This is a genomic window from Qipengyuania sp. (assembly GCF_965277845.1).
In the GTDB taxonomy this organism is placed as follows: Bacteria; Pseudomonadota; Alphaproteobacteria; order Sphingomonadales; family Sphingomonadaceae; genus Qipengyuania.
In genome coordinates this window covers 1,512,349-1,627,285 of record NZ_OZ255844.1, presented here as the reverse complement: position 1 = coordinate 1,627,285, position 114,937 = coordinate 1,512,349, and the positions used below count along the sequence as shown (strand labels likewise).

Sequence of the window (114,937 nt, the reverse complement as noted above, 5' to 3'; positions counted from 1 at the left end):
GATTGAGGGAACCTGGCCGGGAATCCCGCACCACATGATCCTGTTCGGGCCGCGTTATAAGGGCCTGCTCGAAGACATCTACGACCACGGCGTGCTGCCGCAGGATTTCTCGATCTACCTGCACCACCCCAGCGTGAGCGACGACAGCATGGCGCCCGAAGGCATGAGCACTTTCTACGCGCTCGTACCGGTGGCCCACATGGGCAAGCTGGCAGTCGACTGGGAGGAAATCGGTCCCCTGCTCGAGAAGCGTATCCTCGACGAACTCGAACGCCGCCTGATCCCCGATATCCATTCGCGGATCGTAACCAAGTTCCACTACGCCCCGCGCGATTTCGCGATGGACCTCAACGCGCATATGGGCAGCGCTTTCAGCCTGGAACCGGTGCTCACGCAGAGCGCCTGGTTCCGCGGCCACAATCGCGACGACGTGCTGGACAATTTCTACCTCGTCGGCGCGGGAACGCATCCGGGCGCCGGGATTCCCGGTGTGGTGGGGAGCGCTAAAGCGACTGCCGGCTTGATGCTGGAGGATCTCGCGGTATGAGCCGCGGCATGAAACGTCTTGCTATCTATTGCGGCTCGGCCTCGCCCGACGATCCGCGTTATATTCAGCTGGCCTACGACGTGGGCCGCGACCTTGCCCAGCGCGGGATCGGTGTCGTCTATGGCGGCGGCCGGCTCGGTCTGATGGGCGCCACCGCGCGCGGTGCGCTGGATGCGGGCGGCGAGGTGATCGGCGTGATCCCCGACGCGCTCGCCAACAGCGAGGTCGCCAATCACGACTGTACCCAGCTTTACACCGTCGGCGGCATGCACGAGCGCAAGCAGCGCTTCACCGACCTGTCCGACGGCTTCATCACCATCCCCGGCGGAGTCGGGACGATGGACGAACTGTGGGAAGCGATGAGCTGGGCACAGCTGGGCTATCACGACAGCCCGGTCGGCCTGCTCAACGCCTTCGGCTTCTACGACGAGCTCATCGCCTTCAATCGCAAGATGGCGGAAGTCGGCTTCGTGCGGCCCGTGCACCAGAACATTCTGGTCCACGATGCCACGCTCGACGGCCTGCTGGACCGGATGGCGGCCTATGAGCCGCACACGCCGATCTTCAAGATGAAGGCCGACGACCTCTGAACAGACCCCGTCCCCTCGTCCCGTCGCGTTACCTGCGGCCCACCCCGGCCAAGGCCGGCGGCGGCCGGGACCGGGCGATGCTGGTCGATAAATCGCTCGAATCGATCGAGCAGGGCTCGCACAGCTTCGCCGCCGCCTCGAAGCTGTTCGACAAGCCGACGCGTGAGCGCAGCTGGCTGCTCTATGCCTGGTGCCGCCGCTGCGACGACATCGCCGACAACCAGGATAAGGGCGGGCCGCTGGGCGACCAGGGCACGCCCAAGGATGCCGAGGACCGGGTGCAGGCGCTGCGCGTTCTGACCAAGCGCGCCTTCGAGGAACAGCCGACTGCCGATGCGGCGTTCGATGCCTTCGGTCTCGTCGCCGACGAATGCGGGCTGACGCTCGACGAGGCGAACGACGTCATCGCCGGTTTCGCCCTGGACGCCACGCGCTGGAGCCCGAAGACCGAGAAGGACATGTTGCGTTATTGCTACCACGTCGCGGGCGCGGTCGGCATCATGATGGCGCGGATCATGGGGGTGCATCCGGACGATGGTGAAACGCTCGACCGGGCTTGCGACCTGGGGCTGGCCTTCCAGATTGCCAATATCGCACGCGATATCGTGGAGGATGCCGAGGCGGGACGTTGTTACCTGCCCAAGACCTGGCTCGACGAGATGGGCTGGGAACAGGGCGAACACGCGCTGCCCGAAAACCGCTTCAAGCTCGCCAGCCTGATGCCGCGCCTGATTGCGCTGATGGAGAAGCACGAGGCGGCGGCCAAGCTGGGCGCCAAGCGACTGCGGTTTCGCCAACGCTGGGCGGTGCTAGCCGCCGCGCGCATATATGGCGCAATCGGACGCAAGGTGCTCGACCGCGGGCAGCTTGCCTGGGACAAACGCGCGCGGGTGAGCGGGCCGGAAAAGCTCTGGCACATGATCGCCGCCTTTTTCGAAACCATCTGGAACCGCCCAAGTGGCCCGCAAGAGCCGATCATCTGGTCGCGCCACGATTTCCGCCCTGTCGCCGGGTGGTAGCTTCCACACTCCGTTCGCATCGAGCGGAGCGCATGAGCGCGTGGTCGAGATACCGGCTGCCAATGTGGCTCGACCACGCTCGACACGAACGGTTTGCTTTTCGCGCTCGGCGGACTAACCCGCCCGCATGATTTCAAAGCTTCTGATCGCCAATCGCGGCGAGATCGCCTGCCGCATCATCCGCACCGCGCGCGAGATGGATATCGCCACGGTGGCGGTCTATTCCGATGCCGATGCCAAGGCGCTGCATGTGCGCCAAGCCGACGAAGCGGTACATATCGGCCCCTCGCCCGCCGCTGAGAGCTATCTCGTCGGCGAGAAGATTATCGCTGCGGCCAAGGAAACCGGCGCGGAGGCGATCCATCCGGGCTACGGATTCCTGTCGGAGAACGCAGGCTTCGCGCAGGAAGTGATCGATGCGGGGCTGATCTGGGTCGGCCCCAAGCCATCGAGCATCGAGGCGATGGGATTGAAGGACGCCGCGAAAAAACTAATGCGCGAGGCGGGCGTGCCGGTGACGCCTGGCTACGAAGGCGAGGACCAGTCGGTCGAGCGTCTGAAGAAAGAAGCCGACGCGATCGGCTATCCCGTGCTGATCAAGGCGGTCGCGGGCGGCGGCGGCAAGGGCATGCGCAAGGTTGATGCTGCGGCGGATTTCGAAGCCGCGCTCGAAAGCTGCCGGCGCGAGGCCAAGGCGAGCTTCTCCAACGACGAAGTTCTGCTGGAGAAGTGGATCACAAGCCCCCGCCATATCGAAGTGCAGGTCTTCGGCGATGCCCACGGCAATGTCGTCCACCTGTTCGAACGCGACTGCTCGCTCCAGCGCCGTCACCAGAAAGTGATCGAGGAAGCCCCCGCCCCCGGCATGGACGAGGCAACGCGCGCAGAAATCTGCGCCGCCGCCGTGCGCGCTGCGAAAGCAGTCGACTACGAGGGCGCGGGCACGATTGAATTCATCGCCGACGCCAGCGAAGGCCTGCGCGCCGACCGCATCTTCTTCATGGAAATGAACACGCGCCTGCAGGTCGAACACCCGGTGACCGAGGAGATCACCGGGGTGGACTTGGTGGAGTGGCAGCTGCGCGTGGCGAGCGGCGAGTCGATCCCGCTGAAGCAGGAGGAACTCTTCATAGACGGCCATTCGATCGAGGCGCGCCTCTATGCCGAAGACCCGACCGGGGGCTTCCTGCCTTCGACCGGACGGCTCGAACATTTCGACCTCGGCGTCGAAGGCCGGATCGAAACCGGGGTCGAGGAAGGCGACATGATCTCGCCCTTCTATGACCCGATGGTCGCCAAACTCGTCGTCTGGGGCGAGACCCGCGCCGAGGCGATCGATCAGCTCGCCGATATCGCCGAAAGCGTCGAGATATGGCCGGTCAAGACCAACGCAGCCTTCATCGCCAATTGCCTGCGCGATGAGGATTTCGAGGAGGCCAATCTCGACACCGGCTTCATCGAATCCAAACTTGAAGTCCTCGTGTCATCCGACGAGGCGGATGCCGAGATCTGGCAGACTGCTGCCGATTTTGTCGCACTGGCCGAGACTGAGGAACACGACGACCTGCCGATCGGCGTGCGCCTTAACGCCCCGGGCGTGCTCGACGCGGTGCTCACCCACAAGGGCGAAACGCGTAGTATTCCTGCTGCGCGTTCGCATGCTGAAAGCCATGCAACCGGCTTCGTAGACCCCGAACGCGCAGTGGTTTTCGCCGACGGGCAGAGCTTCGTCTTCGAACGCCAAGCGCGCGGTTCGGGTGCCGGAGCGGCGGGTGACGGTGCCATCCTCGCGCCGATGCCGGGTAAGGTCATCGCCGTCGATGTGACCGAGGGTGATGCGGTCAACGCGGGCCAGCGCCTGATGGTGCTCGAGGCGATGAAGATGGAGCACGCGCTTACCGCGCCGTTCGACGGGACCGTCACCGAGCTTTCCGCCAGTGCTGGCGCGCAGGTGCAGGTCGAGGCGGTGCTGGCGGTTGTCGAGCCCACCGAAGATTAGCCGTCATCCCAGCGCAAGCGCGAGCTGACCGAAGGGCAAAGCTGGGATCGGTCCCTCACGGGCGCGACACCGATGGCGGTCCCAGCTTTCGCTGGGACGACGGCTTGGTTATTGGTCGCGCATGGGCTGGGAAAAAGAACTCGAGGAACTGCGCCACCGCGAGGCGTTGGCCGAACAAATGGGTGGCGAGGAGAAGGTTGCCCGCCAGCATGCTCGCGGCAAGATGGATGCCCGCGCCCGGCTGGCGGCGCTGTGCGACGATGGCACCTTCCGCGAGATCGGCAAGATCGCCGGCAAGGGTGCCTATGACGAGGACGGCAACCTTACGGGCGTCCTCCCTGCCCCGTTCCTGTTCGGAAAGGCCGAGATAAACGGCCGCCCAGTCGTCGCGACGGCGGACGATTTCACCATTCGCGGCGGCGCGGCCGATGCGGGGATCAGCCGCAAGATGGTGCAGGCCGAGAAGATGGCGCATGAGCTGAAACTCCCGCTCATCCGGATGATCGACGGCACGGGCGGCGGCGGCAGCGTCAAGACGCTCGAACAGATCGGCGCGACCTATATCCCTGCCGTGCCGGGGTGGTCGGACGTGGTGAAGAACCTCGATACGGTGCCGGTCGTCGCGCTCGCACTCGGCCCCACCGCGGGCCTTGGTGCAGCGCGCACGGTCGCCAGCCATTACTCGATCATGGTCAAGGGCCTCAGTCAGATCTTCGCCGCCGGACCCGCCGTGGTCGATGGGCTGGGCGAAAGCTACAAGGGTTCCGACGACCACAGCCAAGCCAAGGAAGACCTGGGCGGGAGCGGCATCCACACGCGCAACGGCGTGGTCGACGACGAAGTCGCCAGCGAGGCCGAGGCTTTCGCCCGCGCGCGGCATTTCCTGTCATTCATGCCCGAACATGTCGGCCAGCTCGCGCGCCGCTCCAACTGTACCGATCCGGTCCACCGGCGCGAGGAAGCGCTGCTCTCGCTCGTCCCGCGCGAGGACAAGCAGGTCTATTCGATGCGCCGCTGCATGGAGATGGTTTTCGACCAGGGCACGGTGTTCGAAATCGGCCGCATGTGGGGCCGCGCCTGCATCACCGCGCTCGCCCGATTGGATGGCTGGCCGGTGGCGGTCCTGGCGAGCGACCCGAGCTATCTCGGCGGGTCGTGGGAGGCCAAGACTAGCGAAAAGGTCGAACGCTTCGTCAAGCTTGCCGACCGGTTCCGCCTGCCGATCGTCCATCTGGTCGACAACCCCGGCTTCATGATCGGGCGCGAGGCGGAGATGGCGGGCACCATCCGCTACGGCGTGCAGGCGATGAATGCGATCTACAAGGCGACGGTCCCGCTGGCATCGGTGGTGCTGCGCCGCGCCTACGGTATCGCGGGCAGCGCGATGAGCAATGCCGAGACCTTCCAGTATCGCTATTGCTGGCCTTCGGGCGACTGGGGTTCGCTTCCCATCGCGGGCGGGCTCGAGGTCGCCTATAAATCCGAACTCGAAGCCGCCGAGGACCCGGAGGCCGAACTCGCGGCGATCCGCGACCGGCTGGACAAGGTCACCTCGCCCTTCCGCAGCGCCGAACGCTTCAACGTGGAAGACATTATCGATCCGCGCGATACACGGCCCCTGCTGTGCGAATTCGCCGGGCTGGCCTGGCGCAGGCTGCGCGCCGAGGCCTAGTCCAGATCCGGTTCCGGCGGGCCGAACAGCGAGCCGCGCTCGGAATAGAGCACGAAGATCAGGCTCATCGTCGCGGTCACCAGCAATGCCAGGGCCAGCGGGCGGGCAGTTCCGTCATAGGCGTAGCCCACAGCCGCACCCAGCAGCGCGCCGGTAGTCATGCGCAGGAAGCTCTGCGCGCTCGAGGCGGCCCCCGCGATATGGCGGAAGGGCTGCATCGCGATCGAGCCGAAATTGGCACCGATAAAGCCCAGCAGGCTCATATTGGCCGCCATCAACGGGATGAAGGTCCACAAGGTTTCGTCGGGCTGGCTGGCGAACCACAGCTGCAGCGCCGCGATGGCGATGAATAGGAACAGCGCGGTGTGGCTGACGCGGCGCGCGCCGAAACGCTCGACGATGCGGCTGTTCGACCAATTGGCGAGCGCCATGCATCCCGCGCAGAAGGCGAAGAGCAGCGGGAACATGTCGCCCGCCCCAAAAGCCTCGCCGATCAGCTGTTGCGACGAATTGATGAAGCCGAACAATCCGCCGAAGACCAGCGCGCTGGCCAGCGTATAGCCGATGGTGGAGCGAAGCGTGACCGCACTGCGCATGTTCATGGCGATGACCGAAATGTTGATCTCCTGGCGATCATCGTCGTGCAGCGTCTCGGGCAGGCGCACATAGACCCAGACCGTCATCACCACGCCGAGAAGCGCCATCGCGACGAAGATCCAGCGCCAGTCGCCGAATAGCAGCAGGACTCCTTGCCCAATGCTCGGTGCCACTGCGGGGACGAGCAGGAAGATCACGAAGATGAGGCTCATCATCCGGGCCATCTTGTCGCCGCCCACGCGGTCGCGGATGATCGCCGGTGGCAAGGCGATGATGCCCGCCGCGAAAAAGCCCTGCAGCGCGCGCAATACGATCAGCTGTGTAAAGCTCGTGACGGCGGCACAGGCCACCGACAACAGGATATATGCCCCAAGTGCCGAAAAGAGCACCGGTCGCCTACCGAATCGGTCGGCAAAGGACCCGGGGATCAGCGTCCCGACGCCCGCCGCGAGCAGGTAGACACCCACCACGAACTGCCGGTCGTTGCCCTCGGCGCCCAGGCTGCCGGCAAGCTCGTCGAGCGCGGGCAGGATGGCGTCGATGCCGAAGGCATTGCAGGCCATCAGCAGGGCCATCATCCAGATCAGTTCGCGCTCGCCGATCATCGGGCGTTTGGCCCGGTCGGGTAACGGGCGTTCGCCGCTTGCTAGCTGATCGGTTCGCATCTGCACGAAATGGCAGGTGCGCCACAAGGTTCCGCTTTGCAACCCGTGCGCCTATCTTGGGGTCGCAATGAGTGACGCGAAAGACACGGATGATGCGGGAGAGACCGCTGCGGAAGCGGATGGCCTTCGCAAGATCATCCACGTCGACATGGATGCCTTTTTCGCCAGCGTCGAACAGCGCGACAATCCCCAACTTCGCGGCAAGCCCGTGGCGGTGGGCGGATCGAGCGGGCGGGGCGTAGTCGCAGCCGCAAGCTACGAAGCACGCAGGTTCGGCGTGCGCAGCGCCATGCCGTCGGTCACGGCCAAGCGGCTGTGCCCCGACCTGGTCTTCTGCAAGAGCCGCTTCGACGTCTATCGCGAAGTCTCGCAGCAAATCCGCGCGATCTTCCGTCACCACACCGATCTCGTCGAACCGCTCAGTCTCGACGAGGCCTATCTCGACGTGACCGAGGACAAGCTCGGCATCGGCAGCGCGACGCGCATCGCCGAACTGATCCGCCAGGAAATTCGCGCCAAGACGAAGCTCTCCGCAAGTGCGGGGGTGAGCTACAACAAATTCCTCGCCAAAATCGCGAGCGACCAGAACAAGCCCGACGGGCTGTGCGTCATCCGCCCGGGCGAAGGCGCGCGTTTCGTGGCGGACCTGCCGATCCGACGGTTCCACGGCGTCGGCCCCAAGGGTGCGGAAAAGATGGCGAAGCTGGGCATCGAAACCGGGGGAGACCTCGCGGCCAAGGACATCGAGTGGCTGCGCGCGCATTTCGGCAGCTTTGCCGACTACCTCTATCGCGCCGCGCGGGGGATCGACCTGAGGCCCGTGCGATCGAGCCGCATCCGCAAGTCGGTCGGCGGCGAGCGGACTTTCAGTCGCGACCTGTCGACGGGCAGCGAGCTGCGCGAGACGATGGAGAACATCATCGACATCGTGTGGGGCTATATCGAGCGCGCCGAAGCCAGGGGCCGCACCGTGACGCTGAAGATGAAATACACCGATTTCCAGATCTTCAGCCGCGCCAGGACGCTCGACCGGCCGATCGCCGACAAGCAGGAATTCGCCGCTATCGGCCGCGCGCTGCTGGAAGAGGTATTGCCGCTGCCGATGCCGATCAGGCTGATGGGACTGACGTTGTCGAAACTGGAACGCGATGGCGACGAGGAAGCGAAGCGCCCCGACGCGCAGCTTTCCCTGCTCTAACTCTTACCCGACTGCCATAATTCCAGCCGTGTCTTCGTGCGCGGGCCAAGCGGTTCGGGCAGCGAGTGGACGGGGAAAAACCGCGCCTCGATCACCTCGCGGCCGTCGGCCCTGGGCATCGCATCGACCACTCCTTCGAAGATGTGTGCGGTGTGGGGGGCTCCCGAGATCTTCTCCTCGATCACACCGACAATCGCCATTCGCTGGATTGCGCAGCCGGTTTCCTCCTGCAGCTCTCGCCGGGCGGCCTGATCGGGCGACTCCTTTCGCCCCACGCCGCCACCGGGGAAATACCACCCCGACGGGCCGTAGCTGTGACGTACAAGCAGCAGCTTTCCGTCGAGATCGCGCGCGATCACGCTCACGCCGGTTCCGGTCCTGCCTGTGGTTCGCCGCCAGCAGTGGCGCAGGGTGTGAGCGACCTTGAGGGCCAGCCGATACAGCGGCGCGGGGATCAGGTGAAGCATGTCACCTGTTGTGTAGCTGCCCGAAGCAGCCGCGCAACCGGCAGATCGTGTTCACCCTCAATTGCCTGGTCGAGCACGGCGCGCTTTTCCTCGCCGCGGATGACGAACAGGATCCGATCGCTCGCCAGAAGCGACGGCAGCGTCAGGCTGATCCGATCGAAGGGCGCCTCGGGCGGTAGCGGGTCGGGCGTCAGGCGCAGAATGGCGCGCGATTCGTCGACCTGCGGATCGATGTTGGGAAACAGCGAGGCGATATGCCCATCCGCGCCCATACCCAGCCAGGCCAGCGCGAAACGCGGCACCGCTTCCATCTCGCTCAGAGTGACGACTTCCGCGCCCGCCGGTTCGAACAGATCGCGCAGCTTGCCGGTATTCGAGGCCGCGTGATCCTCGGGCACCACGCGATCGTCGCCCGGCCACACGACCAGTCGCGTCCAGTCGAGATCGTGCTCGAGCAGGGCGTCCATGATCGGGAACGGAGTCGATCCGCCAGGCACGGTAATCGTGACCGGACCATCGCGGCCGTCGAGCGCCTTGCCCAGTTGCACCGCCAGCCAGTCCGCAATCGCGGCGTCGCTGGAGCCCTCGACGATCGTCACATTTTCCATGTGCCCCTGATACACCAAGGCCGCCCGTCCCCAAGGGGAAAGGCGGCCCGCAGGCGCTTTCGCATAGCTATGCGTTTACTTGCTGGTCTGGTTGAGGAACCAGATGCGCTCTTCGGTCTGGTCGATCCAGTCGTCCACGATACCGCTGGTGGCATTGTCGCCGACTTCTTCCGCCGCTTCCTTCACTTCGCCGAGGCGCGTGTGCAGCTTCCGATTGTCGTCGCGCAATTCCCTGACCATCGCATCGGCAGTGAGGGTCACGTCGTCCTGATCGTCGATGCGCGTGTGCTTCATCACGCTGCCGATCGAGGTGAGCGTATACTCGTCGTTCTTGCGTACGCGCTCGCCCAGATCGTCGACGGTGCCGATAAGCTGGGCGGCCTGCTCGTCGAACAGAACGTGGAGGTCGCGAAAGCGCGGCCCCGCCACGTGCCAGTGGAAATTCTTGGTCTTGAAATAGAGTGCGGTCGTATCCGCCAGCGCTCCATTCAGCGCGCTGACGAGACCTGCTTTCGAATTGTCGCCGACTTCGGCCATGTAGTGTTCCCCTTCGTGGATTGGATATTCACCTCACCAACGGCCAATTCACGCTTGGGTTTCTAGATTATGGATAGTCGCTGTGATCGCCTTATCCGATTATACCGCGGGCGCTCAATCCCGTGATCATTGCGAGTATGAAAAGCAATACGGCAAGGCCGATCCTGATCGTACGCAGCGGCAGCCGTTCCTCCAGCCTGTTCGCCATCGCCCAGCCGACGAAGACGGCAGCGCCGCCCCCCAGCGCCCCACCGAGGCCCGCCAGCGGCCAGGATGCGAACACGACCGCAAACGCAGCCACGAGAAAGCGCGAGGCATCGGTCAGCTGGCGAGCGAACAGCACGATGGCGATCGCGCCGAGCGAGCGGGTGGGCTCTTTCGGCGCCTTTTCGCGGTTCGGCCAGGCGCATTCGAACGCCGCCAGCAGCAAAGCGATGGCCACGAACATGGTCGATGAGTTTTCGGACATCGTCTGCGACAATTGCGCCCCGAACCAAGCGGCAATCGCTGCCGCCGCCGCCGAACTGGCCAGCGCCACCGCCAGCAATCCGTTCGATCCGCCCAGCACGCCTGCCAGCCGCGAAACAAGCAACTGGTCGCGCGCGCCGGTAGCGGCAAGGAAGCTGGCGACCATGGCGAAGATCAGCGATGTCATGGCGGTTCCCGCTCCCCTTCCTATACCCGACAGCATGCGATAGCACGCCGCGGCGAGAAACACAGAGGGAGAGCATTTCGTGCAATTGACGAAGGGCATGGCGGCGGTCGTAACCGGCGGCGCATCGGGTCTGGGCAAGGCGAGCGCACAGGCGCTCGCGGACGCAGGGCTCAAAGTGACAATCTTCGACGTGAACGAAGAGGCGGGCGAAGCGCATGCCAAAGTGATCGGCGGCATTTTCGCGCGTGTCGACATCACCGACGAACAATCGGTGATCGAGGGTTTCGACAAGGCGCGCGCGGCACACGGACAGGAGCGCGTCACGGTCCATTGCGCCATGACCAGCCGCCGGGGCAAGACGCTGGGCTGGGACAAGGAAAACGGGCGCTACAAACGGCTCGCGACCGAGGATTACGCTTTCGGCGCGGAAGGGATCCTCGTCTCCTCCTATCGCATCGCCAGCCATTCGGCGCTGGGCATGGCCAATAGCGAGCCGCTCAACGAGGATGGCGAACGCGGCTGCATCACGCTCACCGCCAGCGTCGCGGCGCAGGACGGGCAGATCGGCCAGGTCATCTACGGCAGCTGCAAGGCGGGCGTGAACGGCCTCGTGCTGCCGATGGCACGCGACCTCATGGATATCGGCATCCGCGTGAATTCGGTCATGCCCGGCATATTCGCCACCCCGCTGATGTTGGGCATGAAGGATCGCAATCCGCAGATGTGGGACCAGCTCAACGCCAGCGTGCCCTTCCCCAAACGCCTCGGCCATCCGGAAGAGTTCGCCTCGCTGATCTGCGAGATTGCGCGCAACAGCTACATCAACGGCCACCAGTTCCGGCTGGATGGCGCGATCCGGATGCCGCCGAAATAGCGAGGGTTGGGAAGCGCTGGAGCGGGTGAAGGGAATCGAACCCTCGTCGTCAGCTTGGGAAGCTGCTGCTCTACCATTGAGCTACACCCGCCTGCCGCGCCGACGCCCTTGGATCGAAGACGACCTCAGGTCAATGGCCAGGGCATCGCGCGGTGACGAAATCCAAACCGAAAAGCGACCTCCGGCAAAGCGCGCTGGAGGTCGCTTTTCTCTTAGAGTGCCTTGCGCCCTTTAGAATCGGTAGCTGACGCCCGCGCTCAGGACCCAGGGGTCGAGCTTGTGCTCGGTTTCGATGGCGAGCGTGTTGCCGGCGAACCAGCGCGCCGTGGTGTCGACGAAATAGCGCTTGGCATCGACGGTCAGGCCAAAGCCGTTTTCGCCGAGCGGGAGGTCGATGCCGGCCTGCAGCACAAAGCCGAATTCGTCGGAGAAGGTGGTGCGCGTCACACCCAGCGGGATGGTGTCAGCGCCCGGTTCGACATCGACCCACCAGAAATAGGTCGCACCTGCGCCGACATAGGGCTTCGCGCCGCCGACATCGAAATGGTACTTCGCGGTGAAGGTCGCCGGGATCACCTTGGCATCGGAAACCAGTTCCGCCCCGGGCAGGCCCGAAACCGCATCGACATCGTGCTGAGTCAGGCAGCAGATCGTTTCGATCGAGACGTTCGGCGCGACGAAATATTCCACCGCCAATGTGGGCACGAAATTATCGTTCGCCTCGGTCTGCGTGCCTGCCGGCAGGCCGACGATATCGGTCCTCAGTTCGGTAATCTCGCCATCGGGCGCGACAAGGGTGCCGAGCAGCTTGACCTGCAGCTTGCCGTCGTTGTCCTGCGCCTGTGCGGGGGTGGCGATCATTGCCGCACCGGCAAGAGCGCTCGCGAGCAACTTGTTCATTTCCTTGGTCCTCATGCGCTGCAGTGGTCGCCCCATGCGTCCCAGGATGGTTGCAGCGCTCGAAGTCCTTCTGGAGATCGAATTTTCCGCCTTCATTGATCTGCGTCAAAGAAATCCGCTTTGCGAAGCGCGACTAGAGGGCATGACGAATTTCCCCGAAGCCTTCGATCGGTTCGCACGCAAAATCCTGTCTGCGAACCTTTCCGACGCGGCACATCTCCGCTTTCAGTCGCTTGCCCGGCTGGTGGCGCTGGACAGGGACCGCGCCCTCGAATTCGAGGGCACTTCTTCGCAGCTCATCTTCGTTGGACACGGAGCAACCAAGCTGGTTGCCCATGCTTCGGAGGCGCGCGACCAGATCGTCGCCTTCCATTTCGTCGGCGACGTGTTCACGGTGCCCGAACAGGACAATTATTCCTATTCGGTCTGCGCCTTGCGCGATTGCGACCTGCTGACCTTCAGCGCGAACGAATTTCTCGACCTCGCGGCGAGCGAGGCACCGATCCTGCGCCACCTGCTCGACAACACCACCGGCTCGCTCAGGCGCTGCCGCGAGAAGACCATCGCTCTGGGGCGCAAGACCGCATCGGAAAGGGTAGCGGTGTTTCTCCTGGCGATGGGCGAACGCATCGGGGTGGGAAAGGGCGGATCGGTCCTGCTCGAACTGCCGATGTCTCGCCGCGACATCGCCGAAAGCCTCGGCCTGACCATCGAAACCGTCAGCCGCCAGCTCAGCCTCCTGCGCGAGGCTGGGGCGATCGCGACCACCGGCCGGTCGGGCATCGTGCTGCACGATGTCGGGATGCTGAAGGCTCGCGCGGGGTACCTGCGTGATGCCGCCTGATTTCTTTCGCCAAATTGATTCAGATCAATGCGGCTGCCGGGCCGGCAGCCTAGGCCGCGCTCAAACGGACGGAGACCCTTATGCACGCTGAAGCCGCGCTGGGCCGGATTGGCCTGTGGTTCATTATCATGCTCGCGGCGATCGGCGCGGCGGTTGCGGCCGCCGACGCGGGATTTGCCGCGCACGCCACGATAATCGCCGCACTCGCATTCGTGATGATCTGGATGAGCGCCTCGCGCTTCGATCCGCTGGGCAAGGCACAGGGCTTCTTCAAGATGCCCGACACGCCCTCGCGTTATGACGACGACGTGATCCGCTGGGGCGTGATCGCGACGATGTTCTGGGGTCTTGCTGGACTGCTTGCGGGCGTGTTCATCGCGGCGCAGCTTGCTTTCCCGCAGCTCAATTTCGAGCCCTATCTCAATTTCGGTCGCGTTCGTCCGCTGCATACCAGCGCGGTGATCTTCGCCTTCGGCGGCAATGCCCTGCTCGCGACGAGTTTCTACGTCGTCCAGCGGACCTGCCGTACGCAGCTCGCCTTCCCCGGCCTCGCCCGCTTCGTCTTCTGGGGTTACCAGCTGTTCATCGTGCTGGCCGCGACCGGCTATCTGCTCGGTGTCACCCAGTCGAAGGAATATGCCGAGCCCGAATGGTACGTCGACCTGTGGCTAACGATCGTCTGGGTGGCCTATTTCGTCGTCTTCGTCGGCACGCTGGCGAAGCGCAAGGAACCGCACATCTACGTCGCCAACTGGTTCTACCTCGCCTTTATCGTGACCGTGGCGATGCTGCACATCGTCAACAACCTCGCAATGCCGGTGAGCCTGCTGGGCGCCAAGAGCTATTCCGCCTTCGCCGGGGTGCAGGATGCACTGACCCAGTGGTGGTACGGCCACAACGCGGTCGGTTTCTTCCTGACTGCGGGCTTCCTGGCGATGATGTACTACTTCGTCCCCAAGCAGGCCGAACGCCCGGTCTATTCCTACCGCCTGTCGATCATCCACTTCTGGTCGCTGATCTTCCTCTACATCTGGGCAGGTCCGCACCACCTCCACTACACCGCGCTGCCCGACTGGGCGCAGACGCTGGGCATGGTCTTCTCGATCATGCTGTGGATGCCCAGCTGGGGCGGCATGATCAACGGGTTGATGACCCTCAACGGCGCGTGGGACAAGGTCCGCACCGATCCGATCATCCGCATGATGGTGATGGCGCTGGCCTTCTACGGCATGAGCACTTTCGAAGGGCCGATGCTGTCGATCAAGAGCGTCAATTCGCTTTCGCACTATACCGATTGGACCATCGGACACGTCCATTCCGGTGCGCTGGGATGGAACGGGCTGATCACCTTCGCCTGCGTCTACTTCCTGGTGCCGCGCCTGTGGAAGCGCGAGCGGATGTATTCGCTGCGCATGATCAACTGGCACTTCTGGCTCGCGACGATCGGCATCGTCTTCTACGCCGCGAGCATGTGGGTTGCCGGCATCATGCAGGGGCTCATGTGGCGCGAATACGGACCCGACGGCTATCTCGTCTGGTCGTTCGCGGACAGCGTGGCAGCCATGTTCCCGATGTATGTGATGCGCGCGATCGGGGGGATCATGTACCTCTCGGGTGCCCTCATCATGTCCTACAACATCTGGATGACGCTGGCAGGAAGGCTGCGTGAAGAGGCACCGCTGCGCGATGCCGCCTACGACCCGCAGGCCGACCGCCCCATCGTCCAGCCCCGTCCCGAAACCGTTCCGGCCGAATAGGATCGCACGACCATGTCAGACCCCGTCGTCGAAGAAACCGTCAAGGGCCACAAGCGGCTCGAACGCAACATCACCCTGCTGGCCGTGGCGACCTTCGTGACGGTCGCCATCGGCGGACTCGTCCAGATAACGCCGCTGTTCTACCTCGAGAACACGATCGAAGAGGTTGAGGGTGTGCGGCCCTATACGCCGCTGGAGCAGGCGGGGCGCGACATCTACATTCGCGAAGGCTGTTATACCTGCCACAGCCAGATGGTCCGCCCATTCCGCGACGAGGTTGAGCGCTACGGCCACTACAGCCTCGCGGCCGAGAGCATGTACGACCACCCCTTCCAATGGGGCTCCAAGCGGACCGGGCCTGACCTGGCGCGCGTGGGCGGGCGCTATTCGGACGAATGGCACGTTCAGCACCTCGAGGACCCGCAAAGCGTCGTGCCCGAGAGCGTCATGCCGCAGTACGGGTTTCTCAAGGACACAGAGCTGGACATCGGCGATCCCAAGGCGACGCTCACCGCGCTGCGCCGGGTCGGTGTGCCCTATAGCGACGAAGACCTCGAAAGGGCGCATGTCGACATGCTGGCGCAGGCCGATCCCGATGTCGATCCGGGCGACCTCGCCCAGCGTTATCCCAAGGCGCAGATCCGCGATTTCGACGGCGATCCGAACCGGCTGACCGAGATGGACGCGCTGATCGCCTACCTTCAGATGCTCGGCACGCTGGTCGATTTCGAAAGCGCGGCACCGCTCGAGGAACTGGCGGAGGAGAAGGGTCGATGAGCCTCTACGAAACCCTGCGCCATTTCGCCGACAGCTATGCGCTGGTGGCCATGCTGATCCTATTTGTGGGGCTGTGTGCCTGGCCGTTCCGGCCCGGCGCCAAAAAGCGCAACCACCACGCCGCGACGATGATTTTCAAGGGACAAGACGATGGCGAATAAGCGCATCGACGAACCGACCGGAACCGAAACCGTCGGTCACGAATGGGACGGTATCGAAGAACTCAACACGCCGCTGCCGCGGTGGTGGCTGTGGACCTTCTATCTGACGATCATCTTCTCGATCGGCTACGTCATCGCCTATCCGGCCTGGCCGATGATCGACCGGGCAACCGTGGGCGTGCTCGAATGGTCGAGCCGGGGTGAACTGGCCAAGGAGATGAGTGCCGCCGACCAGGCACGCGCCAGCGTTCGCGAACAGCTTGCGCGCACTCCGATCGAGCGCTTGCCCGAAGATAGCGGGCTGATGCAGCAGGCGGTTGCCGGCGGCGCGGCGGCGTTTCGCGTCAATTGCGTGCAATGCCACGGTTCGGGCGCGGCGGGCAGTCAGGACCTGGGCTATCCCAACCTCAACGACGACGACTGGCTGTGGGGCGGCGACCTCAGGGCGATCGAATACACTCTGGTGCACGGCATTCGTGAAAGCGACCATCCGGAAACGCGGTTCAGCGTCATGCCGCCCTATGAGGGTGTTTTCGATAGCGCGCAGCTCGATTCGCTCGTGGATCACGTCCTCTCGCTGAGTGGCAATGCAGAAACCAACGCTGTCGGAACACAGCTATATGCCGACAATTGCGCCGCCTGCCACGGACCGGCCGGCAGCGGCAATCGTGAGCTCGGCGCGCCGACGCTCAATGATGCGATCTGGCTGCGCGGCAGCAGCCGCGAGGCGATCAGGCGCCAGATCCTCCAGCCGCGCATGGGCATGATGCCCAAGTGGGAGGGACGGCTCGATCCGGTGACCATCAAGATGCTCGCCGCCTATGTCCATTCGCTCGGGGGAGGCGAAGACTTCATTGAGGTCGCCGAAGATCCCGAGGTAGAGGTCGATGAACAACCCTGACGAACGCAAACCCGGCGGCGACCGCGATTGGTCGGTCGTCGTCGAGGACGGGGTCGCGAAGACCAACGATCCCGTCTCGAGCGCGGTCGCCGAACCCGAGGCGACGACTCGCCGCCACGAGCCGCACGAACCGCCGCGCGAGCATTTGCCCGAACGGCTCTACGAAAGCCGCGCGGTCGTCCACAACAAGCGTATCGACGGACCATTCCGGCGTTTCAAATGGCTGATCATGGTCGTCACGCTGGCGATCTATTACGTCACGCCGTGGATCCGCTGGGATCGCGGCCCCTACGCTCCCGACCAGGCGGTGCTGGTCGATCTCGCCAACCGCCGCTTCTACATGTTCGGCATCGAGATCTGGCCGCATGAATTCTATTACGTTGCGGGCCTGCTCATCATGGCGGGGATGGGGCTGTTCCTCGTCACCAGCGCGGTGGGACGCGCCTGGTGCGGTTATGCCTGCCCGCAGACGGTCTGGACCGACCTGTTCCAGCATGTCGACCGCTTCGTCGATGGCGACCGCAACGCCCGCCACCGGCTCGACGCCGCGCCGTGGACCTGGGGCAAGGTGTTTCGCCGCGCTTCGAAGTGGACGATCTACCTGCTCATCGGACTTGCGACGGGCGGGGCGTGGATTCTCTATTTCGCCGATGCACCGACATTGTTTCGCGATTTCTTCGTCGGGACAGCCGATCCGATCGCCTATATCACGGTCGCTGTCCTAACGCTGACCACCGTTACGCTGGGCGGATTCATGCGCGAGCAGGTGTGCATCTACATGTGCCCCTGGCCGCGTATCCAGACCGCCATGATGGACGAACAGTCGCTGCTGGTGACCTACAAGGACTGGCGCGGCGAACCGCGTGGCAGCGTCAAGAAGGCGCAGAAAAACCCCGACCAGTTCGGCGATTGCATCGATTGCCAGCAATGCGTGCAGGTCTGCCCCACCGGGATCGACATCCGCGAGGGACCGCAGATCGGCTGCATCACCTGCGCACTTTGCATCGATGCCTGCGACCGGGTGATGAAGGACATCGGCAGGCCGCGCGGCCTGATCGATTATGCGACGCTGGAGGATTGCGAGCGCGAAGCGGCTGGCGAGACTCCGAAATCGCCCTGGCGCACGCTGCTGCGCCCCCGGACGATCGCCTATTTCCTGATCTGGGCCGGGATCGGCGGGGCCATGCTGTTCGCGCTCGGCGTGCGCAGCCACACCGAATTGACCGTCGCGCCCGACCGCAACCCGCCTTTCATGCTGCTGAGCGACGGATCGGTGCGCAATGCCTACACGCTCAAGCTGCGCAATATGGAAAGCCGCCCGCGCGAAATGGAAATCGCGGTCGAAGGCCTGCCCGGCGCGGTCATGTGGACCGAAACGATCAATCGCACCGCTGCGGCGTCCACGCAGACCGTTTCCGTTCCCGCCGACCTCGTCCGTCAGGTACGCGCCTATGTCGCAGTGCCCGCGGGCGTGACCTCTCAGGAATTCACCTTCCGCGTCACTTCGCTCGACGAGCAGCGCGAGAGCGATACCGTACAAACCCGCTTCGATGCTCCGGAGAGCGAACAATGAGACGTGAATTTACCGGCAAGGACATGGCCACGATCATGGTCGCAGGCTTTGGCATCGTGATCGCGGTCAATTTCTACATGGCCTCGCTCGCCATCGGCGGTTTCGGCGGGGTGGTGGTGGAGAATTCCTATGTCGCCAGCCAGAAGTTCAACGGTTGGCTCGAACAGGCGCGCGAGAGCGAGCGGCTCGGCTATTCGGCATCGCTCGAGCGGGATGCCGACGGGCGGCTCGCGGTGACGACCGACGGTGTCCCCGCCTCCGCGCTGCTCACCGCCGATCTCCGGCGTCCCCTCGGCACGCCGGAGGACATGAGCCTGCAGTTCGAACAGACAGGCGAGAACAGCTTCGTTTCGACCCGGTCGGTCCCGACGGGTCGCTGGATCGTGCGCCTTGCGATCGATGCAGGCGGAACGCCCTGGGTGGATGAAGTCCAGATCCGATGAACGCCCCGGTCCCTCTCGATACTTTCGATGCAGCGGTCCTGAAAGACACGCGCTTCACCGTGCCGGGAATGCGGTGCGCGGGCTGTATCGCCAAGATCGAGCGCGGGCTTGCCGACCTGCCGGGCGTCGTATCGGCGCGGGTGAATTTCTCGTCGAAGCGCGTGGCGGTGCGTCACGACGACACGCTCGGCGAACAGGCGCTGGTCGAGGCGATCGCGGCGATCGGGTTCGAGGCACAGGCCGTCGCCGACAACCCGCTCGCGCGCGACGACAAGGAAACGCGGACACTGCTGCGCGCGCTGGCGGTCGCCGGCTTCGGCATGATGAACATCATGCTGCTTTCGGTCAGCGTGTGGTCGGGCGCGGGCGGTGTGACTCGCGACCTGTTCCACTGGCTGTCGGCGCTGATCGCAATTCCCGTGGTCGCCTATGCCGGGCGCCCCTTTTTCGCGAGCGCGGCGATGGCGCTGCGTCACCGGCGGACCAACATGGACGTGCCGATCTCGATCGGCGTCCTGCTTGCCGTCGCACTGAGCATCTACGAAACCGCCACCGGCGGAGAGCATGCCTATTTCGACGGTGCGGTCATGCTCCTGTTCTTCCTGCTCGCGGGCCGCGCGCTCGACGCGACGATGCGCGACAAGACCCGCGCGGGGATCGGCGCCCTGCTCTCGCGTATGGGTCGCAGCGCCACCGTACTGGGCGACGACGGGACCAGCCGCACCGTGAGTGCCCAAGAGCTGGAGCCGGAAATGCTGATGCTGGTCCCGGCCGGAGAAGCGCTGGCGGCGGACGGCGTGGTCGAAGAGGGCGCATCCACGCTCGACAATTCGATGCTGACCGGGGAAAGCGCCGCGCAGGGCGTGGCAGCGGGCGAGACGGTCTATGCCGGGGCAATCAACCTCGGCAATCCGCTCAAGGTCCGCGTCACTGCGGCTGCGTCGAACACCGCGCTGGCCGAAATCGCGCGGCTGATGGACGAGGCGGGCCAGTCGCGCAGCCAATACGTCCGGATCGCCGATCGCGCCTCGCGGCTATACGCTCCGGCGGTCCATTCGCTGGCGCTGCTCGCCTTCGTCGGATGGATGCTGGCCGGCGCAGGCGTGTACCAATCGCTGGTCATCGCGATCGCCGTACTGATCATCACCTGCCCCTGCGCGATGGGGCTGGCGGTCCCCGCGGCACAGGTCGTCGCCTCTGGAGCGCTGGCCAAACGCGGGCTGCTGGTGAAGGACGGCAGCGCGCTCGAACGGCTGGCCGAAGTCGATCTGGCGCTGTTCGACAAGACCGGCACGCTGACACTGGGCGAACCGGTGCCGCGGCTCGATCACCTTTCGCCCGACCAGGCCGGCGTGGCGCTCGCCCTGGCGCGGAACAGCCGTCACCCGCTCAGCCGGGGGATTTCCGGCGCGCTCGAGCGGCAGGGCGTCGTCGCGGCGCCGGTCGAGCACATTCGCGAGCAAGGCGGCCGCGGCGTGGTGGGCTTGCTCGGTGGCGTGGAAGTGGCACTCGAACGCCCCGACGGCGAAACCGCAACCCTCTCGACAAGCCTTCGGATCGGCGATGACAGCGTTATCATCGCCTTCGCCGACCCTGTCCGGAGCGATGCGCAGGAAGTCGTCAGGGTGCTGGCGCGCGACGGCGTCGAGAGCCGGATCGTGTCGGGCGACCGGGCGGCCTCGGTCGAAGGCGTCGCGCGCGACCTCGACATGGCATGGCAGGCGCAGTTGTTGCCGGACGACAAGCTGGCCCTGCTGGAAGGTCTCAAATCCGCGGGCCATCGTCCGCTGATGATCGGCGACGGGATCAACGACGGCCCCGCCCTTGCCGCCGCGCACGCCTCGATCGCTCCCGGCAGCGCGAGCGACGTCAGCCAGCAGGCCGCCGATGCCGTCTTCCTCGGCAAGGCCCTGATGCCGGTCGCATTGGCGGTGGGTGTCGCCCACAGGACGATGCGGATCGTGCGCCAGAATTTCGCTTTCGCGATCCTTTACAACGTCGTCGCGCTGCCGATCGCGCTGGCGGGGATGGTCACTCCGTTGATCGCGGCACTGGCCATGTCGCTGAGCTCGCTGGTGGTCGTCGGGAATTCGTTGCGCCTGGCAAGGGCCGCGCAATGAGCGGGCTTGCCTTTCTGATCCCCATCGCGCTCGGCATGGGCCTGCTCGGACTGGCGGGGTTCTTCTGGGCCATGCGCAAGGGCCAGTTCGAGGACCTCGACGGCGCCGCCCAGCGTATCCTTATCGATGACGAGGAGGACGAGCAGTGACCAATTCGCTTTTCCTCGGCCTTGCCGCTCTGCTGCCCCTTGCCGTGGGTCCGCCGCCCGCGCAGGCGGCAAGCATCACCGCGCAGATTTGCGGAGGCGGGACGATCGAGATCCCGATCGAACGCGACCAGCCGCCGCAGGCACCGTGCACCACCAAAGGGTGTCATGCCGGCTCGTGCCGCAAGAAATTTGATCTCGCTCAATGACGGCCTGATGCGTCCTGCGCACAAGGCGCGCATGTGGACCTATTACCCAGACCTGCTCGCCAAGCCCGTGCCCCGTTACACGAGCTATCCCACCGCCGCCGATTTCGATGAGATACCGGCCGAAATCTACTCATCGGCGCTGCGACAGGTGCGGGGGGAAATTTCGCTCTATGTGCACATCCCGTTCTGCGAGAAGATCTGCTTCTACTGCGGTTGCAACACCGGCAAGTCGAACCGGCGCCAGCGGCTCGAATCCTATCTCGCGGCCCTGCACCGCGAGATCGAGACCGTCGCACGCGAGCTGCCCGACGATGTGCGTATCGGCCGGATCGCCTTCGGCGGGGGCAGCCCCAATGCGATCACCCCCGACGATTTCCGCGCGCTTTTTGCCGCGCTCGCCGGGCATTTCACGCTGGACGAACCCACGCTGTCGATTGAACTCGATCCGCGCACGATGACGGCTGACTGGGCAAGGGTCATCGGCGAACTGGGCATTACACGCGCAAGCCTGGGCGTGCAGACATTCGCCGATCATTGCCAGCAGGCCATCGGCCGCGTGCAGCCGGAAGACTGCATCGTCGAGACGGTCGACTGGCTGCGCGATGCGGGCGTCACATCGCTCAATTTCGATCTCATGTATGGCCTGCCCGGTCAGTCGATGCATGATTTGGAAGACACGCTGCAGCGAACCCGCGTGCTCGGCGCGGATCGGATCGCATTGTTCGGCTATGCGCATGTTCCGCACATCGTCCCGCGCCAGCGCGCGATCGATGCGAGCAACCTGCCCGACCAGGCCGAACGCTTTGCCATGGCCGAGATGGGCTATGCCTATTTCGCAACGCATGGCTACACACCCATCGGGTTCGACCATTTCGCCAGGCCCGGCGGCGATCCGCTCGCCCGCGCCGCCTTCGATGGCACGTTGAAGCGTAATTTCCAGGGCTTTACCGACGACCAGAGCGAGGTGCTGATCGGGCTCGGCGCGTCCTCGATCGGCAGTTTCCCGCACTTGCTCGCGCAGAACGAGAAGAACAGCGGTCGCTATCGCATGCTCTCCTCGCAAGGCTTGCTGTCCGCGAGCAGAGGCGTGGTCCGCAGCGCCGACGACCGCTATCGCGGAGCGGTGATCGAACAATTGCTGTGCCAGGGCCGCGCGCGGCTCGGCGCCTGTCTGATGCGCGAAGCCCATGGCCGGCTGCAGCCCTTCTTCGAACGCGGGCTGGCCACGATCGACCGGCAGTGGCTGGAAATCCTCCCCGAAGGCCTGCCCTACGCGCGTTCGATCGCCGCGATCTTCGACGCCTATCGCCCCGTCTCCACACGCCTCTTCAGTTCCGCCGTGTAAGACCGCGCAGCGGCAATTGGCATTCGCCCATGACCGCGCTAGGCCGCGCGCAGAACGGAAACGACGGGCGGGGCCGCGGGGCGCATGATCAGCGACGACAGAATTGTTCTCGGGCTGCTGGCCCTCGTGCTCGGCTTCGTCTTCGCGACGCGCGACCGGCCCGGCTGGCAGCGCTTCTACGTGTTCGTGCCGATCATCCTCGTCTGCTACCTCGTGCCCAGCCTCATGACGACCTTCGGGCTGATCGACGTTTCCGAAAGCAATCTGTGGCCGGTGGCGAAGGACTATTTCCTCCCCGCCGCACTGTTCCTGATGACGCTGAGCATCGACATCAAGGGCATCCTCGGTCTCGGCAACAAGGCGATCATCATGTTCCTGACCGCCACGGTGGGGATCGTGATCGGCGGTCCGCTGGCGCTGTGGATCGTCGCCCAGTTCGAGCCGGCGGTGATCGGTTCGGGCGACACCGCGGCATGGCGCGGGCTGGCGACGCTGGCCGGGAGCTGGATCGGCGGCGGCGCGAACCAGACCGCCATGCTCGAAGTCTATGGCTACCCGCTCGAAGGTTTCGCCGCGCTGCTCGCGGTCGACATCATCGTCGCCGAGATCTGGATGATCTTCCTGCTCTATGGCGCGGGCGCGCATGAGCGGGTCGACAAGTGGCTGGGCGCCGACAGTTCCTCGATCGCGAGGCTGCGCGATACGATGGCGAATTATACCGAAAGCATCGAACGCGTCGCCAAGGCCAACGACTATGTGCTGCTGTTTGGCGCGACTTTTGCCATCGTCGGCATGTCGCACCTGCTCGGCGGCTGGTTGGGCGGCTTCTTCGCCGCATTGCAAGGCGAGGAAGCGACGCTGGCGAGCGAGTTCTTCTGGGTCGTCGTGATCTCGACCACCGCCGGCCTCGCCGCCAGCTTCACCCGGGCGCGTGAGCTCGAAGGAATCGGCGCGAGCAAGTTCGGCGTATTGTTCATCTTCCTGCTGGTCGCGGTGATCGGCACGAGGATGGATGTGACCAAGATCGCCGATGCCCCCGCCTTCATGGCGATCGGCTTCATCTGGATGCTGTTCCACGTGATCCTGCTGCTGGTGGTAGCCAAAATCATCAAGGCACCGTTCTTCTTCGTCGCCGTGGGAAGCAAGGCCAATGTCGGCGGGGCGGCTTCGGCCCCGGTCGTCGCAGCGGCCTTCCACCCTGCGCTGGCGCCAGTGGGCGTGCTGCTGGCGGTGCTCGGCTATGCGCTGGGCACCTATGGCGCGATCCTGTGCGCGCAATGGATGGCCGCCATCGGCTAGCCGCGGATGTTGGCGATTTTGCCCGAACGCGGTTGATTTCGGACCTCTCGCGGCTATGGGCCGTTAGCAAGAAAAGAGAGGATCTATCATGCGTCAGGTTGACCATTTCATCGTCGGCGGCGGCGGCGGCTCCGCTGCCCGCACCCACCAGATCTGGAACCCGTCCACGGGCGAGGTGCAGGCCGAAGTCCCACTGGGCGATGCGGCATTGCTGCAAAAGGCAGTCGATGCGGCGAAGAAGGTCCAGCCCGCATGGGCCGCGACCAATCCGCAGAAACGCGCCCGCGTGATGTTCGAGTTCAAGCGGCTGGTCGAAGCCAACAAGCAGGAGCTCGCCGAACTGCTCGCCAGCGAACACGGCAAGGTGGTCGACGATGCGCATGGCGACGTGCAGCGCGGCCTCGAGGTGATCGAATTCGCCTGTGGTATCCCGCAGGCGCTGAAGGGCGAATATACGCAAGGGGCAGGTCCGGGCATCGACGTCTATTCGATGCGTCAGCCGCTCGGCATCGGGGCGGGTATCACCCCGTTCAACTTCCCCGCGATGATCCCGATGTGGATGTTCGGCATGGCGATCGCGGTCGGCAACGCCTTCATCCTCAAGCCGTCCGAGCGCGATCCCAGCGTGCCCGTCCGCCTCGCCGAACTGTTCGTGGAAGCGGGCGCGCCCGAGGGGCTGCTGCAGGTCGTCCACGGCGACAAGGAAATGGTCGACGCCATCCTCGACCACGAGGATATCGCTGCGGTCAGCTTCGTCGGCTCCTCCGACATCGCGCATTACGTCTACAAGCGCGGCGTCGCTGCCGGAAAGCGCGTCCAGGCGATGGGCGGCGCGAAGAACCACGGCATCGTCATGCCCGACGCGGATCTCGACCAGGTGGTCAACGATCTCGCGGGCGCAGCCTTCGGCTCGGCGGGCGAGCGCTGCATGGCGCTCCCGGTCGTGGTCCCGGTCGGCCACGATACCGCCGACAAGCTGCGCGAGAAACTGATCCCGGCGATCAATGGCCTGCGCGTCGGCGTCTCGACCGATCCCGATGCGCATTACGGCCCGGTCGTCACGCCCGAGCACAAGGCGCGCGTCGAAGGCTGGATCGACACGTCAGAGAAGGAAGGCGCCGAAGTCGTGATCGACGGCCGCGGATTCAGCCTGCAGGGGCACGAGAACGGCTTCTTCGTCGGCCCGACGCTGCTCGACCGTGTCACCACCGACATGGAAAGCTACCAGGAAGAAATCTTCGGTCCCGTCCTGCAGATCGTGCGCGCCAAGGACTTCGAGGAGGCCGTGCGCCTGCCGAGCGAGCACCAATATGGCAATGGCGTCGCGATCTTCACCCGCAACGGCCACGCCGCGCGCGAATTCGCCAACCGCGTGAATGTCGGCATGGTCGGTATCAACGTGCCGATCCCGGTGCCGGTGAGCTACCACAGCTTTGGCGGCTGGAAGCGCTCGGGCTTCGGCGACACCGACCAGTACGGCATGGAAGGCCTCAAATTCTGGACCAAGGCCAAGAAGGTCACCCAGCGCTGGCCCGACGGGGGCGGCGACGGCTCGAACGCCTTCGTCATCCCGACGATGGGATAGGGAATGAGCCCGGTGCGTTGGGGAGAAATGACGATACGCCCGTTTCTTCCCGCCGCCCTGCCCGCCGCTCTGCTGCTCGCCGCCTGTTCGGACAGCGCTGATCCGGCGGGCGAGCCCGAAGCCGCCGAAACCATGATGCCGGTCGAACCCGACGGCGGGATCGGCGACGGCGCCGGGCCACCCGCGCCGGTGACGGCGGATATCGTCCCGGCGGATTACCTCGGCGTGTGGGACTATGTCGAAGGCACCTGCGATCCGGCATCGGACCTGCGGGTCGAAATCGGGCCGCGTTCGATGCAGTTCTACGAATCCTACGGCGAGATCACGCGTATCGTGGTCGAAAGTCCGCAGGATATCGTCGTTTCGCTGGCGATGGAGGGGGAAGGCGAGCAGTGGCAGATGAAGCGCAGGTTCACCCTCTCTGACGATGGAAACACCCTCACCCCTTCGGCCGTGGATGACGAGCCGTTCGAGCCCATGCCGCTGACAAAATGCGAATAGGGAGATAGTGCCATGCGTATTCCGATTCTCACCAGTCTCGCACTGCCGGTGGCCGCATGCGCGGGAAATGCCGAGCCCGCCGAAACACCGGCCGATCGGATGCGACAACTGACGGGCGGCATGTGCGATGCGGAGGCGGTGCAGAACTATCTGGGCCGCCAGGCGAATGACGAAATCGGCGAGGAGATCGTCGAAAAGAGCGGCGCGACCATATTGCGCTGGGGCCCGCCCTATTCGAACTGGACGATGGATTACCGCAGCAACCGGGTCAACGTGCGCTACGACGCGGCGATGACCATTACCGAGATTACCTGCGGGTGACGCGTCGCCGTGCTCTCACCGGCTCGCCATATGAAGCGCAGTTCGGCTTCGCCCGCGCGGTGCGCGAGGGTAACCGCATTGTGGTCGCCGGCACAGGGCCGGTAGAAGATGACGGCTCGTCAACCAAGGGCGATGCCGCCAAGCAGGCCGAGCGCTGCTTGATCCTGATCCTGCGCGCGATCGAGGATCTGGGCGGCAGCGCGAGCGATGTCGTGCGCACCCGGATGCTGCTGACCGATCCTACGGATCAGGATGCGGTCGGAGCCGTCCACGCGCGCTTTTTCGGCGATACACGCCCTGCGGCGACCATGGCCGGGGTGGCGTGGCTTTGCCGCGAGGAATGGAAGGTCGAGATCGAGGCGGAGGCGGTCGTCGGCGCCTGACCTTCGGCCGATCAACGCGCGGCCAGGGCAGCCTCCATTGCCGCGATCAGTTCATCGACATTGCGCAACGCGTCGAGCTGCGGTTTGGAGTGCAGCACCTCGAGCCGCCCATCCGCGGCCACGCTCAGGATAGCCGGCAGCGGGATGTGCGGCACATCGTAGAGTTCGTGGAACTCGTCGCGATGCAGCTCGGACACTTCCTGCGGCAGGTCTTTGAGGTATTTGCGCCATTTGGCGCGCATTGCCAGCGGGCCGTAGGACAGCATGCATAGCGAGCACGGATAGGTCTTGGGCGCGAACAGCTTGTGCAGCGCATCGCCGATTCTGTTCAGCGCGCTGCCATCGGCATTGTAGACCAGAATGATTCGCATCGCCGCGTCCATCCATCGACTCCTTTCGGGCTGGGCACCCTGCCGCAATTCGCCGACCGACACGATCACGTTACATGCAAGGGGTAATTTCTCCTGTACATCCGGCTTGCTTCGTCCGCATGCCCTTCCCTAGCGTCACCTGCAGCGCTAGGGGACGCGCCATGACTACGAATGCAGGACAATTCCAGCTCACCGATGAGCAGCTGCAGATCCAGGAAATGGCGCAGCGCTTCACCGCCGACAACATCACCCCCTTCGCGGGCGAATGGGACGAGAAATCGCACTTCCCCATTGACGTGATCAAGCAGAGCGCCGAGCTCGGTTTCGGGGCAATCTACGTCAGCGAGGAATCGGGCGGCATCGGCCTCGGCCGGCTCGAAGCGGCGCTGATAATGGAAGCCATGGCCTATGGCTGCGCGGCGACCAGCTCGTTCATCTCGATCCACAACATGGCCGCATGGATGATCGACCGCTTCGGCGGCGAGGAAGTCAAGGCACGCTACCTGCCCGATCTCGTCACGATGGAGAAGGTCGCGAGCTATGCGCTGACCGAACCGGGGAGCGGCTCGGACGCGGCGGGCCTCAAGACCAGCGCCAAGCTCGATGGCGACCATTATGTGCTGAACGGCACCAAGCAGTTTATCTCCGGCAGCGGCTTCAACGACGTCTACGTCACCATGGTTCGCACCGGCGAGCACAAGACCAAGGGCATCACCTGCCTGGTGATCGACAAGGACACGCCGGGCGTCTCCTTCGGCAAGCCGGAAAAGAAACTCGGCTGGAATGCCTCGCCCACCGCTCAGCTGATCTTCGAGGACGCGCGTGTGCCCGTGGCCAACCGCGTCGGCCCCGAAGGCGATGGCTTCCGCTATGCGATGATGGGCCTCGACGGCGGGCGGCTCAACATCGGCGCGTGTTCGCTCGGCGGCGCGCAGCGCTGTCTCGACGAGGCGGTGAATTACACCAAGGAGCGCCAGCAGTTCGGCCAGCCGATCGCCGATTTCCAGAACACGCAGTTCATGCTGGCCGACATGGCGACCGAACTCGAGGCGGCGCGCGCGCTGCTTTATCTCGCCGCGGCCAAAGTAACCGACAACGCGCCCGACAAGAGCAAGTTTTCGGCCATGGCCAAGCGCCTCTCGACCGACAGCGGCAGCAATGTCGTCAACAACGCGCTGCAGCTGTTCGGCGGCTATGGCTACCTCAAGGAATACCCGATCGAACGCTTCTGGCGCGACCTGCGCGTTCACTCGATCCTCGAGGGCACCAACCAGGTCATGCGCATGATCGTGGGCCGGGAGATGCTGCGCCAGTGATCGGCCTTGCCATGACTGCGCTCGTGGTGCCCGACTACGACGAGGCAATTGCCTTTTTCCGCGACGGATTGGGTTTCGCCGTGGAGGAGGACACCGAGCTGGGCGGTGGCAAGCGCTGGGTGGTTATGGTCGGGTCGCACGGCGGCAGGCTGCTGTTGGCGCGTGCCGTGAACGAGGAACAGCGCGCGGCGATCGGCAATCAGACCGGCGGGCGCGTCGGGTGGTTTCTCGACACCGACGATTTTGCCGCCGACCATGCCCGGATGACGGCATGGGGCGTCGACTTCACCGACGGGCCGCGCGAAGAACCCTATGGCACGGTCGCGGTCTTCAACGATCCCTGGGGCAATCGCTGGGATCTGATAGAACACAGGAAAGCTGCATGACCGACCAGGTGAACATCCACACGCATGGCGGGGTGGGCCATATCTCGCTTAATCGGCCCAAGGCGCTGCATGCGCTGACACTCGACATGTGTCACGCGATGAGCGCGGCATTGAGCAAATGGGCCGATGACGACACAATCGAGGCGGTCATACTCGACCATGCGGAAGGGCGCGGTTTTTGCGCGGGCGGAGACATCAACCTGCTGCGCCACTCAGCGCTCAATGATGGCGGCGAAAGCGGGCGCAAGTTCTTCCACGACGAGTACCAGCTCAACCACCAGATGTTCGAATATGACAAGCCGATCGTGGCCTTCATGGACGGCATCACCATGGGCGGCGGGGTAGGCATCGCGCTGCCATGCAAATACCGCATCGCGACCGAGAACACGCGTTTCGCCATGCCCGAAACCGGGATCGGCCTGTTTCCCGACGTCGGCGGTGGCTGGCACCTCTCGCGGCTCGGCGGGCGTCTGGGTCAGTTCCTTGCGCTGACCGGCGCGCGGCTCGACGGGGCGGAATGCCTGTGGGCGGGCATCGCGACACATTATCTGCCGAGCGAGAAGCTGGCCGAGGCCAAGGCCCGCATCATCGAACATCCCGAGCGCATCGGCGGGATCCTATCCGATCTGTCGGTCACGCCGCCCGAGGCGCGGATCGCGGGCAATGCCGACCGCATCAAGAAGCACTTCGCCTCCGACCGCTACGAGGACATCCTCGCCAGCCTCGAGATGGACGACATCGAATGGGCGGCCAAGGAACTGGCCACGCTGCGCACAAAGAGCCCGCAGACCTGCAAGGTCGCGCTGCGCCAGCTTGCGACAAGCGCAAAGCTCGATGATTTCGCCGACAACATGCGCATGGAATACCGCATCGCCAGCCGCGTGCTGACCCGTCCGGATTTCGCCGAGGGTGTACGCGCGGTGATCGTCGACAAGACCAACGACCCCAAATGGGATCCGGCAACGCCCGAAGGCGTGAGCGAGGAGCTGCTCGACAGCATCTTCGCGCCCCTGCCCGAAGGCGAGGAGTGGAAACCTTTCTAATTGTCGTCATCCCGGTGAAAGCCGGGATCGCTGTCCGCCTGCTCGGACTTAACTGAGAGAGATCCCGGCTTTCGCCGGGATGACGGAGAATAAAGTGACTTACGAAACCATCACCGTCGAACAGCGCGACGCGGTCACGCTGATCACGCTCAACCGCCCCAAGGCGCTCAATGCCCTGAACTCCAGGGTGCTCGAGGAGCTGATCGAGGCCTTCGCCGCCTATCAGGCCGACAGCAGCCAGCTGTGCGCGGTGCTCACCGGTTCGGGCGACAAGGCCTTCGCCGCGGGCGCCGACATCAAGGAAATGAGCGAGAAGGAAGCCGCCGACTTCTATCTCGAGGATTTCTTCGCGCCCTGGACCAGCGAGATCGTCAAGAAGACCCGCAAGCCGTGGATCGCGGCGGTCAACGGCTTCGCGCTCGGCGGCGGGTGCGAACTAGCGATGATGGCGGACTTCATCATCGCCAGCGAGAACGCCAAGTTCGGCCAGCCCGAAATCAAGCTCGGCGTGGCTCCGGGCATGGGCGGCTCGCAGCGGCTAACCAAGGCGGTCGGCAAGTCGAAGGCGATGGAAATGTGCCTGACGGGCCGCATGATGGACGCCGAGGAAGCCGAGCGCAGCAACCTCGTCGCGCGCGTGGTGGCGCATGCCGAATTGCTCGACGAAGCCATGAAGACCGCCGCGCAGATCGCCGCGATGCCGCCCATGGCCGCGATCGCGAACAAGGAAATGGTCAACGCCGCCTTCGAGACCAGCCTCGACCAGGGCCTGGTGGTCGAGCGCCGCATCTTCCAGATACTCACCGCGAGCGAGGACAAGAAGGAAGGCATGGCCGCCTTCGTCGAAAAGCGCGAAGGCAAGTGGAAGGGGCGCTGAGCCCGTGGGAACTGGTCTCCTCGCATTGGCAACGCTTGTTTTTGGCGCCGCTATCAGTGCCATTTTGACGAGAAGTGGAAAGACAAACATTATCGTAGCTACGTCGATTGGCCTTGTTGCGTCTGTCATCGTCAGCGCGGCTTTCATACCGGTCTTCCCTTGGGACAGCCCTCACCTCCCCGGCGCTCTGGGCAGGTTGTCCCTATTCATTCTACCATTCATCTTCGCTGCGGCTGCGTTGGGGAAATGGCTGAGAAGCTAGAGAGGAAAGTAAAATGAAAATCGCCTTCATCGGCCTCGGCAATATGGGCGGCGGGATGGCCGCGAATCTTGTCAAGGCGGGGCATGACGTAAACGCCTTCGACTTGTCGGAAGAGGCTCTCGCAACGGCCAAGGACAATGGCTGCACGACCTTCACCGATGCGTCCGAAGCCGTACAGGGTGTCGACGGCGTGGTGACGATGCTCCCCAATGGCGCGATCGTGAAATCGGTCTACGAGGGCAGCGTGATCGGCAAGGCGCCCGCAGGTGCGGTGCTGCTCGATTGCTCGACCATCGACGTCGCCACCGCCAAGGAGGTGGCCGCCAAGGCCGAGGCCGCCGGATACGACATGGTCGATGCGCCCGTTTCGGGCGGGATCGCGGCGGCCAATGGCGGCACGCTCACCTTCATGGTCGGCGGCACCGACAAGGCGTTCAAGCGCGCCGAAGAAGTGCTGCAGGCGATGGGCAAGGCGGTGATCCATGCGGGCGATGCAGGTGCGGGCCAGACCGCCAAGATCTGCAACAACATGCTGCTCGCCATCTCGATGATCGGCACCGCCGAAGCCATGAAAATGGCCGAGAAACTCGGGCTCGACCCGCAGAAATTCTACGAGATTTCCAGCCAATCCTCGGGCTATTGCTGGTCGCTCAATGCCTATACGCCCATGCCCGGCGTCGGCGTCGAAAGCCCGGCGGACAAGGAGTACCAGGGCGGCTTCGCCACCGGGCTGATGCTCAAGGATCTGAAGCTGGCGATGGAAGCGGCCGAAACCGCCGATGCCTCCACCCCGCTCGGTCGCCACGCGAAGGACCTGTACGAGCATTTCGCCGAAGAAAACGCAGGGCTCGATTTCTCGGCAATCATCAAGACGCTCTGATCTCGGCCAGCACCCGCGCGAGCCATTCGCGCGGGGCCCTGCGCCTGCCGATATCGGCGACGAATTCCTGTCCTCTTGCGACGCTTTTCAGACGGCTGCCACGCAGCCAGCGGTCCTCGCGATCGTGATAACTCAACCCGCCCGGTTTCAGCCATTCGGGCCGGTTCCACAGCGATGGCGGCCCACTTTCCACGGTCAGCCGCAAGCCATCGCTGGCAAGGCGGGCCTGCTCACCCGGTCCCGCATAGATCACGTCATTCGTGGCGTGCAGGGCCAGCGCATGGGGATGACCGCGCTCGATGACATGATCTGGCACACCGTCTCTCAGCGCGATGACCTCCGAGGCTTCGAGATAGCCGAAGATGCGGTGATGCGGCTTGCTGCCCTCTTCACGGAACAGGCCGAAGAACAGGAACACATCGCCCACGCCGACCCCCTGATTGGCAAGATGCGTCTGCGCCGCGCCGCACTGGCCGAACAGGCAGGTCCCGTCGTCCAGAAACATCGGGTCGTGGTGACACAGGTCACGGTCACTCAGCCTTCCCCGGCTGGCCTTCGCGGCATGTTCGCCCAGCCCCAGATCGCCATAGGTGGTGCGCGAGGCAGCCCCTGCCGGGATCGGCAGGCTCACCGGGCGTCCATCGACGATCGGCGACGGACCGCCACCCGCAGCACTGTCGAAGCCCTTGCGTGAAAAGATGATCCGCATGCCCGCTCCCGTGCCTGAGCGGGCGGAGAGTGACAACCGCGCCATTCGCGCCTATCTGCGCGCGCATGACTAGCGAGAACAATGGCAAGGTCACCGCGCTCATCATGGCCGGCAAGCGTTCGGGCGTGCTCGATCCGCTCGCCGAACGAGCCGGCGTGGCCCAGAAATGCGTGGTTCCGGTCGGCGGCATGCCGATGATCGAACGCGTGGTGATGAACGTTGCCGCGAGCCCGCGTATTGGCGAAATTCGCGTGGTCGCACACGAGCCCGACGAGATCGCCGCGGTCCCCTCGATCGCGAAGCTGGTCGAGGAAGGCCGACTGGTATTCAAGCCGGGTGCGTTCAATCTCGTCGACAGCGTCTTCGCCGGGGCGGAGGGCGCCAGCTATCCGATCCTGATCACCACGGCCGACAACTGCCTGTGGCTGCCCGAGGATTTTACCGAGTTCGCCGACAAGGCCATCGCCAACGGGGCCGGCGCGGCCGCCGCCCTCGCGCGCAAGGAGGACGTAATCGCCGCCGATCCGGTGGGGCAGAAGAAGTTCTACGAGTTTTCCGACGGCGGCTACTCGAATTGCAACACCTACTGGATCGGCAGCGCCAAGGCACTGTCGGCCGCCGAGATCATGCGCAACGGCGGGCAGTTCGTGAAGTATCCAAGCCGGATCGCGAAGGCTTTCGGCGTGGTCAACCTGATCCGCTTCTTCCTTGGCTGGGGCACGAAGGAGAAGCTGTTCGAGCAAGTATCGCGACGCTTCGGATTCTCGCTCGTTCCGATCGAGATGGACCATGGCTATTGCGCCATCGACGTCGACAACCAGCGCACCTTCGAGGTGACCGAAAAGCTGCTGACGAAGCGGCTCGCAACCGCCTGATACCGACGCCGGGACGATGCACCGCCTGCTCCGCAATATCGGTTGGCTCCTGACGGGGCGCGGCCTCAATGCCGTCCTGAGCATCGTCTACCTTGCGCTGGCGACGCGCACGCTCGGTCTCGACCATTTCGGCTATTTCGCGATCATCCTCGCGCTGGGGCAGACCGTCACCGGCCTGGCCAATTTCCAGACCTGGCAGTTCGTCGTGCGCTGGGGTGCGGGAGAGGACGGTCCCGCCGACGCGACCGGCTTCGCCATTGCGCTCGATCTGCTTTCGGTCGCACTGGGGCTGGTCCTTGCGGCAGGCCTCGTCTGGAGCGCCCCGCTGTGGCTGCCCCTGCCCGACGAGCTGCTGCCGGTCGCCTTCGGCTATTGCGTGATTTCGCTGCTGGCGATCCGCACTACGCCCACCGGCTTGCTGCGGCTGCGCTTCGCCTATGCCCGCGCCACCGCCGCCGAGGCCGTCCAGCCGATCGTCCGTGCCACCGGCGCTGGCATCGCCGCCGTCGCCATGCCGACGGTGACCGGTTTCGTCCTTGCCTGGGCCGCGGCGGAGGTCGCGGTGGCGGCAGCGATGTGGATAGCGGCCGGGCGGCTTGAGCGGATCGATCTGTCGCGCCTTAGCCTGCGGCATATCCCACGCGCACATCCGGGGGCATGGAGCTTCGTCTGGTCGACGAATATGACCGGCAGCCTCAATGTCGGGGCAAAGCAGGTGCTGATCCTGCTGGTCGGCGCGATCGGAGGCGAGACCGCCGCGGGCGGCTTCCGCGTCGCCAGCCAACTCGGCCAGGCGCTCGTGAGCCTCGCCCAGACCGTTTCGAAGGCGATCTATCCGGAGCTGGTCCACGCCAGGGATACCGCGCACGACATGGCGCGCCGGATGGCCAATATCGCGCTGATCGCGGGCGTGCTGGCGGTGCTCGTCACGCTGTTCTTCGGCCGCACCGCATTGGAGTTGATCGCAGGGCCCGAGTTCCGCGTGTTCTGGGCCATGGTCATTCTCGCCATCGCAGGGGCGATCGAACTGGTGGGCGCCAGTCTGGAATCGCTGCTGGTCAGTGCGGGCCGGGCGGGCACCGCCTTTCTGATCCGCGCCATTCCGACGGTGCTCGGCCTAGCCCTGCTGGACGTGGCGATGGGCTGGAACGGGTTGAAAGGTGCGGCTTTCACCGTGCTCGGCGCTTCGGCCCTGTCGGTGATCGGCTTCTGGGTCGCGATCATTTCGCTGTCGCAGATCTCCATCACCGTGAAACCCAAAAGCGACCTGCCGCCGAAGGGCTAACGGATTCCGAGAGCTTCGGCGGCCTCGCGCAGCTGCACGGCTGCGGCGGGATTGGCCCTGGTCGCATCGGTCAGCGCCCGCCGCGCGCGGTCTGGCTGACCGAGCGTCATGCGCGAGCGCATCAGCATGATCCAGCCATCGACGTTCGCGGGATCGGCCGCAAGTTTCGCCTCGAGCCGGGCGACCATGCCCTCGGCCATCTGCCGCTGCTCACCCGGCGGCATCGCCGAGGCCGCAGCGATCTGCGCCGCGCTGGGGCCGGGAATAGCGGCCGTTGCCGCGCCACCGCCGGCAGAGGCGACCTGCGCCCCGCGCGCCGCTTGCGCACGCGCGATCCGCTCTGCGACATCGATTGAATTGATCCGCCCGACCTGCTCGATCGTGCGTACAAGATCGGACTCCCACGGCGCGCCACGCGGCGTGTCTTCGAGCAGGTCCAGCCAGGCGGCGATGGCCCCTTCGTGATCGCCATCGAGGTCGCGTTCGACCGCGAGGAAATAGCGTGCCCGAGGGTCGGCGGGATCGAGACTGATCGCATGGCGAAAGGCGGCCAGCGCGTTGGCCGGCAGCGGATCGCGCTCGCTGTCCATCACCAGTGCCTCGCCCAGCGCCGACCACAAGACCGCCTCGTCCGGATCGATCTCGATCGCCCTGCGATATGCGGTGGCCGCGGCGCCGAAATCGCCGCGATCGAAGCGCGCATAGCCCAGTTCCTGCCACGCCGCAGCATCGCTCGGATCGTCCGCCACCTGTGCTTCGAGCGTGGCGAGCGGATCGGCCCCGGCAGTCGGCGGGGCAGCACCGTCTTGCTGGTCGAGCGACCGGTAGCCCACCGCGCCCGGCACGGCGGCCAGCGCCAGCCCAAGCAGCAACACGCCGGTTTTCGTCCGGCTGCCCGATCGTTCCTCGCTCATCGCTCCTCCTCTGGCGGAGGGCTATCCTGCCCCGGCGGGTCCGGCAATTGCCAGCGCTCCACTTTCGCTTATGATACGGTGGAACAACGACAACAGGGTTCGCAAGCCTCGCGGGGGGATTGCGGTTTGGCCGAGAAAGTTCGCGTTGCCATCGTCGGCTCCGGTCCTGCCGGACTGAGCGCGGCTGCGCATGCGGCCAAGCGCGGCATGAGCCACATGCTGCTCGAGAAAACCGACCATCTCTCCGATACCATCTACAAGTACCAGAAGGGCAAGCACGTGATGGCGACGCCCGGCAATCTGGTGCTGCGCAGCGATCTCGATTTCGAGGCGGGCCAGCGCGAAGCGATCCTCGCAACATGGGAAAGGCAGGTTGCGGAAGGCGAAGTGTCGGTCAGGACCAATGCGGAAGTGACCGGGATCGGCGGTCAAGCCGGTGCTTTCGTCCTTACGCTCGCGGACGGATCGACCATCGAGGCAGAGGCGGTGGTGCTGGCCATCGGCACGCAAGGCAACCCCAATTTGCTCAAGCTGCCCGGCGGAGACCTGCCGCATGTGCAGTATCAGCTCGACGATCCGGGGGAGTATATCGACGAGCATATCACCGTGATCGGATCGGGCGATGCGGGGATCGAGAATGCGCTCGGTCTCGCGGAAGACGAAGCGCAGGGCAATGTCGTCACCATCCTCAACCGCCGCGCCGAATTTGCCCGCGCGAAGGGGGCGAATGTCAAGCTGCTCGAAGAGGCGGAAGCGGATGGGCGGATTTCGGTACGCCGTGAGACCAGCCCGATCGAAATCCGCGAGGGAGAGATCGTGCTCGAAACGCGCGACGGGCAGGAAACCATCCGCTGCGATCGGATTATCGCGCGCACCGGATCGCAGCCGCCGCGGACGTTCGTCGAGGAGTGCGGCGTCGAGTTTGCGAGCGATGACCGCACGGCCTTTCCCAAGCTCACTCCAAGCTTCGAAACCACACAGCCGGGAATGCATGTGATCGGGGCGCTGGCGGGCTATCCGCTGATCAAGCATTGCATGAACCAGGGGTATGACGTCATCGAGTTTCTTGACGGCAATACCGAGTTGAAACCGGCCGACGAACCCATTCTTGCAGAGAAGTTCGCCGCGCTTCCCGGTCGCCGCACGGTCGATGAATGGCTCGAGATCTTCCGTACGCAAGTGGTCATCCTGCAGGAACTCTCCCCGCTCCAGATGCGCGAACTGATCCTCGACAGCACGGTCCACGCCTTTGATCCCGGCGAGGTCATCTTCACACGCAACGAGCCAGGCTCGTCCATGTTCGCCATCGCCGAAGGCTCGGTGCTGGTCGAGGTCGACCCGAACGACAGCTCGGTCACGGTACCCATCGAGACCGGGTCGATCTTCGGCGAGGTCGGTTTGATCTCGGGCCGCAAGCGCGGTTCGACCATTTGTGCGGCCGAACCGACAGTCGTAATCGAGTTTTCGCGCCTCGCCGCGCTCAAGCTGCTCGCCACCGCGCCTTCCGCCAATCGAGCGGTCAATCGCATCTCGATCGAGCGGCAGGTCCTGCAGATCTTCGGAGCCGGCCTCACCCCCGCCGATATCGCCGAACTGGTCGATGCGGCCGAAGTGGTCTCGGTTCCCGCAGGCGAGGTGGTTGTCGAGGAAGGGGCGGACGATCAGGACATCTATATCGTTCGAGTGGGCTCGATGGTGGTCGAGAAGAAGCTGGGCGGGAAGCCCGTATTCCTGTCCTATCTGCCCGCCGGGTCCTATTTCGGCGAGATGGCGGTAATCGACGGGTCGAAACGCACAGCCAGCGTGCGCGCGGCGATCAAGAGCGAGGTGATCCGCTTTTCGGGCGAGGCATTCAATGCGCTGCTGGATACCAAGCCGGAAATCCGCGAACGCGCGTTGGAAGAGATGGCGGCCCGCCGCGAAATCAACGATTTCGTCGAGAGCCGCAGGACGAGCTTCGGCGGTGCGGTGGACATGTATTCCAGGACCGCGCAATTCCTCGTCGACAACGGTCTCGGGGAGGCCACCGACGTTCTGCTGATCGACGAGAAACTGTGCGTCGGTTGCGACAATTGCGAGAACGCGTGTGCCGACAGCCATGACGGCCTCAGCCGCCTCGATCGCGAGGCAGGCCGCACATACGCGCATCTCCACGTGCCTACTTCCTGCCGCCACTGCGAGCATCCGCATTGCATGGCCGACTGCCCGCCCAATGCGATCCACCGCGGCCCCGATGGCGAGGTGGTGATCGACGAGACCTGCATCGGCTGCGGCAATTGCCAGCGCAACTGCCCTTATGGGGTGATCCGCATGGATGCAAAGCCGCCCGAAAAACCGGGCCTGCTGAGATGGTTGATGTTCGGCGCCGGCCCCGGTCCGGGCGAAGCCAGTTTCGCCTGGCGCAAGCGCAAGGCAACGGAGGAAGGCGAGACCGCCAAGCTGGCTATCAAATGCGACATGTGCAGCGGGATCGAGGGCGGACCGGCCTGCGTGCGCGCATGTCCCACGGGCGCGGCGATCCGCGTCAGTCCCGAGCGTTTCCTTACGGTTGCGCGGCTCGAAGAGGAGGTCGAGTGATGGCGTCGTTGTCTTCCCGCGACGACGGCGAAACCCTGGCCGAAATCGAGGAGCGGCACGCCGCCGATCACCAGAGTTTTCTTGCGCACCGCGCGTTCTTCTGGGCGAAGATGGCCGTCTTCATCGCGCTCTTCGTGATCGTGACCTACCTGCTGATCGATGTCGAACCGCGCCACAATGGCGGCAGCTGGTACGGATACGCGCTCGGCACGCTTGGCGCCGGCCTGATCGTGTGGCTGAGCTGGCTCGGCATTCGCAAGCGGCGACCGACGCCGGGCAGCTGGAGCCTCAAGGGGTGGACCAGCGCGCATGTCTATCTCGGCCTGTCGCTCACCGTGATCGGAACCATGCATACCGGCTTCCAGCTCGGGTGGAACGTCCACACGCTCGCCTGGGTGCTGATGATGCTCGTGATCATTTCGGGCGTCTTTGGCATCGCGGTCTACGCCGCGCTGCCGCAGAGACTTTCGGAAAATCGGCGCGAAATGACGCGCGAACAGATGATCGAAAGCCTTGCGGCGATCGACAAGCAGCTTGAAACCGCCGCGCAGCCGCTGTCGCGCGAGGACACCGACGTGGTCGTCGCCGCGCTCGAACAGGATGTTCTCGGAACTGGAGTAATCGCACGATTCCGTGGGCCGGACCGGCACGATGCCACGCGCAGCGCGCTCGACCATATCTCGACGAGCAGAGCCTATGACGACGATGCCAGCGATCTCGCCCAGCAGAGGGTTCGCTCCTTGCTCGGGAAGCGCGCCGGGCAGATCGACCAGATCCGTCGCCAGATGCGGACCAAGGCGCTGCTCGAAATCTGGCTCTACTTTCATGTGCCGCTGACCATCGCGCTGCTCGCCGCACTCATCGCGCATGTCGTCAGCGTGTTCTACTATTGGTGAGGTGCGGCGCATGACATTCCTCATCCGCACCGTCGACCACACCGCCACCGGTCGCGAGATCGTGCGCGATCGGGAAGTTGAAGGCTCCAGGCTGACCATCGGCCGCGCGACTACCAACGACGTCGTCATTGCCGACCTCGCCGTCGAACAGCACCACGTATCTGCCGAGGTTGATGAGCGGGGCCGGATCGCGCTCGAAGCCGGATCGACCCGCGACTTCACTTTCGACGGCCGCAAGACGACGAGCGTGCGGTTCGATCCCGCCAAGGGAGGGCGATTGACGCTCGGCCTGTCCACGCTGGCTTTCGCACGCGAGCCCGATGGACGCACGCTGGTGACCGTGACGCAGGAAGAGCGCGAGTTCGGCAATCGCGATGCGGTACGCTACTTCGACCTCGCCAGCGCCATGCCGAGCAAACGCGCCGCGGCATGGATCGGCGTGCTCGCGATCCTCATCGCCTTCATGGTGGTGCCGATCTGGACCAACCTGGCCCGCACCGACAAGCAGCCCGGCGCCGACGGCATCGACCAGGTGGCGTGGGATGCGAGCTGGAGCACGGGCAGGCTCAGCCTCGCCCACCACGCGCTCGAGAACAATTGCGAGGCTTGCCACGTCGCACCCTTCGTTTCGGTTCGCGAGGAAACCTGCCTCGCGTGCCACCAGGACATCGGCGACCATGCCGCACAGAACCGGCTGGCTGCCGCGCGCGGACCGATGAGCACGGGCGATGCGCTGCTGTGGCAAGTCGCGGATGTTTTCGGCAAGGAGGGGCCCGAGGCCTGCACCACCTGCCATACCGAGCACGAAGGCGCGGGCCGGATGGAGCCCGCCGCGCAGCAATTCTGTTCGAGTTGCCACGAATCCATGGACGCGAGGCTGGCCGACACCGCGCTGGGCAATGCGCACGATTTCGGCACCGATCACCCGCAGTTGCAGGCGCTCGTCCATGCCGAGCTCGGCAGCGAAGACCTCACACGGGTGACGCTCGATGGAGAGGCGCGCGAGGACCACGGCCTGCGCTTTCCGCACGCGATGCACCTGTCGTCGACCAATGGCGTCGCACGCATGGCGGGCAATCTGCCCGACTACGGCGAGAAACTGGTCTGTGCCGACTGCCATCGCCCGACCGACGACCGCAACGGCTTCCTTCCGGTGGCCATGGAGAGCGATTGCGAGAGCTGCCACAGCCTCGTCTACGACAAGGTCGGCGTCACCTATCGCACGCTCCGCCATGGCGACGTGGCACAGATGCGGGCCGACCTCATCGCCATGGATCGGGCTCCGCGCTCGCCGGTCACTCGCGGCCTGAGGCGACCGGGCGAATTCAAGCGCGGCGGGCGCTATTTCCAGGACTTCGGGCGACCGACGCAGAACTATATCGGAATTGTCCGCGCGCTGTCGGAGGGCGGGGTCTGCGGCGAATGCCATATCCCCACCGGCGCCGGAGGCGAAGCTTCGGTGATGCCGGTCTTCCAGCGCAACCATTACTTCCTCAACGCCCGCTTCGACCACGCGCCCCATGCGCAGGAAGACTGCACCAGCTGTCACGCCGCCGATACGTCCGGCAGTGCGCGGGACCTGCTGTTGCCCACTATCGCTACCTGTCGCGAGTGCCATCAGGGCGCCGCGGCGCGCGAGGCGGATGTTCCCTCCACCTGCGCCATGTGTCACAGCTACCACCCGCCAAGCTTCCGCCAGCGCGAGGAGCGACTGCAAAGCGTGGCGCCAGCGCGGGTGGCGGGGCTTGCGCGAAGCGGGATGGAGGGCGAATGAAGACCGGCGCGACACGAGGGAGGGAGCCGTTTTGCTGATCGCCCAGCTGACCGATATCCATATCGGCTTCGATCCCGATGCTCGTCCGGAGGAGCTCAACCGCACGCGCTTTCGCGCCGTGCTCGAACGGCTGAAGAAGGCTCCTCACAAGCTCGATTACATCGTGTTATCGGGCGATCTGACCGACCATGGCGATAGTGAAAGCTTCGACAAGATCGCGCAGATCCTGTCGGATATGCCCTGCCCGCTGCTGCCGCTGGTCGGCAATCACGACGCGCGCGAAGCGATGCTGCAGGCGTTCCCCGACACGCCTTGCGAAGGCGAGTTCCTGCAATATGTCGTCGAGAGCGACGGCCTCAGGATCATATGCCTCGATACGTTCGAGGCGGGCCGACATGGCGGCGCCTTCTGCGAGCGGCGGTGCGACTGGCTTCGCGCCGAGCTCGGCCGGGGCAGCGATACGCCCTGCGTGATCTTCATGCATCACCCGCCGATCGTGAGCGGAATCGACTGGATGGACCCGGCGCCAGACGAGCCATGGATCCTCCGCTTCGCCGAAGCGGTCGAAGGGCACAAGGACACAATTCGCGCGATCCACTGCGGGCATCTGCATCGCCGGGTCACGGCACGATTCCGCGACATCCCGCTCGGCATCACGCCCTCGATCGCTCCCCTCGTCGCGCTCGATCTACGTCCGATCGACGAAAACCGTGCCGACAATCGCGCACTGATTACCACCGAGCCCGCCAGCTACGCGCTTCATTACTGGGACGGGAGCGACCTCGTCACGCATTACGAAAGCTGCGGCGAGTGGGATGTGCTTGCGCATTATGGCGAGCATCTGAAGCCGATGGTGCGCGAGATGAAGGCGGAACGCCGCTAGTCGCCAGGGGCAGAGCGGCTTCGATCGAGCCATGGGCCGCTGCCGCCAACCCAGGCCCGCATGTCAGGCTCGTCCGTCACCTTCCACGGCACGCCTGCGCGGGTGAGGAACAACTTCTCCATCTCCTCGCGGTTGAACGGGCGCGAGCCCAGCCGACCGAACACCGCCATCTGCCCGCCGGTCTCGTCCACCCCCCGGTCGCGATCGAGTCCCTTGCTGAGCGAGAGCGCCACGCCCTTGGTCTTCGCCCAGGCGATCAGTTCGGGCTTGGGCGCGGGGCTGAAACCGTAGAAATTGGGCTGGCTGTCGGGCGTGGTCAGCTGGAGCACCTTCAATCCGTTCCGCCCGTCGGCAACATAGGCGAACAGCGTGGCATTGGTCGAACCGACGATCACATCCTCGGCATCGTTGAGCTGCCCGTCGAGCGTCACGCGCTGGTAGATCGTTGGCGACAGCGGTCGGGTTACGTCGAGGATCACCAGCCCGTCTCGCTTGGCCGCGACATAGGCATAGGTGCGCGCGACGTAGATTCGCCGCGCATCGGCCAGCGGCACCGACGCTTCCGGCATGGCGACCGGATTGCGCATGTCGGTGACGTCGAACAGCTTCACGCCTTCGGCATCGGTGACCCAGAGATAGCGGAACTGGATGGTCGAGGCGCGCGCATCGGTTAGCGCACGAACCGCCATCACTTGCGGGCTAGCAGGATCGGCCAGATCGACCGCCACGAGTCCTGCAGCCGCCGTGATGTAAGCGATATCGCCGGCCAGCGTGATATGGCGTGCCCCGTTCAGCACGCCATCGGGATTCCACGCCTTGGCACCATCGGCGAAACGGGTGCGCTTCAACTTGTTGTTGCGGAATTCGCCATCGGCCATGGTCTCGACATTGACCAGCACCAGCCCTTCGATGGCGTCGGTAATCAACGCATAATCGTAGATCGGCTTCATCGCCTGTTCCTGGTTGACCTGGAGAAGCGTCATCGGTGTACCGTCGGGGTTCATCACCGGATTGCCATCGGCATCCTCGACCGGCGTTGCCGCCATGGCCTTGTTGCGGTCGGGCCGGACCGGTTGGTTGGTCGCCAGCGCCATGCAGGTGGCGTTCCTGGTTTTTACATGCGTATCGTGCCCCATCGCGCTGAAGGGCGCTGTGAGGATGCGCTCGGACACGCCTTTGTTGGCGATCGAGGCGACGTCGTAGACGCGGAAGCCGCCCCTGCCTTCGGCGACGAACATGTATTCGCCGCGCAGTTGCAGGCAAGTGACCGCATCGCGTGTGCCTTCGTGAACATTGGCGAATTGTTCGAACGCCTTGGTTTCGCCGCCGAGATCCCCGTCGAAAGTCTTGCCGCGCGTCCAGTCCTTCAGCTCGCGGCCATTGCCCTCGACATGCATGCGCCAATAGTCGGGGTAGGCATAGCGGTGCAGGTAACTGCCCAGCACCGCCTGCGGTTCGTCCCACTCGGTGACGCGCACCGCCTCGAACCCGGTGTCAAGCCCGACCCATGCGTTGAGACCGACGAAATTGACGAAATTCGTACCTAGCAGCAGCAGCTGGCTCATGATCGCATTGTTGTCGTCGTCCGCCGATAGGTGGCAATCCGTGCAGGTCTTGGTCTCGATCAGGCGGACGGTATGCGGGAAATGCGGGGCGAAGGCTTGCGAGGAGTAACCCGAGGAGGCGACCGGCGGCTGCTGCACATAGATGCGCTCGCGGTTGATGTTGGTCGAGGACAGCACCAGCGCGCTGGTTGAGCGGATCGGGGCGACCTGATTGCCCTTGGTCGTCTGGTGGCGGCCAAGCTGGAACATCTGGTCGCGCGCCACCTGCGGGTTGTAGGTTGCGAAATTGCGCGTTTCCTCGCCGCCATAATGGTGCGACTTGCTCTTCCAATTCGCCTCGATCGGCAAATGGCACCCGCCGCAACTGGTCGTCCAAGAAAGGTGGCAGGTGAAGCACGCCATCTCCTCAGCGCCATGCGCGCGGTCGTCTGGTGCGATGCCTGTGCCGAATTCGAACAGGCCGGTTTCCGCGCCCTGCTTGCTCATCAACTTGGCCCGGGCCGACTTGGGGTTGAAATCAGCTGCCGCGCGATCGACGCTATCGCGCACGAGACTGATTTCCCACTTAAGGCCCGGGTCGACGATGGATCGCTGGACCAATACCTGTCGGCCATCCTCGCCATAGGTCCATTCGAAACGGCGCTTGCCGTCGGGATTGCGGAGCAGCGACAGGTCGGTGCCCCTGGGCGGTGCCGCCGGACCGCTGGTCAGCAGCGTGGGATAGGCGTCTGGTGTGCCGTGGCAGTCCTTACAGCCGATCTCCACCGCATTGGCGACCTCGGCATAGATCAGGCCGTTGCCGTGGCTGTCCTGCGCGAAATGGCAGTCGGCGCATTGCAGCCCCTTCTCGGCATGGATGTCCATCATGTGGACGGTCTTGCCGGGGTTGGTGCCGACCTCGACGAACTTGCCCTCGCCTTCCCTGCGCCATTTTTCCGGATCGTCGGGCGCGACGATCTGGCCCTCCTTGTCGAGCAGATTGCCTTCGCGGTCGCGCTTGAGGATCGCGCGGAAATTCCAGCCATGGCCATGGTAATCGGCGAACTGCGTGTCCTTCAGCTCTGGATTGAGATCGTAGACATTGCGCAGGAAATCGAGATCGGCCCACTTGCCCTTGGGCGCCGCGCCTTCGGGGTTACGATCGAGCACCGCGCGCACCTCGTCTGCAGTGAGATACTTCTGCTCTTTTGGCCACATATGCGGCGCGTCGCTCTCGTAATCCCACATGGTGTAGCCGAGGTAGGAATTCAGGAAGATGTTCGGCTGGTGCATGTGGCAATTCATGCACTGCGCGGTCGGGATGGATCGGGTGAAGCTATGCCGGATCGGGTGCCCTTTCTGCTTCAACGGTTCGTCGTTCGAGTGACCCGGCTCCTTCACTGCTCCGTGGCCGCCCGATTGGTCATCGCCGCGCCCGCCCTCGTAGAGCGAGGCGATGGTCGGATCGATCGTCGCACTCTGCCCGTCGCGGCCATATTGCGCATAGATCAGCGAATGGCGCGGCTCTCGGTCGTTGGCATAGACCACATGGCAGCTCGCGCAGCCCGAATGGCGATAATCGCCCGGCTGGTCGTTGGTCCCCATGAACCAGGTGAAGGGATCGTTGAGGCGCGTCTTGTGGATATTGAGAACGGGGATCGCGACGCGCAGGCCCGTGCCGGGACCGCGGTTCGATTGTTTCAGGTCGGGTCGCCCCGGTTCCTCCAGCCGCTGGATCAGGCCGGTCGGATTGGGAATGCCGACCTCGGGAAACTGGCTGGCGATGTTGCGCCCGCCCCGTTCGAACACGCGAAACACGTCGCCCGGCGGGATCACGTGCCAGCTGGGCATGGGGTAGAGCGCTGCCAGCGCGCCGCGTGCCCGCTGGTTCTCGGTCACCGTACCTGCGGGCACACCGGGGCTCTCGATCTTCCCGGGCTTGCCGTCGCGCGTATAGGCCTCGCCCAGAATGTAGCGTTTGAAGGGCAGGACACCGTTGTTGTAGGCCGCCCCGCCCCACAGCATCGCGCCGGTCGCCATGATCGAGCGCTCGGCCGCCTCGATCGTCTCGATATGGCAGGCGCCGCAAGCCTCGCGCGCGACGCGGTAGTCGCTGGGATTCACGAAGCGGACGAAGACCGGGTCCTCGCGATTGAGCAGCGTATAGCTGCGCTTGGGGTTTGCGGAGGACGGCCAGTGCCAGCTTTCCGGATAGGTCGGCAGCACATGCGCGGCATCGCGCGCGGCGACATAGGCCGGATCGTCATGTGCCAGCTCGGCATTGCCCATCACATTGGGATTACCGCCATGGCAGTCGACGCAGCCGAGCCGGACGGCGGGCGTCTCATGCATGGTCGGCTGGTCGGTGCGGATATGGCAGGAGAAACAGCCAGCCGACTTGGCCGCCATCTGCTCTTCGGTCTGGATGCGCGGCGCGGGTGCGGCGGTAACGAGGCTGTAGTCGCGTTTTAACGGCTTCTCCTTTTCCGCTGCGCGCAGCCCCATGGCGCCGGCCAGCAGCATCAGCGCGATCGCGGCGAGGAGGCGGGAAGCCGCGCGCATCAGTAGGTCAGGATCGCATTGGCGAGCACCGAGTAATAGGCGCCCGGATTGCCGAGGGAGGTGAAAAGGTCGTCGAAGCCGTCACCCGAGATCAATGCGGCGGCCGACAGGCGAAAGACGATGTTCTGCGTCGCCTTGGGCCGCCAAATGGCCGCTGCGGACAGGTCCCAGCCGATTTCCTTCGGGATCGAGCCTTCGTTGCGCAGCGCCTGCAGCGTGGCCGTATTCTCGAACCACAAATGATTGGCATTGGCCGACAGGCGAAATTCGGGCGTAAGATCGAAATCCGCGCCCACGCCGAGCAGCATAAGGCCCGGATTGTTGAAATTCGACTGCCCCTGTTCCTTCGAACTTCGCAGCGAATTGAGGATGCCGTTGCGCCCATTGACGCTGATTGCGCGCCCGCCGCCCGCGAAGGGAATGGTCTGGCGGATCCAGTAGGACGTATCGGCGCCGGCGAAGACCGGGTTCTCGAAAATCGCGTCGTAGCCGGTTTCGGTGTCGTCATAGGGGGCGCCGTCGCCGCTGGCATAGGCGCCCGAGATGCGAAAGCGGATCCAGTCGCGGTCGTAGCTCGCCTCGAGCGCGGCGAACCAGGCGCTGATGTCGGCCGGGCGGTCGGTAAAGAAGGAATTGCGATCTTCGCCGAAGGCGTAATAGGCGCTGCCCGTGAGGTTGATGCGTCCGATCCGCCCGTCTGCATTGTAGCCGATGTAGAACACGTCGTAGTCGCGCCCGCGCAAGCTTCCGAGCAGCGCGGGCCTGACGGGAAAGCCGTTATCGTCGATCTGGATATCGTCGGCCTCGCGATTGGCGTTCCACACGAAGGTCAGCTGGCTGGTCAGCGCGGGGATGAGGAAGTCCTGCCGATAGGCGTTGACGTAGAACACGAAATCGTCGCGCGGCGTCTGCAGCACCGCGTTGAGACCGCTGTTGGTGTCCTTCTCCAACCGCCAGAAACCGCCGAAATTGTACTGGAAGCGGTTGTTGTCGCGCGTGCCGAAGAAGCGCACGCCCAGCTGGTTGTCGTTGAACAGGAAGCCGCGGAAATCGGCCTGGAAGGGCTGGATGCCGACCCGCACGCTGTCGAAATCGTAGCGGTCGGAAACGTTGCGAAAATGGAAGTCGAAAAAGGCTTCCTGTACGCCGACAAAGTGGTCGAAGCGGTGCGAGGGCCTGCTCGGCTCGACGAACAGCACGCGGCGTTCGGGCACGTCGACATAGTTGAGATTGGCCGCCAGCGTGACGCGGTATTCGACATCGGGCGGCTTGTAGGCGGTGCTGCCCTTGAGCAGGGCCGCGCCCACGATGAAGGTCTGCGACAGGACGTAGCTCGCATCCTTGCCGAAGACGTCGAGGCTGTCCGGGCGCTCGGTCGTCTGCACCCCGACGGGTATGGGAAAGGTGCGCGGTTCGAACACCGTGTCGCTCACCCCGTTGAGGATGAAGAACCAGTCGTCGCCGGTGATCGGTAGCCAGGGGACCTTGTCCGGATTGATCGGCCGGTCGCCTTTGTAGGTATTCTGGTTGTAGGGGTCCCACCAACGCTCGCGCACAAGGCCGAGGCTCTCGATCAGCCGCCAGCGGTCGGGCACGGGCACCTGGTCTACCGGGAAAGCCTCAGGCGGCGGCGCGCGCACCGCACCCTCGTTGGTCTGCGTCACCTCGTCGGGCAGCGGCTCGGTATAGTCCGGTCGGCGGCGGCCCTCGATGATCTCCCGCTCGACCGGCGGCGGTTCATCGGGCTCGGCCTTGACGACCGGGTCGTCGGTCGGGGGCTGCGGGGGCGGCTCCGCCTGTGCGGTCAGAAACAAGGCCAGCGGGGCGAGTGCAACCGAGGTCATCACAACCCCTCGCAGACATTCTGCTTCGGATCGTCGAGGAACGGCGCGAAGGGACAATTGACGTAGCGCAACCGGACGGGTCGCCCGTCCAGATCGACCACGATCCGGTCGGCACGGATTTCGACGCGCGCATTGCCGATCCCGCCGACGCGCTGACCGGCATTGTGCAGGCCGAGGAAGCTGACCATGTCGTCCTGGTCGATCCCGTCGCCCGACACGCCGATCCCGCCGACCAGTTCGTCGCCGCGATAAATCGGGACCGAGCCGGGGAAGATCTGCATGCCGTTGGCTAGGCGCTTGCCGCCCCCCGGCGCGTCGGGCAGCTGCGTGCAGCCGCGCGGCGTATCGGGATTGGCCCCGCTCGAGGTCACAAAGCCGAGATGCTGGACGAGGTTCGGGATGATGAGATCGGTCTGCAGCCCGGTCATGAAGGGACTGAACTGTCCCGGCCGCTCGACCGAGAGCGGCCCTGCCAGCGGCCCGACCTCGCCATCGGGGAAATAGGGTCGTGCCAGATTGCCGCCCGATCGGTCGGCAAAGGCGAATTGGCCGGTCAGCGCATCGGGATCGCCGAGCAAATCGCGCGTGCGCTGGACATAACGTGCGATCGCCGCCCCGCCGGACTGAAGTTGAGATGCGGCCACCACATTCGAAACGAAGGCCGCCGTGCGTGCCTTCTGCAGCGAGACATCGGTGCCGAAGATCGGGCCGTCGGGCGAGCGCACTATGCCGAGCACCGCGCCATGCGTGTCGACCAGGCTGATCGTCGCCTGCATCCGGCTGTCGAGCGGGCGGCGGATCTGCGCGCGCGCGCGGCCGAGCACGATGAAAGCCTCTTCGAGGACTGCACGCACTTCGGCGGCAGTCAGCGGGTTCGTGACGCGGGCTGCGTCGGTCCCCGCGCGGATCGGGAAGCGGGGCGCCCCGCCCGCATCGACCAGAACATAGGCATCGCGATTGGCGAATTCGCTGGCCGTGCTGCGGCGGATGCCCGAGGCATCGGTGCCATAGGCGACCCCTGCGCGGATCGCGCCGGTGGAATAGCCGAAGACGGGGACCAGCGTACCGGCGGGTCCGTTGACTGCGCCGAAGCTGCCCTGCAATGGCCCCAGTTCGCTCGCCTCGACATCGCGGTAGCGCAGGCTGGTGCCGTCGACCGGAATACGATCCGCCTCGATCGAGCGCGGCGGTGTGAACCCCTGCGTTCCGGCCAGCGCGGCGAATTCCTCATCGTCGCGGTCGCGGTCGATCGTGTCGGGATCGAAGCCGTAGGTGCCATCTCCCGCGACCCCGATCCCGCCGACAACCACGCCGTCCTTGTAGAGCGGGAAACCGCCCGGATCGGCGGCGAGGCCCAGCGGCGAGCGCTGCGGACCGATCATCCCGTCACTCATCCGCGCCGAGAGGTCCGAACAGGGCAGCTGGCTGAACTGCACGCCGAACAGCGGGCCGCTTTCGAGCCCGGCGGTCGAGGCGGCGGGCGGGAAATGCTCCTGCACGATCTGGCTTGCCGTGCGGGTGGAGAACGCGTTGCCGCTGCTCGACAGATAGGCCCCGGTGATCGCCTTGGCGATCGCTGCGGCCGCGGTGGGCACCTGTACGCCCTGCAGCCCCACCTCGCTGCCCGCAGCGGCGAGGCCTGCGATCGTGCGGCGGCTGATCCGCGTATTGGCGGGCGAGCCGGTCATAGCGAAAACGCCCAGGACGTTGCCAACCCGATCGACCACAGCGATGGTCGCTGGCAATCCGCGTGTCTGCGCCTCGCCCACCGCCTGCGCGATGATCGATTGGACATCGCCGACGGTGAGCGAGCGCTGCGCCGGATCGGCGAAGAGGCGCCCGCCGGTGGTCGGGGTGGGCGCAGGACTGGCTGCGGGTGTTGGCGTTGCACCGCCACCCGGGGATCCTCCCCCGCCACAGGACACCAGCGCCAACGCCAGCACCCCTGCGAGGCAGGCCGGGGCGCCGCGCCGCATCAGCGAAGGCTCCCGATGGCCGATGTGGCGCTGGCCAGCGCGCCGCGGAATTCGGCCGGGCGATAGGTTTCGGGCGCAGCCACCGCCGCATAGGCGCGATTGATGTCGGTGCGGATTCCCGCCGCGGCGCCAATCGTTACGCGCCCCTCGCGCACCAGCGCATTGAGCAGCGTGTCGACCGCCATCACCGCCTGGACCGAGCCGGCATAATCGGTGAACCGCGGCGCGGTCGCTCGCGAGGCGATCGCCGCGATCACCTCATGCGCATCGCCGCCGCCGGACGTGCGCGCGGCGAGCACGTTCGAGAGCGCACGCGCCCGATCGCGCAGTACGGTGGCGGCTTGCTGCGCGCTGGCCCGGTCGCGGCCCATGGCGCGGTGGAAGGCCAGGCTCGCATCGTTGAACGCTGCGCCCGCGCTTGGCGCGAGCGCCCGGCTCACCGCCGAAAGCATGATGATGTTCTCGTCGTTGAAAGGCGGATTGGCGAAAGGGATGGGCCGCCCCGGATTGGTCTCGAAGGTCAGCCGCCGGGCCGGCCCGTCGGTGATCGGGCGATGGCAGCTGTGGCAATCGTAGAAATAGAATTCGGGAAACATGCCGCGCATGCCGAATTGGGGCCGCGCGAACAGGTCGGTGGCGCGCGCCACCGCCTCGGCCTGCCCCACCGCCCACAGCCGCACGCTGTCGGTGCGCGGCTTGCGGCGAATATAGTCGGCGTCCTCGTCATGATGCTGCTGCAGTGAAGAAAACAGGTCGAGCTCGAAGGAGATGCGCGGGTGGCCGGCGGCCATCATCGAATGGGTGACGAACTGGCCGGTCCCGGTGCTGCCGTAATGGCAGTCGAGGCAAACCTTGGCGCGGACCTGCGGCCGTTCGAGCGGGACGAGCCCCGCGCGCAGGTTGGAGGCGTGGCTCGCCGCTTTCTCGTAGTGCACCTGCAGCCAGCCCTCGGCAGGGCCATGACAGCTCTCGCAGCCAACGCCGTCGCTGGTGTGGAAGCGCGCGCCGCGGCGCGATTGCGGAACATAGGTTGCATGGCATCCGAGGCATGCCGGAGCGGCGGTCGCCGCGCCGATCCCCAGGGTCTGGGCGATTTGTCGCCCCCGCCGGCTCGCAAGTACCGAATAGGCGCGGCTATGCGCCCCGCTGGCGGAGGAGGGTTCCTGCCAGGTCGCGATTTCGTCCTGCCGGACGATTGCGCCATTGCCCTCCGATCGGCCGTGGCAGGTCGAACCCGCACAGCTAGCAACACCCTCGTAACGCGGGCCGGAGGACTGGGCATTGGCAGCGGAGGGACCTTGCGTGACGGACGCGAGGATAGCGAACGCAGCTATGAGGGCCAATACGAGCACGCCATGCGTGTCGCTTCGCACTGCAGGCCAGCCTCTTGCCCTGCGCTCCATCGGCCCTCCCCGATCGACCCTTGTAACACTGCCGTTCAACCGGCAGCCCCATTTGCCCCGTACCGCGGGGCCACCGGTATGCGTTAGCTTGCCAGCTTCTCGCTCAAGAGGTCGAGCTGGCCGTTACACCCGTTTTCCGCCAGCGCGACGGCGAGGTCTTCCGGATTGTCGGGAGCACTGCCGAGCATGACGAATTCCAGTCGCTTCCTGGGGCCGCCTGTCGGCCCCGAAAAATCGTAGATCCGGTTCCGTTCCAGCGGCAGTTCTTCGGCGCTCAACGAGGCGAGCGCATCGCCATCGTCGAACGTCACATGGACGTGGAAGTCGGAAACGGCCGAGCCGAGCACCCAGGTCTCTTCGCCTTCGACCGAAGGGCGCCAGAAGGTAATCGCATCGCTGCCCGGCAGACAGATCTTCCCCGCCTGCGAGGTATCGACATTCCACAGATTGGGATTGCTCGCTGCGCCTGCTGGACCGCCGCGCACAGCCCCGGTTCGGACACGCGCACCTGAGCGCTGGCGCGTGAGCATGGCGAAGGTGGTGCGTTTGCTGGCGCCGCGCGCGCCTACGCGGTGGGTGCCGGGACCGGTGATGACCCGCGTCCCGCTATCGGTAAGAACGGTAATGCTGTCGCCGGTCTTGAGCGTGATGCTGGCCGCATCGTCGAGCTTCTTGCCCACCGGATAGCTTCCAGCGGACGGGCCGCTCGACTTGACCACCACTCCGGCCGAGGCCGGCGCCGATCCGAGAAAACCGAGGGCCGCGAGCGAGAACACAGCCGTTGCGAGAACCGATTTAGCCGAGGACATAGGCCCCTCCATCACTCAAGTTCCGAACGCGATATAGCAGGTTTTCCAGCGCCCTGTCAGCGGGATGGCGATTGGCCACATCGCGGATCACCTGCACAGCGCTAGCATTGTCGGAGCGCGTCAGCTTGTACGCTTGCGCCAGCAGCTCGCGATCGGACTTGGGGAAATCGGGCGCCGGCTCCATCAATTCGACCGGCTGGGCGCGGCCGCGCAATACCACACACCCCATCGGTCGCCACCAGTCGAGATCCGAGCGCTCAGCGAATTCGCGGCTGGCCATGACGCTCGAATCGAGCGCCTTGTTGGCCGCCTCGAGCCGCGCGGCGGTGTTCATGCTGTCGCCCAGGGCGGTGTATTGGATGCGGTTATCGCCGCCGAAATTGCCGACCACCGCTTCGCCCCAATGCAGACCGACGCGAGTCTTGCCGATCTTGGGCAGGTTCGGATCCATCGCCGCGACTTCCTCGCGGAATCGCTCGCCCGCCTGCCAGATCGCATAGCCACATCTGGCCGCGCGCTCGCCATCGTCCTTCCTAGCGATCGGCGCGCCCCAGAAAGCGACCACCGCATCGCCGACGAATTTGTCGATCACGCCGCCATGGTCGAGCACGACGTCCGACAGGAGATCGAGATAGCGATTCAGCAGTTTGGCGACCATCTCGGGGGGGATCGCGTGGCTCATCTTCGTAAAGCCCTCGAGGTCGCAGAAGAGGACGAAGATCTCCTTCTTCTCGCCATGTAGCGAAAGCAGCTGCGGATGCTCCAGAATCTCTTCGGCCATTTCCTTGGGTAGGTATTTGCCCAGCGCACCCTGCGCGAAATTGCGCTGCACCGCCCCGCTGGCCCGCGCTGCGGAAACAACCGCGGAAAAGGCGAGGATCCAGCCCAGCAGCCAACCCGCCGCGGGCACTCCGTAAGTATCGACGCCCTGCCATTCCATTACGAAGGGGACGCCGATGAAGGTGGCGAATTGTGCTGCGAGCAGAAGGTAGATCCGCCAGCTTCCCCACTCGAGAAGCCCGGTAAGTACCGCCGTAGTGACCACGAGCAATGCCATTGCCCACAAAGTAATATCCGCGACCTGACCGCGCCGGTCGCCATCGAGCATCTGGGCTATCATGTCGGCATGCACTCGCAGACCCGGCGGGTTCTCCCCAAGGACGCTGGAGAACGTCGTCTGGACCCGGTCGTAATCGATGATGTCTCCGCCGATCAGCACGTAGCGGCCTTCGATCTGGTCGCGCAGCATGGCACGCACCTCGGGGATTTCCATGAGTAACGGATCGAGGAAATTGTCGATCTGCAGCCGCCCATACATCGGCTCGTTCTCGAAGGCGGGATGGCGATAGCGCAGCGAACCCTCGTAACCGGGGAACGTCCTCTCGCCCTCGCCCGCAGCACTCAACATGGCTCGGCCAAGGACCGGGGGAAGATCGGGTTCGATGCTGGGCCATCTGCGCGTCACACCATGCGTATTGTCGAGCCTGATGCTTGCCAGCCGCGCGTTGCTGCCGTCGAGCTGCGCGAGAAACTCTTCGAGATAGACCTGCTGATCGTAGACGATGTCGTCTTCATTGGTGGCGAAATTGGCGTAGCCGACCAGCGTCGGCGTCTCCATCGCGCGGAGCACCTCGATCAGTTCGGCATCTTCGTCTTGCGGCTGGTCGAACAGGATATCGATCCCGATCGCCTTGGGCTCCATGTCGTCGATCACTTGTAGCGCGCGGGCGAGCATGCCGCGATCGAGCGGCGAGCGCTTGCGGGCATTGATCAGCGTCTGGTCGTCGTAGACGACCATGGTGATGCGCTCGTCCTGCTCGATCCTGTCGGCGAGCAGCGAACTGCGCAAATCGTAGAGCGCGCGTTCGGCATCGCCAGTGCCGGGGGTCTTGAGATCGACATCCTCGGCGCCCTGCGTCCGCATATCGCGCGGCACGATTTCGGCGGGAATATCCCAGCTGTAGCGCGCGATCAGCAGCGCTATCACTACCAGCAGGGCGGTCAGCGCCAGGCGACGCGGCCCGGCTTCGCGCACATTACGCCAGCCGCGGATCAGCAGAGTGTCTTGCCTGTCCTCGCTCAATCCCCGCCTCCCCCGCGGCGCATCGAGCGACCCGTTTCTGTTGTTTTGTTAGACGGTTGTAGAGCTGCGGCGCGTGGCCGCAACCCCGTTTACCTCAGGCCATCGCGGGATCGTTCCAGGCAAGGACCGGCTTGCGCGCAGCCTGGGTCTCGTCGAGCCTGCGACGCGGAGCGTAATGCGGCGCCGTCTTGAGCGTTTCGTCGCCCGCCTTCGCCCGTTCTGCCACGCTGCGCAACGCCATGATGAACTGGTCCAGTGCCGCCTTGCTCTCGGTCTCGGTCGGTTCGACCAGCATGGCGCCATGCACGACCAGCGGGAAGTACATGGTCATCGGATGGTAGCCTTCGTCGATCATCGCCTTGGCGAGATCGAGCGTGGAGAGCCCCTCACCGAAGCCTTTGTCGCTGAACAGCGCCTCGTGCATGCACGATCCGCTGGGGCCGAAGGGTGCATCGAGCACGTCTTCGAGGCTGCGCAGGACATAATTGGCGTTGAGCACCGCGTCCTCGGCAACCTGCTTCAACCCATCCGCGCCGTGGCTGAGCATATAGGCGAGCGCGCGGGTGAACATGCCCATCTGCCCGTGAAAGGCGGTCATGCGGCCGAACGCCTTAGTATGCTCGAACTCGTCGGCATTCTCCTCCTCCACCAGATGGACAACGCCATCGGCGGTTCGCGCAGTGAAGGGCAGCGGGCCATAGGGGCTGAGCGCTTCGGACAGCACGACCGGGCCAGAACCCGGACCGCCGCCACCATGCGGGGTGGAGAAGGTCTTGTGCAGATTGATGTGCATCGCATCGACACCTAGGTCGCCCGGGCGCACCTTGCCGACGATCGCGTTGAAATTGGCGCCGTCGCAATAGACGAAACCGCCGGCTTCGTGGACCGCGTCGGAAATCGCCTTCATGTCGCGCTCGAACAGGCCGCAGGTGTTCGGATTGGTGATCATCACGCCTGCGACATCGGGGCCGAGCCGCGCCTTCAGCGCTTCCAGATCGACACGTCCTTCCGGGGTCGCGGGGATGTCCTCGACCTTGTAGCCCGCGAAGGCGGCGGTTGCTGGATTGGTGCCATGCGCGCTTTCGGGCACGAGGATGACCTCGCGTGCATCGCCGCGCGCTTCGAGCGCGGCGCGAATGCACAGTATGCCGCACAATTCACCATGTGCGCCCGCCTTGGGGCTCATCGCCACGCCATGCATGCCGGTGAGGTCGAGCAGCCAGAAGGCGAGCTCGTTGATCACTTCGAGCGCGCCGCGCACCGTGTCCACCGGCTGAAGCGGATGGACATCGGCGAAACCGGGCATGCGCGCGATCTTCTCGTTGAGGCGCGGATTGTGCTTCATGGTGCAAGAGCCGAGCGGGAAGAGACCGAGGTCGATCGCATAGTTCTGGCGCGACAGGCGCGTATAGTGTCGCACGGTCTCAGGCTCGGAGAGGCCGGGCAGGCCGATCGGTTCGTTCCGCTCGAACCCGCCGAGCCGGTTGGGTCCGTCCTTGGGCTCGGGCAGGTCGACCCCGGTCGTCTCGATGTGGCCGATCTCGAACAGCAGCGGTTCTTCGAGCATTAGCGCACGGTTGCCGGTTGCGGTGTCGGGACCGCTCATCGCGTTGTGGCCTTCGACGGGCGTGCCGGGTTTCCAGCCGGATGCGTTGGGCGCGTTCATGCCAGCATCTCCTCGAGAGCGGAGGCCAGCGTTTCGATGTCCTCCTCGGTAGTGGTTTCGGTAACCGCGACGAGCAGGCCGTTGGACAGGCTGTCGATGTCGGGAAACAGCCGGCCGAGCGAGACGCCCGCCAGAATGTCCTGCTTCGTCAGTTCGCGAACGATGCTGCGCGCATCGCCATCGAGCAGGATGGTGAATTCGTTGAAGAAGGCATCGTTGAGCACCTTCACGCCCGATACCTTGGCGAGACGGTCCGCGGCCATGCAGGCGAGGCGATGGTTCTCCATTGCCAGACGCCTCAGCCCCTCTTCGCCCAGCAGCGTCATATGGACATTGAAGGCCAGCGCGCAGAGGCCCGAATTGGTGCAGATATTGCTCGTCGCCTTTTCGCGGCGGATATGCTGTTCGCGGGTCGAGAGCGTGAGCACGAAGCCGCGCTTGCCCTCTGCATCCTGGGTTTCGCCGCACAGGCGTCCAGGCATCATGCGGACGTGTTTTTCGTCACGCACTGCGAAGAGGCCGAGATAGGGCCCGCCGAATTGCAGGCCGACGCCGATCGACTGGCCCTCGCCCACCACGATATCCGCGCCCAATTCGCCGGGCGATTTGATCGCCCCCAGCGCGACCGGCTCGGTATTGACCGCGATCAGCAGCGCGCCCTTGTCATGCGCAGCCTCCGCGATACGGGCGAGATCGGGCAGACGTCCGAGAATGTCGGGGTACTGCACGACGACGCAGCTCGTGTTCTCGTCGATACGCGCGATCAACCCGTCGTCATCGGGCTTGGCGGTAAGGCTCGGCGGGGCGCCCGCAATCTCGTCATCGGTGAACTTGGCCATCGTCCGCACGACTTCGGCGTAATGCGGGTGCAGCGCGCCCGAAAGGACCACCTTGTGTTTCTTGCCGCGGGCGACGCGACCCGCCATCGCCACCGCTTCCCAACAGGCGGTCGAGCCATCATACATCGAGGCATTGGCCACCGCGCAGCCATAGAGACGCGCGACCTGCGTCTGGAACTCGAACAGCATCTGCAGGGTGCCCTGCGCGATTTCCGGCTGGTAGGGCGTGTAGGCGGTCAGGAACTCGCCGCGCTGGATGATATGGTCGACGCTCGCCGGGATATGATGCTTGTAAGCCCCCGCACCGAGGAAGAATGCCGCGTCGGCTGCCGCGAGGTTCTTCTTCGACAGGCGTCGCATGTGCTTTTCGACTGCCATTTCGGATGCGTGCATCGGCAGCCCCTCGATCGGGCCGGACAGTCGCGCCTCTTCTGGTACATCTGCGAACAGCGCATCGATATCGGGCGCGCCGATCTTTGCGAGCATGTCCGAACGGTCGGTATCGGTCAGAGGTAGGTAGCGCATTTCAGTCCTTCGTGCGTCCCAGCGAAGGCTGGGACCTCTTGCAGTTTGGCGCTTGGCCGAAAGAGACCCCAGCCTACGCAGGGGATCACACCTTTCTAAAGCCCGTCGCAAAAGCTCTTGTAGGCGGCTTGGTCCATCAGGCCTTCCAATTGCGACTTGTCGCCGATGGTCATCTTGAAGAACCAGCCGTCTTCCTCGGGCGAGGTATTGACCAGCGCCGGATCGTCTTCGAGCGCGTCGTTGGTCTCCATGATCTCGCCGCTGATCGGGGCGTAGACATCGCTTGCCGCCTTGACGCTTTCGACCACGGCAGCATCCTTGCCCTTGTCGATCACGCTGCCGACATCGGGCAGCTCGACGAAGACGATATCGCCCAGCTGGCCTTGCGCGTAATCGGTAATTCCGACGGTGGCAGTGTCGCCCTCTACGTCGATCCATTCATGCTCGTCGGTAAAGTAACGGGCCATTCCAGTCATTTCCCTCTGTGATAGCGATGGGGGACGAAGGGCAGCTTGGCGACCTTCGCCGGCAGTCTCTTGTTACGAACCTCGACTTCGAGATCGGTTCCCTCATCGGCGAGTGCGGCATCGACGTAACCCATGGCGATCGGCCGTTCGAGCGTCGGCGAAAAGCCGCCCGAAGTGACACGGCCGACCTGTGTGTCGCCAGAGTAGATCAGCGCGCCCTCGCGCGCCGGCATCCGCCCGTCGAGGGCAAGACCGACGCGTTTCTGTCCGGGTCCGGCGGCGAGGACCTTGGCAACGGCCTCGTGCCCCATCCAGCCGCCTTCCTCGCGACGGCGCTTGGTCAGCGCGAAGCCGAGATCGGCGGAGACGGGATCGGTGTCGGTGGTGATGTCGTGGCCATAGAGCGGCAGGCCGGCCTCGAGGCGCAGGCTGTCGCGCGCGCCGAGCCCGATCGGACGCACTTCGATTTCGGCGCACAGCCGGTCGGCCAGACTCTCGGCGAATTCGGCCGGGACCGAGATCTCGAAGCCGTCTTCGCCAGTATAGCCCGAACGTGTTATCCGAAGCGGCCATTCGCCGAAGTCGTGGCACACGCTTTCCATGAAGACCATGTCGTCGATGACATTGCGCATCACCCGGTTCAGGGCCGTGGCCGCATTCGGCCCCTGCAGCGCGATCAGCGCATGTTCGTCTATATGGGTGAGCGTGACGTCGTCATCGAGATGTTCACGTAAATGGCCGATATCGTCCCATTTGGTCGCGCCGTTGACCACGAGGTAAAAGGCGGGTTCGCCCCAGTGCCCCTCGGTCCCCGCTTCCTCGTCGCCTTCGATCCAGGGCGTGGCATTGGTGACCATCAGATCGTCGAGGATGCCGCCGTTCTCGTCGATCAGCAGCGAATAGCGAACCTTGCCTGGCTTGAGCGATGCGATCGCACCGGGGAGCAGCTTCTCGAGTTCCTCGGCAGCCTTGTCACCGGCGACGATCAGCTGGCCCATGTGGCTGACGTCGAACAGGCCCGCCTGGGTGCGGGTCCAGTTATGCTCTGCGACAATGCCTTCGTACTGGATCGGCATGAAATAGCCGGCAAAAGGCACCATGCGCGCGCCCTTGCGGCGATGCCATGCATCGAGCGGCAGCGCTTCGGTTTCGGCAATCGTATCTTCGGTTTCGTCGCTCAAGTCCCGTCCTTCGCAAGCATGGGCGCGCCCCTCGAGAACGCCTAACAAACCCATGCCCCCTCTGTCGGGAAACCTGAGAGACTGACGCGCAGATGAGCGCGCTTACCCCTTCGGTGGCCCCCGTTACCGGGGGCGCTTTCCAGAGTGCCGATGGAGCGCACGGTCCGTTTAGCCTGAGAGTTTCCGGGGCGGTTGCTCCTTCGGCGCCGGATGGACCTCGCCATCCGAACTCTCCCATGCGCGCCTGCCGCAGAATCGGCTCTGCAACCGGCACGGAATGCCCTGCGCGATAACCGCGGCGCGGTCAATCTTCAGATGCGGTTCAATACCAGCAAATAGACCGCCGACAGCACAATCCAGGCCCCGCCCGCCGTCTTCAGGCGCCGCGCGCCGAGCCACAGGGCGATGGGCCGGGCAAGGAAGGCACCGAGCATCGCGCCGGGCGCCGAGAGTAGTACGACCTCCCACTGCACCGTACCCGCCTCGACATGCCACACGAGGCCGGCAATACAGCTGACGGCCGAAATCACGCAGGCGGTGCCGACACACAGCACCATCGGGTAGTGACGCAGGAATAGGTAGAACGCGACCAGTTCGCCGATGCCGACCGAGAACAGCGCGGTGATCGCCCCGCCGGGGATGGCGATGAGTAGCAAAACCACCAGATCGGCACGGGCCAGTTCGGGCCGTTCGGGGGCGCTACGGTTGACCGTCCAGGTCGCCACGATCAGCGCAAGACCCAGCAGGATCGAGAACGACTTGTAGCCGAACAGCACAGCCTGCGCGTCGAAGGCGATCAACCGCTGCGTCGCGAGCATCGCCGGAAGCGACAAGGCAAGTACGGCGAAACAGACCTGCCAATAATCGCCCACGCGCGTACGCGCTTCGAGCCCGGCGGTCTCGTGTTGGTGATAAAGCCGGTCGGTCCAGCGCAAGCTGCCCAGACTCATCCCGAAAGCCTGGATGCCCATCGACACCGCAACCACCTGCAAGGGATCGAGCGCCATCGTGCCGAGTTCGCGCAAGGCGTTGAATACGGGAACGAAAACGACGCCGCCTCCGGTGCCGCTGGCATTGGCGATGATCGCCCCAACCACGCCGACGCCGGGCAGAAACCACAAGGCCTCGACCAACTCCGGCTGATAGGGGACGACCACCCAGAGCATTGCGTAAGCCAGCGTCAGCAAGGCCCCGCCGCCGAGGGCGAGGCGCGAGCTGTGCGCCAGTGTCGGCTGGACGCGGTTCAGTCGAGGTTGGGGCGCAGCCATCTTTCCGCGGTCGGCATATCGACCCCGCGGCGTTGCGCATAGTCTTCCAGCTGGTCGCGCCCAATCCGTGCCACCCCGAAATACTGGGCCTCGGGATGCCCGAAATAGAATCCGCTTACCGCTGCCGTGGGATACATGGCGAAATTCTCGGTCAGGGTTATCCCGGTGTTCGCTTCGGCATCGAGCAGGTCGAACAGGATCGGCTTGAGGCTGTGGTCGGGACAGGCGGGATAGCCGGGCGCCGGGCGTATGCCGCGATACTTTTCCTTGATCAGCGCATCGTTGGTGAGCTGTTCCTGCGGCGCATAGCCCCACAGATCGGTGCGGACGTGCTGATGCAGTCGCTCGGCAAAGGCTTCTGCGAAACGATCGGCCAGCGCCTTCAGGAGAATGTCCGAGTAATCGTCCTTCTCGGCAAGGAAGGCTTTCGAATGCTCCTCGATTCCGTGAATGCCGACGGCGAACCCGCCGATCCAGTCGCCTGCCGGATCGATGAAGTCGGAGAGGCACATATTGGCCCGGTCGCGCGATTTCTTCACCTGCTGGCGCAGGAACGGAAGGACAGTGTGCGTCTCGCCTTCGGCATCGTGGATTGTGACATCGTCCCCGTCGCGGGCGCAGGGCCAGAAGCCGGCAACGCCTTTTGCGGTGAACCATTTTTCGGCGATGATCCGCTCGAGCATGGCATCGGCATCGGCCTTGAGGTTGCGCGCGCTTTCGCCGACTACCTCGTCGTCGAGGATCTTGGGATAAGTCCCGTGCAATTCCCAGGCGCGGAAGAAGGGCGTCCAGTCGATGTAATCGCGCAGTTCGGCCAGATCCCAGTCCTCGAAAGCGTGGACGCCCGGTTGCAAGGGTGGAGCGGCCTTGTCCGACAGATAGGCGTCATAGAAATTGGCCTGTGCGTCCTCCAGGCTGAGCAGCTCGCTCTGCCCCTTGCCCGCCCGCGTATCGCGTACATGGATATAATCGGCCTCGATTTTTTCCACGAATTCATCGCGCTGCGTGTCGGACAGCAATCGGCTTGCCACACCCACGGCGCGGCTGGCGTCGAGTACGTGAATGACCGGCCCGTCATAGGCGGGATCGATGCGGAGCGCGGTGTGGACCTTGCTGGTGGTCGCCCCGCCGATCAGCAGCGGCATGGTCATGTTCGCCGCCTTCATCTCTTCGGCGACGGTGACCATCTCGTCGAGCGAAGGGGTGATGAGCCCGGACAGGCCGATCATGTCGGCATCGTTCTCATTCGCCGCTTCGAGAATTTTCGCCCATGGCACCATCACGCCGAGGTCGATCACTTCGTAGCCGTTGCATTGCAGGACCACCCCGACGATGTTCTTGCCGATATCGTGAACATCACCCTTCACGGTCGCCATGATGATCGTGCCCTTGGCCTTTGCGCCCTCTTCCTTTTCCGCCTCGATGAAGGGGATGAGATGCGCGACCGCCTTTTTCATCACGCGCGCGGATTTGACCACCTGCGGCAGGAACATCTTGCCCGATCCGAACAGGTCACCGACCACGTTCATCCCGTCCATCAGCGGGCCTTCGATGACTTCGATGGGCCGCGCATACTGCTGGCGCGCTTCCTCGGTATCGGCGACTACATGCGCATCGATACCCTTGACCAGGGCGTGTTCGAGACGGCGCTTCACTTCCCACCCGCGCCATTCCTCCGCCGCCTTTTCGTCGGCCGCGCTCTTGCCCTTATAGCTTTCGGCCAACTCTATCAGGCGTTCGGTCGCATCCGGACGGCGCATCAGGATCACATCTTCGCAGGCCTCGCGCAGTTGCGGATCGATCTGGTCGTAGACGTCGAGTTGCCCAGCATTGACGATCGCCATGTCGAGCCCGGCGGGAATCGCGTGATAGAGGAAAACCGAATGCATCGCGCGGCGCACCGTCTCGTTGCCGCGGAAGCTGAAAGACAGATTCGACAGGCCGCCCGAAGTCTTGGCATGGGGGCAGGCCGCCTTGATCTCCGTCACCGCCTCGATGAAGTCGAGCCCGTAACGGTCATGCTCTTCGATCCCCGTCGCCACGGCGAAGATATTCGGGTCGAAAATGATGTCTTCGGGCGGGAAGCCGATGCCCGTCAGAAGCTCATAGGCGCGGGTGCAGATTTCGACCTTGCGGTCCTTGGTATCGGCCTGTCCCGTCTCGTCGAAGGCCATGATCACGGCGGCAGCGCCATAGTCCATGCATTTACGGGCGTGCGCGAGAAATTCCTCTTCGCCTTCCTTCATGCTGATCGAATTGACGATCGGCTTGCCCGAAACGCACTTCAGCCCCGCCTCGATCACATCCCATTTCGAGCTGTCGATCATCAGCGGCACGCGCGCGATATCGGGCTCCGCAGCGATCAGCTTGAGGAAGGTCGTCATCGCCTTTTCGGCGTCGAGCAGGCCTTCGTCCATGTTGACGTCGATCACCTGCGCGCCGTTCTCGACCTGCTGGCGGGCGACCTCGACTGCAGTGTCGTAATCGCCCGCCATGATAAGCTTTTTGAACCGGGCCGAGCCGGTGACATTGGTGCGTTCGCCGATATTGACGAAACGGGCGGTGGTAAGTTCATTCATGAGGCAAGGTCCGCTCGAGATCGCGCGCCAGCACGACGTCGTCATAAAGGATGCCGCCGACATCGAAGCGGCGGGTGGCTATCTGCTTGAAACCCTGTTTGGCGTAGAAAGCGATGGCACGGCGATTGTCGTCCTTCACGCCGAGCACCAGCCGGGTGTTACCTTGCGCTCCCGCAAGTGCAGCATCGAACAGTTGGCGCGCAATGCCGCTGCCATGAAAGCGCGAAAGCAGGTAGATTTTCTTGAGCTCCACGTCGCCGTCTCGTGCAGCGTCGAGTTCGGGTTCGGTAAGCAATGCGTATCCGATTGGTGCGCCGTCTGTTTCCGCCAACCAGGCCCGGGCACCCGCGGCCAGCAAATCGCCAAAACGCGCGGGTGCATGCGCTTTTTCGCAATGCACGACCAGCGCGTCCCCATCGATCAGTCCCGAAAAGGTTTCGAGAAAGGTGGCGTTCGCGACCAGCGACAAGCGCTCCGGATCGCCGGCGCCAGCCTCGCGGATCAAGGCCTTTTTCGATTGGGTTGAGGTCATGCTGCAATCGTGAAGGATTCGAGGCCCGCCAGTCGCATGTCGGCATCAGGCGCCGGCAGGGTGCGCGGGGACAGTCCCTCAACCGCCTCGGCCATGGCCGCGATGTGCGCAGGCGTCGAGCCACAGCAGCCGCCCAGCGCGTTGACCCTGCCATTCTCCGCCCAAACACGGGTCAGCGCGGCGGTGGTTTCGGGCATTTCGTCGTATTCGCCGAGATCGTTGGGAAGCCCTGCATTGGGATAGGCCATCAGCCAGGTATCGGCGATGTCGGACAACAGCTGGACATGCGGCCGCAGCTGTTCTGCGCCAAAACTGCAATTGAGCCCGATGGTCAGCGGCTTCGCGTGGCGCACAGTATACCAGAACGCCTCGACCGTATGTCCCGACAAATTTCGTCCCGACAGATCGGTCAGAGTGAGCGAGATCATCAGCGGGATATCGCGGTCGAGCTCGCGCTCGAGCTGCTTGACCGCCATGATCGCCGCCTTGCAATTCAGCGTGTCGAAAACGGTCTCGATTAGGATGAAATCGGCCCCGCCTTCTACGAGAGCGCGGCATTGCTCGACGTATACGGCAACGATCTCGTCGTAAGTGACCTCGCGAAATCCCGGGTCTTCGACATCGGGAGAGAGCGAGAGCGTCTTGTTTGTCGGGCCCACCGCGCCTGCGACGAAGCGCGGCACGCCGTCTTCGCGTGCGTCGATCGCCTCGCGGATGATGCGCGCTGCCGCGACATTGATCTCATGCACCAGTTTCTCGGCGCCGTAATCGGCCTGGCTGATGCGGTTGGCGTTGAAGGTGTTGGTCGCAAGGATATGCGCGCCGGCATCGATATAGGTATCGCAAATGCTGCGAATGACCTGCGGCTGGGTCAGATTGACCAGATCGTTATTGCCCTTCTGTTCCTGCTCCAGCGCCGTGCCCGCGGCGTAATCTTCCGGCGAAAGCCCGGCACGCTGGATCGCGGTCCCATAGGGACCGTCCTTGATCAGGATACGCTCGCTAGCGGCGCGTTCGAATTCTTGGCGTTTCGACATGGTCATGCCTTCGGGCGCAGGCCGAGCATATGGCAGATCGCATAGCTCAGCTCGGCGCGGTTGAGAGTGTAGAAGTGGAACTGGCGCACGCCGCCCGCATAAAGGCGGCGGCATAGTTCCGCCGTGATGGTCGCACTCACGAGCTTGCGGGCTTCGGGACGATCGTCGAGCCCGTTGAATATCCCTTCCATCCAGTGCGGAATGGCCGTGCCGCACAGGCCCGACATACGCTGCACCGCGGCGAAGCTCAGAACGGGCATGATGCCCGGCACGATCTCGCCCTCAATTCCCGCTGCCGCCGCCTTGTCGCGAAAGGCGAAGAAGCATTGTGGATCGAAGAAGAACTGGGTGATCGCGCGAGTCGCTCCCGCATCGAATTTCGCCTTGAGATTGTCGATATCCGCCTGCGAATCAGGCGAATCCGGGTGAATTTCGGGATAGGCGGCGACCGATATTTCGAAATCGCCGACCCGCTTCAGCCCGGCGACCAGTTCGACGGCATTGGCATAGCCGCCGGGATGCGGAGCGTATTTCGACTGCCCGTCGGGCGGATCGCCGCGCAGCGCGACGATATGCCGGATGCCCTCTTCCCAGTAGTGCCGGGCGACCTCATCGACCTCCTCGCGCGTAGCCTCGACGCAGGTGAGGTGCGCTGCGGCGGGGATGTCCGTTTCCTTCTGGATCCGCACGACCTGCTGATGGGTGCGCTCGCGGGTCGAGCCGCCTGCGCCATAAGTGACGCTGGCGAAACGGGGTCCAAGCGGAGCGAGCGTTTCGACACTTTGCCACAACGTCTCGTTCATTTTCGCGTTCTTCGGCGGGAAGAATTCGAAACTCACTTCGATATCTCCCGGAAGACCGGAAAACAGCGGGGTCTCCAATGCGCGCTGGGCCTCGCGCATCTGATCGATCGTGGGGCTCACGAAGCTGCCTTTCTGTCCGAGGCGGACCGTTGCGCGATCCATATTTTGACCACCAATTCCTTATTGCCGAGCGCGGTGGGCGGGTGAGGATCGAAACCGGCCTCGCTCAGCAATCCCTCCATCTGACTGTCCTCGAAGCCCAGTCGGGCATGCGCGTGGCGGTCGCGCAGTTCCTCGCGCTGGTGCGCAGCGAAATCGACGATCGCGATCCGGCCTCCCGATCGTGTCACACGTGCCGCCTCGGCCAGCGCCGCATCCGGATTTTGCGCGAAGTGAAGAACCTGGTGGAAAAGTACCGTGTCGAAGCTTTCCACGGCGAAAGGAAGGCTGGCGAAATCGCCCTGCACCAGTTCCACGCGCTCGGCCGGCAAATGCTGGAGCTTGGCGCGCGCGACACGCAGCATCGCCAAGCTCTTGTCGAGCGCCACGATCCGCTCCGCACGCTCGGCGAACAGCTCCGCCATACGTCCCGTGCCGGTCCCGATATCGAGCAGACGACCGAGCGGGCCTTCGCCCAGCGCCTTGGCCAGCGCCGCCTCGACCGCCTCGTCGGAGGAGTGCAATCGGCGCAGTTCGTCCCAATCATGCGCATGCTCGGAAAAATAGGCCTGCGCTTCGCTCTCGCGATGCTGACGGATTTCGGCCAGCTTGCGGCGATCGCGTTCGCACTCTTCCGCAAATTGCGGATCGGCCCGCTCGGCTTCGACCAGCAGATCGGAAATGGCGGCGCAAAGCGGTGGTGCCTCAATGCCATTGGCGCAGGCGCGCAGGAACACCCAGCTACCCTCGCGCCGGCGTTCCGCCAGACCGGCGTCGCACAGTATACCGATATGTCTTGAAACGCGCGGCTGGCTTTGGCCGAGCACCTGCGCGACCTCGCCCACCGCAAGCTCCATCGAGCCAAGCAGGCGCATGATCCTGAGGCGCGTCGAGTCCGCAAGAGCGCGACAGATAGTTTCGGTTCGCATTCATCCGCAGCATATAAAGGTATTTTTATATCTGTAAATCGCCACCCCGCTTGCACTGTAGAAAGAGGCACTTTCACGGCGCGGACCGCCGTCCAAACCATATCTTCATCTATCGGGGCAATACCGGGGTGTCATGCCTGGCCGCCCCACCGATTACGCTGCCCAGCGCAAGCGTTTCGTCGAAGACCTGCTCGACATACTGTCGTTGGAGGAAAGGGCCGGCCAACTCGTGCTGCTACGCCTGGCGGAGGATGACGACACCTCCGAGATCGAGCATGCGCGCGATCGGCTACGGGCCGGGCAACTCGGCGGCCTCATTTGCAAGGGCGCGCCCCGCCTTGTTGCCGAACTCCAGCGACTGGCGACCGAAGAAACAAGATCGGGAATTCCCCTTTTCGTCGTCGACGAGCCCGGGCGCGGCGAAGCAGTGGTGATGCCCGCGCCTTTTGCGCTCGCGAACAGCTGGGATGCCGATGTGGTCGAGCGCTGCACCGGCGCGCTTGCTAGCGAAGCGATCGGCAATGGAACCAATTGGTTGCTCGCTCCCGACGTATCATTGTGTGTTTCGACCTCGACCGAGGATCTTTCCGACAGTTGGGGCGCATCGGGGGTGCTGGCGCGGCGCCTCGCCTCAGCCACTGTGCGCGGTCTTCAATCCGGAAGCGCGGGAGCCGCCGGCATTTTGGCTTGCCTGCGAACCGACGATCCTTCCTGGGTGCGCCGACGCGATATCCACCGGCCTGGTGAAAAGCTTCGTCTTGTTGCCGGGGTCTTGCGCGAATCATTGCCGGGCAGTGTCGCCCTCGGTCCCTTGATCGGCCACACTCCGGATATCGGCGAGATCGACTCCGCCGCAGAAGTTTCGATCGGAGGAGTCGGAGGGTTCGAAGGGATCGATCTTGCCGAATGGGCGGAAATCGCCCGCGCCACCGATCAGAGTCTCTCAGCAGTTCCTTACGCGGGAATTTCGGTCGCGACAGTGGTTGCCGCCGTGCATGAGGGCCGCCTATCGGTTCATCGCCTCAACGATATTGTGCGCAAGATCATCGGCGCCAAATACGATTTGGGTCTGTTTCGCACCGCATCCGAAAATGGTCGCAAGAGCGATGGCGAAGCGGCTGGCTCCGCCCGTGCGATAGCGCAAGATGCCGCGCGCCTTGCCATCGTCTTGCTGCGCAACGATCCCGCCCTGCTCCCCCTAAGCGTCGATTCGGGCAAAATCCTCGTGATCGGACAGGCGGCGAAGGATCGCTCTTTGCCGACCGGCGATTCATCCCAGGAAGGCGCAAGCCTGATCGATGGCCTGGATGCGCTGGGCCTCGATTATCAATACGTGCCCGGTCTCGCCCTGCGTCAGGAAGATTTGCGCGCGGATGCCGGTGCGCTGATCGATGCCGACCGGATGGCGATCGGGATGGCGAATGAGGCCGCACGCCGGGCGCAGACCATCATCGTCGCGCTTGGCGAAGGCGCTGCACTATCCGAAGCTCAGCGCACAATGCTCGAGACCGTGCGGGCGGCCAATCGCAACGTCGTGCTCGTGACGCTGGGATCGCACCCGCTCGACCCCGAGATTTCCGGCCGGAAACTAGCATGCGTCCTGCATGCGGGACAATTGGGCAGCATGTCGGGACATGCGATCGCCGAAGTGCTTACCGGGGAATGCGCGCCGCGCGGCCGTCTGGCCGCGCCCATGATCGAAAGAGGTCGCGAGGGTCTCTCCTTCGGCCACGGCCTCGGCTATTGCGAGTGTGGTTTAACCGATACCGCATTCGAGCTTGGCCATGCGCGCATCGCGGTGACCGCGGTACTGCACAATCTCGGCAATCGTGAGGCCACCGAAACCGTCCAACTCTATCTGCGGCGTCCCACCGACACCGGTCAGGGCACACGCGAGCTAGCGGATTTCCAGCGCGTATCGCTGGTCGCCGGCGACAGCCGACGCTTGCTGTTCGACGTGACGGGTATTCAACTCGGGCGGTTCGAACAGAACGGCGATTTCGCAGTGCCTTCAGGGACTTACGAGATCTCCGTAGGCCTCAGCGAAGCGCGCGCTCAAAGTGCCGAAATTCTCATCTCGGCGGATATGGCCGCCGCCATGACCAAGGCTCGCGCTGCCGACCCCCATCCGGCGCTTTTCGCCCGGCTGAGCAACGCCGGCTAGGGTCGACGAAATCCGGTTTGGCGAACGCCCAACTGCGTGTAGATCGAACCCATGCGCGATGCACATGGCCGCCGTATCGATTACATTCGCCTCTCGGTCACCGACCGCTGCAATCTGCGCTGCACCTATTGCATGGCCGAGGAAATGGAATTCCTCCCGCGCCGTGACCTCCTGACATTCGAGGAAATCGAGACTCTCGCCCGACACCTCGTCGGACGCGGCGTGAAGCGGATCCGGTTAACCGGCGGCGAACCGCTGGTGCGCAAGGGTATTGTCGACCTGGTCGAGAAACTGGGCGCAATGCTTGGTCACGGTCTCGAGGAGGTGACGCTTACCACCAACGGAACGCGCCTGCCCGACATGGCACAGCAGCTGTTCGCCGCGGGCGTGCGGCGGGTCAACGTTAGTCTCGATACGCTCGACCCGGCCCGCTTCGCCCGGCTCACGCGTCGCGATGCGTTCGAGCAGGTGATGCAGGGCATAGAGGCAGCACGCTCGGCAGGGCTGGCGATTCGTGTCAACGCCGTCGCGATGCGCGGTGTCAACGATGACGAGCTTCCCGACTTGCTCGCATGGTGCGGCGAGCGAGGCTACGACCTTGCGCTCATCGAGGCGATGCCGCTCGGCGATGTGGAGGACGACCGGCGGCAAGCGTACCTGCCGCTCGACGAAGTGCGCAGGAATCTCGAGCAGACATTCACGCTGCTTCCGTCCCTCCACCGCACCGCCGGCCCGGCGCGCTACTTCGATGTCGCCGAGACCGGCACCCGGCTGGGGATGATTACTCCACTGAGCGATAATTTCTGCGCCGCATGCAATCGCATTCGCATCGCCGCAACGGGGACGGTCTATGGCTGTCTTGGACATGACCAGAAGGTCGAACTGCGCGACATAATCAGGACGGGCGGGCCCCAGGCATTGGACGACGCTCTCGACAGGCTGCTGGCGGGCAAGCCGGCGCGACACGATTTCGACATCGAACGGAATGGGCCAGCGCTCGCCCGCCATATGAGCGTCACCGGCGGCTAAAGCTTGTAGTCGGCAAAATTGCTGGCGCAGGCGGCGAGCATCGCGTGGGTTTCCGCCCTGTCGGCGCCCGCAAGACCCGCAGGCAGCGGCACCATCTTCGGCTGCGGGGGGAAGGTGCCATAGCCCGCGAACAGCGCATGCCAGCTCATGTTCGCATAATGTGGATTTCCATCGTGCTGACGCAAGTTGATCTCGCGCAAGTCCTCATGTGTGAACCAGGCGGTCATCAAGCCCTTGAGATTATCGGATAGCGCATGATTGGTTGCATTGTCGCGCCAATATTGCGTGTCGCTGCGCTGGTTCAGCCGGTAGTGCGCCACGATATAGTCGCGAATGCCTTCGTATTTGGCCGCGATGCTCCGGTTGAAGGTGTCGCGATGCGCGGGGCCGAACCCGCCCTTTTCATAAGCCTCGGCGAAATCGAGTGCGGTGACGATGACGATATGCAGCGCGGTCGCCTCGAGCGGTTCGATAAACCCTTGCGCCAGGCCCGCCGCGAGGCAGTTCCTCGTCCAGCTATCCTCGACCCGGCCGACGCGCATTTGCAACACGCGCACATCGCCATCGTGCTCCATCCCGATCGCCTGCCGCAGCTCGGCTTCGGCCTCTTCGTCGGAGACATAGTTCGAAGAATAGACATAACCGTTTCCGACGCGAGTCGTCAGCGGGATCGACCAGCGCCAGCCCGCGCGCAGCGCGATGCTGTCGGTCTGTGGCTTGAAGGCTTCGCGATGCGGCGTGGGCATCACCACCGCGCGGTCGTTGAACAGGTTCTCGGCAAAAGGAAGGAACTTCGCGCCGATTTTTTGCTGCGCAAGGAGCGACCGAAATCCCGAGCAATCGACGAAGATATCGCCGTCGATCCGCTCCCCACCTTCGCACAGCAGCGCGGCGACATCGCCCGCGGACCCAAGCTCGACGTCGGTTACCCTGAGCGACTTGTGGACCACGCCCCGCGCTGTGGCCCACTCTCGCAGGAAGGCGCCCAGCTTATGGGCATCGAAATGATATCCATAGCTGGGCGCGAAGGGGAAATTGTCCTGCGGATGCGGTATTTTGCGCTGCTCGGCCAGCACCTCGGCAAGGAACCAGTCGTCGGGGTGGGCCGGCACGTCGAAACCGCGGCGGCGCAGAGCGCAATTGTGCAGGAAGCGCGGTTCGGTGTGCAAATCCACCGGCCCGGGGAAGGGATGGAAATAGCTTGCGTGCCCTTCCCTCTCGCTCCAGCCCGAAAAGCGAATGCCCAGCTTGTAGGTCGCATCGCAGGCCGCCATCCACTCGGCTTCTTCGATGCCGAGATGGTCGAAAAAGGCCTTGAGCTGCGGGGTGGAGCCCTCGCCCACGCCGATGATCCCGATCTCCGGGCTCTCGACGACAGTCACCTCGCCGCCACGCGCGTGCCACCGGTGGTGCAGCAGGCAGGCCGTGATCCAGCCTGCGCTGCCGCCGCCCAATACAACGACGCGGGGAGGTGGGGTCTCGCTCACCCTCCGGTGGGTATCAGCTGGACCGCAAAGCCGCCACCCGGGGCCATGCGCAGGTCGAGGCTGTCGTCGGCCGTCACCTCGATTTGTTCGATGACGATATCGAACCGCGTCGGCCCTTCGAAATGCGAAGTGTCGGCATCGCGGTAAATTTCCGCGCGATAGGTCTTGCCCTTATCGAGGAAATCGAGTGCCAGCGATACGTCGCGCGCATCGGCATCGGTGCCGCCGCCAAGATACCATTCCTCGCTGTTTCGGTCCTTGCGCGCGGTGACGACATAGTCGCCCACCTCGGCCTCGAGGATATGGCTCTCCTCCCAGTCGGCAGGAACGTCCTTGATAAACTGGAACGGTTCGGGGTGCTCGGCATAGTGTTCGGGCAGATCCGCAACCATCTGGATCGGCGAATAGATCAGCACATATTCGGCCAGTGCCCGCGCCATCGTCATCTGCAGTGGCTGCCCGCGCCCCTCGAGGCTGACGATGCCGGGCGTATAATCCATCGGACCCGACAGCATTCGGGTGAAGACCATGGTCGGCACGTGATCCGGCCCGTTGGGCGGCACGCCCCAGGCGCTGAATTCCATGCCGCGCGCGCCTTCGCGACTGACCCAGTTGGGATAGGTACGCCGCAGGCCCGTATCCTTGACCGGCTCGTGCGGGTTCATCGCGATTTCGCGCTTCGCCGCCTCAGTCACGACTTTCAGGTGATGGCGCTGCATCACCTGGCTCTCGGTGCATTCGCGCGTCTCGCGGCCGTCGGGATGCACGTAGCGAAGATTGCAGGCGTCGGTGACGTAACCCGACTTGATCGTTTTCACCCCGCGCGCCGCCATCAGGTCGAGCCCCGCTTCGAGCTGGCTTTCGTAATTGCCGACATCGCCGCTGGTTTCGTGATGACCGACGATCGGCACACCCTTCTCGGCGGCGTAGCGGGCCAGTTCCTCGAAATTATAGTCGGGATAGCTCTCGGTGAAACTGAATTCGGCGCCGTTGAAGAACCAGTTGCCGTCCCAGCCGAGGTTCCACCCCTCCACCAGCACGCCTTCGAAGCCATGCTCGGCAGCAAAGTCGATATAGCGCTTCACGTTCTCGGTCGTCGCACCATGCTTCGGGCCCGAGCCCCAGCTTTCCTCGTCGAGGTGGAGCGACCACCACACGCCGACATATTTGTGCGGTTCGAACCAGCTGACATCGCCAAGCTTGTTCGGTTCGTTGAGATTGAGTTCGACCAGGCTTTCGGCGAGGCCCGCGGCATCGTCGCTCACGCGGATCGTGCGCCAGGGCGTTGCGAACGGCAGGTCGCGCACCGCGCGCGCCGCGCTCGAACCGGTCGGGGCCAGGGTCGCGCGGAAATTGGTGCCGGTGGTGCGCTTGACCCACATGCCGGCGAAATCGACCAATGCGGCTTCATGGATCGCGACATGCGTGCCGTTTTCCATGCGGAAGGTCAGCGGCGTGTGCGCCAGCGAGACCGCGTCGATCGGCGTTTCCTCGTAGAGATATTCGTACCGGTTCCATTCGCCGCCCGGGATCCACCATGCGGTGCCGTTCTGCGCGAGGTTGAACTCGGTCAGTTCCTCGGCAATGCGCAGCGTTTCGCCCACGCTCTCGTCGTCGAAGACATAACGGAACGCGACCGCATCGTCGAAGACGCGAAAGGTTACGCCGAAGCGCCGCTTGTCGTCGCTGTCCTCTTCGAAGCGAACGGTGAGTTCGTTGTGGTGGTCGCGCACGAAACGTTGCTCGCCCCAGGGCTGCTCCCAGGTTTCGTCATGGCTGGCGCGTGTCGCGCCGGTCACGGTCAGGCGACGCTCGAGCTTGTCCTGGTCGGTCAGCAGGAAGCCGAGGCGGCTCTCGGTGAACACCGCTTCGCCGCCCTTGTCGATCCGGTAAAAGGGCCGGCCTTCGCCATTGACGTCGACCGTGACGCTGATCGCACCATCGGGAGAGGAGACCACTTCTTCCGCCAGCGCTGGAGCGCCGAGACACATTGCGAAGGCAGCTAGTACAGGAGCAAATCTCATAGTTCGATCACCATGGCGCTGAGGGGAGGAAGACTGGCGGCGGTTGCCCCGTTGGTCGAGGCGAGAACGGTTCCGCTCGATAGATCGCTCGGCGGCGCGACTGCGAAAGAGCCGAAGTTGAACAAGCAGCGGATCGATTGGGTGCCTGCCCGCCGCTCGATGACGAAGAGATCGCCGACGGTTTCGCACCGTACGACCGCACCGTGATGCAGTGCCGGATTGGCTCGCCGCAAGGCAAGCATGGCGCGCGTATGGTGCAAGAGCGACTCGTCGTCGGCTTCCTGCGCCTCGACCGAACGCGATGCATTCTCTTCGCCGACCGGCAGCCAGGGCTCGCCGTCGGTGAAGCCGGAATGCGCGGCAGAAGCTTCCCACGGCATCGGCGTGCGCGCACCGTCTCGGCTGAGCGTCAGCGGCCAATTGGCGATGGCTTCCGGATCGTGCAGCTGCTCGAACGGGATATCGACCTGCGTCAGTCCCAGCTCCTCGCCATAATAGAGGATGATATTGCCGCGCAAGGCAGCGAGCAGCGTCACCTTCAGACGCGCCGCTTTCCCCCGATCGGCGGGGGACCACCAGCGGCTGGTGGCGCGCGGTGCATCGTGGTTTTCGAAAGCCCAGCTCGGCCAGCCAACGCCCTCTTCGTCGGGCCATTCGGCAAGCGCCGCGCAGATCGCACCGGGGGTCAGCTTGTCGGCATAGAGGAAATTGAAACCGTATGCCGAGTTGAGATGCTCCTCACCCGCCGTGAAGGATTTCATCTCCGCCTCCGCCTCGTCCCCCCCGACTTCGGCGACGGTGAAGATGCCGTCATATTCATCGGTGAGCGCGCGGATCCGTTCGATGAAAGCCGGAATGTCGGGATGCGACATATTGTGCTTCTTGACCTGGAAATCGAACGGCCTTGTGCGCGGCTTGTCGGTCGCCGGCGCGGGCGGATTGTCGCGCAATTCGGGATCGTGCATTGCAAAATTGAGTGCATCGATACGGAAACCGTCGACTCCGCGATCGAGCCAGAAACGCATCACGCCCAATACCGCTTCCTGCACTTCCGGTTTGTGCATGTTGAGCTGCGGCTGCGAGTTGAGGAAATTGTGCAGGTAATACTGCCTACGCCGCGCATCCCAGGTCCATGCCGGTCCCCCGAATACCGATTGCCAGTTGCTCGGTGGCGATCCATCGCGCTTGGCATCGGCCCAGACATACCAGTCGCTTTTCCGATTGGTTCTGTCGGCGCGACTTTCGGCAAACCAGGGGTGCTCGTCCGAAGTGTGCGAATAGACCTGGTCGATGAGCACCTTCAGGCCCATTTCGTGCGCGCGCGCCACCAGCGCATCGAAATCGTCGAGCGTACCGAAGATCGGATCGACGTCGCAATAATCCGCAACGTCATAGCCGAAATCCTTCATGGGCGACTTGAAGAAGGGCGATATCCAGATCGCGTCTACGCCGAGCGATGCGACATGCGGCAGGCGCTGGGTGATGCCCGGCAAGTCACCGATCCCGTCGCCGTTGGAATCCTGGAAGCTGCGCGGATAGATTTGGTAAATCGCCGCACCCTTCCACCAGGGTCTGTCTGCAACCGCCACGCTAGCGTCCTCAAGAGTATCGGCACGGTTCATTCCGATACCTCCGACACACGGCAGACGGCCCAGCCGAAGGCGGGGAGCGTAACCGGTGCGCTACCTGGGGCGCTGACGGTTGCGGGACAGGCGCCGACAAGCGTTTCGAACACGCGCGCATCGTAGCCGACCAAGACATTCGCGCTCCGTTCGGCCGGTGTCGTGTTGAATACCGCGAGGTATTCGGCGCCCGTTTCAGGATCGAACCGGCTGGCGGCGAAGATGCCGGGTTCCTGTTCGTAGTGACGCACCACCTGCTTGCCGCGTGTGAGCGCCGGGTGCGCTCGACGCACCGCCGAAAACTCGGAGATCAAGCGGAAAAGTGGATGACTCTCGTCGAAATTGCTCTCGGCAGTGGTCGCATCGGTGCCGATCAGGTCGTTGTCGTTGTAGACGGCGGTCTGAGAGGGGAACATGTCCTCGCGCGCAAGCTGGTCGTTGCCGTCGCCCACGAAACCCTGCTCGTCGCCATAATAGATCACCGGGCTGCCGCGCAGGCTCAGCATCATCGCATGGCCGAGCATGACTCGCTGAAGCAGTTCCTCCTGCGAAATGTCGGGCTTGTCCCATTTGATCAGCGTCGAGAAGCGGCCCATGTCGTGGTTGCCGAGGAAAGTCGGCAGGCCCAGCGCAGCCTCCTCGCCGCCTTCGTAAAGCACGTCGCCGTCGAACATGTGCGCCAGGACCACCGTGCCCTTGTCGCGCCCCAGCAGTTCGCGCATCGATGCCTGAAACGCGAAGTCGAGAACCGAAGGTAGTTTGTCGCGCCGCGTATATTCGGCGATGTACCCGTTCTGCGGGATGTCCTTGTAGACCTCGCCGAACATGTGGAAGTTGGGGATCCCCTCTTCCGCGGCGACCTTCTCCAGTGCGGGCACGAATTCCTGCCAGAAACCGGGATCGACGTGGCGGGCGGTATCGATTCGAAACCCGTCGACGCCGAAGTCGCGCACCCAATCGGAGAATATCTCGATCATCCCCGCCCGAACGCGCGGATGCTGGGTGAACAGATCATCCAGTCCGGAAAAATCGCCGTAACGGCTGTCTTCGCCGGTAAAGCTGCTGTTGCCGCGATTGTGATAGTAAATCGGATCGTTCAGCCAGGCAGGGACTTTTACGTCGCGTTCAGCTTCGGGCACTTCGGGGATATAGGCGTAAGTCGGATCCACGAGCTTGGCAAAATTCTCCTCGCTCGAATCTTCATCGCCCATGAAGCCGGGATTGATCGGCGCGCCGTCCGGACCGCCGCGGGTCGAATAGGGATAATCGCCTTTGCTGCGATACTCGTAATTCGTTGCATCGCCATCGGCATAGCCGATCACGTCGGCGGTGTGATTGGTGATGATGTCCATATAGACCTTCATCCCGCGGGAATGCGCCGCATCGACGAAGGCCTTGAATTCCTCGCGTGAGCCGAAATGGCTGTCGGGTCGGGTGAAGTCGGTCACCCAATAGCCGTGGTATCCAGCGCTTTCGTCACCCTCTGGACCCTGGACCGGCTTGTTCTGAAAGATCGGTGCGAACCAGATCGCGGTAACGCCGAGGCGTTCGAGATAATCGAGCCGCTGCGTCAGCCCCTTGAGATCTCCGCCGTGGAAGAAACCCTTGGCCGTCGGATCATAGCCCGTCGCCAGGCGATCTCCGGTGAAGTCGCCGGTATCGTTGGTCGGATCGCCATTTTCAAACCGGTCGGGGAGGACGAAATAGACGATCTCCTCGCTGGGTTCGCGGTCGCGGAAAGTCTGCTCTGCGGATGAATCCTGCGCATGTGCGGCCGGCGCGCATGCGAGTGCGAGCAGCGGGAGGGCAAATCGGATCATGCTGTCACTTCCTCGCTGGGGGAGTTCACGAATTGGTGGACGAAATCGAGATGTCGGGGCATCTGCCGCACTTCTTCGACCAGCGCGGCTTCAGTACCGTCGAGCAGCATTTGCAGGTCGCTTTCGGGCAAGCCGTCGGCAATCGGATTGTAGCTGCGCGCTTCGACCCCCTGCCCGACAAGCACCTGAAACCAGCCCACTTCGGTAAACAGTTCTTCATGCTCGCGGTGGATGAATCCCGTGGCCCGCCATTGGTCGAGCTTGGCATGAAGCGATCGCGGCAGATCCATCTGGCGAAGCTCGTCCCAGAATGGCTCCCCCTCGCGGGCGTTCGCGGTGTAATGCAGGATCAGGAAGTCACGGATGCGGCTCCATTCGAAGTCGCATTGTGCATTGAACCAATCAACCATCGAGGGATCGATTTCGTCTGACGGAAGAACAGCCAGAAAGCGGCTGATCGTCGACTGGATGAGATGGATGCTGGTCGACTCGAGCGGCTCCATGAACCCCGCGGCCAGCCCCACCGCCAGACAATTGCGGTGCCACATTGCCTGACGCTTACCAGTGGTGAAGCGGAGCGGGCGTGGATCGTCCTGGGGCGCGCCATCGAGATTGGCGAGCAGCGTTTCGACAGCCTCTTCCTCGCTCCAGTGCGCGCTCGAATAGACCATTCCGTTGCCGATGCGATGCTGCAGCGGAATACGCCACTGCCACCCGGCCTTGCGAGCGATCGACTTCGTATAGGGCGTGAAATCGCCGCCGTTGGAACACGGGACAGCAATCGCCCGGTCACAAGGCAACCAATGCGACCAATCTTCGTATCCGGTATCGAGCGCATCGCCGATCAGGAGCGCGCGAAATCCGGTGCAGTCGACGAAGAAGTCGCCTTCGACGACGCTTTCGCCGTCGAGCGCGAGCGCGGATATCGCACCGCTCTCGGGATGTTGCTCGACCCGTTCGATCCGACCTTCGTGCCGGACCACGCCGTTCGCTTCTGCCCGCCGGCGCAGATAGGCGGCGTAGAGGCCCGCATCGAAATGATATGCGTAAGGCATTTCGGGCGCCTGTGGCGTTCGGCGTCCACGCTGCATACGCATCGTGCGCGCGGCGAGTTCGTTCAGCGAATAGCGCATCAGCGGTTTCGCCATGCCGAGCTGACGCGCGCGCAGCCAATAGTGCTGGAAGGGCAGCAGGCCGACTCCGCGCCCGACCGCCCCGAACGCGTGCATATAAGCATCGCCCTCGCGCAGCCAGCCATCGAATTCTATGCCCAGCTTGAACGAAGCCTTGGTCTCACGGACGAATTCGGCCTCGTCGATCCCGAGCGCATTGTTGAACAGGTGGATCTGCGGGATCGTCGCCTCGCCCACACCGACCGTGCCGATCGCTTCGCTTTCGACCAGCGTGATCTGCGTGCCCGGCGGCGCGAAGCGCGCCAGGGCAGCGGCCATCATCCATCCCGCGGTGCCGCCGCCGGCGATGACGAAGCGCATGGGCCTGAGTGAATTGGACGTATGCTGCGACATGGTCGACTTGATCCCCTTGGTATTTCATCGCGGCTCCACCGTACATCGTGCAGCGCGACTGGGAGAGGGGGCGGGGCGACCGGGAGGAGGTGGCCGCCCCGCAAGTCAAAACAGGATCAGAACCGGTAGGAGGCCCCGATCAGGTAGGTACGGCCATACTCTTCATAATCGATGATATGCGTACGGTCGTCGTCGGTATAGTTGATGAAGGGCTCGTTCGTAAGATTGAGCGCCTGAAGGGTAATCGACAGGCCTTCGAGCGAACTACCGTCCTGGAACCTGTAACCGATCTGCGCGTCGAAAATCGATTCCGGATAGGCGAAACGCGTTGCCCGGCTGGCCGAGATGGCCGGAAACTCGGCAAGGAACTCGGTCCGGTAACGGTGGCTTACACGGGCCTCGAAGCCGCTCTGCTCGAAATAGACGGTCGAGTTGACCACCCATTTGGACAGTCCAGGTACGTCGGTTTCGAAAGGATCGCCCTGCTGCGGGTAGATCGTCAGATTGCTGTCGGTATAGCTGGCGCTGGTCTGGAACCCGAAGCCGCTGAAGAATCCGTCGGTGAAGACACTGAACGGAACCGAGAGGCTGGCTTCGATCCCGGCGATATGGCCATCCGCCGCATTGTCGGGGCCCGTCACGACGCCGAGATAGGTCGTCGCGTCGGCCAGTGCACGCTGCTGGGGCGACAGGATCGGGCGCAGGTAGCTGAAGTCGCGGACGACCCCGGCATTGCCGTTCACGAAATCGTCGAGCCACTTGTAGTAGCCGGCGACGGCCAGATAGGCGCCGCGACCGAAGTACCATTCGTAACTGACGTCGAACCCGTTCGCGACATAGGGGCGCAGTTCGGGATTGCCGCCGCCGCCGCCGAAGATCGATCCGGTTGCAACGTCGATCACATCCGAGACGCCGGCATTGAAGGAGGCGTTGAGCTGGTCCATCCGGGGCCGCGCGAGCGTGCGAGCCGCACCGAAACGCAGCTTCATGTCCGCATTAAGCTCGAGGTTCAGCGTCATGCTCGGCAGGACATGAGCATATTCGTCGCCGCCCTCGACCGGAACCGCTCGCGCACCAACGCCGCCGCTGGAATTGAAGCCGCGCGAGTTCTGGTCGGTGAATACGACCTGCACACCGATGTTACCCGTCAACGGAAGCGAGCCGACGAAGGTATCGAGGTCCATGCGCAGGTAGCCGGTGTAGACGTCTTCCGTCACGCTCCAGTCGCCTGGATAGGGCAGATCCGAACTCTCGATGCTCGTCAGGATATAGGTCCCGTCGTTGAGCAGCGCGAATGGATCGTAGGCGACCTGCGGGCCGAACCCGAGGAATCCGAGACTTGCGATCGGGTCCAGCAGGGCGCTCGAGGGGATCGGTGCGCGCTGCGTGGCGCCTTGCGAGACGAAGGGCGTTCCATTGCCCGCAAGGCTCAGGAAGTTCTGCGTAATGTCGCGCGACTTGGTCCGGTGATCGAAGCTCACGCCGGCGACCAGCGCCTTGATGGTGGGATCCTCGACCTTGCCCACGACTTCGCCGCGAATGGTCCACAGTTCGTCGTCGGTAGTCGTGTCGTTGATGAAGCCGGCCTGCACGATGTCGCGGCCGCCACCCCACCCGCGCGGGTCGGTCAGCTGAATCAGGCTGGTGTCCGAATAATCGATCTGATTGGTGAAGATGAACGGGAAGCCGCCGGTGTTGCGATTGTATGTCACGACATCGCCGGGGTTCGGACCACTGGCGCCGAAGTTCAGCCCGGCGTAGCTTTCGATCTGCTGCAGGCGCCGATCTGCACGCGAATAGGCAACGTCGACGTTCAGGATGAAATCGTCGTCTTCATACTTGGCGTTGTAACCCGCAGCGAAGGTCTCGACGTCCTTGCGATCGAAGTCGTTGCGCACGACCGGCTGAACGTTCGAGAAGGTGGCACTCTGCGGAAAGTCACCGCCACTGGTCGAGTCGATCGTCGCGCCCGAACCCCAGCCGGGGTTCAGCGGGAATTCCATGCCGCGCATCGCGATGCGTTCGCGATAATCGGCGTAGAACAGGTCGAGCGTGCCGCTCCAGTTTTCATTGGGCTGCCATTCGACCGTGCCGAACACGCCGAGGCGATCGAGATCGACCGATTTTGCGAAGGGCTTCATGCCGCCGAGGAGAGTCTGCCCCGAGTCGTTCGGGTAGCCCCAAGCGTTGAACTTCTCTACCTGGCTCGGGCTCGACTGGTAAGCGACGCCCAGCGCGACACCGAGGGTGTCGTCGGCGAACTGGTCGACATAGGTACCGGTGGCGCGATAGCCCCAGCCATCGATATCGGGATTGAGCGACCCGTCCTCGTTGAACTCCAGCCGGCCGCCGACTGAGACGATCCGCTCGCCCTTCGAGAGCGGACGGATGGTGCGCAGATCGACCGTACCGGCAAGCCCCTGACCGATCAGGCCGGCGTATGGCACCTTGTAGATGACGCCCTGATCGATCAATTCGGCCGGGTACTGGTCGTATTCGACCGCGCGGTTGTCGCCCGACGATACGAGCTGGCGCCCATTGAGGAGAGAGTTCGAATAATCGGGCCCGAGGCCGCGAACCGAAAGGCTCTGCGCGCGACCGTCGACACGCTGGACCGCAAGCCCGGGAAGGCGCCCCAGCGTTTCCGCGATCGACACGTCCGGGAGCTTGCCGATATCTTCGGCGCTGAAGGCCTCGGCGATGACGGGCGCATTGCGCTTCAGGCCGACTGCCGTTTCAAGCGATTGGCGATAGCCTTCGACGATGATGACGTTGCCTTCATCGGTTCCCGTGACATCCTCTTCGCCCGGCTCGATCGAGGCTTCCTGCGCGATAGCCGGCGTGGCCAGCGCTGCCAGGGCAATGGAAACGGCGCCTGTGCTGATGCCGCCAAAAAGCTGCTTGCGAAATGCCATGTCTGCTCTCCCTGTTGGTGCGGCTATTCTTGGTGGTCCGCACCCGAAATCCATCCTGACGGGCGGCTTCTGACCGTCCCATTCACGGTCGGGATACGCGTGCGATGCGTCGATCCGGAAGATGGCATACGTATACGCATTGCCTGCCGCCCACGTTGCCGTCGCCGAAATGTCACAGCGACGGTGCGCTTCAGGCGAGGAAGAGATTGAGCGTCAATCGACCTTTGCGTGGATCGCTCTCGGGATGGAAATCGGCCGGCAGATCGGCGCAATGCAACGTATTGCCGCGATAGATGACCATCGAATTGAACCGGCCGCGGGCGGCGTGAATTCGTTCGAACAGATCGGTATCCCCCGCGATGTATTCTGCTCCAGGCAGGCCGACTCTCTCGACTTCGGATCCCAGCGACTGTCGATACGTCTCCAAGCGATTCGCATCGACGCTTTCGAAACCCGTTGCGCGTTGGCGATAGAATGCGGTTCCTCCCTCTTCGCGCCGGTCGAGGTAGAGTAGGACCGCGAGGCGTTCGGGCTCGACACCGTCGAAATGCGGCAGGCGCTGGATCGGTGTCAGATCACCGGGGGCATGGGTGACTACGCTGAGATAGCATTCGAGATAGATAGGCCGGCGCGGAAGATCGAAATCCTGTACCAGCCGGCCAAGCAGCGGTTCCACGAGCGGCATGGAGACCGCTGCGGAGACCGGCGCGCGAAGCCCGGGATAGAACGGGCCGTGCCTTCCAAAACTGTGCCGCGACGCGATCTCGATCACCAGGTCCGGATCGGGCAGCGCGTTGTCGACTTTCACCATAGTCTGCCGTTCGATGCCAAATTGGTCCCGTTGCAGTGTGGCAGAGGACGACAAGGCGAGGGGGGTGGTCATGGTGTGACCGCATAACCGCATCGCCCGCCAAAACAAAAGCCGATGCGTTGCGTGGCGGAAGAGGGCTGCTAAAGTCCTGCTCCGGAACCAGTTCCTTATCGGTCGGGGAGAGAGCGATGGGTCGCAAGCCGACGGGTCGGCCGACCAGTTTCGACATTGCCTATGAAGCGGGGGTTTCGCAGCCCACTGTCAACCGCGCGCTGCGCGGCGACAAATCGGTGAGCGCCAAAACGCGTGCGAAGATCGAAGCGATCGCCCGCGACCTCAACTACACCGTCGACAAGAACGCCTCTTCGCTGCGCAGCCAGCGCTCGAATACGATCGCGCTGCTTTTCTTCGAGGATCCCACACCCGACGAGAGCATGATCAACCCGTTCTTCCTCGCCATGCTCGGCTCGATCACCCGCGCCTGCGCCGACCGAGGCCTCGACCTTCTAATTTCGTTCCAGCGCATGGAGGACGACTGGCATGTGCAGTACCAGGACAGCCATCGCGCCGACGGGCTCATCCTGCTGGGCTATGGCGATTACACGAAATACCGCGAGCGGATGGAACAGCTGGCCCGCCAGGGTACGCATTTCGCGCGATGGGGCTCGGTCTCGAGCGACCTCAGCGGAGTGACGGTCGGCACCGACAATGTGGCGGCCGGCAAGCTTGCTGGCCAGCACCTGATCGAGCGCGGGCGCAAGCGGATCGCCTTTCTCGGCCATGCAGACGATCATTATCCCGAGTTCGCCGGGCGGTATCGCGGTCTCGTCGAGGCGCAGCGCGATGCCGGGATCGATCCCGATGCAGCACTGCAGTTCGATGCGCTATCGACCGAGGAAGAGGGGCATACCGCAGCGCGGGCCCTGATCGGCAGCGGCGCTCGCTTCGACGCCATCTTCGCAGCCAGCGACCTGATCGCCATCGGCGCGATGCGCGCACTTTCGGAAGCGGGCCGCTCCGTTCCGAGCGATGTGGCGGTGGTCGGTTTCGACGACATCCCCACAGCCAGCCTCACTACCCCGCCGCTGACCACGGTGATGCAGGACATTCGCGGAGCCGGGCAGGCGCTGGTCGAAACACTGTTGGCGCAGATCGAGGGCCGCGACCTGCCGCCCCGCAAGCTGCCCGGGAAGCTGGTCGTGCGGGGCAGCAGCGGTCCCGCCTGAACGGGCAGCGTATTCGTATACGCACTTGGCGCCGGACCTGCGCCGTGCAAGCGTCTTCCACTTGAAATTCCAGGCGGGCGCAAAGACCCGCCGGACCAAGGGACGAGGGACTTCGCATGGAACAGGCGCTGCGGCACAAACCGCGCCAGAGCTTTGCCGGGCTGTGGAACATCAGCTTCGGCTTTTTCGGCATCCAGATCGGCTTTGCGCTGCAGAATGCCAATATGAGCCGCGTCTTCCAGACACTGGGTTCGAGCATCGACGATCTGCCGGCATTGTGGGTCGCCGCACCGCTGACGGGCCTGCTGGTCCAGCCGATCATCGGCCATCTTTCGGACAAGACCTGGAACCGCCTCGGTCGCCGCCGTCCCTACTTCCTGACCGGCGCGATCCTTTCGGCGATCGCGCTGTTCCTGATGCCGCTGAGTCCGGCGTTCGGCGCGCCATTGCTGTTCGCCGCAGCAATGTTGTGGCTGCTCGATGCCTCGCTCAATATCTCGATGGAGCCTTTTCGCGCCTTCGTCGGCGACATGTTGGGAGCGGACCAGCACGCCGCGGGCTATGCGGTGCAGACCGCCTTCATCGGCGCGGGAGCGGTGGTCGGCTCGATCTTCCCCTGGTTTCTCGAACAGATGGGCGTCAGCAATGTCGCGGCCGATGGCGGTATTCCTGACACGGTGAAATGGAGCTTCTGGGCCGGCGGAATCGCGTTGTTCACCGCCGTCATGTGGACCATCGTCACCACCAAGGAATACAGCCCCGAAGAGCAGGCCGCATTCGCCACAGGGGAAGAGACCGCCCCCGTCCAGCCGGTCCGCGCGCTGGCCAGCAAGAGCTATCTCGGCAGCGCATTGTGGATGCTCGCCGGGCTGGTCGTGGTCATCTCGGTCGATGGCCTCGGGCTGGAAAAGGAGGTTTTCCTACTCGGCGCGCTGCTCGCCGCCTACGGAGTCATCAGCGCGATCGGCATTTCGCTCGCCAAGCAGGGCCGCACGACCAATATGCTCTCCAGCATCGTCGGCGACTTCTCGGGCATGCCCGAAGTCATGAAGCGCCTCGCGCTGGTCCAGTTTTTCAGCTGGTCGGCGCTGTTCATCATGTGGATCAACACCACACCCGTGGTCACGCAATACGTTTTCGGCAGCACCGACACGGCAAGCGTCGCCTATAACGAAGGCGCGAACTGGGTCACCGTTCTGTTCACGGTCTACAATGGTGTCGCTGCGATCGCCGCTCTCGCACTCTTGCCGTGGCTCAGCCGCAAGGTCGGAAAGGTAATGACCCATTCGATCTGTCTTACGCTGGGCGCGATCGGCTTTCTGATGTTCTTCCTCGTCCGCGATGCCACCACGCTCCTGCTGGCCGAGGTTGGGATCGGCATCGCATGGGCGAGTATTCTCGCCATGCCCTACGCCATACTGGCGAGCAATCTGCCGCAGGCCAAGCTTGGCATTTTCATGGGCCTGTTCAACGTCTTCATCGTGGTGCCGCAGCTGCTGGTCGCGACGGTGATGGGCAGCATCATGCAGGCCTTTTTCCCGGGCGAGCCGATCTGGACCATGCTGTTCGCCGCCGCGAGCTGGCTGATCGCCGCGCTTGCCATGCAGCGGGTCAAGGCCGCCATCCCTCAGGAGACTCACCATGCGTAAACTTTTCGCCGCCACTGCCGCGCTCACCCTGATGGCGGGTACCGCCTACGCGATGTCGGGGGGCGCCGACGAACCGGAAACGACCGCTTGGGAGGCGCGGGACAAGGTCACGATCGCCCATCCCGAATGGTCGAAAAATGCGGTGCTCTACCAGATCAACACCCGCCACTTCACGCCGGAGGGCACTTTCGCGGCGGCGCAGGAGCAGCTCCCACGGCTGAAGGAGCTGGGTGTCGACATCCTCTGGCTGATGCCGATCCACCCGATCGGCGAGGAGAACCGCAAAGGGACGCTCGGCAGCCCCTATGCCGTGCGAGACTATTACGCGGTGAATCCCGAATTCGGTACCGAAGAGGATTTCCGCGCCTTCGTCGATGCCGCCCATGCCCAGGGCTTCAAGGTCATCCTCGACCTCGTCGCAAACCACACCGCCTGGGACAACGACCTCGCGGCGCAGCATCCCGATTGGTACGAAAAGGACTGGAAAGGCGATTTCCGCCCGACCCCGTGGTGGGACTGGTCGGATATCATCGACCTCGACTGGTCCAAGCCCGGCGTGCGCGAGCATGTGGGCGGAGCAATGGAATATTGGGTGCGCGAATTCGGCGTCGACGGCTATCGCGCCGATGTGGCAGGTTATGTCCCGCTCGATTTCTGGGAAACCGCGCGCGCGCGGCTGGAAGCGATCAGGCCGGTCTTCATGCTCGGCGAAGTGCAGGAGACCGCATTCCACCACGCCGCCTTCGACGCGACCTACGCATGGGATTGGCACAACACCTCCAAGAATGTCGCGCAGGGCAAGGGCAATGCCGCCAGCTTCTATGGCTATTATGCCGAGAACGAGAGTTTGTGGCCGCGCAGTGCCATGCGCATGACCTATATCGAGAACCACGATTCCAATGCGTGGGAGGGGACGATGGAGGAGAATTACGGTCCCGCACTCGAGGCGATGACCGCGCTTTCCTTTACCGGCGAAGGCCTGCCGCTGATCCACAACGGGATGGAGGCCTGCAACGCCAAGCGGCTCAAGTTCTTCGAACACGATCCTATCGATTGGAGCCAGGGCGACGACTGCACCTATGGCGACCTGCTCGAAGCGCTAATCGACTTCCGCAAGGCCAATCCGGTGCTGGCCAACGGTCAGTGGGGCGCGCGCATGCACAAGCTCGAAACCGACCGGCCCGAGCAGGTCTTCGCCTGGGCGCGCCGGGACGAAGGCAACAAGGTCGTGGGCCTGTTCAATTTCAGCGGCGAGGCGGTCACCGTCTCGCCGACCAGCGCGCTCGCGGACGGCAGCTATTCCGCCTTTCCGGACGATCGCCCGGTCACCGTGAACGAAGGGGAACCAATCACCTTGCCGGCCTGGGGCTATCTGCTGCTGTCGGCCAAGGAGTAGCGCCCGAACCGCTACGCCATCGTCGCGCGGTTGCAGTCCGCAGGCGCCGCGCTACAAGACGGGCATGACACGCTCGCCCTGGCACAGCCGCCTCGCCCTTGCCCTCGCCCTGCTGCTCCCGGTGTATTTCGCGGTCGCGGCACTCGGCACGAAGTTCGGGCTGTGGAGCTGGCAGACGGGCCTCGGCACGCTGACGATCAGAACGGGGCCGATCCTCATGGGCGCGGTCGCCCTCATCGCGCTGATCTCGCTGATCGTCGTGCTCATCCGCAAGCCGAGGACCGGCTGGCTGCTCTCGCTGATCGCGCTGCTGGTCCCGCTCGGCATCTTCGGCGGCTTGGCCTATGTTCGTGGGCAGGCGGCGGAGATTCCGCCGATCCACGATGTTTCTACCGATGTCGAGAACCCACCTGCATTCTCGCAGGTGACGCTCGACGCGCGTGCTGCCGGCGGGGCCAATCCGCTCAACGACTACCGCATCCCCCTGGGCGAACTGGAGATGTGGGCGAACAGCGAGGCGCCGCTCGCCGATCAGTCGCATGCCCAGGTGATCGCCGAGGCTTATCCCGACCTCGCTCCCCTGGCGATCGGTTCGGCGAGCGAGGACGAGGCCATGGTCGCCGTGGCCGCAGCGATGATGGAAATGGGCTTCCACGACGTCACTTCGGATATGGCCAACAGCCGCGTCGAGGGGGTCGCCGAAACCTTCTGGTTCGGCTTCAAGGACGATGTCGTCGCCCGCATTGCCGACGGGCAGATCGATTTCCGCTCGGTCTCGCGCGTCGGCGTCAGCGATCTCGGCGCAAATGCGGCGCGGATTGCGGAATTGCGCGAGGCCGTTGCCGCTCGGCTCAATCCTTGAACTGCGCGATCGCCATCGCGCTGCGCTGGAAAACGGTCAGCACGCATAGCGCGGCATAACCATAGGCGATCGGAACGAACCAGTCGGGAAACAGCGCGAATGCGATGAATACGGCGATCGTCTCGCCGCCTTCCGCCAGCCCGGTCGAATACAAGAAGCTCTTCTTGCCATGCGCCGCGGTTTCCTCGCCGCGTTCTGCGGCGATCACGGCGAAGGCCAGGAAGCTGACTCCGGTGAGCACAAAGCTCGCGACCAATACCAGCGCGGCCTGGGTATTCGCCGGATCGAGAATGCCGAAAGCGAGCGGGATCGAAACGTAGAAGGCGAAATCCGCGACGATATCGAAATAGCCGCCCAACGATGTAGGCCCATTTGCGCGGGCGACTGCCCCGTCGAGCCCGTCGAGCAATCGGTTGGCGATAATAAGCAGCAGCCCGATGCCATGCTGTCCGAAAGCGATGGCGAGCGCACCGCCCAATCCCAGCGCCAGCCCGGTGAAGGTCAGCAGATTGGCCGACACTCCCGCTTTCGCCAGCGCAAGGCCGACCCGGTTGAGCGGCGGATCGATCAGTGGACGGAGCTTGGCGTCGAACATGGTCGTATCAGCCCCAGCTTATCAGCCCGATCCATGCGCCGGTCATTGCCGTCGCCATATTGCCCGCGATCCAACTGCGTATGCCGAGCCCGGCGACTTCCCCGCGCCGTTCGGGGCACAGCGTCCCGATGGTCGAAACGAGCAGGCCGATACTGGCGAGGTTGGCCACGCCGCACAGCGCATAGGTCACGATCAGCAAACTGCGCGGCGCGAAAGTGCCATCGGGCAGCGCCGCAAGCTCGAGATAGGCGACATATTCGTTGAGGATCGCCTTCGTGCCCATCAGGCTGCCCGCCGCCTGCGCTTCGCCCCAGGGCACGCCGATCAGCCACATCAGCGGCGCGAAAGCCCAGCCGAACAGGCGTTTCAGCGTCAGCGGGTCGCCATCGACCAGCGGCAACAGCGCAAGCAGCTGATCGGCCAGCGAAACCAGTGCGAAGACCACGATGATCACCGCGATCACCGCGAGGAACAGCTGCATGCCGTCCATCGTGCCCTTGATGATCGCATCGATGCTCGATTCGTATTTCAGCCCGGCCTCGTTGCGTGCCCGTTCTTCGCTGTCGGCATCGTCCCCTTCCCCCGGCACCATTAGCTTCGCGACCAGCAAGGCGGCGGGCAGCGAGATGAGCGAGGCGGAGATCATATGCCCCACCGCATCGGGCACGGTCTGCGACAGCGTCGTCGCATAGAGGATCAGGATTGCGCCGCTGATCGTCGCCATGGCCAGCACCATGACCTGGAACAGGTCGGCGCGGCTCATCTTCGCGAAATAGGCGCGCACCACCAGCGGGCTTTCGACCACGCCGAGGAACATGTTCGCCCCGCCCGACAGGCCGACGACGCCGCTGACCTTGAGCGTGCGGCGCAGCAGGTAGGAAAGGCCGTTCACCAGCCAGCGCAGCACGCCCCAGTGCCACAGCAGCGCGGCAAGCGCGGAGAAAACGATTACCAGCGGCAGGATCTGGAAGGCGATGACGACCGGCGCCTCGGTGCCTTCCTTCAGCTCGAATGGCAGCGGCGCGCCGCCGAGATAGCCGAACATGTAGGATGAGCCGTCGAGCGTGGCGCGTTCGATTGCCGCGACCGCATCGTTCGCCAAGGTCACGGCATCCCAGACGATCGGCACCCGCACAATGAGGAGCGCGAGGAAAGCCTGCAGCGCAAGCGCACCCGCGATCCAGCCCAGGGACGGACGCCCGGCGCGGTTCTCCGACAATCCCCACGCGAGCAATACCAGCAAGGCAATGCCGGCAAGCCCGCGAAACTGGTCGAATATCTCCAAGTACCCCCCTCGCCGATCAGTCCTTGCGCTGCAACAGGCTGTCCAGCGCCAGCGTGTCATGTTCGCGAAAGGCGATCAGCGCAAGCGCCGCGCCAGCCACGGTGATCGAAGGAAAGAACAGCAGGTTCGCATCGTCGGGATTGGCGAAGAGGTAGCGCCCGAACGGGTCGAGGAAATGGCGCCAGATCGGGAAGGCTCCGCCGACGAGAATGATCGCCGAACCGATCAGCGAATAGCGACGGAACAGGCCCAGCACGACCAGCGCACCGATCACCACCTCGACAGTCGCAAAGGCGAGCTGGAAGGAATTCGCGGCACCGACACCGCCATAATACTTCTCGGCCAGCTTGGTGCCCATGCCGTCGCCCAGCAGCCGGACGCTGCCCCACAGGACGAGCAGCATGCCGGTGCCGACACGCATGATGAGAAGGGAAATCTTGGCAAGCATGGGTTTTCTCCGTTGACCCGCGCGCGATGCTATCCGCGGCGCCAGGCGTGATACTTTTCGACGAGTTTGAGCAAGCCTTCGGGCTTGTGCTTCTTTTTCCACTCGCCGGCGGCGAATTTGTTGGCTTCGGCCATGGTCGGATAGGAATGGATCGTGCCGAGGATCTTGTTGAGGCCGAGCTTGTGCTTCATCGCCAGCACATATTCGGCAAGCAGCTCACCGGCATGCGCGCCGACGATGGTCGCGCCGAGGATCGTGTCCTTGGCGGGCGGGGTGAGCACTTTGACGAATCCCTTGGTCTCGCTTTCGGCAATCGCCCGGTCGAGATCGTCGAGGTCGTAGCGGGTGACCTCATAATCGATCCCCTGCGCTTTCGCCTCGCTCTCGTTGATGCCGACGCGCGCCACTTCGGGGTCGAGGAAAGTGACGGCGGGAATGACGCGGTAATCCGCCTTGAAGCGCTTGAATTGGCCGAACAGCGCGTTGACGCTGGCGAACCAGGCCTGGTGGCTGGCGGTGTGGGTGAACTGGAAGGGTCCCGCGACATCGCCCGCTGCGTAGATATTGGGAAATTTGGTGGCGAGGAATTCGTCGGTCACCACCGTCTTGTCGGTGTCGATGCCGATATCCTCGAGCCCGTAGCCCTTCAGGCGCGCCGCGCGGCCCACGGCGACGATCAGCGTGTCGAATGGGATCGCCACTTCCGCGCCCTTGTGATCGGCGACAAGCTCCCCCTGCTCGACCCGCACTGCGCGGTGCCCGGTAAGCACCCTCACGCCCGACGCCTCGAGCGATGCCTGCGCCAGCGCCGAGACCTCGATATCCTCGCGCCCCAGCACGCGGTCTTCCATCTCGATCTGAGTCACGCGCGATCCGAGCCGGGCGAGCGCCTGCGAGAGTTCGCAACCGATCGGCCCGCCCCCAAGCACCGCGACGCGCGCGGGCGCCTGATCCATCTTGGCAAAGGCATCCCACATGGTGTCGCTGGTGAGATAGCCGCTGCCTTCCAGCCCCTCGATTGGCGGAATGAACGGTTCGGCCCCTGCGGCAATCACGATCGCGCGGGTGGTCAAACGCTGCGTTGTCCCATCCCGGCGGGCGATCTCGACCGTCCACGGGTCGATCACCTTGGCATAGCCCTCGACCACGTCGACCCCAAGCCCTTCGTAACGCTCGACACTGTCATGCGGCTCGATCTCCTTGATCGCGCCCATGACGCGCTCGATGGTCTTACCGAAGGGCACCTCGGGCTCAACCGCCTCCAGCCCGTAACGGTCGGCACGGCGCATCTGCTCGGCGACCTTGGCGCTCTTGATCAGCGCCTTCGACGGCACGCAGCCGGTGTTGAGGCAGTCCCCGCCCATCTTGTTCGCTTCCACCAGCATGACCCTGGCCTTCACGGTCGCCGCGATGAGCGAGGAGACGAGGCCCGCCGAACCGGCGCCGATCACTACCAGATTGCGGTCGAAGCGCTTTGGCTTGTCGAAGCCCGCATAGACTTTCCGCCGCTTGATCCAGGCGATGATCGCCTTGGCGAACCACGGCGCGATGCCCAGCAGCGCGAAGGAAACCAGCACCGCGGGCGAAGCGATTCCTGCCAGACTGTCGATCTGCGCCAGCTGGGTGCCGGCGTTCACATAGACGATGGTGCCCAGCAGCATGCCGACTTGGCTGACCCAGGCGTAGGTCCACGCCCTGATACGCGTCAGGCCCATGACGAGATTGACCACGAAGAACGGGAACAGCGGGATCATCCGGATGGTGAAGAGATAGAAGGCTCCGTCGCGCTCGAGCCCCTGGTTGACCGTTTTGAGCCGCTCGCCGAAGCGCGCCTCGATACTGTCGCGCAGCACATAGCGCGAGGCGAGGAAAGCGAGCGTTGCTCCCAGCGTCGAGGCGAAAGAGACCACGATCGTCCCGACCAACACGCCGAACAGCGCGCCCGCGGCCAGCGTCATCACTGCCGCGCCCGGCAAAGAGGCCGCCGTAACCGCGACGTAGGCGAGGAAGAACAGCGCAATGACCTGCACCGGATTGCGCTGGTAATAGCCGCCGACTTCGCCCGCGACCTGCTTGATCCCTTCGATCGTCAGATAATCTCCGAGACCGAAGAAGAAGTAGGCCGCGATCAACGCAGCAAGAGCCAGGATAATGAGGATCTTCTTCATGGGGTCCTTCCGTAGCTTGGCTGTTCGCCTGGTTGGGGTCGGCGGTTACACCGCCCGCTCGAGATTGGCGAAAGACGCGACCCAGCGGTTGTCGATCCAGCGTTTGAGCCGTCCCGCCCAACGCCCGTGTGCGGCGAACGGGCCATAGCTGGCGACCGCCTTTCCATCGGCAGTCGAGATGAGATAGAGGCTGGCCGGGCGCGGCCTGTAACTTTGCAGCTCGACCTCACCGACGATCGTTCGCCGCAGATTGGAGGCCAGTACCGGGCCGGTATGGACGGCATGGACGCCCGATCGCGGAACGGTAATGTCCTGCCGCTGCGCGACATCTCCCGCGGCGAAAATATGGGGATGCGACAGCGACCGCTGATGCCGGTCGACCGCAATGAAGCCATCTTCGGTTACCGCGATGCCGCTGGCGCCCGGCCATGCGGGAGCGCCGCCGCCGAGCGAGGCGACCACCAAATCGACCGGTTCGATCGACTGGTCCCCCACCATGAATCGGCCCTCTTCGAACCGGGCATCCTCTTCGATTAATTCGATGCCCTTGCGTGCCATTGCGCGTCTGGCCAGTCCCTGTGCCAGGCGCGAGAAACCAGGCAAGAGGCCTGGCTCGCCAGCGACCAGAGTAACGCGGGCGTCGATGCTCTCGAAGCGGCGGTGCAGTGCGAATGCGAGTTCGACGCCGCCCGCCCCGCCCCCGACGGCAACGACATGGCTTCCCTTTCCGGAAGCGCCATCGATCCGCTGGTCGAGCCGAACAAGGAAGTCGCCGATCGGGCGCACGTCGAGAATCCGCGGGTCGTCGCCGAGGATAACTCGCGCCTGGCCCACGCCCCCGGTATCGATCGAACAGAGGTCATAGGGGATCTGCCGCCCGGTCTTGGCCGTGATGATCCGTTGGTCTGGATCGATGGCCGCGCAGCGGTCCAGCACCAGTTCGGCCCCGGCAAATCGTACCAGCGCAGCAAGATCGATCAATCCGTCGTCGAGGGCGTATTCACCCGCGGCGGTGCCCGGGATCATGCCCGAATAGCGCGCGTGGCGATGCGGCGAGAGGAGCAGTGTGCGCCCGCCGGGGCGTCCATTGCGCACCCAGTCCGCCAGCACTCCGAGATGCGCATGCCCGCCCCCGATGAGCACCAGGTCTGGTCCAGCCGTCGCCATTGACGGTCTGCGTGTGCGGCGCACCGGTGGAAGTCAATCGAATTGGAGGACGGCGGGCGGGCATCGGCGCTGGTCGGCGCTTCTAGGCCGTTTGCAAATTCGCCCGTTTACGCGCCTCGTCGGCGATAATTTGAGCCACTTCGGCGTAAAGGTCGGCATAGGCCGCCGTTGGGCGCCAGGCTGCGGCGAGACTGCGATACTCGGCCCAGCCTTCCGGTTCGGCAATCCGCACGACGTCCAGCCCGCCGGCGTCGGATCGGATGTACAATTCGGGGAGGATCGCCAGGCCCACGCCCGACCCGACCATCTGCTGGAGCGCATCGAGGCTGGTTCCTTCGTAATCCGACAGAACCGATGCGCCGAGCTGGTCGCAGATCTCCAGAAGCTGACGATGATAGTGATGGCGATGATCGAGCGTGAGAAAGGTACGCCCGTGGAAATTCTCCCTCGTGAGACTGCCGCTGTCGTGTAGCGGATCATCGGGGGGTGCGACGATCCGCAAGGGCTCGCGGAACAGGGGCTCGACCCGCAAGCCCCGCCCGACCACCGGAAGGGGAGAAAGGACCATGTCCAGTTCGCCGGCCTCGAGTTCGGCATGCTGTATGGACGGGATGCCTTCGCGCATGAACAGGCGCAAGTCAGGATAACGTTCGTGCAGCACCTTGATCACGCCAGGCAGCAGATAAGGGCCCATGGTGGGCGTGACGCCGAAGCGGATCGATCCGGCGGGCCGGGCCGCGATATGATCGGCGGCATCGCGAAAATCGCGCGCAGCCGCGATCACGCTGCGCGCCCCGGCAACGAGGTCGCGCCCGGCCGGTGTCAGTTGCATGCCCTTGGGTACACGCTCGAACAGGCGCAGCCCCAAGGTTTCCTCCAACGAGCGCAATTGCTGGCTCAGCGCAGGCTGCGTCAAGCCGAGCCCGGCAGCGGCCTCCCCCATGTTGCCGGTGTCAGCAAGCCGCACGAAGATTTCGAATTGTCTCAGGCTGGGCATGACGCCTGATTAGCATAACTTATCGATTGAGGCATGAGATTCGAATTAGATTATCGAGGCGGCGTCCGACATATTGTCTTTGACGAATGATGGAGAGCACATGACCCGCAAGTCCCCCGACGAGAAGATCATGAAACCCTATCTGCGCAAGCTGATGCGCGAGCATCGCAATCTCAATCGCCTCATCGACACCTCCAAATCGGCGCTCGCGCGCGAGGATCTGAAAGCGATGAAACGGCTGCGCCTTCGCCTCAAGGACAAGATCGTCGCCCTCCAGCGGCATTATTATGGGCGCGGCCTCGCAGGCTGACCCATCGGGCGGCGGCCGGAACCCCCATCCCCAACCCTCCCCCTCCGGTCGTCGCCCCCTTTTCCCATGACCAAGCCAAGTCCCGCAGAGCGCCTGCGCGCCTTCATCGCCAGCGAAAGTGCCGGCGGCATCATCTTGATCGTGGCGGCTGCCATTGCGCTGGCGATCGCCAATTCATCCCTTCTGGACGATTACAACAGCTTCCTCGCTACGCCTGTGAACTTCACCGCAGGCGATCTGGTCGCGATCGACAAGCCATTGCTGTTGTGGATCAACGACGGATTGATGGCGTTGTTCTTCTTCCTGATAGGACTGGAAGTAAAACGCGAGATCGTAACCGGAGCACTGCGCAACTGGAAACAAGCCGCGCTCCCGGTCTACGCTGCCATAGGCGGAATGGCTGTGCCCGCGCTGGTATTCGTCGCGATTAATGCGGGATCGCCAGAGAGTATTCGCGGTTGGGCAATTCCCGCTGCAACCGACATCGCCTTTGCGCTCGGCCTTCTCGCATTGCTGGGCAGCCGCGTGCCGGTGGCGCTCAAGGCACTGCTGCTGGCGATTGCGATCATCGACGATATCGGTGCGATCGCGATCATCGCTCTGTTTTATACCGAAGACATGAATTTGGCCGCGCTCGGCCTGGCGATGGTACCGGCAGCGGGCATGCTGCTGCTCAACCGCATGGGTATCGCGCGAACCATCCCCTATTTCCTACTGGGCGCATTCCTTTGGATTTGCGTCCTCAAATCGGGCGTTCATGCAACGCTGGCCGGGGTGTTGACTGCGATGTTCGTGCCGATCGCCACAGGTGACGAGCGCCCGCTCGAACGGCTCGAGCACGCGTTGCACGCTTGGGTCGCGTTCCTGATTTTGCCGATCTTCGCTTTCGCCAATGCCGGTGTATCCTTCGCCAGCGCCGGACTCGAAGCACTGCTCGCGCCGCTTTCGCTAGGCATTGCGGCTGGTCTCGTCGTCGGCAAGCAGGCCGGCATTTTCGGCGCCTGCTGGATCGCGGTCAGGTCGGGCCTTGCGACGATGCCGCCGGGAGTGACCTGGCGCCACGTCTACGGCCTTTCCTGTCTCGCCGGGATCGGTTTCACAATGAGCCTGTTCATCGGCGGCCTGGCCTTCGTCGATCCGGAACAGGTCGACGCGGTCAAGATGGGTGTGCTATCCGGTTCGCTGGCCTCGGCGATGATCGGCATGTCGGTCCTCGCCAAAGCGCCGCGTACCCACTCAACTTTCGATAGTATCCCCGCCAATGCTTGAATTCTTGTTCGCCGACTGGCTCGGCACTCCGATCTGGTTCTGGGCTGCGTTCCTGACCATCGTCATCGTCCTGACCGCGTTCGATCTCGGCGTTCTCCACAAGGAAGATCGTGCGCTCGGGATTGGCGAGAGCCTCAAGCTGTCGGCCTTCTACATCGGCGTGGCGCTGCTTTTCGGCGCCTGGGTGTGGTTCCAGCGCGGCGAAACCGCAGGAATCGAATATTTCACGGGGTTCTTCATCGAAAAGGCGCTGTCGATCGACAATGTCTTCGTGATAAGCCTGATCTTCACCTATTTCGCCATCCCGCCGAAATACCAGTATCGCGCGCTGCTATGGGGAATCATGGCAGTGATCGTGCTGCGCGGCCTGATGATCGCGGGCGGCGCCGCATTGCTGGCCGAGGCCTATTGGGTGCTCTACATCTTCGCCGCCTTCCTGGTTTTCACCGGCATCAAGATGTTTTTCGCCGGGGACGAGCCGATGGATGTGGGCAGCAATCCGGCGGTGCAGTGGATCAGCCGCCACATGCGCGTGACGCCCGAGCTCCACGGTCAGAAATTCCTCGTCAAGGTGCGCGACGAAAAGACCGGGCGCATGGTCCGCGCGGCCACACCATTGCTGCTGGCGCTGGTGGTGATCAATCTCGCCGACCTCGTCTTCGCGCTCGACAGCGTACCCGCGATCTTCGCGATCACGACCGATACCTTTATCGTCTATACCTCCAACATCTTTGCGATCCTTGGGCTTCGCGCGCTCTATTTCGCGCTTGCTGCGATGGTCCACCGTTTCCACTACCTCAAATACGCATTGGCAGCGGTGCTCGTCTTCATCGGCAGCAAAATCTTCGTGACCGATTTCTTGCTGTCCGGCGCGAAATTCCCGGCCTGGATCAGTCTGGGTGTCACCGGTGCACTGATTGCCGCCGGCGTGCTCTACTCGCTGTGGAAGACTCGCGGCGAGGAGGAGACGGACTGGCCAGCCGATCCTGCCGAGACCGGCACGCTTGGCGACCGCTAGCCGGGATCGGATAGGGCGCTCGCCAGATTTCTGCCGTGCCGGGGCCGCAGCGGGTCTTGTACGCCACCATCTCGCGGCCAGTCGGCGCGTAATCATTGTGCGCCTATCCCGATGGCATTCTCAGTCGTCTGGGGGACGGGTGGTCACGAGCTTGAAGCGCTTCGGCCATCTTCCGGTGCGAGCGCATTGCACTCTCCTGCCATTTCGACCGTAGCCTGAAAGGGCACCAATGAACTCGGGTGTCGTGCCAGAATTCGCTGCAGGCACAAGCCAGCGGCGGTTGGCTGTCGGAGGGCGCCTGACGCCATCCGGACTTCGCGCTGCCGACCGCCGATGCGGTCGCCCAAAAGTAGCGTCAGAAAGAAATTTCTATCGAGACGAGCGGAGCGTGCCCGATTTCGTCGGGCGCGTTGTCTTCGAAATCTTGCTGGCGCAGATAGATCAGGCCAAGCGAGAGATTGTCGCTGACGTCGTAAGACACGCCGACCTGATTGCGCAGCCCGGTGATGCCCTCGTCGCTGCCAAGGTTGTTCCCGCGCAGGGTCCAGAACAGTTCTGCATCCGCCTTGACCGACCAACGACCGGCGGCGTCTAGCGGAACCGACACTCCGAGTCTGGGGCGCAACCTCAATCCCATGCGATCGGCGTTGTCGACGAAACGCTGTTCCAATCTCAGGCGTGTACGAAGAATCCCATGGCTGCCGGACAATTGCTGCATCATGCGCAGTTCGTCGTTTCCGCCATCGTTGATCCGGCGTTCGACGGCCCCGGCAAGCGTGACTTCGTCGGAGATTGCCTGTTTTAGCCACAGGCGCGCGAAATAGGTATCGACCCGACCGTCGTCGCTGCTGCGAAAGCGCTGCGCGGTTTCGAGCTCGATGCCGGTATCCCCGTCAAGATCGGTCGAGATCGAAGGATTGAGCCAGAACTCGAAGGCCTCGTCCTGGGCAGCCACCGGCGAGGCGATTGTCGAGGCACACGTGAAGAGAGCGATTCCCCAAAGCAGTCTCACGTCCAGCTGTTCCTTATCAATCAAGAATGGTGGTCGATCCCGCGCATAGCCGGGCAATGTTCAAGAAATAAATCGGCGGCCACGAAGGCAAACGTCGTGGCCGCCGATCCTTGGGTGCACGGATCAGGAAGAAAAGGGCATCGAGCTGTGATGGACGTTGATGCGCAGATCGCCATCCTCGTCGCGAACATAGCCGAAGGTGTATTCGACCTTGGTCACCGAACCGTCGGGACCGGTGAAGTAATAGTTGCCCATGGCCATGGCATTGTCGTCATCGGTAACAATGCCTTCATTCTCGAAGCGCACGTCGGTCCAGCCCTTGATCGCGAAACCGCTGTCTTCTGCACGCATACCGGTGACGAAGTAGCTCAACGCCTCGTCATAGGTACCGCGAAACTGGTCCTCGGCAGCCAGCGTCGGCTTGAAGAGCACCATGCCATGGTCGTAATTGTAGAGATCGTCGAGATGTTCGCGGGCGCGGGCGGTGTAATCGCCGCCGTCGGCATGGACGCGGCTGATGGCGATGATGCCGTCACCCCATTCCTTCTGTGCCGCCTCGACCTCTTCGGTCGTGATCGGCGCGCCAGCCTCACCGGCCGAGGCGGGTACGGCGAAGGCCACGGTGGCTGCTGCGGCGGCTGCAAGAAGATTCGTTTTCATATTTGCTCTCCTGGATTGGTGCCCGCGCACCTCATGTGGCGGGCCGATAGGCAGAAAGGTCAGAAGCGGAAGGCGAGCCCGGCACTTACGACCCACGGGTCGAGATCGTGTTCGGTCTGCAGCGCCACGGTATTGCCAGCCGAAAACGTCGCGGTCGTTCCGACGAAATAGCGCTTGGCGTCGAGCGAGAACCCAAGCCCCCGGTCGTTGAGCGGGACATCGAAACCGGCCTGGAGGACGAAGCCGAGCTCGTCGGAAAGGTCGGTGTCGGTTACGCCGAGCGCCGCCGCGTCGGCACCCACGTCCTCGCTGAAGATCAGGAAATAGGTCGGGCCGGCGCCGAAATATGGCTTCAGTCCGCCACCGAGGTCGAAATGATACTTCGCCGTGAGAGACGCAGGCAGGATGATCGCATCGTCGATCAGCTCGGCACCGGCAAGCCCGCCGGTTCCGCGCACGTCATGCGGCGTGACGCAGCAGATCGTCTCGAACGAGAAGTTCGGCGAGACGAAATACTCTATCGCGACCGTCGGCACGTAGGAATCGGTCGCCCGGGTCTGCGATCCGGCGGGCAGGCCGATCAGGTCCGTCTCGACTTCCGTGATCTCGCCATCGGGGAGGACGCCGGTAACGAAGCCCTTGATTTGGACCGAACCCGCTTCCTGCGCCGCAGCGGGGGCTGCAATCGGCAAGGCGAGTACGGCGGCGGCGACTAATAAACTGTTCCTAGACATGTTCGGTGTCCCTGAAAGGCCGCCCTTTCGGAGCCGCCCGTTGAATGGATCGCGATGGCTCGTCCATCGACACCGGCCGAGATAGGTCGACGCCTCCCTGCCCAAATCCGCCGGATGGCTGGCCTCCCGGCCTAGGCCGGATGGCCTATGCCTTTTGTGTGCGAACCCCTAGAGTGCCGTCGATGCAGCACGACCTCCCTGCCCTCGCCAGCGACGTCGAGACGATCGCGGAACTGCGCGAGCTTTACCGTGCCGCAGAAGCGCGCGCGGCGCGGCTACGCCTGCTGTCGACGAGCGGGCGGGAGCTGGTGGAAGCCAAATCCGGCCAACTCGAAACGGCGTTGAATGAATGCGCGACGAGGCTCGCCCTGTTTCTGGGCAGCCGCTCGGGCAGGATCGTCCGCCAAGAAGCGGGCAACGGGTTCCGCATCAGCGCCCCCGCCAAGGAGCATCTCGTCCTGGGCGCGGTACTCGTCGAGGGTTTCGACACGCTCGACGACATTGCCGATCAAGAGGACCGGGACGCCTGCAGGATGCTGCTCGACATGATGGGCAATGCGATCGACCGGGTGGAGCGCGAAACAAAGATGGCGCGCCTTCTTGCGGCCCTCAGGGAACGCGAACATCGCCTCGAGCATCTCGTCGGACGCATTTTCTCTGCCCAGGAAGAGGAACGGCGGCGGGTGGCCTACGAGCTTCACGATGGTGTCGCGCAGACGGCGACTGCCCTGGTCCGCATGCTGGAGGGCGCCGGCGATGCGTCTGCTAATGGCATCGCCCGAGGGCAGCGGGGCGAGCTCACGCATATTGCCAGAGGGCTGGTAAGGGAATTGCGCGCGGTCATCTCGGGATTGCGGCCAACCATTCTCGACGATCTCGGCTTCGTTGCGGCGCTCAATGCACTTGCGGATGGCATGGAGCAGGATGGCTATACGGTCGAACGCAGGATCGATGCCGATGCGAGTCGTCTTCCGGCGCATGTCGAAACCGCATTGTATCGCGTCGCGCAGGAAGCGATTTCGAATATCCGCAAGCACGCCGGAGGCGCTTGCCGGGTTTCCATCTCGGCAAACGTGGCAAGCGGCATCGCGCGCCCTTCGATACGCATCGAGGATCGCGGCTGCGGTCCGAAGAACTGCCAAGACGGTTCGCCGATGACCGAGGAGGGTTACCATGTCGGCATCGAGGGTATGAAGGAACGCATGTCGACCATCGGTGGAACGCTCGACTGGAGCGTTGCCGAAACCGGCGGCGTCATTGTCGAAGCAAAGCTGCCACGGGGGCTGTGATCGATGGGCAAGGTTCGCATTCTGATCGTGGATGATCATCAGCTCGCGCGTGAAGGGCTCGCCGCGGTACTGGCCGGCGACGGTATCGAAATTGCTGGGATGGCGTCGACCGGGGAGGAAGCGATCGGGCTGACCCGCTCGCTCTCACCCGATATCGTCTTGATGGATGTCCGGCTGGGCGAAGGAATCGACGGACTGGAGGCGACGCGGCAAATCGCCGCATTGGGCCTGCCGGCCAAGGTCATCATGCTCACCCTCCACGAAATGCCCGCCTATGTCCGCGAAGCGCTTGCCGCAGGGGCTGCAGGCTACGTGCTGAAGGATACCGCCATCGGCGATCTGCGAGCCGCAATAGACCAGGTCATGGCGGGACAGTCTGCGCTGCCGCTCGATCTGGTGGGCGCGGCCATGCGCGAGACCGCCATGCCGCATGGCGCGAGCGACCCTGCCCGTGTCCTGACGCCGCGCGAGCAGGACGTCCTGGCGCATGTTGCGGAGGGCCTCACCAACAAGGAGATCGCGCGCGAGCTCGAGATCAGCCCGGCGACGGTCAAGGTTCACGTCGAACGCATCATTGGCAAGCTCGGTGTGGCGGACCGGACCCAGGCGGCCGTCCTGGCCGTCAAAATGGCCTCTGCGGTGGCCTGACGGCATGCGCGCGGGCACCGCCCCAATCCCCGCCCTGGCCCGGTTCTGGGCCGACCGTCCGCTGGCCGTAAAGGGCCTGGTCGTCATCGTCCTGCCCCTCGCTGTGCTGCTTGGATCGCTGGTGTCGCTTTACCTGGCCAGCAATGCCGAAACGCGCGCCGAGGACGATGTACGCCGCGCCTTCGCGATCCAACGCGATACCTACCAGGTCCACGCGCTGCTCGCCGAAGCGGCGGCTGGCGTGCGCGGGTATGTGTTGACCGGTGAAGACCGGTTCCTCGAACCTTACCGCAACGCGCAGGAAGATGTGCCGGTGACGATCGCTCGGCTCGATTCCGCTATCGAGGACACCATCGTCCGCAGCCATTTCGAAGACCTGCGCCTGATCGAGCGAGACAAGCGCGAAGGCCTCCGGGAGATCGTCGAGCTGGCCGAGGGCGGCATGGACACCTCGGGCGAGGTAGAACCGGCTCTGACCGACAATAAGCTGGCGCTCGACGAATTGCGGCGCTCGATCGACGACATCCAGCAACGCGAGGCGGTCGTGCTCGACGAGCGCCGCGCGAGGGTGGACGACGTGCGCCGCGGTTTCCTAATCTTAACTGCGGTGAGCGCGCTCGTCGGTCTCCTGGGGAGCTTGTCTGCGGTCTATCTGTTTTCGACCGGCATCGTGCGCCGGGTCCGCAGGCTGGAGGGCGACGCGCAAGCGCTGGCGAAAGGCGAACGGCTCACCGAAATGCCCGAAGAAGCCGACGAAGTCGGGCGCCTCGCCCAGCGCCTGGTTCGGGCAAGCGCACTGCTTCGTGCACGCGAGGACGATTTGCGGGCCAGCGAGGAACGCTTCCGCCTCGTTATCGAGAGAGTGCGCGACTACGGCATCTTCGCACTCGATCCAAAGGGTATCGTGACCAGCTGGAATCTGGGTGCGGAACGGATCAAGGGATGGCGGGCGGAGGATATTCTGGGCCGCCATTTCAGTAATTTCTATCCGTCTGAAACCCGCGAATACCTGCCCGCGCAAATGCTCGAACGTGCGCGGAACAGCGGCTCGGCCGAGGACGAGGGCTGGCGGATCCGCAAGGACGGTTCGCGCTTCTGGGCCAATGTCGTTATCACCGCCCTGCGCAACGAGGACGGCGAATTGCAGGGCTTCGCCAAGGTCACCCGCGACATGACCGAACGGCGCCGTTCGGAAAACGCGCTTCGTACGGCACGCGAGGAAGCCGAGGCGGCAAGCCGCGCCAAGAGCGAGTTCCTGTCGCGCACCAGCCATGAATTGCGTACGCCGCTCAATGCCATTCTCGGCTTCGGGCAATTGCTCGAGATCGACGAGGAGAAATTCGGCAAGAGCCATCGCGAGGCGATCGGCCAGATTACCAAGGCAGGTCGCCATCTTCTCGCGCTCATCAACGATCTGCTCGACATCTCCAGCATCGAGGCCGGAGGGACCGACCTCAAGATCGAAGAGATCGACCTCAACGAACTGTTCGACGAGATTCATGCGCTTGCCTCGCCCATCGTGGCGAGTGCGGGCCTGTCCTTCGAGCTTTCCCAGCCGGAACCTTCGGTAGCCGTGCTGGCGGACAGGAGAAGGGTGATGCAGGTCCTGCTCAACCTCGTCGGCAATGCGGCAAAATACAACCGCGAGGGCACGTTCGTACGCCTGGCCTGCCGCCTGCGCGATACCGATGTAGAGGTGCGTGTCGAAGACGATGGCCCGGGAATCCCCGCCGATGTCGCGGAACGGCTCTTCACCCCCTTCGACCGTCTCGGACAGCAGGACCGCGCGAGGGTGGAGGGCACGGGCCTCGGCCTTGCGCTGTCCAAGAGCCTCGTCGAATCGATGGGCGGGCGCATCGGCTTCGAGCCCTTGGATCAGGGATCGCGGTTCTGGTTCAGCCTCCTGCGTCCCGATCCTGCGCAAGATATGCCCGCCGAAGGACATCCTTCCGCCTTCGAGGACACGCCATGACGGCGCAATTGATCGACCCGAGCGAAATCACTTCGCGCCGCATCCTGGCAATCGACGACGAGCAGGCCAACGTCCTTCTCTTGCGTAACCTGCTCGAGCGCGAAGGCTATTCCGAGATCGAATGCCTGACCGATCCGGGATCGGCGCTCCAGACCTACATTGATTTCGAACCCGACCTTGTGCTGCTCGACCTGATGATGCCGGAAGTCGACGGGTTTCAATTGCTGGAGGCCTTCGGGCGCTACGACCGGGCCGAAGAATTCCGGCCGGTCCTCGTGCTTACGGCCGATACCACGTTGCAGGCCCGCCGCCGGGCGCTGGCGCTGGGAGCTAAGGATTTCGTGGCGAAACCCTTCGACGTCATCGAGGTCGCGCTGCGTATCTCCAACCTGCTGGAAACACGCATCCTTTACGAACGGCTGCGAAAGGCCTGACCGGCCGTCAGGCAGCCCGGTCCCTATCCCTGCATCACCGCCGCGACGAGGAACACGCCATAGGCGGCCACCAGCAGGCCACCCAGGACGCGGCCGACGCCCTTGGCCAGCCATACGGCGGCGAGAACCGCAATGGCGGAAAGGCCCATGATGCCCAGGTCGACCGGCAACAGCGTGCGGGGAATCGCCTCGGGCGCGACCAGCATGGTGACGCCGCCGATCCCAAGCAGGTTGTAGATGTTCGAGCCGATGACGTTGCCGAACGCCACTTCCGTCTCGCCCTTGCGCGCAGCGACCAGCGAGGTCACCAGTTCGGGCAGCGAGGTGCCGATCGCCACGATGGTCAGCCCGATCAGCGTTTCGCTGAGCCCGGCCAGCCGGGCCAGATCGACGGCTCCCGTGACGAGAAAGCGACCTCCGACCACGAGGATCGCGAGCCCGCCGAGCGTCACGGCGACTGGCTTCAGCCAGTTCACCGATGCCGCATGCAGTCCGCTGTCGCTCAGTTCGAGAGCGGCGGCGCGATCATAAGGCGCATTGTGCAGGATTTCGGGGGCGGCCTGGCGCTCCTCGCGGTAGCAATAGGCGATGTAGCTGCCGAGCAGAAGGAGCATTGCGAGACCGAGCCAGGCGGTATGCAGGCCCGCGACGGCGATGGTCACGAGCATCGCGGTTGCCAGCAACGCCACCCCGGTGTCGCGCAGGGCCGCGCCCTGCCTGATCGCGATGGGCGCCATCAGGGCGGCCGCACCGAGGATCAGCAGCGTATTGGCAAGGTTCGATCCGACGATATTGCCCCAGGCGATCGCCGGGGACCCCGCCAGAGCCGCCTCCACGCTGGTCACGAGTTCCGGCATGGAGGTCCCGAAACCCACGATTACAAGGCCGATGACGAGCGGGGTGACGCCGGCTCTTTCCGCAAGTCCCACCGCTCCGCGGACGAGCAGTTCTCCGCCGACAAGAAGCGCAATGAGTCCCCCGACGAGGGACGCCAGGATAATCGTCATGCGGGCGATGCTTTCGGGAGTGAGACGCGCAATAGGAAGTATCCCGCCAGGGCCGCCACTAGCGATCCCGACAACACGCCAAGCTTGACCGCATCGACCTGCGAAGGATCGGCGAAGGCCAGATTGCCGATGAACAGGCTCATAGTAAAGCCGATCGCCGCCAGCAGCGAGACCGCGTGGACCTGCCTCCAGCCGACATTCTCGGGAAGGCTCGCGAGTTTGAGCTTTACCGCGGCATAGGCGAAACCAAATATGCCGATCTGCTTTCCAATAAGGAGCCCCAGCGCGATGCCGAGCGGCAGCGGGGCGAGGAGATCGGCAGGCTCGAGGCCGGTGAGGCTGACGCCGGCATTGGCAAAGCCGAAGATCGGAATGACGAGGAACGCAACCCATGGATGCAGGGCATGCTCCATGCGTTCGAGCGGTTCGGATCCGTCGCGTCCGACCATGGGAATGGTCATGGCCGCCGCCACGCCCGCCAGCGTCGCATGCACGCCGGATTTGAGCACGAAGACCCACAGCACCAGCGTCAGGATCACGTAGGGTATGCTCGACCCGACACGAAAACGATTGAGGACCACCAGGCCGGCAAGGGCAAGCACGCCGCCGGCAAGCATTCCGGTATCGATCGTACCCGAATAGAACAGGGCGATGATGGTGATGGCGCCAATATCGTCGATCACCGCGATGGCCAGCAGCAGGGCCTTCAGCGCAACCGGCACTCTCGGCCCTAGCAGCGACAAAATCCCCAGTGCGAAGGCGATATCGGTGGCGGCGGGGATGGCCCAGCCGGCGACATTCTCGGGCGAACCCGCGTTCAACGCAAGGAAGACCAGCGCCGGGGCTGCCATCCCGCCGATCGCCGCGAAGAGCGGGAGTGACGCCTTGTTCCAGTTGGACAGTTGTCCCTCGACGACCTCGCGTTTCACTTCGAGCCCGACGAGAAAGAAGAACACCGCCATCAACCCGTCGTTGATCCAAAGGAGCAGCGGCTTGTCGATCGCGAAGCCCCCGACGGACAAGACCACCGGCACCTGCAAACCATTGAAATAGGCACCTGCCGCGATGCTGTTGGCTGCAACGAGCGCCAATGCGGCCGCTGCAATCAGGACGATACCGCCTGCGCTCTCCTGCTTGAGGAAATCGCGCAGGGCTTCCGCTGCCGAAGTGAACATGGGTCAGGCAACCACGCGGCGCAGTGGGGCCGGATAACGGGTGTGTAGCTTCGGTGTCACAATGCGGGCCTTCATCTCAAGTCTCCGTAGTCGGCGGCTTCGTCGATCGGACGACCGATAAAAAGCCCGGGCGATGGGGAGAAGACCCCAGTCGAGCGAGGCGGCGGTCCGATGCGGTCCGACATCACAAGCGCTTGCACACGCTTGCCAGAGGGGCCCGGTCCGCATGAAGACAATGTCGGACCGCGCAAAGAGTTTCAAACGAATGGGGATTATTGGACCATGGCCTCCTACTCGTTCCGATATTCGGCCACCGCCGATAAGAATTTGCCGATACCTTTGGAGCCGTACAGTACGTCCACCGCGCCATCAGGGCCAGATCATCCATTCGATCGCAAGGCATGTAGCGATACCCACGACGATGTTCATCGGCGCGCCGATTTTGAGGAAGTCGCTGAAGCGGTAATTGCCCGCCGCATAGACGATGGTGTTGGTCTGGTAGCCGACCGGCGTAGCAAAGCTCGCCGAGGCGGCGAACATGACTGCGAACAACAGCGGTCGCGGGTCGACCCCCAGATCCTTGGCCAGCGCGAGGACGATCGGCGTCATGATGACGGCCACCGCATTGTTCGTCACCGCCTCGGTCAGGATCGAGGTCAGCAGGTAGATCGCCAGCAGCAGCAGCAGCGGCGACAGCGTTGCCAGATAGGGTAGTGCCGCATCGACGATCAGATCGACCGTGCCGGCGCCTTCCAGCCCGACCCCCACGGCGAGCATGCCGAAGATCAGCACGATGACGTTGCCGTCGATACTGCGCCACGCCTCCTCCGGATCGATGCAGCGGGTCAGCAAGACGATGGCCACGCCCGTTATGGCCAGCAGCTCGATGGTCCAAACGCCGATCGACGCGAGCGCAATGATGCCCAGCATAGTGGCGATGGCAACAGGCGCGCGAAACCGTCGAAATGGGCGGCTTTCGGGCTGCGAGATATTGATCAGATTGACGTTATTCTCGATCGCCGCGACGCAGGTTGGGGAGCCTTCGATCAGCAGGTGGTCGGCTGCACGCAAGCGAACACTGGACAGGTTCGGGCCGGCCAGGTGCCGAGCCCGCGAAAGGCCGAGTATCCGCGCATTGGTTTTTGCAAGAAAGGGTATTTCCGAGAGTTTTCGACCAAGCGCCGGGTGGCTCGGCGAGATGGATGCTTCCACAATCCGAGTGTCACCCTCCCTCGAATGTCCGCGAAGGGAAAGGCCGATCGTGTCGTCGTTCAGGTCGGCTAGGGAGAGGAGTTCGACCTGATTTGCGGCAAGTAACAGGACGTCGCCGATCTGGACGATCTGGCTATCGAGATCCTTGCGGATGATTCGGCCGGACCGTTCGATCCCGACGAGCCTGACCCCCGACCGCCTGGCGATCCCAATCTCCGCGCCCGATTTTCCGAGGTCCGAGAACCCCTCGGTTACCAGCAGTTCGGTGAGGTAACGCTCCTCGAGCGGGCGACCGCCGGTACCTTCGGTTTCTTCGCGGTCGGGCAGGAGGAAACGTCCGGCGATAAGGAGGAAGACCGTCCCTGTGATCGCGGCGATGATCCCGACGCCGGTCAGTTCGAAAATGCCGAATGCAGGTTCGCCCGCGCGCTGGGCCACGCCGTCTACCAGCAGGTTCGTCGAGGTGCCGATGAGTGTTAGCGTGCCCCCCAGAATGGAGAGATAGGACAGCGGAATGAGCAGGCGGCTTGGAGTTGTGCCCGCGATGCTGGCGATCTTCTTCACGACCGGCACAAGAATGATCACGACGGGCGTGTTGTTGACCAGCGAGGAAGAAATGAAGGTGCCGCCGAGCAATTCGACGATGGACAGGCGGGGCCGACCCGCCGTGCGCCGCGCGGCGATGCTGGCAAGCGCTTCGACGACGCCGGTACGGATCAGCGCGCCGGTCAGGATGAACATGGCCGCAATGGTGATGGGCGCCGGATTGGCGAACACCAGCTCCATTTCGCTGCGCGGAAGATAACCCAGCACGAGCATGACGGCCGCCCCGACCACCGCAATTGTTACAGGTGCAAACCTCTCTGTCGCGAAGAGAGCAAACAGCCCGATCAATATTGCAAGGCCCACCCATGCAGACCACGCATCGATCAGTGTAAAGACGAATTCAGCCATCGGATTCAAGGCCATCCCAGTTCGGAGTACGCAGTTCTTGTGGCAAAGCGGGCAGGCGATCAATCGAATCCATCGATGGCACCGACATAGCAAGGGGGCGATACGGGTGCGTGCAGCCGCGCGCCGGTCGACTGGCAAGGTCCGATCGCTCCACTGCCGGTCCGATCTTGCCCGATCTCTTTCGACAACGGGAAATTCGGAACGCGACCCCACAATAGGTTAGTCGACCCGTCCCTGTCGCAGGTTCGAGGCGCAGCGCATCAAGTCGCTGTCTGACGAAGTGGACACACCCAATTTTTGGAAGGTGGTTCGAGACCAGACGGTCGCGCCCTGGCTTATCGAACGGCGCGAGCCAGATAGCAGTCGGGTCAAGCAAAAACCCTGGCCAGCGGGGAGAACCCGGTGGGGTGCGCCACCCCAAGGTGCTGCCGATTCGAAGTGGCGCGTGCCGATCTACCTCGTCCGGGCTTGCGGCCTGCTGAACTTCTGCTAAATGCATCGCTATTGCGAATCAGTTGCATTAGCAAATATGGGTATTCAGGGGTCGATTGCATGATTGTACGGTTCTTAACCATGGTGTCGTACGGCGCGCTAGGCGTTGGCTTGTTGGCTCCGAGCCCGTCCTTCGCCACCGAAGCCGAGCTTGCGAAAGCACAGGGCGATGGTGCCGCCATCGTCGTCACCGCGACCCGAACTCCACTCGAAGTCGAAGCGGCGCCGGCCACCGTAACCGTGATCGATTCCGAGCAGATCGCGGACGAGCTGGTAACCGACATCAAGGACCTGGTTCGTTATGAACCCGGCGTCTCGGTGCGCCGGGCGCCTGCGCGATTTGGCGCGGCGTTCGGTTCTACTGGCCGCGCCCGCAATGAAGATTTCGTCATTCGCGGTATCGGCGGAAACCGCGTGCTGATTCAGGTCGATGGTATCCGTAGTCCACAGGGCTTTTCCTTCGGGGCGCAGGACGCGGGGCGAGGCGGCTACACCGATGTCTCCCTGGTCAAGTCTGTCGAAATTCTCCGCGGTCCGGCCTCGGCGTTGTACGGTAGCGACGGCCTTGCGGGTGCGATCAGCTTTACGACACGCGATCCAGTCGACCTTATCGATGCGGGCAACAATTTTGGCGGCTTCGTCAGGGCGTCCTATTCCAACGCCGATGAGGAATTCGCCGAGACCGTCGCCCTGGCGCACCGCTTTGGCGATATTGCGGCGATGGTCTCCTACACGCGTCGCGATTTCCAGGAGCTCGACAACAAGGGCGGCGTCGGCGGTGTCGGCATCGGTCGTACACTTCCAAATCCGCAGGACGGCGAATCCAACGCCGTTCTCGGAAAGCTGGTTTGGGACGATGGCACGCACCGCGTGCGTCTAACGGGCGAATATGTCGAGACGGAACTGTTTACCGATGTGCTATCGGGGCAGGGGCCGGCCTTTGTCTTCGGACCTTTCCCGAGCTGGATCGTCGACGACCTCACGGCGCTCGATAATACCGAGCGCGGTCGCGCCTCGCTCGACTGGACCTATACGGGGGAAGGCGCGATCGATTACGCGCATGTCAGCGTCTACTATCAAGACGGCGAAGATGTGCAGTTTACCGATGAGGACCGTTCGCCTTTGGGCGCAACGCCACGTCCCGACCGCGAGCGCCTGAATACCTTCGAAAACGAAGTCTACGGCATTGCCGCCGAGGTGCGAAGCGTGTTCGGCGATGACAGCTTCCGTGCGACTTTGGCATTCGGGGGGGACCTCAGCTTCACGCGACAGGAAGGCCTGCGCGACGGGACCGAGCCGTCTTTCGGGGAAGTGTTCCCCACGCGCGCATTTCCCGCGACCGATTTCACACTGGGTGGCGTTTTCCTCGCCAGCGAGTTCGCCCTGTTCGATGGCAGGCTGACCATCTTCCCTGCCCTGCGTTACGACTTCTACGATCTCGACCCGACCGACGATCCCTTGCTGCCGACCTTTGCTGGAGCCGCTCAGAAGGACAGCCGCCTGTCGCCCAAAATCGGCGTTACCGCAAAGATGACCGAAGAGGTCAGTCTGTTCGGCAACTATGCGCAAGGGTTCCGCGCGCCGACACCTTATCAGGTCAACAATTTCTTCGAGAATCTCGCCTTCGGTTATACTTCGCTTCCCAATCCGGACCTCGGACCCGAACGAAGCGAGAGCTGGGAAGGCGGTATCCGTTTCTCCTCGGACCGAATCTCGCTCCAGATTGCAGCCTTCAAGGCGGACTATCAGGACTTCATCAGCCAGCAGGTCGTCGGCGGCTCATTCACCCCCAGGGATCCGGCCCAGTTCCAGTTCGTCAATTTCAATGCGGCCGAAATCGACGGCATCGAAGCGAAAGCAAACTTCCGTTTCGATAGCGGCGTCTTTGCGCGTTTCGCGATCGCCCATGCCGATGGGGATATCCTGACGCCCGGGCAAGCGCCGCGCCCGCTCGACACGATCGATCCGCTCAACCTGGTCGCCGGCATCGGCTACCGCGATCCGGCACGCCGGTTCGGCGGCGAGCTGATCGTGACGCACCATGCGCGCAAGGAATTGGAAGAAACGACCGGTGCCTGTGCAAGCGATTGCTTCCGCCCGGACGCCTTCATGAAGCTGGATGCAACCGCCTTCTTCGCGATAACCGACGCGCTCAGACTGCGCGCCGGCATCTTCAATATCTCGAACGAGAAATATGCCTACTGGCAGGATGTCAGGGGATTGTCCGCAACGGCTGCGATCATCGATCCGGCCACCGGCAGCGCGCAGGCCGATGCCTACACCCGCCCCGGCCGCAATGCGAGCATATCGCTCAGTTTCCAGTTTTAAGGGAGGACTCTCATGAACATTTCAAAATCACTTCTTCGGTCCGCACTTCTCGCCACTGCGCTTATTGCCACACCGGCCGTTGCCGACGGCCCGATCAAGGATCGTGGCGAAGCAGTCGAGCGCGCGCATTTCGAACGCGATCGCGAGACCATCCTCGGTATGGCGGGCGACTACAAGGCGCGCTTCGACATGCAGGAAACGACGCCATGGTTGGAAGGCTACGAGCCGCTCGAGCGCAAGATTTCCGGCGGGTATGAATCGGTCCGCGTGATCGAGGATACCGGCACCAAGATCGTACTCCAGCACCTGCTGGTCGTCGGCGCGGACGGCGAGGAATTTGTCGTTAAGCACTGGCGGCAGGATTGGGAATACGAGCCCGAGAAGATCCTCGCCTATGCCGGCCCCGATAGGTGGAAATGGAAGGAGATGCCCGAGCGCCTGCGCAACGGGCGCTGGTCGCAGACGGTCTATCAGGTCGACGACAGTCCACGTTACGCTGGCTGGGGCGAATGGCAGGACAGTCAGGGCATTCGTCGATGGCGCTCCAATTGGACCTGGCGCCCGCTTGCGCGCCGCGATGCGGTACGCGATCCCGTTTACGATCGCTATGCCGCGATCAACCGCCACCAGCTGACACCCACAGGTTGGATCCACTGGCAGGACAATACCAAGATGATGCCCGATCCCGAGGGTGAAGATGACCTCAAGCCGGTAGTTCAGGAATACGTCCTCAACACATACGACAGGTTCGGAGACTACAACGTGGAAGCCGCCGACGAATACTGGGCGGCCACCGAGGGCTACTGGCGCGCCGTTCGCGCCAAGTGGGGCGAGGTGGCGGAATCGAATGGCGGCATCGTGATCGCCGAGGAGGCGCAGACCGGAACCGTCATCAGCGGCCGTCTGCTGGCCATCGCCAACAAAATCATAAGCGGCGATTTGACCGAGGCAGATGGAATCGCCGAAGCGCAAGATCTCATTGCGAAAGCGACCGCCGCGGATCCCGTTGCCGCGGCCGCGAGTACCCGTAGAGGCACCGCGTACTGACAAGCGAATGACATGGCCCCACTGTTCCTGCTAGGCGATGAACCGTGTGGAGCCGGGAGAATATTCAAGTCACGACTCGATGAATTGAAATCGTTCTCGATCCCTCCCCCATCAGTACGCCAGCGATCCCCACCAACGACGGCATCTTCGCAACGGCGGGATGGTGCCGGGGGCGCCCTGCACGCCAGATCAGCGGTTTACCGACGCTCGAACAGGCCCTCGCCAGCCGAATTACGATCTGCCTGGCGAGGGCTATCGCAGACGCACACGGAGATCAGGCAACCCACTTTTTCCGAACGCGACGCTGCATGAGCATACGCGCTGCTGCCGCCAGGTCCTCCGAACAGTTGACGTTGAAGAAGGGATCAGGCGCGTTGCCCCATCTGGCGGTGGCGAAACCCACATGCTCGGCGAAGCCATGCAACGAGCGATCGGACCTTTCGCAAAAGCCGGGGAGCGCATCGCAAGCGCTTGTATGCCAGAGCGCGCAGACCGGATGGGTCCTCCATCCGCTGGCGGCCAATGCCCCAGTCTCGCCATCGAGTGCGTTTGCCAGCTTCACGAGCAGATCTGCGGGAAGGAAGGGCATGTCGCACGGGATGGTGAGCAGCCATTCACGCCCCCCTCTGCGCGCGAAATCGAGTCCCGTCGCGAGGCCCGCCAAGGGGCCGGCCATGTCGGGCGGGTCCAGGATGACAGGAATATCGCCGAGGTCTAGCCTGTCGCGCATGGCAACTGCCACAAGGTTGGAGAAACTCGCCGCCTGGCGCAGCGCGCGCTCCAGCAGGGTCTTGCCGGCGAACAGCCGGAACGGCTTATTCCCACCCATCCGCCGCCCCTCTCCGCCGGCAATGACCACGCAGGCCGTCGCGCGGTCCGCTTTCGCGAGATCGGGAGGGCGAAGCGTTGCCATTCAAACAGGCCTGATGCGCACGGCAGTGACCTTGTATTCGGGCGCGCCAACCATGCGGTCGCGATGCGGGCCGGTCACCCGATTGATGGCGCGTTCGGTGTCATGAAAGGTCGCAAAGGCGCGGCCCTCGACCACCCGCTCGTCGATCGCGACCGGCAGGATCGCGCTACCATAGCGGCTCTCTACCTGCGCGAGTTCGCCATCTGTCAGCGCAAGCCGCGCGGCGTCCGCAGGCGCGAGGTCAAGTGTGTCGGTCGGACGCATGAGCGCATTGGCAGAGCGCCCCGACATGGTCGCGACATTGAACTGGTAGAGATTGCGCCCGGTGCTCATCAGGAACGGATAATCGGCATCGGTGCGCTCGGTCGTCGGGTGATAGTGGATTGGGCGCAATCGCGCGCGCGGGCCATGGCCGAACTCGCTTGCATGGAGGACTTCGGTCCCGGGATCGCTCTCGCCGCGGCACGGCCACTGGATACCGCCTGCCTCGAGACGCGAATAGGTGATCCCGCCCGCTGCCGGCCAGACCGCGCGGATTTCGTCCCAGATCGCTTGCGGATCGGGAAAGTCGAAGCCGGTTTCGCAGCCCATCCTGCGAGCAAGCGCGCAGATAATGTCCCAATCGGCACGCGCTGCCCCCGGCGCTTGTGTCACCTTGCGCACGCGCTGGATGCGTCGCTCGGCATTCATGAAGGTCCCCTCCTTCTCGAAGCTTGAGGCGGCGGGCAGCAGAACATGACCGTACTCATGTGCCATCCGGGTCATGAACAGGTCGATCACGATCACGCAGTCGAGCTTTGCCAGCGCCTTTGCCGTCTCGTGCTCATCGGCCAGGCTTGCAAGGATGTCGTAGCCGATGACGACCAGCGCCTTGAGCTCGCCGGCAGCAGCCGCATCGATCATCCTCATCAGGTGACGCCCGGGCGTTTTCGGAAGCTCGGCGCCCCAGGCGCGCTCGAAATCGCCTCTCGCTTCCTCGAGCGCGACCGCGCCGGTAAGGATACCCGGATCGCAGCCCATATGCGCGGTGCCCTGGACGTTGTTCTGCCCGCGCAGCGGGTTCACGCCCCGGCCCGGTCCACCGACATTGCCGGTGACGAGCGCGAGGTTGACCAGCGCCATCACCGCCTCGGTGCCCTGGACATGTTCGGTGAGGCCGAGCCCGTGGGCTGCGTAGGCCGGTCCGCCGCCGGCATAGATTTCGGCCGCGCGGCGAATATCAGCGGCGTCGAGCTCGCAGATGTCGGCAACGCGATCGGGCGGAAACTGGGCGACATGCGCGGCGAAGGCGTCGAATTCGTCGAGCCTCGCGGCGATGAAATCCTTGTCCGCGAGGTCCGAGGCGATGATGTGGTGTGCCATCGCATTGATCAGCGGGATGTCGGTCCCGGGCTTCAAGGCGAGATGGACACTGGCAATCTCGGAAAGCGCCTGCGCCCGCGGATCGAGGACGATCAGCTTTGCCCCGTTTGCCACCACATGGCGGCGGATCCGCGCGCCCACCACCGGGTGGCACTCGCTCGGATTGGCACCTGCCACGAGGATGGTCGAGGCACGCTCGATATCGTCAAAGCTGTTGGTCGCAGCGCCAGCGCCCAGGATCGCCTTCATCGCAGCTGCCGTCGGCGTGTGGCACACGCGCGCGCAGCAATCCACATTGTTGGTCCCGATCGTGAGGCGGGCGAATTTCTGCGCGACGTAGCTGTCCTCATTGGTCGAGCGCGAGGAGGCGAGCACGCCAATTGCATCCGGTCCATGCCGTCCGATGACCTCCGCCAACTGCGCGGCGCAATGATCGAGCGCCTCGTCCCAGCTGGCGGGCTCCCATGCGCGGCCTTTGCGCACAAGCGGCTGTGTCTGGCGGTCGCCGCTATGCGTAAAGCCGAAAGCATAGCGGCCCTTGGAGCAAGCATGCCCCTTGTTCACCGGAGCATCGCGGGCAGGCCTCGCTGCCACGATACGGTCGCCTGCAACACCGATATCGAGCTCACACCCGACCCCGCAATAAGGACACGTGGTGCGCGTCCAGCTGTCGGATGGCATGGCTCCGGCATCGGTCAGTGCAGTGGTTGGGCACGTGTGGGTGCACGCGCCACAGGCGACACAGGCGCCTTCGCTCAGCAAGTCGCCATGTTTGGGCACGATCCGGGATTCGTCGCCGCGTCCGACCTCGTGCCAGACCGAGGCACCCTGGACCTCCTCGCAGATCTGCACGCAGCGCAGGCAATCGATGCATTTGGCCATGTCAACACGGATCTGCGGCATCGAAGCATCGATCGCCTTGGCAGGACTCGCGCATCCAGCCGGCTCGATGCCGAAGCGCGCCATCAGGCGGTGGAGCTCCTTGTCGGGATGCGCGATGAGGTCTTCGGCTGATGCGTGTTCGGCATACCAGCCAAGCTCGGTGCGGCGATACGCGTCGAGCTCGGCATTGTGCGTCGTCACCCACATGCCCTCTTCGGCCTCGGTCTGGCAGGCGGTGACGAGCTCGTCATAGCCTTGGATTTCGACCAGGCACAGCCGGCACGAGCCGATCGGTTCGATGCGCGGGTCCCAACAGATCGTCGGAACCGCAATGCCCGCAGCCCGTGCAGCCTCGAGTATCGAGGTGCCAGTAGGTGCGGTAACGCTCTCGCCATCGATCTTGAGCGTTACCACGGGTGGGTATGGGTCATTTCCCGGCATGATCGACCAGCCACTGCGTTGCCCCGCCGATGGTGACGAATTGCCCGGCATCGGCTTCCGGGATCTCAACATCGAGACGCTGGTGAAGTGCGACGATGAGGTTGAAGATGTCCATCGAATCGAGGTCGAGCGCCTCGCGCAGGTCCTCCTCGTCGCCGATCGCGACCGGTGCCACGTCGGGCGCAATGGTCTCGATCTCGGCGATCACGATCTGGCGCAGCTCTTCGAACGTCATAGCGCCTCCGGCTGCGAGAGGAGCTCCTCGATGCGGCGCAGCAGCAGCGCGCCGCGATGCCCGTCATTGGCGCGATGGTCGCCGGCAAGGCTGGCAGTGATGACCGGCCGGACCGCCAGCGCTTCGTGCTCGGCCCAGGGGCGTTGCTGGACGCTGCCGAAGCCGATGATCGCGACTTGCGGCGGGTAGATCACCGGCCACAGACTCTCGACCCCCCGCTCGCCGAGACTCGAGACGGTGACGGTCGGATCGCCGATCTCGGAGCTGCGGAACTGCCCACGCCGGGTACGTGCGACGAGGTCGCGCAGCCGTTCCATCAGCTCGGGGAGAACCAGGCGGTTTGTGTGGCGGATCGCAGGCGCTGCCAGCCCTCCGCCGCGAATGGATATCGCATTGCCGACATGG

The 114,937-nt window shown here is 63.9% G+C and carries 97 protein-coding genes, 1 tRNA gene and 1 riboswitch (2 of these 99 running past the window's edge); of the genes, 49 read left to right on the top strand and 49 right to left on the bottom strand.

Translation table 11 applies throughout. The features are described from left to right. From ACQY4G_RS07940 to ACQY4G_RS07920, 5 genes are all read left to right on the top strand, one after another. Nucleotides 1-547, top strand: partial view of a phytoene desaturase gene (locus ACQY4G_RS07940; protein WP_421990075.1) — the final stretch only. Its footprint begins 1,004 nt before the window's first position; 547 of the gene's 1,551 nt are visible here — the last part of the coding sequence; its start codon lies off the left edge, out of view; it ends in the stop codon at nt 545-547. An 8-nt stretch (nt 548-555) separates the two neighbouring features. After that, nucleotides 556-1,137, top strand: coding sequence for a TIGR00730 family Rossman fold protein (locus ACQY4G_RS07935; RefSeq protein WP_291167422.1), 582 nt, complete (start codon nt 556-558; stop codon nt 1,135-1,137). 77 nt (nt 1,138-1,214) lie between these two features. Beyond that, nucleotides 1,215-2,156, top strand: a complete 942-nt coding sequence (locus ACQY4G_RS07930; protein ID WP_421990073.1) for a phytoene/squalene synthase family protein — start codon at nt 1,215-1,217, stop codon at nt 2,154-2,156. A gap of 127 nt (nt 2,157-2,283) precedes the next feature. Next, a complete protein-coding gene (locus ACQY4G_RS07925; RefSeq protein ID WP_421990071.1) occupies nt 2,284-4,155 on the top strand; it encodes an acetyl/propionyl/methylcrotonyl-CoA carboxylase subunit alpha in 1,872 nt (623 codons plus the stop codon). 121 nt (nt 4,156-4,276) lie between these two features. Then, nucleotides 4,277-5,827: an acyl-CoA carboxylase subunit beta gene (locus ACQY4G_RS07920; RefSeq protein ID WP_421990069.1), complete on the top strand. Its 1,551-nt coding sequence runs from the start codon at nt 4,277-4,279 to the stop codon at nt 5,825-5,827. Here the strand turns inward: ACQY4G_RS07920 and ACQY4G_RS07915 are convergent. Further along, the gene (locus tag ACQY4G_RS07915; RefSeq protein ID WP_067690558.1) at nt 5,824-7,089 is read right to left on the bottom strand and encodes a multidrug effflux MFS transporter; all 1,266 of its coding nucleotides are present in this window, start codon (nt 7,087-7,089) and stop codon (nt 5,824-5,826) included. The two genes, ACQY4G_RS07920 and ACQY4G_RS07915, sit on opposite strands and share 4 nt — an antisense overlap. Before the next feature lie 67 nt (nt 7,090-7,156). Between ACQY4G_RS07915 and dinB the strand changes: the two genes are divergently transcribed. Continuing rightward, nucleotides 7,157-8,287 (top strand): DNA polymerase IV, encoded by a 1,131-nt coding sequence (gene dinB / locus ACQY4G_RS07910; protein WP_421990067.1) that lies wholly within the window; start codon nt 7,157-7,159, stop codon nt 8,285-8,287. On the opposite strand, the gene ACQY4G_RS07905 is transcribed toward dinB, so the two are convergent. From ACQY4G_RS07905 to ACQY4G_RS07890, 4 genes are all read right to left on the bottom strand, one after another. Continuing rightward, on the bottom strand, nt 8,284-8,754 hold the full coding sequence (locus ACQY4G_RS07905; protein ID WP_421990065.1) for an NUDIX domain-containing protein: 471 nt from the start codon (nt 8,752-8,754) through the stop codon (nt 8,284-8,286). The two genes, dinB and ACQY4G_RS07905, sit on opposite strands and share 4 nt — an antisense overlap. After that, nucleotides 8,742-9,362: a 6-phosphogluconolactonase gene (locus tag ACQY4G_RS07900; protein WP_421990063.1), complete on the bottom strand. Its 621-nt coding sequence runs from the start codon at nt 9,360-9,362 to the stop codon at nt 8,742-8,744. The genes ACQY4G_RS07905 and ACQY4G_RS07900 overlap by 13 nt, the downstream gene beginning before the upstream one ends. A gap of 75 nt (nt 9,363-9,437) precedes the next feature. Beyond that, nucleotides 9,438-9,899, bottom strand: a complete 462-nt coding sequence (locus ACQY4G_RS07895) for a Dps family protein (RefSeq protein ID WP_067690546.1) — start codon at nt 9,897-9,899, stop codon at nt 9,438-9,440. Nucleotides 9,900-9,990: 91 nt separating this feature from the next. Then, nucleotides 9,991-10,554, bottom strand: coding sequence for a hypothetical protein (locus tag ACQY4G_RS07890; protein ID WP_421990061.1), 564 nt, complete (start codon nt 10,552-10,554; stop codon nt 9,991-9,993). 79 nt (nt 10,555-10,633) lie between these two features. On the opposite strand from ACQY4G_RS07890, the gene ACQY4G_RS07885 reads away from it, so the two are divergent. After that, nucleotides 10,634-11,428 carry an SDR family oxidoreductase gene (locus tag ACQY4G_RS07885; protein ID WP_421990059.1) on the top strand — a complete coding sequence of 265 codons (795 nt, stop codon included), beginning with the start codon at nt 10,634-10,636 and terminating at the stop codon, nt 11,426-11,428. A 17-nt stretch (nt 11,429-11,445) separates the two neighbouring features. Here ACQY4G_RS07885 and ACQY4G_RS07880 read toward each other — a convergent pair. Both ACQY4G_RS07880 and ACQY4G_RS07875 read right to left on the bottom strand, forming a co-directional pair. After that, nucleotides 11,446-11,519: transfer RNA gene (locus ACQY4G_RS07880), tRNA-Gly, on the bottom strand. A gap of 140 nt (nt 11,520-11,659) precedes the next feature. Next, on the bottom strand, nt 11,660-12,328 hold the full coding sequence (locus ACQY4G_RS07875; RefSeq protein WP_421990057.1) for an OmpW/AlkL family protein: 669 nt from the start codon (nt 12,326-12,328) through the stop codon (nt 11,660-11,662). Nucleotides 12,329-12,470: 142 nt separating this feature from the next. Between ACQY4G_RS07875 and ACQY4G_RS07870 the strand changes: the two genes are divergently transcribed. The 16 genes from ACQY4G_RS07870 to ACQY4G_RS07795 all read left to right on the top strand — a co-directional run bounded on the left by ACQY4G_RS07870 (nt 12,471) and on the right by ACQY4G_RS07795 (nt 26,693). Next, nucleotides 12,471-13,172 (top strand): helix-turn-helix domain-containing protein, encoded by a 702-nt coding sequence (locus tag ACQY4G_RS07870; protein ID WP_421990055.1) that lies wholly within the window; start codon nt 12,471-12,473, stop codon nt 13,170-13,172. A gap of 80 nt (nt 13,173-13,252) precedes the next feature. Then, a complete protein-coding gene (gene ccoN / locus ACQY4G_RS07865; protein WP_421990053.1) occupies nt 13,253-14,929 on the top strand; it encodes a cytochrome-c oxidase, cbb3-type subunit I in 1,677 nt (558 codons plus the stop codon). Between the two features lie 12 nt (nt 14,930-14,941). Continuing rightward, nucleotides 14,942-15,706 (top strand): cytochrome-c oxidase, cbb3-type subunit II, encoded by a 765-nt coding sequence (gene ccoO, locus ACQY4G_RS07860; RefSeq protein ID WP_067690497.1) that lies wholly within the window; start codon nt 14,942-14,944, stop codon nt 15,704-15,706. Further along, entirely contained in the window at nt 15,703-15,867 is a 165-nt protein-coding gene (locus ACQY4G_RS07855; RefSeq protein WP_067690494.1) for a CcoQ/FixQ family Cbb3-type cytochrome c oxidase assembly chaperone, read from the top strand. The genes ccoO and ACQY4G_RS07855 overlap by 4 nt, the downstream gene beginning before the upstream one ends. Beyond that, nucleotides 15,857-16,768 carry a cytochrome-c oxidase, cbb3-type subunit III gene (gene ccoP, locus ACQY4G_RS07850; protein WP_421990051.1) on the top strand — a complete coding sequence of 304 codons (912 nt, stop codon included), beginning with the start codon at nt 15,857-15,859 and terminating at the stop codon, nt 16,766-16,768. The genes ACQY4G_RS07855 and ccoP overlap by 11 nt, the downstream gene beginning before the upstream one ends. Continuing rightward, complete coding sequence (ccoG, locus tag ACQY4G_RS07845) at nt 16,755-18,341, top strand: cytochrome c oxidase accessory protein CcoG (RefSeq protein WP_421990049.1); 1,587 nt, start codon at nt 16,755-16,757, stop codon at nt 18,339-18,341. The genes ccoP and ccoG overlap by 14 nt, the downstream gene beginning before the upstream one ends. After that, entirely contained in the window at nt 18,338-18,784 is a 447-nt protein-coding gene (locus ACQY4G_RS07840) for a FixH family protein (protein WP_291175004.1), read from the top strand. Before ccoG ends, ACQY4G_RS07840 begins: the two co-directional genes overlap by 4 nt. After that, nucleotides 18,781-20,904: a heavy metal translocating P-type ATPase gene (locus ACQY4G_RS07835; RefSeq protein WP_421990047.1), complete on the top strand. Its 2,124-nt coding sequence runs from the start codon at nt 18,781-18,783 to the stop codon at nt 20,902-20,904. The genes ACQY4G_RS07840 and ACQY4G_RS07835 overlap by 4 nt, the downstream gene beginning before the upstream one ends. Further along, the gene (gene ccoS, locus ACQY4G_RS07830; protein WP_421990045.1) at nt 20,901-21,053 is read left to right on the top strand and encodes a cbb3-type cytochrome oxidase assembly protein CcoS; all 153 of its coding nucleotides are present in this window, start codon (nt 20,901-20,903) and stop codon (nt 21,051-21,053) included. Before ACQY4G_RS07835 ends, ccoS begins: the two co-directional genes overlap by 4 nt. Next, nucleotides 21,050-21,259, top strand: a complete 210-nt coding sequence (locus ACQY4G_RS07825) for a hypothetical protein (RefSeq protein WP_421990043.1) — start codon at nt 21,050-21,052, stop codon at nt 21,257-21,259. Before ccoS ends, ACQY4G_RS07825 begins: the two co-directional genes overlap by 4 nt. 31 nt (nt 21,260-21,290) lie before the next feature. Next, nucleotides 21,291-22,604: an oxygen-independent coproporphyrinogen III oxidase gene (hemN, locus tag ACQY4G_RS07820; protein WP_421993588.1), complete on the top strand. Its 1,314-nt coding sequence runs from the start codon at nt 21,291-21,293 to the stop codon at nt 22,602-22,604. An 84-nt stretch (nt 22,605-22,688) separates the two neighbouring features. Then, a complete protein-coding gene (locus ACQY4G_RS07815; RefSeq protein ID WP_421990041.1) occupies nt 22,689-23,903 on the top strand; it encodes a DUF819 domain-containing protein in 1,215 nt (404 codons plus the stop codon). Between the two features lie 88 nt (nt 23,904-23,991). Then, complete coding sequence (locus ACQY4G_RS07810) at nt 23,992-25,488, top strand: CoA-acylating methylmalonate-semialdehyde dehydrogenase (protein WP_421990039.1); 1,497 nt, start codon at nt 23,992-23,994, stop codon at nt 25,486-25,488. Nucleotides 25,489-25,515: 27 nt separating this feature from the next. Beyond that, the gene (locus ACQY4G_RS07805) at nt 25,516-25,989 is read left to right on the top strand and encodes a hypothetical protein (RefSeq protein ID WP_421990037.1); all 474 of its coding nucleotides are present in this window, start codon (nt 25,516-25,518) and stop codon (nt 25,987-25,989) included. Between the two features lie 12 nt (nt 25,990-26,001). Beyond that, the gene (locus ACQY4G_RS07800; RefSeq protein WP_421990035.1) at nt 26,002-26,310 is read left to right on the top strand and encodes an I78 family peptidase inhibitor; all 309 of its coding nucleotides are present in this window, start codon (nt 26,002-26,004) and stop codon (nt 26,308-26,310) included. Then, nucleotides 26,307-26,693 (top strand): RidA family protein, encoded by a 387-nt coding sequence (locus ACQY4G_RS07795; protein WP_421990033.1) that lies wholly within the window; start codon nt 26,307-26,309, stop codon nt 26,691-26,693. The genes ACQY4G_RS07800 and ACQY4G_RS07795 overlap by 4 nt, the downstream gene beginning before the upstream one ends. An 11-nt stretch (nt 26,694-26,704) precedes the next feature. Here ACQY4G_RS07795 and ACQY4G_RS07790 read toward each other — a convergent pair whose 3' ends face one another. Next, nucleotides 26,705-27,076, bottom strand: a complete 372-nt coding sequence (locus ACQY4G_RS07790) for a hypothetical protein (RefSeq protein ID WP_421990031.1) — start codon at nt 27,074-27,076, stop codon at nt 26,705-26,707. Nucleotides 27,077-27,225: 149 nt separating this feature from the next. Between ACQY4G_RS07790 and ACQY4G_RS07785 the strand changes: the two genes are divergently transcribed. From ACQY4G_RS07785 to mmsB, 5 genes are all read left to right on the top strand, one after another. Further along, a complete protein-coding gene (locus ACQY4G_RS07785) occupies nt 27,226-28,380 on the top strand; it encodes an acyl-CoA dehydrogenase family protein (protein WP_067693569.1) in 1,155 nt (384 codons plus the stop codon). Continuing rightward, nucleotides 28,377-28,766, top strand: coding sequence for a VOC family protein (locus tag ACQY4G_RS07780; protein ID WP_291174982.1), 390 nt, complete (start codon nt 28,377-28,379; stop codon nt 28,764-28,766). Before ACQY4G_RS07785 ends, ACQY4G_RS07780 begins: the two co-directional genes overlap by 4 nt. Then, entirely contained in the window at nt 28,763-29,809 is a 1,047-nt protein-coding gene (locus tag ACQY4G_RS07775; protein ID WP_421990029.1) for an enoyl-CoA hydratase/isomerase family protein, read from the top strand. The genes ACQY4G_RS07780 and ACQY4G_RS07775 overlap by 4 nt, the downstream gene beginning before the upstream one ends. Before the next feature lie 94 nt (nt 29,810-29,903). Then, nucleotides 29,904-30,686 carry an enoyl-CoA hydratase-related protein gene (locus tag ACQY4G_RS07770; protein ID WP_421990027.1) on the top strand — a complete coding sequence of 261 codons (783 nt, stop codon included), beginning with the start codon at nt 29,904-29,906 and terminating at the stop codon, nt 30,684-30,686. A 275-nt stretch (nt 30,687-30,961) separates the two neighbouring features. Then, complete coding sequence (gene mmsB, locus ACQY4G_RS07765; protein ID WP_421990025.1) at nt 30,962-31,828, top strand: 3-hydroxyisobutyrate dehydrogenase; 867 nt, start codon at nt 30,962-30,964, stop codon at nt 31,826-31,828. On the opposite strand, the gene ACQY4G_RS07760 is transcribed toward mmsB, so the two are convergent. After that, nucleotides 31,815-32,537, bottom strand: coding sequence for a hypothetical protein (locus ACQY4G_RS07760; RefSeq protein ID WP_421990023.1), 723 nt, complete (start codon nt 32,535-32,537; stop codon nt 31,815-31,817). The two genes, mmsB and ACQY4G_RS07760, sit on opposite strands and share 14 nt — an antisense overlap. 65 nt (nt 32,538-32,602) lie before the next feature. On the opposite strand from ACQY4G_RS07760, the gene ACQY4G_RS07755 reads away from it, so the two are divergent. Together ACQY4G_RS07755 and ACQY4G_RS07750 are read left to right on the top strand one after the other, a co-directional pair. Next, nucleotides 32,603-33,412 (top strand): NTP transferase domain-containing protein, encoded by an 810-nt coding sequence (locus ACQY4G_RS07755; RefSeq protein ID WP_421990021.1) that lies wholly within the window; start codon nt 32,603-32,605, stop codon nt 33,410-33,412. A gap of 16 nt (nt 33,413-33,428) precedes the next feature. Further along, nucleotides 33,429-34,697, top strand: a complete 1,269-nt coding sequence (locus ACQY4G_RS07750; RefSeq protein ID WP_421990019.1) for a lipopolysaccharide biosynthesis protein — start codon at nt 33,429-33,431, stop codon at nt 34,695-34,697. Here the strand turns inward: ACQY4G_RS07750 and ACQY4G_RS07745 are convergent. Next, nucleotides 34,694-35,611, bottom strand: a complete 918-nt coding sequence (locus ACQY4G_RS07745) for a tetratricopeptide repeat protein (RefSeq protein WP_421990017.1) — start codon at nt 35,609-35,611, stop codon at nt 34,694-34,696. The genes ACQY4G_RS07750 and ACQY4G_RS07745 overlap by 4 nt on opposite strands. Before the next feature lie 126 nt (nt 35,612-35,737). Between ACQY4G_RS07745 and ACQY4G_RS07740 the strand changes: the two genes are divergently transcribed. Genes ACQY4G_RS07740 through ACQY4G_RS07725 form a run of 4 tightly spaced genes read left to right on the top strand, consistent with a single transcriptional unit; the run spans nt 35,738 to nt 41,741 of the window. Next, complete coding sequence (locus ACQY4G_RS07740; protein ID WP_421990015.1) at nt 35,738-38,188, top strand: NAD(P)-binding domain-containing protein; 2,451 nt, start codon at nt 35,738-35,740, stop codon at nt 38,186-38,188. Beyond that, nucleotides 38,188-39,084 carry a hypothetical protein gene (locus tag ACQY4G_RS07735; protein WP_421990013.1) on the top strand — a complete coding sequence of 299 codons (897 nt, stop codon included), beginning with the start codon at nt 38,188-38,190 and terminating at the stop codon, nt 39,082-39,084. The genes ACQY4G_RS07740 and ACQY4G_RS07735 overlap by 1 nt, the downstream gene beginning before the upstream one ends. 10 nt (nt 39,085-39,094) lie before the next feature. Then, a complete protein-coding gene (locus tag ACQY4G_RS07730) occupies nt 39,095-40,858 on the top strand; it encodes a cytochrome c3 family protein (RefSeq protein ID WP_421990012.1) in 1,764 nt (587 codons plus the stop codon). 31 nt (nt 40,859-40,889) lie between these two features. Beyond that, entirely contained in the window at nt 40,890-41,741 is an 852-nt protein-coding gene (locus ACQY4G_RS07725) for a metallophosphoesterase (protein WP_421990010.1), read from the top strand. Here the strand turns inward: ACQY4G_RS07725 and ACQY4G_RS07720 are convergent. The 16 genes from ACQY4G_RS07720 to ACQY4G_RS07645 all read right to left on the bottom strand — a co-directional run bounded on the left by ACQY4G_RS07720 (nt 41,738) and on the right by ACQY4G_RS07645 (nt 65,947). Then, a complete protein-coding gene (locus ACQY4G_RS07720; protein WP_421990008.1) occupies nt 41,738-45,847 on the bottom strand; it encodes a multiheme c-type cytochrome in 4,110 nt (1,369 codons plus the stop codon). The two genes, ACQY4G_RS07725 and ACQY4G_RS07720, sit on opposite strands and share 4 nt — an antisense overlap. Continuing rightward, nucleotides 45,847-47,691 carry a hypothetical protein gene (locus ACQY4G_RS07715; protein ID WP_421990006.1) on the bottom strand — a complete coding sequence of 615 codons (1,845 nt, stop codon included), beginning with the start codon at nt 47,689-47,691 and terminating at the stop codon, nt 45,847-45,849. The genes ACQY4G_RS07720 and ACQY4G_RS07715 overlap by 1 nt, the downstream gene beginning before the upstream one ends. Then, nucleotides 47,691-49,667 (bottom strand): heme-binding protein, encoded by a 1,977-nt coding sequence (locus tag ACQY4G_RS07710; protein WP_421990004.1) that lies wholly within the window; start codon nt 49,665-49,667, stop codon nt 47,691-47,693. Before ACQY4G_RS07710 ends, ACQY4G_RS07715 begins: the two co-directional genes overlap by 1 nt. Then, nucleotides 49,667-51,070, bottom strand: coding sequence for a multiheme c-type cytochrome (locus ACQY4G_RS07705; protein WP_421990002.1), 1,404 nt, complete (start codon nt 51,068-51,070; stop codon nt 49,667-49,669). Before ACQY4G_RS07705 ends, ACQY4G_RS07710 begins: the two co-directional genes overlap by 1 nt. 83 nt (nt 51,071-51,153) lie before the next feature. Further along, nucleotides 51,154-51,879, bottom strand: coding sequence for a hypothetical protein (locus tag ACQY4G_RS07700; protein ID WP_421990000.1), 726 nt, complete (start codon nt 51,877-51,879; stop codon nt 51,154-51,156). Continuing rightward, on the bottom strand, nt 51,866-53,962 hold the full coding sequence (locus ACQY4G_RS07695; protein WP_421989998.1) for a CHASE2 domain-containing protein: 2,097 nt from the start codon (nt 53,960-53,962) through the stop codon (nt 51,866-51,868). The genes ACQY4G_RS07700 and ACQY4G_RS07695 overlap by 14 nt, the downstream gene beginning before the upstream one ends. 94 nt (nt 53,963-54,056) lie before the next feature. Continuing rightward, nucleotides 54,057-55,628 carry an aminomethyl-transferring glycine dehydrogenase subunit GcvPB gene (gcvPB, locus tag ACQY4G_RS07690; RefSeq protein WP_421989996.1) on the bottom strand — a complete coding sequence of 524 codons (1,572 nt, stop codon included), beginning with the start codon at nt 55,626-55,628 and terminating at the stop codon, nt 54,057-54,059. Next, complete coding sequence (gcvPA, locus tag ACQY4G_RS07685) at nt 55,625-56,992, bottom strand: aminomethyl-transferring glycine dehydrogenase subunit GcvPA (RefSeq protein ID WP_421989994.1); 1,368 nt, start codon at nt 56,990-56,992, stop codon at nt 55,625-55,627. The genes gcvPB and gcvPA overlap by 4 nt, the downstream gene beginning before the upstream one ends. Nucleotides 56,993-57,087: 95 nt before the next feature. Then, nucleotides 57,088-57,459 carry a glycine cleavage system protein GcvH gene (gene gcvH, locus ACQY4G_RS07680; protein WP_067693523.1) on the bottom strand — a complete coding sequence of 124 codons (372 nt, stop codon included), beginning with the start codon at nt 57,457-57,459 and terminating at the stop codon, nt 57,088-57,090. Between the two features lie 5 nt (nt 57,460-57,464). Further along, nucleotides 57,465-58,640: a glycine cleavage system aminomethyltransferase GcvT gene (gene gcvT, locus ACQY4G_RS07675; protein WP_421989992.1), complete on the bottom strand. Its 1,176-nt coding sequence runs from the start codon at nt 58,638-58,640 to the stop codon at nt 57,465-57,467. Between the two features lie 150 nt (nt 58,641-58,790). After that, a riboswitch (glycine riboswitch) is annotated at nt 58,791-58,887 on the bottom strand. 64 nt (nt 58,888-58,951) lie between these two features. Beyond that, nucleotides 58,952-59,908 carry a sulfite exporter TauE/SafE family protein gene (locus ACQY4G_RS07670; protein WP_421989990.1) on the bottom strand — a complete coding sequence of 319 codons (957 nt, stop codon included), beginning with the start codon at nt 59,906-59,908 and terminating at the stop codon, nt 58,952-58,954. Then, nucleotides 59,884-62,487, bottom strand: a complete 2,604-nt coding sequence (gene metH / locus ACQY4G_RS07665) for a methionine synthase (RefSeq protein WP_421989988.1) — start codon at nt 62,485-62,487, stop codon at nt 59,884-59,886. The genes ACQY4G_RS07670 and metH overlap by 25 nt, the downstream gene beginning before the upstream one ends. Further along, nucleotides 62,480-63,019 (bottom strand): GNAT family N-acetyltransferase, encoded by a 540-nt coding sequence (locus tag ACQY4G_RS07660; protein ID WP_421989986.1) that lies wholly within the window; start codon nt 63,017-63,019, stop codon nt 62,480-62,482. Before ACQY4G_RS07660 ends, metH begins: the two co-directional genes overlap by 8 nt. After that, a complete protein-coding gene (locus ACQY4G_RS07655; RefSeq protein ID WP_421989984.1) occupies nt 63,016-64,056 on the bottom strand; it encodes a homocysteine S-methyltransferase family protein in 1,041 nt (346 codons plus the stop codon). The genes ACQY4G_RS07660 and ACQY4G_RS07655 overlap by 4 nt, the downstream gene beginning before the upstream one ends. Before the next feature lie 2 nt (nt 64,057-64,058). After that, on the bottom strand, nt 64,059-64,958 hold the full coding sequence (gene metF / locus ACQY4G_RS07650; protein WP_067693618.1) for a methylenetetrahydrofolate reductase [NAD(P)H]: 900 nt from the start codon (nt 64,956-64,958) through the stop codon (nt 64,059-64,061). Between the two features lie 17 nt (nt 64,959-64,975). Next, nucleotides 64,976-65,947: an ArsR/SmtB family transcription factor gene (locus ACQY4G_RS07645; RefSeq protein ID WP_421989982.1), complete on the bottom strand. Its 972-nt coding sequence runs from the start codon at nt 65,945-65,947 to the stop codon at nt 64,976-64,978. Between the two features lie 133 nt (nt 65,948-66,080). Between ACQY4G_RS07645 and ACQY4G_RS07640 the strand changes: the two genes are divergently transcribed. Further along, entirely contained in the window at nt 66,081-68,111 is a 2,031-nt protein-coding gene (locus ACQY4G_RS07640; protein ID WP_421989980.1) for a glycoside hydrolase family 3 C-terminal domain-containing protein, read from the top strand. A 51-nt stretch (nt 68,112-68,162) separates the two neighbouring features. Continuing rightward, a complete protein-coding gene (gene moaA / locus ACQY4G_RS07635; RefSeq protein WP_421989978.1) occupies nt 68,163-69,140 on the top strand; it encodes a GTP 3',8-cyclase MoaA in 978 nt (325 codons plus the stop codon). On the opposite strand, the gene ACQY4G_RS07630 is transcribed toward moaA, so the two are convergent. From ACQY4G_RS07630 to ACQY4G_RS07600, 7 genes are all read right to left on the bottom strand, one after another. Next, the gene (locus tag ACQY4G_RS07630) at nt 69,137-70,627 is read right to left on the bottom strand and encodes a tryptophan halogenase family protein (protein WP_421989976.1); all 1,491 of its coding nucleotides are present in this window, start codon (nt 70,625-70,627) and stop codon (nt 69,137-69,139) included. The two genes, moaA and ACQY4G_RS07630, sit on opposite strands and share 4 nt — an antisense overlap. Beyond that, nucleotides 70,624-72,651 carry a glycoside hydrolase family 97 protein gene (locus tag ACQY4G_RS07625; RefSeq protein ID WP_421989974.1) on the bottom strand — a complete coding sequence of 676 codons (2,028 nt, stop codon included), beginning with the start codon at nt 72,649-72,651 and terminating at the stop codon, nt 70,624-70,626. The genes ACQY4G_RS07630 and ACQY4G_RS07625 overlap by 4 nt, the downstream gene beginning before the upstream one ends. Then, entirely contained in the window at nt 72,648-74,273 is a 1,626-nt protein-coding gene (locus ACQY4G_RS07620) for an alpha-amylase family glycosyl hydrolase (protein WP_421989972.1), read from the bottom strand. The genes ACQY4G_RS07625 and ACQY4G_RS07620 overlap by 4 nt, the downstream gene beginning before the upstream one ends. Further along, entirely contained in the window at nt 74,270-76,093 is a 1,824-nt protein-coding gene (locus ACQY4G_RS07615; RefSeq protein WP_421989970.1) for an alpha-amylase family glycosyl hydrolase, read from the bottom strand. The genes ACQY4G_RS07620 and ACQY4G_RS07615 overlap by 4 nt, the downstream gene beginning before the upstream one ends. Continuing rightward, complete coding sequence (locus ACQY4G_RS07610) at nt 76,090-77,619, bottom strand: tryptophan halogenase family protein (protein WP_421989968.1); 1,530 nt, start codon at nt 77,617-77,619, stop codon at nt 76,090-76,092. The genes ACQY4G_RS07615 and ACQY4G_RS07610 overlap by 4 nt, the downstream gene beginning before the upstream one ends. A 116-nt stretch (nt 77,620-77,735) precedes the next feature. Then, nucleotides 77,736-80,534: a TonB-dependent receptor gene (locus tag ACQY4G_RS07605; protein WP_421989966.1), complete on the bottom strand. Its 2,799-nt coding sequence runs from the start codon at nt 80,532-80,534 to the stop codon at nt 77,736-77,738. 190 nt (nt 80,535-80,724) lie between these two features. After that, entirely contained in the window at nt 80,725-81,345 is a 621-nt protein-coding gene (locus tag ACQY4G_RS07600) for a DUF6445 family protein (protein ID WP_421989964.1), read from the bottom strand. 188 nt (nt 81,346-81,533) lie between these two features. Between ACQY4G_RS07600 and ACQY4G_RS07595 the strand changes: the two genes are divergently transcribed. The 4 genes from ACQY4G_RS07595 to ACQY4G_RS07580 all read left to right on the top strand — a co-directional run bounded on the left by ACQY4G_RS07595 (nt 81,534) and on the right by ACQY4G_RS07580 (nt 86,478). After that, a complete protein-coding gene (locus ACQY4G_RS07595) occupies nt 81,534-82,571 on the top strand; it encodes a LacI family DNA-binding transcriptional regulator (RefSeq protein ID WP_421989962.1) in 1,038 nt (345 codons plus the stop codon). A gap of 116 nt (nt 82,572-82,687) precedes the next feature. Then, nucleotides 82,688-84,220, top strand: coding sequence for an MFS transporter (locus ACQY4G_RS07590; protein WP_421989960.1), 1,533 nt, complete (start codon nt 82,688-82,690; stop codon nt 84,218-84,220). Next, entirely contained in the window at nt 84,213-85,616 is a 1,404-nt protein-coding gene (locus ACQY4G_RS07585) for an alpha-amylase family glycosyl hydrolase (protein WP_421989958.1), read from the top strand. The genes ACQY4G_RS07590 and ACQY4G_RS07585 overlap by 8 nt, the downstream gene beginning before the upstream one ends. A gap of 64 nt (nt 85,617-85,680) precedes the next feature. After that, nucleotides 85,681-86,478: a DUF1499 domain-containing protein gene (locus tag ACQY4G_RS07580; protein ID WP_421989956.1), complete on the top strand. Its 798-nt coding sequence runs from the start codon at nt 85,681-85,683 to the stop codon at nt 86,476-86,478. Here the strand turns inward: ACQY4G_RS07580 and ACQY4G_RS07575 are convergent. From ACQY4G_RS07575 to ACQY4G_RS07550, 6 genes are all read right to left on the bottom strand, one after another. Beyond that, the gene (locus ACQY4G_RS07575; RefSeq protein ID WP_421989954.1) at nt 86,468-87,073 is read right to left on the bottom strand and encodes a CDP-alcohol phosphatidyltransferase family protein; all 606 of its coding nucleotides are present in this window, start codon (nt 87,071-87,073) and stop codon (nt 86,468-86,470) included. The two genes, ACQY4G_RS07580 and ACQY4G_RS07575, sit on opposite strands and share 11 nt — an antisense overlap. 7 nt (nt 87,074-87,080) lie before the next feature. After that, complete coding sequence (locus tag ACQY4G_RS07570; protein ID WP_421989952.1) at nt 87,081-88,358, bottom strand: NupC/NupG family nucleoside CNT transporter; 1,278 nt, start codon at nt 88,356-88,358, stop codon at nt 87,081-87,083. 16 nt (nt 88,359-88,374) lie between these two features. Beyond that, a complete protein-coding gene (locus ACQY4G_RS07565; RefSeq protein ID WP_421989950.1) occupies nt 88,375-88,806 on the bottom strand; it encodes a hypothetical protein in 432 nt (143 codons plus the stop codon). A 29-nt stretch (nt 88,807-88,835) separates the two neighbouring features. Beyond that, nucleotides 88,836-90,974, bottom strand: a complete 2,139-nt coding sequence (locus ACQY4G_RS07560) for an FAD-dependent oxidoreductase (protein WP_421989948.1) — start codon at nt 90,972-90,974, stop codon at nt 88,836-88,838. 45 nt (nt 90,975-91,019) lie between these two features. Next, entirely contained in the window at nt 91,020-92,141 is a 1,122-nt protein-coding gene (locus tag ACQY4G_RS07555; RefSeq protein ID WP_421989946.1) for an FAD-dependent oxidoreductase, read from the bottom strand. Nucleotides 92,142-92,223: 82 nt separating this feature from the next. Further along, a complete protein-coding gene (locus ACQY4G_RS07550) occupies nt 92,224-93,138 on the bottom strand; it encodes a hydrogen peroxide-inducible genes activator (RefSeq protein WP_421989944.1) in 915 nt (304 codons plus the stop codon). Nucleotides 93,139-93,238: 100 nt separating this feature from the next. On the opposite strand from ACQY4G_RS07550, the gene ACQY4G_RS07545 reads away from it, so the two are divergent. From ACQY4G_RS07545 to ACQY4G_RS07535, 3 genes are all read left to right on the top strand, one after another. Next, nucleotides 93,239-93,448, top strand: coding sequence for a YdcH family protein (locus ACQY4G_RS07545; RefSeq protein ID WP_067693452.1), 210 nt, complete (start codon nt 93,239-93,241; stop codon nt 93,446-93,448). A 66-nt stretch (nt 93,449-93,514) separates the two neighbouring features. Then, on the top strand, nt 93,515-94,717 hold the full coding sequence (gene nhaA / locus ACQY4G_RS07540; RefSeq protein WP_421989942.1) for a Na+/H+ antiporter NhaA: 1,203 nt from the start codon (nt 93,515-93,517) through the stop codon (nt 94,715-94,717). Continuing rightward, on the top strand, nt 94,710-95,735 hold the full coding sequence (locus ACQY4G_RS07535) for a TerC family protein (RefSeq protein ID WP_291174868.1): 1,026 nt from the start codon (nt 94,710-94,712) through the stop codon (nt 95,733-95,735). Before nhaA (ACQY4G_RS07540) ends, ACQY4G_RS07535 begins: the two co-directional genes overlap by 8 nt. Nucleotides 95,736-96,090: 355 nt before the next feature. Here ACQY4G_RS07535 and ACQY4G_RS07530 read toward each other — a convergent pair whose 3' ends face one another. The 3 genes from ACQY4G_RS07530 to ACQY4G_RS07520 form a co-directional block, all read right to left on the bottom strand. Beyond that, entirely contained in the window at nt 96,091-96,747 is a 657-nt protein-coding gene (locus ACQY4G_RS07530) for a DUF2490 domain-containing protein (RefSeq protein ID WP_421989940.1), read from the bottom strand. A 123-nt stretch (nt 96,748-96,870) separates the two neighbouring features. Then, nucleotides 96,871-97,407 carry a phosphoribosyl-AMP cyclohydrolase gene (locus ACQY4G_RS07525; RefSeq protein ID WP_291167717.1) on the bottom strand — a complete coding sequence of 179 codons (537 nt, stop codon included), beginning with the start codon at nt 97,405-97,407 and terminating at the stop codon, nt 96,871-96,873. A 59-nt stretch (nt 97,408-97,466) separates the two neighbouring features. Next, nucleotides 97,467-98,141, bottom strand: coding sequence for an OmpW/AlkL family protein (locus ACQY4G_RS07520; protein WP_421989938.1), 675 nt, complete (start codon nt 98,139-98,141; stop codon nt 97,467-97,469). Between the two features lie 182 nt (nt 98,142-98,323). On the opposite strand from ACQY4G_RS07520, the gene ACQY4G_RS07515 reads away from it, so the two are divergent. From ACQY4G_RS07515 to ACQY4G_RS07500, 4 genes are read left to right on the top strand one after another with little or no spacing between them, the layout of a single operon-like run. Continuing rightward, nucleotides 98,324-99,430, top strand: coding sequence for a sensor histidine kinase (locus tag ACQY4G_RS07515; RefSeq protein ID WP_421989936.1), 1,107 nt, complete (start codon nt 98,324-98,326; stop codon nt 99,428-99,430). A gap of 3 nt (nt 99,431-99,433) precedes the next feature. Continuing rightward, nucleotides 99,434-100,078 (top strand): response regulator, encoded by a 645-nt coding sequence (locus ACQY4G_RS07510; protein WP_067693435.1) that lies wholly within the window; start codon nt 99,434-99,436, stop codon nt 100,076-100,078. 4 nt (nt 100,079-100,082) lie between these two features. Next, entirely contained in the window at nt 100,083-102,050 is a 1,968-nt protein-coding gene (locus ACQY4G_RS07505; RefSeq protein ID WP_421989934.1) for an ATP-binding protein, read from the top strand. Further along, the gene (locus ACQY4G_RS07500) at nt 102,047-102,484 is read left to right on the top strand and encodes a response regulator (protein ID WP_421989932.1); all 438 of its coding nucleotides are present in this window, start codon (nt 102,047-102,049) and stop codon (nt 102,482-102,484) included. The genes ACQY4G_RS07505 and ACQY4G_RS07500 overlap by 4 nt, the downstream gene beginning before the upstream one ends. Nucleotides 102,485-102,507: 23 nt before the next feature. On the opposite strand, the gene ACQY4G_RS07495 is transcribed toward ACQY4G_RS07500, so the two are convergent. The 3 genes from ACQY4G_RS07495 to ACQY4G_RS07485 all read right to left on the bottom strand — a co-directional run bounded on the left by ACQY4G_RS07495 (nt 102,508) and on the right by ACQY4G_RS07485 (nt 106,832). Further along, nucleotides 102,508-103,491 (bottom strand): calcium/sodium antiporter, encoded by a 984-nt coding sequence (locus ACQY4G_RS07495; protein ID WP_421989930.1) that lies wholly within the window; start codon nt 103,489-103,491, stop codon nt 102,508-102,510. Continuing rightward, entirely contained in the window at nt 103,488-104,666 is a 1,179-nt protein-coding gene (nhaA, locus tag ACQY4G_RS07490) for a Na+/H+ antiporter NhaA (RefSeq protein ID WP_421989928.1), read from the bottom strand. Before nhaA (ACQY4G_RS07490) ends, ACQY4G_RS07495 begins: the two co-directional genes overlap by 4 nt. Before the next feature lie 369 nt (nt 104,667-105,035). Next, complete coding sequence (locus ACQY4G_RS07485) at nt 105,036-106,832, bottom strand: SLC13 family permease (protein WP_421989926.1); 1,797 nt, start codon at nt 106,830-106,832, stop codon at nt 105,036-105,038. A 606-nt stretch (nt 106,833-107,438) separates the two neighbouring features. Between ACQY4G_RS07485 and ACQY4G_RS07480 the strand changes: the two genes are divergently transcribed. Together ACQY4G_RS07480 and ACQY4G_RS07475 are read left to right on the top strand one after the other, a co-directional pair. Further along, on the top strand, nt 107,439-109,652 hold the full coding sequence (locus tag ACQY4G_RS07480) for a TonB-dependent hemoglobin/transferrin/lactoferrin family receptor (RefSeq protein WP_421989924.1): 2,214 nt from the start codon (nt 107,439-107,441) through the stop codon (nt 109,650-109,652). Between the two features lie 12 nt (nt 109,653-109,664). Next, nucleotides 109,665-110,699, top strand: coding sequence for a DUF6607 family protein (locus ACQY4G_RS07475; protein ID WP_421989922.1), 1,035 nt, complete (start codon nt 109,665-109,667; stop codon nt 110,697-110,699). 274 nt (nt 110,700-110,973) lie between these two features. Here ACQY4G_RS07475 and mobA read toward each other — a convergent pair whose 3' ends face one another. The 4 genes in view from mobA to ACQY4G_RS07455 are tightly spaced (at most 13 nt apart) and all read right to left on the bottom strand, a layout consistent with a single transcriptional unit that may run on beyond the window. Beyond that, nucleotides 110,974-111,612 carry a molybdenum cofactor guanylyltransferase gene (gene mobA / locus ACQY4G_RS07470; RefSeq protein ID WP_421989920.1) on the bottom strand — a complete coding sequence of 213 codons (639 nt, stop codon included), beginning with the start codon at nt 111,610-111,612 and terminating at the stop codon, nt 110,974-110,976. Continuing rightward, the gene (gene fdhF / locus ACQY4G_RS07465) at nt 111,613-114,270 is read right to left on the bottom strand and encodes a formate dehydrogenase subunit alpha (RefSeq protein ID WP_421989918.1); all 2,658 of its coding nucleotides are present in this window, start codon (nt 114,268-114,270) and stop codon (nt 111,613-111,615) included. It abuts the gene before it with no gap. Nucleotides 114,271-114,283: 13 nt separating this feature from the next. Continuing rightward, the gene (locus ACQY4G_RS07460) at nt 114,284-114,532 is read right to left on the bottom strand and encodes an acyl carrier protein (protein ID WP_291167754.1); all 249 of its coding nucleotides are present in this window, start codon (nt 114,530-114,532) and stop codon (nt 114,284-114,286) included. Continuing rightward, nucleotides 114,529-114,937, bottom strand: partial view of a dihydrolipoamide acetyltransferase family protein gene (locus ACQY4G_RS07455; protein WP_421989916.1) — the 3' portion only. Its footprint extends 758 nt past the window's final position; 409 of the gene's 1,167 nt are visible here — the last part of the coding sequence; its start codon lies off the right edge, out of view; its stop codon occupies nt 114,529-114,531. The genes ACQY4G_RS07460 and ACQY4G_RS07455 overlap by 4 nt, the downstream gene beginning before the upstream one ends.

Excerpts from the sequence above, each read along its gene's own strand:
- ACQY4G_RS07935 (WP_291167422.1), top strand. The coding sequence starts at position 556 with ATGAAACGTCTTGCTATCTATTGCGGCTCGGCCTCGCCCGACGATCCG.
- ACQY4G_RS07930 (WP_421990073.1), top strand. The coding sequence starts at position 1,215 with ATGCTGGTCGATAAATCGCTCGAATCGATCGAGCAGGGCTCGCACAGC.
- ACQY4G_RS07925 (WP_421990071.1), top strand. The coding sequence starts at position 2,284 with ATGATTTCAAAGCTTCTGATCGCCAATCGCGGCGAGATCGCCTGCCGC.
- ACQY4G_RS07920 (WP_421990069.1), top strand. The coding sequence starts at position 4,277 with ATGGGCTGGGAAAAAGAACTCGAGGAACTGCGCCACCGCGAGGCGTTG.
- ACQY4G_RS07915 (WP_067690558.1), bottom strand. The coding sequence starts at position 7,089 with ATGCGAACCGATCAGCTAGCAAGCGGCGAACGCCCGTTACCCGACCGG.
- dinB (WP_421990067.1), top strand. The coding sequence starts at position 7,157 with ATGAGTGACGCGAAAGACACGGATGATGCGGGAGAGACCGCTGCGGAA.
- ACQY4G_RS07905 (WP_421990065.1), bottom strand. The coding sequence starts at position 8,754 with ATGCTTCACCTGATCCCCGCGCCGCTGTATCGGCTGGCCCTCAAGGTC.
- ACQY4G_RS07900 (WP_421990063.1), bottom strand. The coding sequence starts at position 9,362 with ATGGAAAATGTGACGATCGTCGAGGGCTCCAGCGACGCCGCGATTGCG.
- ACQY4G_RS07895 (WP_067690546.1), bottom strand. The coding sequence starts at position 9,899 with ATGGCCGAAGTCGGCGACAATTCGAAAGCAGGTCTCGTCAGCGCGCTG.
- ACQY4G_RS07890 (WP_421990061.1), bottom strand. The coding sequence starts at position 10,554 with ATGACATCGCTGATCTTCGCCATGGTCGCCAGCTTCCTTGCCGCTACC.
- ACQY4G_RS07875 (WP_421990057.1), bottom strand. The coding sequence starts at position 12,328 with ATGAACAAGTTGCTCGCGAGCGCTCTTGCCGGTGCGGCAATGATCGCC.
- ACQY4G_RS07870 (WP_421990055.1), top strand. The coding sequence starts at position 12,471 with ATGACGAATTTCCCCGAAGCCTTCGATCGGTTCGCACGCAAAATCCTG.
- ccoN (WP_421990053.1), top strand. The coding sequence starts at position 13,253 with ATGCACGCTGAAGCCGCGCTGGGCCGGATTGGCCTGTGGTTCATTATC.
- ccoO (WP_067690497.1), top strand. The coding sequence starts at position 14,942 with ATGTCAGACCCCGTCGTCGAAGAAACCGTCAAGGGCCACAAGCGGCTC.
- ACQY4G_RS07855 (WP_067690494.1), top strand. The coding sequence starts at position 15,703 with ATGAGCCTCTACGAAACCCTGCGCCATTTCGCCGACAGCTATGCGCTG.
- ccoP (WP_421990051.1), top strand. The coding sequence starts at position 15,857 with ATGGCGAATAAGCGCATCGACGAACCGACCGGAACCGAAACCGTCGGT.
- ccoG (WP_421990049.1), top strand. The coding sequence starts at position 16,755 with ATGAACAACCCTGACGAACGCAAACCCGGCGGCGACCGCGATTGGTCG.
- ACQY4G_RS07840 (WP_291175004.1), top strand. The coding sequence starts at position 18,338 with ATGAGACGTGAATTTACCGGCAAGGACATGGCCACGATCATGGTCGCA.
- ACQY4G_RS07835 (WP_421990047.1), top strand. The coding sequence starts at position 18,781 with ATGAACGCCCCGGTCCCTCTCGATACTTTCGATGCAGCGGTCCTGAAA.
- ccoS (WP_421990045.1), top strand. The coding sequence starts at position 20,901 with ATGAGCGGGCTTGCCTTTCTGATCCCCATCGCGCTCGGCATGGGCCTG.
- hemN (WP_421993588.1), top strand. The coding sequence starts at position 21,291 with ATGTGGACCTATTACCCAGACCTGCTCGCCAAGCCCGTGCCCCGTTAC.
- ACQY4G_RS07815 (WP_421990041.1), top strand. The coding sequence starts at position 22,689 with ATGATCAGCGACGACAGAATTGTTCTCGGGCTGCTGGCCCTCGTGCTC.
- ACQY4G_RS07810 (WP_421990039.1), top strand. The coding sequence starts at position 23,992 with ATGCGTCAGGTTGACCATTTCATCGTCGGCGGCGGCGGCGGCTCCGCT.
- ACQY4G_RS07805 (WP_421990037.1), top strand. The coding sequence starts at position 25,516 with ATGACGATACGCCCGTTTCTTCCCGCCGCCCTGCCCGCCGCTCTGCTG.
- ACQY4G_RS07800 (WP_421990035.1), top strand. The coding sequence starts at position 26,002 with ATGCGTATTCCGATTCTCACCAGTCTCGCACTGCCGGTGGCCGCATGC.
- ACQY4G_RS07790 (WP_421990031.1), bottom strand. The coding sequence starts at position 27,076 with ATGGACGCGGCGATGCGAATCATTCTGGTCTACAATGCCGATGGCAGC.
- ACQY4G_RS07785 (WP_067693569.1), top strand. The coding sequence starts at position 27,226 with ATGACTACGAATGCAGGACAATTCCAGCTCACCGATGAGCAGCTGCAG.
- ACQY4G_RS07775 (WP_421990029.1), top strand. The coding sequence starts at position 28,763 with ATGACCGACCAGGTGAACATCCACACGCATGGCGGGGTGGGCCATATC.
- mmsB (WP_421990025.1), top strand. The coding sequence starts at position 30,962 with ATGAAAATCGCCTTCATCGGCCTCGGCAATATGGGCGGCGGGATGGCC.
- ACQY4G_RS07760 (WP_421990023.1), bottom strand. The coding sequence starts at position 32,537 with ATGCGGATCATCTTTTCACGCAAGGGCTTCGACAGTGCTGCGGGTGGC.
- ACQY4G_RS07755 (WP_421990021.1), top strand. The coding sequence starts at position 32,603 with ATGACTAGCGAGAACAATGGCAAGGTCACCGCGCTCATCATGGCCGGC.
- ACQY4G_RS07750 (WP_421990019.1), top strand. The coding sequence starts at position 33,429 with ATGCACCGCCTGCTCCGCAATATCGGTTGGCTCCTGACGGGGCGCGGC.
- ACQY4G_RS07745 (WP_421990017.1), bottom strand. The coding sequence starts at position 35,611 with ATGAGCGAGGAACGATCGGGCAGCCGGACGAAAACCGGCGTGTTGCTG.
- ACQY4G_RS07735 (WP_421990013.1), top strand. The coding sequence starts at position 38,188 with ATGGCGTCGTTGTCTTCCCGCGACGACGGCGAAACCCTGGCCGAAATC.
- ACQY4G_RS07730 (WP_421990012.1), top strand. The coding sequence starts at position 39,095 with ATGACATTCCTCATCCGCACCGTCGACCACACCGCCACCGGTCGCGAG.
- ACQY4G_RS07720 (WP_421990008.1), bottom strand. The coding sequence starts at position 45,847 with ATGCGCGCGGCTTCCCGCCTCCTCGCCGCGATCGCGCTGATGCTGCTG.
- ACQY4G_RS07715 (WP_421990006.1), bottom strand. The coding sequence starts at position 47,691 with ATGACCTCGGTTGCACTCGCCCCGCTGGCCTTGTTTCTGACCGCACAG.
- ACQY4G_RS07710 (WP_421990004.1), bottom strand. The coding sequence starts at position 49,667 with ATGCGGCGCGGCGCCCCGGCCTGCCTCGCAGGGGTGCTGGCGTTGGCG.
- ACQY4G_RS07705 (WP_421990002.1), bottom strand. The coding sequence starts at position 51,070 with ATGGAGCGCAGGGCAAGAGGCTGGCCTGCAGTGCGAAGCGACACGCAT.
- ACQY4G_RS07700 (WP_421990000.1), bottom strand. The coding sequence starts at position 51,879 with ATGTCCTCGGCTAAATCGGTTCTCGCAACGGCTGTGTTCTCGCTCGCG.
- gcvPB (WP_421989996.1), bottom strand. The coding sequence starts at position 55,628 with ATGAACGCGCCCAACGCATCCGGCTGGAAACCCGGCACGCCCGTCGAA.
- gcvPA (WP_421989994.1), bottom strand. The coding sequence starts at position 56,992 with ATGCGCTACCTACCTCTGACCGATACCGACCGTTCGGACATGCTCGCA.
- gcvH (WP_067693523.1), bottom strand. The coding sequence starts at position 57,459 with ATGGCCCGTTACTTTACCGACGAGCATGAATGGATCGACGTAGAGGGC.
- ACQY4G_RS07670 (WP_421989990.1), bottom strand. The coding sequence starts at position 59,908 with ATGGCTGCGCCCCAACCTCGACTGAACCGCGTCCAGCCGACACTGGCG.
- metH (WP_421989988.1), bottom strand. The coding sequence starts at position 62,487 with ATGAATGAACTTACCACCGCCCGTTTCGTCAATATCGGCGAACGCACC.
- ACQY4G_RS07660 (WP_421989986.1), bottom strand. The coding sequence starts at position 63,019 with ATGACCTCAACCCAATCGAAAAAGGCCTTGATCCGCGAGGCTGGCGCC.
- ACQY4G_RS07655 (WP_421989984.1), bottom strand. The coding sequence starts at position 64,056 with ATGTCGAAACGCCAAGAATTCGAACGCGCCGCTAGCGAGCGTATCCTG.
- metF (WP_067693618.1), bottom strand. The coding sequence starts at position 64,958 with ATGCGCGAGGCCCAGCGCGCATTGGAGACCCCGCTGTTTTCCGGTCTT.
- ACQY4G_RS07645 (WP_421989982.1), bottom strand. The coding sequence starts at position 65,947 with ATGCGAACCGAAACTATCTGTCGCGCTCTTGCGGACTCGACGCGCCTC.
- ACQY4G_RS07640 (WP_421989980.1), top strand. The coding sequence starts at position 66,081 with ATGCCTGGCCGCCCCACCGATTACGCTGCCCAGCGCAAGCGTTTCGTC.
- moaA (WP_421989978.1), top strand. The coding sequence starts at position 68,163 with ATGCGCGATGCACATGGCCGCCGTATCGATTACATTCGCCTCTCGGTC.
- ACQY4G_RS07625 (WP_421989974.1), bottom strand. The coding sequence starts at position 72,651 with ATGAGATTTGCTCCTGTACTAGCTGCCTTCGCAATGTGTCTCGGCGCT.
- ACQY4G_RS07620 (WP_421989972.1), bottom strand. The coding sequence starts at position 74,273 with ATGAACCGTGCCGATACTCTTGAGGACGCTAGCGTGGCGGTTGCAGAC.
- ACQY4G_RS07615 (WP_421989970.1), bottom strand. The coding sequence starts at position 76,093 with ATGATCCGATTTGCCCTCCCGCTGCTCGCACTCGCATGCGCGCCGGCC.
- ACQY4G_RS07610 (WP_421989968.1), bottom strand. The coding sequence starts at position 77,619 with ATGTCGCAGCATACGTCCAATTCACTCAGGCCCATGCGCTTCGTCATC.
- ACQY4G_RS07605 (WP_421989966.1), bottom strand. The coding sequence starts at position 80,534 with ATGGCATTTCGCAAGCAGCTTTTTGGCGGCATCAGCACAGGCGCCGTT.
- ACQY4G_RS07600 (WP_421989964.1), bottom strand. The coding sequence starts at position 81,345 with ATGGTGAAAGTCGACAACGCGCTGCCCGATCCGGACCTGGTGATCGAG.
- ACQY4G_RS07595 (WP_421989962.1), top strand. The coding sequence starts at position 81,534 with ATGGGTCGCAAGCCGACGGGTCGGCCGACCAGTTTCGACATTGCCTAT.
- ACQY4G_RS07590 (WP_421989960.1), top strand. The coding sequence starts at position 82,688 with ATGGAACAGGCGCTGCGGCACAAACCGCGCCAGAGCTTTGCCGGGCTG.
- ACQY4G_RS07585 (WP_421989958.1), top strand. The coding sequence starts at position 84,213 with ATGCGTAAACTTTTCGCCGCCACTGCCGCGCTCACCCTGATGGCGGGT.
- ACQY4G_RS07580 (WP_421989956.1), top strand. The coding sequence starts at position 85,681 with ATGACACGCTCGCCCTGGCACAGCCGCCTCGCCCTTGCCCTCGCCCTG.
- ACQY4G_RS07575 (WP_421989954.1), bottom strand. The coding sequence starts at position 87,073 with ATGTTCGACGCCAAGCTCCGTCCACTGATCGATCCGCCGCTCAACCGG.
- ACQY4G_RS07565 (WP_421989950.1), bottom strand. The coding sequence starts at position 88,806 with ATGCTTGCCAAGATTTCCCTTCTCATCATGCGTGTCGGCACCGGCATG.
- ACQY4G_RS07560 (WP_421989948.1), bottom strand. The coding sequence starts at position 90,974 with ATGAAGAAGATCCTCATTATCCTGGCTCTTGCTGCGTTGATCGCGGCC.
- ACQY4G_RS07555 (WP_421989946.1), bottom strand. The coding sequence starts at position 92,141 with ATGGCGACGGCTGGACCAGACCTGGTGCTCATCGGGGGCGGGCATGCG.
- ACQY4G_RS07550 (WP_421989944.1), bottom strand. The coding sequence starts at position 93,138 with ATGCCCAGCCTGAGACAATTCGAAATCTTCGTGCGGCTTGCTGACACC.
- ACQY4G_RS07545 (WP_067693452.1), top strand. The coding sequence starts at position 93,239 with ATGACCCGCAAGTCCCCCGACGAGAAGATCATGAAACCCTATCTGCGC.
- nhaA (WP_421989942.1), top strand. The coding sequence starts at position 93,515 with ATGACCAAGCCAAGTCCCGCAGAGCGCCTGCGCGCCTTCATCGCCAGC.
- ACQY4G_RS07535 (WP_291174868.1), top strand. The coding sequence starts at position 94,710 with ATGCTTGAATTCTTGTTCGCCGACTGGCTCGGCACTCCGATCTGGTTC.
- ACQY4G_RS07525 (WP_291167717.1), bottom strand. The coding sequence starts at position 97,407 with ATGAAAACGAATCTTCTTGCAGCCGCCGCAGCAGCCACCGTGGCCTTC.
- ACQY4G_RS07520 (WP_421989938.1), bottom strand. The coding sequence starts at position 98,141 with ATGTCTAGGAACAGTTTATTAGTCGCCGCCGCCGTACTCGCCTTGCCG.
- ACQY4G_RS07515 (WP_421989936.1), top strand. The coding sequence starts at position 98,324 with ATGCAGCACGACCTCCCTGCCCTCGCCAGCGACGTCGAGACGATCGCG.
- ACQY4G_RS07510 (WP_067693435.1), top strand. The coding sequence starts at position 99,434 with ATGGGCAAGGTTCGCATTCTGATCGTGGATGATCATCAGCTCGCGCGT.
- ACQY4G_RS07505 (WP_421989934.1), top strand. The coding sequence starts at position 100,083 with ATGCGCGCGGGCACCGCCCCAATCCCCGCCCTGGCCCGGTTCTGGGCC.
- ACQY4G_RS07500 (WP_421989932.1), top strand. The coding sequence starts at position 102,047 with ATGACGGCGCAATTGATCGACCCGAGCGAAATCACTTCGCGCCGCATC.
- ACQY4G_RS07495 (WP_421989930.1), bottom strand. The coding sequence starts at position 103,491 with ATGACGATTATCCTGGCGTCCCTCGTCGGGGGACTCATTGCGCTTCTT.
- nhaA (WP_421989928.1), bottom strand. The coding sequence starts at position 104,666 with ATGTTCACTTCGGCAGCGGAAGCCCTGCGCGATTTCCTCAAGCAGGAG.
- ACQY4G_RS07485 (WP_421989926.1), bottom strand. The coding sequence starts at position 106,832 with ATGGCTGAATTCGTCTTTACACTGATCGATGCGTGGTCTGCATGGGTG.
- ACQY4G_RS07475 (WP_421989922.1), top strand. The coding sequence starts at position 109,665 with ATGAACATTTCAAAATCACTTCTTCGGTCCGCACTTCTCGCCACTGCG.
- mobA (WP_421989920.1), bottom strand. The coding sequence starts at position 111,612 with ATGGCAACGCTTCGCCCTCCCGATCTCGCGAAAGCGGACCGCGCGACG.
- ACQY4G_RS07460 (WP_291167754.1), bottom strand. The coding sequence starts at position 114,532 with ATGACGTTCGAAGAGCTGCGCCAGATCGTGATCGCCGAGATCGAGACC.